Genomic DNA, 107,642 nt, shown 5'->3' on the forward strand with positions numbered 1-107,642 from the left:
AGGAAATGAAGGGAGCCACTGGCTCCCTTTCTTTTCACATTTTTTTAAGCCTATTAAGCTAGTCTCTGCGTCAATATGATGCGAGGCTTATCTGCCTACAATGCTGATATGCTTAATGTAAGCTAAAACAGTAAGTTAAATCTAAAGCTGGTTTAAGGAAATAATAAATGTTGCTTGGGCTGTTTATCCTGTCTGCCGTATTAATCAAAACCTCATTACTCGGGCTTGGCTGGATATCGATTACTATCGGCCTGAGTGGGTACCTATTTTGTCGATGGTTTAATATCAAGTTAGATATCAAACTGATTGATAAATTTAAACGACTCTTTATCACTGGCGCGGCTCTGCATCTTCTCGTCTATATCGGCTTAATCACTAAGCTTTTCCTTATCGACAGCTTTGAAGACTTGCCCACATTCCTGATAAGTCACTTAGTCTTCCACCACGCAATCAGCGCCGTGATTGCTGCCGCATTAACCTTCTTGGCGATTCGCATCTATCTACAACAGCAAAAATTAACTCAAGCCTATCGACAGGAATTAAGCTAACTCAACAAGGTTTTGATGATAAATACCGACGGAGAAAATCTGACTAGATTCATCATTAGCTTAAGTGCCATAAAATAATAGGGACTAAAGCTGATCAGGCAAAGGTGTTGTCAGCAACACTGAATTCATCAATGGATTCAAACATCAGGGATAAGAATGACCCCTGATGCTTGGGGGGAGCGAAGCCAAGATACGTTAGTCGACGGCAATATCGTTATCTTTAAGCTCTTTTGACAGGGTTTCATAATTCGTTTTGAGTTTTGGCAAAGTATCTTCTTTGATTTTACTCAATACATTTTGCAACTGATCCTTACCGTAAGAAACGCTATAGTGACGGGTTTCAATATTGCTAATGATCTTCTCAGACTCTAAATACAAACGACGAATATCAGACAAAATATCACTCGGTGTTTCTAGCGCATTGGCAGAATAGCGCATGTTATCCCAGACAAATAATCCCATCTGCGGATGCATTTTCACTAAACTATTACTACTCACAGTCTCAACTGTGTCAGCGTAATGGCTCAAGATTTCAACATTGTCACTCACTTCGTCATATAGGGCATGACGCAGATGATAGTTATTCTGCATATTGCTCAGGGCATCAAATTTAATTGCCTGTGACAACCCTTCTTGCGCGGCTAAGTACACGCCAACAACAGTCGCAATGATTATAAAAATCTGACTCACCCAAAAACTGGTTTTTATAAGCTCAGTGTTATCAAGCTTAATGGCGCGTTTAGGCATATCTGCCTCATTAGAAATGGGTGTCATGTCCATATGTTTTATCCTGTCAAATCAAGAGTAAAAGGCAATATCACTAACTTAAATCATTATTGAATGGTCATCCTACACTATTGGGGTATGACTTACCTCAGTACAAATCACGATTTTTACCCACAAAAAAGGAGCCATCAGGCTCCATTTTTATATTCATTGGTCAGTCTATTATGCTGCTTTTGCCACATCAAAATTGGATAACAACATCACAGCTGTACGGCCTAATAAATGGTTGATCGTGCGATCGCCCGCTAAGCCTAACTCAGCAATCGCTTGCTGACGCGCTGTACTCACCGCTCTAAAGAGGGTAATTTCATTATTCGCACCACCACAAAGACTAAAGAACAGTCTCAATACTGCGCGGTAATGTTCTTCCTGCATTGCCTGCATCCAGGATGTTTCCAATGCCTCTTGGCTAGAAAAATCCAGCGCAGCAACAAATAGATTGCCGATACGACTATCTAAACGAACAAGAAAATCGCTTTTGCGTGGAAAATGGTGACTAATACCTGTGCGACTAATACCCGTTGCTTCAGATAACGTAGTATAAGACATAGTCTCAAAGCCGATAGTCAAAATTTGTCTTAACGCTTCATCCATAATTTGATTTATGGTTTGCTCAGTTTGTACTCGCGAGCGCTTAGCCATAGTAATGTCTCCCCTCTTATTTTTAGGGGGAAAGCTTACCAAAGCCGCTCAGGGATTACTGCTGTTCACTGGGCCGTAACCAGCGTATTTCACTTTTGTTCAGCTAGGGTTCAGTTTAAAACAGGCTTCACCACTGATTTAATTAACACATTCATAACATTGAATTTTGTACCAACCAGTTATGTGCTTTTTCTTCGCCCATGAGTAAAACGAACGTCGGTTGGAGATAGTGTCCAAGATCGGCTTTTCGCCAAAATAGATATTCAGGAAGGGGTTGCAATACACTCGCGCCAAAAGTGCGTTGCATTAAGCTCGAATACTCACCTAATAATCTCGGCTCTAATTGCTCGGCTTTAGGGTAAAAATTCGTTAAAAAGTCCCGATACTCGGTAAATTTAGCCACTTGAGCAACATCATATCGATGAAACACTTGTATCAACATTGGCGAACTCCAATGCGACAAATATTGCGGGCTTGTTAATGCATCAAGGTTACGTCTGTGGTATTGCTGCCACGCCAAGGCAAAATCATTTTTCTCCCGTGCGATACGCCAAACCAAATAAATGTCGGCTAGCCATTCATGTTGATATGCACTCAAGTGAGTCGGTAACACAGAGCCTTGCAGAGCAAGGTTCTCCAAATGACCAAGCTCATGCCATAGGGTTAATTGCGGCTGTTCAAGCAAAGGTAATTGATAGGTCACCATATCGACACTGGCTAACTGTACTTGCGGTGTCAGCGGCTCATTCACTAAGACTAGGCCCGCAATTTTATTGTCATCGACGGGCATGACCATGGCACTTCTGCGGCCTAAATCAAGCCTAAATTGTTCGAGAGTTGCAGGAAGCTGCACCAACACTTGCTCTGGCAATAATGCCAAGCAAGTGCCAAGCTCTGGTAAAGGGCAAATCAAAGCCTGCTTATCGGCAATGGGCGTCCAAGTCAGGCTAGATGCGAATGCCAGAGCGACTAAGCTCACTGATTCGCCATGATATTTTGTATAATCGCCGTGGTTGAAATACCATCCTCAAAGCCCAGCACTTGCACTTGGCCACCGGCGGCCATCACTTCAGCGCCACCTGCAATATCCTCAAGCTTATAATCACCACCTTTGACCAGCAGATTTGGCAGCAATCGAGTAATGATGCGCTGCGGCGTATCTTCACTAAAAGGCACAACCCAATCGACAGAAGCTAAGCCAGCGAGCACAGCCATACGACGATCAACCTGATTAACTGGACGGCCTTCACCCTTGAGGCGTTTAACCGAGGCATCATCGTTTACCGCGACGATCAAACGATCGCCCAAAGCTTTCGCCTGTTTAAGATAGCTCACGTGGCCCGCATGTAAAATATCAAAGCAACCATTAGTCATCACCACACGTTCACCGCGCAATTTGGCTTGCTCTAAGGCGTAGGCCAGTTGATCTTCACTCACCACCCCAAAACCCGATTCTCCATGGTGCAAAGCTAAAGCTTCGATAAGCTCAATGCGGCTCACGGTAGAAGTGCCAAGTTTACCGACCACAACGCCTGCGGCGGTGTTCGCAATCGCACAAGCTTGCGGTAAATCGGCGCCCGCGGCTAATGAGGTTGCTAAGGCTGAAATCACAGTATCGCCAGCACCCGTCACATCATAGACTTCACGGGCAACGGTAGGAATGTGCAACTCAGGCGCATTAGCGGTCACTAAGGTCATGCCCTTTTCAGAGCGGGTCACTAAAATGGCATCAAAATGATGTTGCTTGAGTAAGCCACGGGCTTTTTCCAGCAGATCGGCTTCAGAGGTCACAGTGCCAACAACGGCTTCAAACTCACTCATATTGGGGGTAATTAGCGACGCGCCATGATAACGACCAAAGTCACTGCCCTTAGGATCGACTAATACCATCACACCTTTCGAACGCGCTAAAGCAATAAAATCTCGCGGCTGATCGATAGCGCCCTTAGCATAGTCAGATAACACCACGACATCGACAGAATCGAGTAAGGCCTCGGATTGTTTCAATAAACGCACGCTATCGGCCTTGTCGAAGGCTTCTTCGAAATCGAGGCGGATAAGCTGCTGATTACGTGATAACACCCTCAGCTTAGTGATGGTTGGTTTATCAGCAATACTTAACCATTGGGGTTCAACCCCTAAAGTTTGCACGCCGAGCGTTAAGGCATGGGCAGTATCGTCTTGACCGACGAGCCCAGCAAGTTGGACTTGCCCCCCTAAGGTCGCGATATTGAGCGCCACGTTGGCCGCGCCGCCGGGTCTGTCTTCGACTTGATTAATCTTCACCACAGGTACGGGGGCTTCAGGGGAGATACGTCCCGTAGGGCCAACCCAATAGCGGTCTAACATCACATCGCCGACGACTAACACTCTGGCTTTTTCAAATGCTGGCAGAGAAACCTTCATAGTGCTCTTATCTTTATGCAGAAATTAAACCGTGATTGTACCTAATTTTCAGCAAAAATTGAGTTAGAATGAGCAGTAATTTTCAAAAGTAGTGAGTATTTTTGTGGTCGAGAAAGCCGAGTTTTCATCTTCTTTATATCATCCTAAGCATTGGCCCATGTGGTTTGGCGTATTTTTGATGCGTTTAACTCAGCTTCTACCGCTTCCTTGGCAGATGACGCTGGGTAAGGGATTGGGTCGCTTAGTGATGAAATTCGCAGCTGGTCGCACCCACACAGCGCGCCGTAACTTGACCCTCTGTTTCCCTGAAATGGCGGAAGCACAGCGAGAAGATTTACTCACGCGTAACTTTGAAGAAACGGGCAAAGCCATTTTCGATACCATCAATGCATGGTGGTGGCCCGATGAAAAAGTGCAGCAGCACATGAGTATCAAAGGCGAAGAACACGTACAAAACACGTTAAATGCTGGCCACGGAGTTATCCTCTTTGCCGTGCATTGTTTACCGCTGGAAATGGGCGCACGTATCTTCGGCCAATTCCAACCCGGCGTGGGGGTTTATCGCCCACACAATAATCCTGTGATGGAATACCTGCAGGTCAAAGGCCGTTTACGCTCCAATAAAGGTCTCGTTTCTAAACGCGACTTGCGCCAAATGATACGCTGCCTACGCAATCCCGATGTGATTTGGTACACGGCCGATCAAGACTTTGGCCGATCAAGCGCGGTATTTATCCCATTTTATGCTATGCCAGATGCGGCAACGATTACCGGTGCCACCACGTTAGCTAAACTCGGCAAAGCTAAAGTCCTGCCTTTTTTTGTGGAACGTACTACAGATGATAAAGGCTATCGAATTGAAGTGATGCCACCGCTGGATAATTTCCCCGGCGAAGATGAATTAGCCGATGCCATTCGCGGTAACAAGATTATCGAATCCATCATAGATAAAAACCGCGCCCAATATATGTGGTTACATCGCCGCTTTAAGACCCGTCCCGACCCAACGGACAAATCTTTATATCAATAAGCTCAATTAGCTTTGAATACAAAAATGCCAGCAAATAAGCTGGCATTTTTTATGGTGACTTTCGATAGTAAGGACCATCTAGCACATAGGATTAGAGCGCATTCTCAGTAGGTAAACGAATACCTACGTTAGTGACTTTACCTTCATACAGCCCCGCCACCACCCAATGCAACGACTGCCAGTGGAACTGATCTCCAAGTACAGGATTGGCGCCAAGCTGAGATACCACAAGGTCTGCGACTGTCATATCATCAGCGAGATTATCTAAACTTAAACCATAAATAGGCGCGAGATCCGCAAGCTTAACGTCTGTTTCAATAAAGAAATCACCGAAGAATCGTTGTACTTCTTTATTTTCTGGCGCTTGGCTAAAGAGGTTACTCAAGGCTTCTAAACTTTTCTCCTGACCCAGCACACAGAGTATATCGCCCGCCTCGAGACGAGTGCTACCCGATGGATGCAGCAAAGTGTCATCCCTAAATACCGCCGCAATCCGTGTCCCATCTGGCATAGCCAAGCGCTTTAGCGGCTCACCAATACACCACTTACTTTCACTCAAACGATAGACAAACACTTCCCATTCGCTGCTCGGGTAAATTTCAACTCCCGAGCGCGAAACGGGTAACGGCTTTGGGGGCAGTTCCACCTTAGCTAAACGCGCTGCAGTGGTCAAAGATGCACCTTGAACCAGCAACGACACTAATACAACGAAGAAGGCTAAGTTGAAGTACAACTGAGCACCCGGTAAGCCCGCCATCATAGGGAATACTGCTAAGATGATAGGCACAGCGCCGCGTAACCCCACCCAAGAAATAAACCAGCGGTCGCGACTGCTAAAGCTCTTAAAGGGCAATAGACTGATCCATACGGCGACAGGGCGAGCAAATAAAATCATTCCGAATGCCAGAGCAAAACCTGGGATCATGATATCGACTAAATCTGAAGGGGTAAGCAATAACCCTAATACGAGGAACATGCCGATTTGACTGACCCAAGTCATACCATCCAGTACGTTCAAAATCGCATGACGGCCACGGGTTGGCTTATTGCCGAGGAACAGACCCACTAAGTAAATCGACAAAATACCGCTACCACCCAGTTTGTTGGACGCAGCATAAATAATCAGACCACCGCTTAAAACTAAAATAGAGTACAGACCATCAGCTAACTTGCTTAAATTAACGAGCTTCCACAGCATCCAGCCGCCGCCTAAACCTAAACAGATCCCCAGACCAAATTGCTTAATAAAGCTAATAAGCATAAAGCTGAAGGACAACTCACTGTCGACATTGGCAAGAATGGCAATCAAGGTTACGGTTAAAAATACCGCCATAGGATCGTTACTGCCGGACTCAATTTCTAAGGTCGCACCAACCCGCTCGTTAAGGCTACGCCCTTTAAGCAGGGAAAATACCGCAGCGGCATCGGTCGAGCCCACAATCGCGCCCACCAGCAAACCTTGCAACCAATGCAAGTCGAACAACCATGCGGCCATCATGCCGGTAATACTGGTCGTAATGGCAACGCCAAAGGTCGCCAACGATAATGCAGGCCATAGCGCCACCCTAAAACTGGCAACGCGGGTGCGCATACCGCCATCGAGTAAAATAATCGCTAAGGCTAAGTTACTGACTAAATAGGAAGTTGAATAATCATCAAACTGGATTCCACCAACGCCATCTTCGCCAGCCAAAATACCCACAGCGAGGAAAATCAATAAAATAGGGATGCCCAAACGGGAAGACATAGGACTAAGTAAAACACTCACTGCTGTAAGCAAGGCGCCAATCAGAAAAAAACTATTGATGGAATCTGCATCCACAAACGCCTCCTTAATACAGGTTGTTTAGTTAAACGATAGACAAATCACCGAGGTTAAAAATGACTCAACTCACAATTTTATGATTTTATATTAGCACAAAAATATCGAATTATTGGAGCGTTAAATATTAAATTTCAATCATCTACATAAAAAATGTCATAAAACCAACTTTATATTAACCTTTAGATAAAGGCTAACGTAAAACCTAAAGGATAGCAGAACATCACCACACGACTTAATAAGCATTAAAATAAATAAATATCAAATAGTTAAAAATAACAAACTGAACGTAAACTCAAATCATTCAAGCAAAACTCAGCTCACAAACCTGTATAAACTAACGGTATCATAGCCAATTTAGTGTCAGATAAAATAATGTCGTGTAAAGGGTGAATATTTGACCATTATCCTTAAGCTAATTGTTTTAACTCCATTTATTTGCCAATGAGATGATTTAAACTCACTTTATCCGATGAGCAATAGCCTTGTCAGAAAAGGACCACACACTGTTTTCCCAAAACAAATCAATTCAGTTCCAGTAACGCCATACATGCTCGCCATTCAAACAGACACGTTTTAGATTGGTTAACACTACAAATATTTTTCATCAAGCAGGAAGGCATACACAAGACAATTGAGTACAGCAGGTTTTAACGACAAGACTAAATACTGACAATTGACGCCGCCAAGGAAAACCGTTAAAACAAAAAATTAAGCGATAAATACGCCGTACTGATCATATTTCAGTTGAAATAATGTCCAAAATAAGGAAGGATGCGAGCTTCGCGCGCCAGTGCATTTTGCTCGTCAAATTGCCGCTCTCGTTTTAAGAGAGAAAGCTGCGTTAAACACGCTTTTTTATTAACAGGAATCGTAGTATCCGCTTATGAGTATGCTTCGCACCACAGCTTTATTATTGACTTTGGTTTTCCCTAGTCTGTCCGCTTTAGCAACGGAATATCCTTTACCAGCCGCCCAAAGCAGGCTAATTGGCGAGAACCAGTATTATACGGTTCCAGAGGGTAAACACACTCTCGAAGATATCGCAGCCAAATACCAGCTTGGTCTCAGTAACTTACTCGAAGCTAACCCAGGTGTGGATCCATTTCTGCCAAAACCAGGTAGCCAACTGATCATTCCATTGCAATTGATCCTGCCAAACGCTCCCCGTGAAGGCATAGTGATCAACGTGGCTGAAATGCGGTTGTATTACTATCCAAAAGGCAAAAAGACTGTTGAAGTGTTGCCTATTGGTATTGGCCAAATTGGTAAAGACACACCAGAAAACTGGGTGACCACTGTACAACGCAAGCGTGCGAATCCAACTTGGACACCCACACCGCGCATTCGTAAAGAATATGCTGCTAAAGGTGAAATCCTGCCAGCGGTATGGCCAGCCGGTCCAGATAACCCTATGGGACTGTATGCGCTGTATATCGGCAACTTGTATGCAATTCACGGTACTAACGCGAGTTTCGGTATTGGTTTACGTGTGAGCCAAGGTTGTGTGCGTTTACGCCATGAAGATATCGAGCATCTATTCAAGACTGTACCAGTGGGAACTCGGGTACAATTTGTGAACCAGCCGATTAAAGCAACCGAAGAGCCAGACGGTAAACGCTACTTAGCCGTACATCAACCATTGTCTCGCACTGTGGCGGAGTTTGAATCAAATGAGCCCGTTGCGATATCACTGCCAAAAGAGATCGCTAAGTTTATCGCTAAAGCTGACACTGATTCTTCTGTGATCAAGAAGCTACTCGATGAACGTACTGGTGTGCCAATGCGAATTAATCAATAATTCACTGGCGAATACCACCTAAAAAAATACCCGCAATCTGCGGGTATTTTTTTGTCATGTCAGGCTACTCACTAACGTAATAGACTAACATATCAATCACATAAAGGTGCACACAGGGCCAAGAAGTGAGTCATAGCGGCACTGTTTGCTAATACGCGTTGATCGAAGTTTTGCAACGCAGGCGTTTCAGTACAAGCACCGACACGAGCACCACTTCGTACTAAACAAGCTTCAAAAGACGTATCAAAATGATTGAAGATCAAACCATCCTTAACAGGACACCCATCAATCTCACCGTCTACCGCAATCGGGAAATAACCACCTAAAGTATCGCGTAGATCGAGACTAAAACGTCCAGGCACTTGGCTTGGCTCAAAAGAATACACATAGGCTTCACGACTCAAGACATCTTCATGGCAAGTTAAAATACCGTCTCGGCTCGCAGCAAGCAGTAACTGTGCGTGCTCTAACAATAGCTTACCTTCAACCGATGTATGTTCATTCGCTTTAGGTTTACCGTTCTCAAATACAAAACCACGATTTGGATTTTCGCCGTATTTATTAAATCTATGACCACGACTGAATCCAGTAGGATTGACGAGAGGCAATAAACTCAAGTTCACCCGTTCAAATAGGTCTGCTGAAGCTTCACTCAAAAAATGCAACAAACCCCATGGGCCAGCAGATTCTTCGCCATGAAATCCTGTGCTGATCAATAAAGAAGGTAAGCCTGACTTAGCGGCCGGTGACTGATACAAGCTAACATCGTATTTACCCACTTCACCCAATGTTTTCTCAACCATGCCCAAACGGGTCATTTCCTGCTCAAGCAGCAGATAGAAATTATCAATATCAGTGCTTTCACAGTTAAAAATATCGCTTTTCCACTGAAAGGATTCGAACGGAGATCTGCTTACCATATCTTGTACTTATGCCAGAAAAAGAACTGTGCCATCATAGCAGTTCTTTTCAAAAACTGAATGCTATTCAACTGATTTCGATGAAATCCGAGCAGTCGTCGACAGTGGTGCAATCTGTATCGATACCTGCAAATGTATCAATTGCCTGTCGTTAATGGTATCCAGCTTGAGTAAGGCATTTAACAAATTAAAAAATAAGCTCGGCAGGACGCACTTATGAACACTCAAATCACCTTTTTTATCGCCCTTTCGGCCAGTGTTTTCAGTTATACGCTACAGGCCCAATGTCGCGCCGAGCAAGATGCACAAGCCTTATATGCGCTCGAAGCGAATATAGAGACCTATACGCTACAAAATGGCCTAACAGTGCGATTACTGCCCATGGCAGATAAACAAACAGTCACAGTCGCCAGCCAATTTAATTTAGGCGCCCGCAACGAAGCCCAAGGTCAGAGCGGTTACGCCCATCTGTTTGAGCACATGTTGTTTAAAGGGAGTGAAAATGCCCCCGGCGATACCTATGCTCAGCAGTTCAGTGCTTTAGGTGCACGTTTTAATGCCAGCACGCATTTTGACTACACCAACTACTATGTGACGCTGCCAAACCAAGCATTAGAACTGGGCTTATATCTCGAAGCCGATCGCTTTATCCGCCCTAGCCTTAACGCCACTACGGTTAAAAATCAGCAGGAAACCGTACTGCAGGAAATGGCACAAACCATAGATAATCAGCCCTATATCCGCAGCGCGATGGTGTTTTTACTCGAGCAAGTAAAAGGTACTCCCTACGGTCACGGTATTATTGGCAGCCGCGAAGATATCTTGCAAGCCACGCCAGAAAACCTAACGGCCTTTCACCGTGATTATTATCGTCCCGATGCGATGCAGCTTTCCCTTGTCGGCAAACTAAGCCCACAAACCCGACAATGGATTGAGCAAAATTTTGCGGCTTGGTCTAGGCCAACGATTGCTGAACCTGAATTTTCTGAGTTAACAATCCAGCCTAAACAAGTACATGCTGAGTTAGTGGATGAGCGCGGACCTTGGCCCGGATTACTGCTCGCTTGGCATACAGTAGGTAAAGATCACCCCGATGCTGCGGCAATTCGGCTGCTAGAAGGCTATTTATTTCAAAACACCGCCAGTGCACTCGCTAAACTCAGTCTGCATAATCCCGAACAAATGCTCAGCTATTCCCTGCCCTTTGAGTTAGAAAATCACGGCATAGCAAATATCGTCTTGGTTCCACGGGCACGGACCTCACTCGATGCCTTAGTGCAAAAAGTGTTGGGACTTGTGGCACAAACGCAGCAAGATGCTCTGGATGAAGCAAGTCTTTGCACACTTAAACAAGTGTGGTTAAACAATCAATTACAACAACTGGATGACACGCAGGCCTTAGCCATCAAGCTTTCCGCAACGTCGGCTCAAGATAAAGACCATCCCTTCACTGCGCAGTGGCAACGGATCAACGCAGTCACGGCCGACGATATCCAAAGCGTCGCAAAACGGTATTTTAACCAAGATTATGTCCGAGTCGACCTACTGCCACCTTGGTATATTCGCTGGGGTAAAACGCTACTGGAATGGCTGCCTAACGATATGAGTGACAGTTTAGAGGATGCGGTATTATGACGACTCAGACAATGTCAAAGCAGCTACAAGGCTTAATGTTCTGCGCTGTGGCTTTATCACTAAACGCCTGCCAGCAGACGCAAATCGTCTTCACGCCGAGCGAACCGCCGAGTTTGGCCCATTTTGAAACGCCAAACTCTTTAGCCCATTCTTTGCCTAGCTCTTTGAACAATCATTTACCCAAAAGCAGCGTCATTATCCCCGTAACGGATGAAATTTTTACCGATGAAGTCCATACCGAATTGGATTTACCCTATCAGTTACATCGCCTTGCCTCAGTTCAAATGAATAACAGTGTGAGCAACAGGGTCAGTTTAGCGGCTGTGAGCCCGCAAGTTCCCTTCAATAATCCCGATATTTTACAGATTGCCTTTCAAGAAAAGGCCCGCGCACTTGCCATTAGCCGCGCAGATCCCTGTCTTGAGACTTTCAATATGCGTGTCAGCTTGCACAGCATTAATTTAAGCCTCACTTGCCCCGACGATGTTAACCATATCTACGGCTTACTACTGCAATTTTGGCAGCCAGATGCCTTTGTTGATGCGACAACCGCCCCCGTCGATGTCGACAATATTCGCCGTCAACTCAAGCTCAATGAACACTTAAACGCCTTTAGTGGCGCCGAGATAGATAAAGAGTGGCGCGAAAAACTGCTCGGCCCTGAACATCCCTACAATAGAGTGATCAATAATAATGCATTGTTCGATTCGCTCAGCCTAAGGCAACTGCAACAAATCCAACAGCAGGCGGTAACACAAGCACAGTGGCATCTTTTTCTACCCAACTCTTTGGCAAATAACGCTAAATTTAACCTTCAAGCTAGCCTTAAACTGTGGCCAATATTGCCTAATTCAGGGCCGAAAGTGGATAAACTAGAGACAGTAAAGCCTCTGCAAATCAAGAGAATTTACCTTATTGATGCGCCGGGCAGCGTGCAAACCCAAGTCCGCCTAGGCTATGCCATAGATCATGTCCTAAGTGATGCATCAACTCAGCAGCTACTGAACCCACAGGAAGTCGCCTTAAGCTGTCGCAGTTTATCCGCACTCATGGGCCGCAGTTTTTCGGGCAGACTCTACTATGATTTACGGGAAAAACGCGGCCTCACCTATGGAATTTATGGCCAGTGCGCCAATGCACCGCTGTCCAGCAGTATCAAATTTTACGGCAGTACAGCCATAGAACATACGGGCGCGTTTGTGGTGGGCATACTCGATCACCTCGCACTCGTTAAGACGCAAGGTGCTAGCCAAGGTGAAATCGATGCACTTAAAACCTATTTGATCGGTGAAGATTTGCTCAGCCAAGACAACAGCATTCAACGTGAAAACCAATATATCCACCAAGTCGCGACAGGATTAACTCAAGTTGATGTGCAAAAGCTGAATGCAGAGTTGCAAGCTCTAACGCCCGAAAGGCTGCAGCAGTTAGCCAACGGGGCGTTTAGCGGTGAACCATTGATTATCTTGCGGGGCGATGTTGATCGAATTCTTCCTGACTTAAAAACTAAGCTACCAGAGTGGCAGTTTGAAAGGGTTAAGGTTGGCCTAACTGACAACTAAAGCCAAATAATCCTTCTAAAAGATTCAAATGCGCGATCGACAGATTAGAGCTTATTGGTCGCACTGTCGCTGGCAGGCGGTGCGCCATTATCACCCTGCGTCATCTGTTCATGGCCTTGTTCCATTTGTTGCAAATCTTCCATCGCCGAATCCTGCTGTATGGCCTGCGGATCAGGATCTTCTGCCGGTAACACCGCCATATTGTCGGCATTCGCGCTATTTGGCGTAGCAGGTTGATCAGGAGCCATACCATTTACGGCCTTAAGCCCCTCGATTGCCGGAGACACCTCAGTTTTCAACGTGCTGTCACTAAGATTCGGTAACCACTCACGCAATTGCTCGGGTCCAAAACTAAAACCTAACGCTATGACGACAGTTGCCACTGCAACATACAGCCAAGGGCGAATCGCCAGATGATCACCTCTTAGTAAAGTGTTTTCACTGGCATATAAATGCGCATCCGAGCGTTGATCTATTGGCGCGAGTGCTTTTAGCATGTCCGGCAAGGCATCGAGTTCAGGACCTTTAATACGCTGACCCATAAACTGCCCGCCTTCGTAAATCTCCATCTGATGACTGGCGACTTCACCGTCAACCACACCAGAACTGGTAATAATCAACTTATTACAACAGACTCTTCCGCGAAACACGCCGCAAACACGCAGCTTATGACAACTGACTTCACCAGAGATTTCGCCGCCAAGTTCGATCTTAATTTGTCCTGCTGATCTAATATTGCCCTGCAATTTACCCGCAATGAATGCCGCGCTCTCTAACTGAATGTCACCCTCAATCAAGGTTTGTGCACTGATAACCGTAATGCCATTGCCCTTACTCGCCATAGGATTCATTCCATATCATTATTTTTGTGACAAAGATGTTATGGTAAAAGTCCTCGAGAATAAAGCACTGGTTTCGCTTAGTATTTAACCTAAGCCTCAGAGCGGGACTTAAGTCACGTCAGCGACTATGTTACCCTGCGCATCTTGCCATATGGCTCCCGAGTACCTGAATATGAGTAACAGGATGCCTCAAAAAGGTGAGTACTGATATCGCACTAAAACAAAGCTAAAGAACACACTAGCAGCAAACACCGAAAACAAACCGCCAACGAGACCCCGACATGGCACATTCAAACTCCGCTAGCTCGCAATCGATAACCCCAATCGTGACACCACTTGAAGCGTATCGCGCCAAGGTGAGCATAGATCTCATTGACGATCCCGCGCAGCAACAGGCGGTGTTGGCGCTCGATGTGCTATTTAAGCAGTTGATGCTACAGCCACATTCAGCACACTTTCCCCTTATCAACAAACAAGCAATCAAAGGTTTGTATCTGTGGGGCGATGTGGGTCGGGGCAAAACGTTTCTGATGGATTTGTTTTTCGATTGCTTGCCGAGTGAAGGTAAGTTAAGACTGCATTTTCACCGATTTATGGCACGGATACACCAAGCATTACGCGAACATTCGGGTAAACGAGATCCGTTAACTCTCATTGCTAAAAATCTCGCAAAAGAGTGCAAGGTGCTGTGTTTCGATGAGTTTTTTGTCTCGGACATTGGCGATGCCATGATACTCGCAGGGCTCTTTGAATGCCTATTCAAACAAGGTGTGGTGCTGGTCGCCACCTCAAATATTCCTATTGAGCGCTTATATGAGAACGGCCTAGCTAGGCACAGATTTTTACCTTGCATCCAACTGCTGCAAACACACACTCAAATGCTGCATCTCAATGGCAACCAAGACCATAGGATGCACGCCATCAATGCTTCATTAAACAACGAGATTGACATTGATAGCGCTGAAGTTAACGCCTCGATTTCCCGCAATATCGGCATTACCGGAACACTCGATTTTGAGCAGATTTTTGACAAGCTAGTGAATAGGTTAACGCCAAATACACCCAATATGAGCGCTATTGGCATTAGTGATAGCAGAATGAGTAATACTAGCCTCACCATCTGCAACCGTGAAATTCCAGTGATCCGCGCCGCTATAGCACCAACAGGCAACTCAGTCGCTTGGTTCGATTTTTATGCCCTATGTGACGGCCCGAGATCCCAACTCGATTACATCGAAATCGCCAGTCGATTTAAGATCTTAATGGTAAGCGGCGTTCCCAAATTAGGTGGCGAAGTGAAAAGCTGGATCCGTGCCCGCGGCACAGAGGACGGTACAGGTGATAACCAAGCCGCAGCCACGGGCGAGCGCAAACTCTCCTATGCGGCCAACGACGACCCAGCACGGCGCTTTATTAGCTTGATTGATGAGTTATACGATCAAAATGTCAGCTTATATCTCAGCTGCGACGTGCCACTGAATGAACTCTATCAAGGTGGCGCACTCAGTTTTGAATTCCGCCGCACCTACAGTCGATTAATAGCAATGAGTCGAAGTGAATGGCCGTAAAACATTAGCGATTTATCGCTCTGTTGAGTTAGACCAAAACCCTAATATTGATAAGCAAGAAGTTAGCCATCACGATAAAAATTCGAGGAACAATTAGTGACAAGATAATTCATGCATTCAGAATATAACAAGTCAAATACGCTATTTGCAGATACAAGCCTAGAAAGATGAATAAGTACCTAAATTGAAAATCTGCAATCATAGACAAACTAGTACAGAAAAAACATTATAATAATTAAAAATCAAATACATAAAGTAGAAAATCCATCTGCCATAATCGATTCAATCCACACAACTAAATGACTCATTACGTTCAATTTGCTTCTAGCTGTTGCTAACCTTGAGTTTTAAGGTACGGTGTAACTTAGTTTCAATTGTTCTAATTTACAGCCTATAGGTTTAAATCGATCAAATTTACAACCTGCAACATAAAAGCTCAAAAATATAATCTATAGTTTATGCAATCAACTAAAGACTCATGATTCTGAATAAGCGCCATGACACTTAGTTCGAAGTATTCGCTAGAAAATATTAAGAACAGCCTTAAACGGAACTCTTTTAAATACAGGGACGATTAACTTATGTGGTTACGACAATTTAAGATTGGCTCACGATTAATTGCTGCGTTTGGATTACTTGCTCTTGTGTTGCTACTTCAAGGAATCATGTCATTACAGACGATGTCATCCATGCGATCCACTGCAGAAGAAATTGAAGATAATACCCTACCTACGCTGGTCAGTCTGTCGAGCATCAACCTCAATGTGATGCGCGCTAGGGTGTTTACATTTCGCCTGTTATTAGCAAATTCGGCAGCAGAACTTAACAAAGGACTCGATACATTAAGGCAAATCCGCCAGAGTATTAAAACGGATCAAAAAAACTATGAGCCTTTAATTAGCCTGCCAGGTGAGCAGGAGCTTTATCAAGAATTTAGTGGCAGCCTTGATCTATATTTAAAGCATCAAGATGAGATGATCAGCAAGCTACAGGCGAATGATGCAGCCGAAGCTAAACGGATCATGGATGATGTCATGATAGTGCAAGCCGAAAAAATGACAAAGACGCTCATTAGCATTGGCAGCTTGAATACTGAATATGCAAAGGAACAAGGTCAAATAACTGCACAAGCCTACGACGAGAGTAAATGGCTAAACAGCATTATGATAGTGGGCTCCTTAATCGCTGCATTTGTAGTGGCAATATTTTTAACTCGCAGTATCGTGCAGCCAATGAAGGAAGCTGTAGGCATTTCAGTAGCAGTCGCAAGGGGGGATTTAACACAGAAAATCAGCACTGTGGGTAAAGATGAAACCAGTCAACTGATGCAATCATTAGCTGAAATGCAGCAAAACCTGCGCGACACTTTATCCCATATAGCAAACTCCTCTAGCCAGCTCGCCTCCGCCGCCGAAGAACTCAATTCAGTCACTGAAGATGCTTCCCGCGGCATACAGCAACAAAATGATGAAATACAGCAAGCGGCAACTGCGATTACCGAAATGAGTTCGGCAGTAGATGAAGTGGCCAATACGGCGGTGCTCGCTTCAGAAGCCTCTGAAGAAACCGCCCGCAGTACCGAATTAGGTAAAAAACAGGTAGATCAGACAGTCGCAGCCATTATCGACATGAATCAGGATGTGACACAAAGTTCACAGGTTGTTCAAACCTTAGCGATTCAAGCGAGGGATATAGGTAAAGTTCTCGATGTGATCCGCGCCATTGCTGAGCAAACAAATTTACTGGCCTTAAACGCAGCCATTGAAGCGGCGCGAGCGGGCGATACAGGCCGTGGTTTTGCGGTTGTTGCTGATGAAGTTCGCGCCCTAGCCCATCGCACTCAGTCCTCGACCCGTGAAATTGAAGACATGATTAACAAAATCCAGCACGGTACCGAAACGGCTGTGCAATCAATGCAGCACAGCGGCCAAAAGGCTGAACAGGCACTCTCAGTCGCAAGATTGGCAGGGGATGCATTAAACACGATTAATCGCCAAATCAGTACGATGAATAACAGCAACATGGTCATCGCAAGCGCCGCCGAAGAGCAAGCGAAAGTCGCACGTGAGGTCGATAAAAACATTGTGAATATTAGTGATCTTGCCAGCCAAAGTGCTGCGGGGGCACAGCAAACCAGTGCCTCGGCACATGAACTATCAAGACTCGCCGTTGAACTGAACAATCTACTGACGCGATTTAAAGTCTAGAGTATCGCTTTATAATGGAATCTGAGGGTAATGGCGCAAGATGTGTTCAACCGTTACCCTCAATGCATAACGCTATGATCTAGTTTAATAAAGCTTCCATAATACAAGCAAGACTCAAGAGTGCTAGGACCGAGTTTGCGGTGCATGATTAAAGTGCATAGCCAATTCACTGATATCAGTGGCAACCCATTCTGGCTCGATACACTCGACCAAATGCGCCGCCATAAAGTCCACCAGTTGCATGGCGGCATAGGGCAAACGGCGATCTTTACGGCCAACTAGATACCAGTTACTTTCGAGCGGAAACCCCGTAACAGTTAGAATTGCAGGTTTTTCGCGCCCTTCTTGCAAGGTATGCGCCGAAATCACCGACAAACCTAAGCCCGACGCGACGCTCAAGCGTATCGCCTCATTACTCTCGATTTGCATAGTATCACCGAGCGTGATGCCTTGTCCGCTGCACCAAGACTCGAACATTAAGCGGGTGGCTGACCCCGGTTCGCGCACGATAAAACGCTCATTCTTAAGCTCGTTAAAATTCACTTGTTCACGACCCACTGCCCAATGCTCCTTTGGTGCAATCAGTTGCAGCGGATTTTTAATGATGCGTGCAGATAACACGTTATCGCCACTTGGAGGATGACTGAACAGGTATAAATCATCTTCTTGACGTTCAAATCGGCCTAATACATGGGCACGGTTACCAATGTTTAAGGTCACTTTAACCTGTGGAAACTGCCGATAAAATGCCCCTAAAATCCGTGGTAACACGTATTTTGCGGTAGTGACAATACCGATATTAATGTGACCGACACTGCCACCTTTAGCCTGCTGCATAAAAGCATCGAAATCCTCAAAACGACTCAAGGTATCGCAGGCTGCGCGGTACAACTCATTACCAATCAAGGTCGGTAACATGCGGCCATCACGACTCTCGAGTAATGGCTCGCCCAACACATCGGCCAGTTTTTTAAGCTGTAATGACACTGTGGGTTGAGTTAAATGCAATGCCCTCGCCGCTGCGGAAATATTACCTAACCGCACCACTTGCACATACACCTGTAGTAACCGAAAACTCAAATGCCGCAATTTAAGCTGAGTCGATGACGAACGCTTATCCATAGATAATTATCTATACCTAGGTGGTAAACAATTTATTTTTCAATATAACTAATTAGGTCCAAAATCACCAGCCATCAGGATCACTCGACAAGCAAGCGCGTTTTGAACCGCTTAAAAGTCAAACTTAATGAGATACTTATGCCAGATATTGTCATTGCCTTTTTCGCCTTAGGCCTGTTAGCTGGCCTAGTGAAGTCAGATCTTAAAGTCCCACCCGCGATCTACGAAACCCTATCCATACTGTTAATGCTTACCTTAGGTTTAAAGGGCGGAATGGCGCTCCACGGTCACACTCAAAACTTAGTGTTCACTGAGCTGTTAACGGTTGTTGCCTTAGGTTTGATTATCCCCTTGGCCTTATACCCTGTACTAACCCGGCTGGTTCGCATTGGCCATACCGATGCCATTAGTATTGCCGCCCATTACGGCTCCGTCAGTGCGGGAACCTTTGCGGTGGTGATGGCTATGGTTGAAAAATCTGGGCTGATCTTAAGGCCAGAAACGACCCTGTATCTCGTTCTGCTGGAACTACCTGCTATTGTCGTAATGCTCTGGTTACACAGATACTTAAGTGCCAAAAAAGCAATTGAAACATCACCCAAAAATGAAACTCAATCAAGCGTGTTGCACGAAGCCTTAACCAGTCGTGGCGTTGTATTACTCCTTGGCGGTGTGGTGATAGGTTGGCTTTACGGCCCAACGGGACTTGCGCCGCTTACACCTGTGCTACTAGGCGGATTCAAAACCTTACTGGCATTATTTTTACTGGAAATGGGCTTAGTAACGGCCAAAGTGTGTTTGCCGCTACCACTTAAACAATGGCGGTTATTAATGTTTGCCGCCGTAGCGCCCTTTGTATTGGCTTGGTGTGGTATTGGTGTAGGTGTTTGGCTGGACTTACCTTCAGGCAGCATTTTAGTGTTAGCGGCATTAAGTGCCAGCGCATCTTATATCGCAGCGCCAGCGGCCATTCGTGCCGCAATCCCCGAAGCCAATATAGGGCTGGCTATGCTGGCCTCACTCGGCATTACGTTTCCGGTTAACGTGTTAATTGGCTTACCCTTATATCAACATTGGGTAACGCTCATTACAGCTTAGTACTTCTTCGCCGAATAAAGTCCAATGAAAAGGGAGGCATTATTGTCTCCCTTTTCATTGGCATAAGCGTAAACAATTTAAGATGCATCACTGTGATGTGTGGCTTTATCCTGATACATGGCTTTATCGGCGGAATCTAACAGATCCTCTAAGCTCATATCCGAATCCGGTGTCCAATGGGCGATACCTATGCTGGTCGCCAATCTATGTTGCTTAGGATGCTGTTGATTATATTGATCAAGTAACTGCTTAAAACGCTCGATGACCCGATTGACTGTATCTCTATGCACAAAACTTAATAACACCACAAACTCATCACCGCCAAGCCTTGCGATCACATCCGACTCCCTAAAAGCAGTCATTAAGATATGGGCAAAATCATATAACACCTGATCGCCCTTGCGATGACCAAAGCTGTCATTCACTTCCTTAAAAAAGTCGAGATCGAAGAATACTAAGGCCGCCTCAGATTCGGTACGTCGACAACTCGCCAGTGACTGATGGGCCAGTAATTCAAAACCACGTCGATTCGAAATAGCCGTCAAGGGATCTAAGGTATTTTGCGCGATAGAGAGTAATTCAGCCTCTACCATTTGTCCTAAATCCGTTAAGGTTTCAATGTCTTCAGCCGTAAAATCCCGCGGTTCAGTACCGATTAAACACAAAGTACCCACCCGATATTGCTCGTGAATGGTGAGGGGATAGCCGGCGTAAAAGCGAATATGCGGCTGCTCAGTCACCAGAGGATTGTCACTAAAGCGGGGATCTTTGAGGGCGTCGTTCACGATGAAAATGCCGTCATGATTGATCGCATGTCCACAAAATGAAATTTCCCGAGGTGTTTCAGTCACCTCCAATCCTTGACGGGATTTAAACCATTGCCGATCGGCATCTACTAAGGTCACAACACAGATGGGCAAGGAGAAAATTCTGCGCGTAAGCCGAGTAATACGATCGAAACGTTCCTCGGCATCGGTGTCGAGCACATTAAGTGCCCGTAACGTAGCCAAGCGTTGCAGCTCGTTTTCAGGAATTGTAGGTAATTGCATGGCACTCTCAGCTAACTGCTCTCATTAAACTCTAGCCTAAATGGTGTATTCTTGCGGTGTTAAGGCTGAAATTCGTATCAGCCTTAATCCCCTTAAAGACTGCACTATTCGAGCACAGCACGATAAATGTTTAACACCCGCTCAGCATGGTCTTCTACCTCTGACACTGGTAACTGCCCCGCCTTTTGTTGCAGAGTCAGTCGATGATTTTCATCCCGTAGTAAGCAATATGTCTGAGTTAAATGCTGGGCACTCATCATTGGCAAAAGTTCAAGCTCAGCTAACACACCAAAAATCCGCACATTGTCAGACCAAATCGTTAGCTCTGGATACTCGTGAGCATTAGCCAGCACTAAGTACTGGGCAATAAACTCAATATCGGCAATCCCGCCTGGACTCTGCTTTAAATCAAACATGCCATCACTGACTTTAAGCAAGTGATCGCGCATCTTCTGACGCATCTCACGTACCGCTTTTTGCAGCTCAGCTTTATCACGGGGTTTTTCCAATACTGAAGCGCGAATATGACTGAATTTAACCGCTAAACTATTGTCGCCAAAAACAAAACGCGAGCGAACTAAAGCTTGATGTTCCCAAGTCCACGCCTCATTAGCTTGGTATTCGCCAAAACGCTCAATCTCACTGACCATCAAACCCGAGGCGCCAGAAGGACGCAGGCGCATATCCACTTCATACAACTCCCCCGAAGTGGTGCGAGTCGAGAATAAATGCAGAATGCGCTGGGCGAGTTTGAGGTAAAAATGACCAACTTCAATCGGGCGATCACCATTGGTCAGGCCGTTCTCTGTTTTATTTTCACACAAGAAAACTAAATCGAGATCGGAGCCGTAACCCAATTCAATCCCGCCGAGCTTGCCATAACCGACAACGGCAAAGCCTGTGTCACTGCCCTCAAGGTGTGCGGGCACGCCGTGGCGCACTGAAACCTGTTGCCACGCCTGCATCACCACTTGTTCGATAATAGCTTCGGCTAAAAAAGTTAAGTGATCGCTCACTTGCATCACGGGTAAAACACCCGTGACATCGGCTGCGGCGATTTTAAGTTGTTGTGAAAGCTTAAATTGTCGCAGCGCTTCCATTTGCTGCTCCATATCATCCTCGGGCACGCGCATCATGTACTGACGCAGCTCGCTCGGATAATCGTCGATGGAGGTCGTGTCATAGAGCTGCGACGGATCGATAAGCTCATCGAGCAACATGGGGAATTTAGCCAACTGCGCGGCAATCCAAGGACTGGCGCAACACAAGCTCACTAACTGCTGCCGCGCACCAGGGTTTTCACACAAAAGCTCAAGGTAAGTGGTGCGAGTTAAAATCTGCTCCAGCACCTTAGACACGGGCTCAAAAGCTGACGATGGACTCTGTTGATTAATCAATTCTTCCAATAATCTTGGCATTAATTTATCTAAGGTTTCTCGCCCGCGTGGACCAATCGAACGCTTAGTCACTGTTTCGCGCCAACTGCTGAGCATAGGGCACAGCTTGTCATCATCAATTTGCTGTTCGGCCAACAACGCGATCCCATCATCAAGGTCTTGCATGTTCCACAGCTGCGTCGTCCAATGTTCAGCTTTTTCTTCGCCTTCTTCGCCGCCCACTGTGGCTTTAAAATGACGATGGATTTTGCTCATTGCCGCTTCAATATGAGTGCGTAAATCAACCTCATTAGCCATATCGAGTACATGGCACAATCGAGCCCAATCCAATGGATTATTCGGTAAGGTTTGGGTTTGTTTATCGTCAATGGCTTGCAGCAGATTCTCAACCCGGCGCAGCAGTAAATAACTGTGTTTAAGCTCATCCACCGCCAAATATTCAAACTGCCCTAAGCTGTAAAGCGTATCGATAGCACCGAATAAACTCTGCTGACGCAACGCAGGCTCACGGCCGCCACGGATCAATTGAAAACTTTGCACCACGAACTCGACCTCACGAATACCGCCTGCACCGAGTTTAATATTGTCGGTCAAATGACGGCGCCGCACTTCTTGCGCGATGAGTTGCTTCATTTTCCGCAAGGATTCAATTGCCGAAAAGTCGATATAACGGCGATACACAAAGGGTCTCAGGAGGCTGTGTAGTTCATCGGAGAAATGGTTCCAAGGCCCGAGCGCACGCGCCTTGACCATGGCATAACGCTCCCAGTCTCGTCCTTGTTCTTGGTAATAATCCTCAAGACCGCTAAAACTCACCACCAAGGGGCCACTTTCACCGTAGGGACGCAAACGCATATCCACGCGGAACACGAAACCATCGACGGTGACTTGATCGAGCAAGTTCACTAACCTTTGCCCCATGCGGATAAAGAATTGTTGATTGTCTAAACTGCGACGACCGCCGACGGTTTCGCCATGCTCAGGAAACGTGAAAATCAAATCGATATCGGAGGAGAAATTAAGCTCGCGGCCGCCTAACTTACCCATGCCTAAAATCAGTAGCGGTTGCGGATTCCCTTCTTTGTCCATAGGCGTGCCATATTGAGCGCACATATCTTTATAGAGCCAATCGCGGGCGCAGATCACTAACGCTTCGGCGAGCGCCGACAGATCAAGCAAGGATTCCTCTAAACTGGCATAGTCTAAAAAGTCACGCCAAGCTAAACGCACCATTTGATAGTTACGAAACCGTCGCAGGGTGGTTTTAGCCATCTCCTCAGTGGTCGTGCTAGCCAGTTCTTCATGTAAATCAACATCAAAGTTTTTACGATCAATCAGGCTTAACTCACCCGCAAACAGCATAGCGATCCACTCGGGATGTCGGCATAGTTGAGCCGTCACATAATCACTGAGTCCCAAAACCGTTTTGAGTTCTTGCTGCTGAGCAGGCGTTAATTGCGCAAGTCCTTCGGACCATGCTTCCTCTAATCGCAGCCAATTGCGTTCAGCGGTTTGATTAATAAGAATAGACAATGACTTATTACTGTCTTTTTGCATGGTCATAATAATCCCTAACAAATTTAGCTATCGACATATTATGTCGTAAATGATATAGATTGACGCCACATCATGTTATGTTCGACGAGACTTGCAGCTACCTGATGTAACACACAAATAAAGGTTTACACTTTTATCTGTGGCATTTAAGGGTACTATAACCTGCGCGGCAGGCATATTGGGCAAGCGGATTATTATTGCCTGCAAGTATTTGAGTTTTATTTCATTACCTTTTGGAGAAAACATGGCAGGAATGCTAACCCGTGTTCTCACATCGATACTTTTTTTAGCCGTTTCGCTATCGCTGACGGGTTGTGGCGATGACAGACCGGATAAAATCGCGAAGTATCAACAACTCACACAGCAACGTCTCGCTACGCTCACGACGATGATCGATGACGGCCAGTTGCGTAACGCTAATCTCTTAAAACAATACACGACACTGCTAAAGCAACAGAAACCCGATTTAGCGCCCTTACTCGATGAATTAGCAAAGGATTCTGGTACCCAAGGTCCCATGTATACCTCGCTAAAACGTCGTTTAGATGAATCAAAAGTGGCAAGTAACTTTGCTGATCTCGATCAACAGCTGGCCGAAGCAGAAAATCTTTATCAAGCTGCAGATCCCAGCCTGTTTAACGATATGTTGTCTGATCCCGTCAACGTGGTCGCCGATATGTCCGACGGCAAACTGGCTCGCGTAAATGCGATTAGCCGTGAGGCCGCAACATTAGCCAATGGCGGTGAAGATTTCGGCCCTGGTAGTCAACTGGTCGGCAATCCCTCTTACGGTAACTGGCAAACCGACTCGAGCGGCACTTCGTTTTGGGCTTGGTATGGCATGTATTCGATGTTTTCGAATGTCTTCAATCGCCCAGTTTCCTACGATCGTTGGTCGGGTAACCGAGGTTATAGCTATTACAATGACGTAGGTCGTTATCGCTATACCTCACCCAAACAAGCGGATGCGCAAAATAAGACCTTCGAACAAACGAAAAAACGTTTCGACTCACAAGGCAAGCGCTTTGACAGCCCTTATGCTAAACCGCGAACTGGTGGCACGGCGTTATCCCGTGAAAGTACCAGCGCACCTAAGGCCAGCACGACAAGTGCGAGCAAGAGTTCGAACAGTAAGTTTCGATCTAACTATGCTAAAGACAGCAGTTTCCGCAATTCCAGCAATCGCACGACCCGCAGTGTGCGCCGGGGCAAGTAACTAAGGATTTCCAATGACATTATTTCAGGATTTCGGTATCACACCAGAGCTAGCCATCATTCTGGCTATCGATCTCACCATAGCCGTGATTTTGCTAACGCTAATGCGTTATTTGCAAGGTTGGAGTGTAAAGGTCAATAGCAGTAAGGAGCTGGCAGAGCGGGATAACTTTGCCTTTGGCATAAGTACCGCTGGCGCAGTTGCCGCCCTAGGCATAGTGCTTACAGGCGCTATCACAGGCGCTGCGGCACACTCTTATCTTACCGAAGCGATTGGCATGAGCTGCTATGGTTTATTCGGTTTAGTACTGATTAAACTCGGCCGTTTTCTCCACGATAAAATAGCGCTAAATGAGTTTGATAAGAACGAGCAAATCATCAAAGGTAATGTGTCCGTCGCTATCGTCGATGCTAGCGTTGCTATTGCTACCGCCATTATCATTCGCTCCGTCTTGCTGTGGGCAGAAGATTTAACGGTCGATACCTTCATTGCCATCTTCAGCGCCTTTGCGATTTCGCAGTTGATGTTAGTGCTACTCACGCGCTGGCGTGAAAACCGTTTCGCAAGCCGCAACCAAGACTCGTCTATGCAGCAAGCCTTAGCCCAAGGTCATACAGCGTTAGCGCTACGCCATGCGGGTTACATGATTGCTATGGCACTGAGCTTTAATGCCGCAAGTCACTTTATTATTTATAATCCAACGGCTTATGTGACTAACGTGATCGGTTGGTTAGTGTTCTCAGTCATTATGCTGATCGCACTCTCCTTACTGCTGTTCGTCGTGAAGAAACTGGTATTAGCCCGTATCGATTTAGCCGATGAAGTGGAAAGACAACACAATATCGGTATCGCCGCAGTAGAAATGGCGATCAGTATCGCTATCGCACTTATTCTTACGGCACTTATGGCTTAATCGAATGCAAGAAATTAGCTTAACTCCCTCGGCGGCTAAACCTAGCCGCCTAGGTTGGTTCGACGATGTTCTCTTATTGGGCATTATGGCCGTATTAGCAGGTTGCGGCCTGATCTACGAATATCTTTTATCCCACTATGCGGGCCGCATTTTAGGCGCATTAGAAGCCGCCATTTACACCATGATAGGCTTAATGATTGTCTCCATGGGACTAGGTGCCTTCGCCGCGCGTAAGATCCGTGATGCCTTTACCGGTTTTGTGATCTTAGAACTCACAGTTGCACTCTGTGGCTCACTCGCCATTTTAATCACAGCAGCGGTGATTGGTTTTGGTCAACAACTACCATTGATCATTGCTAACACCTTAGGTTTACCGCCAGATCAACTGCCCGAAGGTGGCATGATAGGCTCGCTGCAAAAACTCAGCGAATACTTACCCTATGTGTGGGGTGTGTTATTGGGCCTGATGATTGGTATGGAAATCCCGCTGATTGCTAGGGTTCGCCAATCCCTTTCCGACGAGCATTTACTGCATAACGCGGGCACCATTTACGGAGCTGATTACATAGGCGCAGGCATAGGTGCCGCCATTTGGGTTGGCTTTATGCTCGCCATCGATATCCAACTCGCCGCAGCCTTAACCGCCAGTTTCAATCTATTGGCAGGTTTTGTGTTTATTTGGCGATTCTGGCCTAAAATCCGCCGCCCTAAACTGCTTTTGAGTGGGCATTTTATCGTGACTGGTGTCTTACTCGTATTAGCAATCCACGGCCCACGCTGGGAGCAAGAATTCAATAATTTGCTCTATAAAGACAAAGTGGTTTACGCCAAGGCGACACGTTTCCAACAGCTGACCTTCACCGAGCGGTTGCGCGGTAACGGTCTGCCGCCCGTTTATGCTTTATACATCAATGGTCGCTTACAATTTTCTAGCATAGACGAGCACATCTACCATACGTTTCTCGTTCATCCTACGCTCGCGGCCAGTGCCCGTCACAACAAGGTGCTGATCATTGGCGGCGGTGATGGACTCGGTCTAAAACAAGTACTGCGCTGGGAACCTCAACAAGTCACGCTGCTCGATCTCGATGTGGGCCTAGTGCAATTATTTAAATCGCCCGATACAGATATGCCAGATAGTCTCAGTCGCGCTATGTTGGCGCTCAATGGCAACGCACTGAACGATCCCCGTGTCACAGTGATCAACGACGATGCATTTAATGGTGTCGATAAACTGATTGCCACAGGCGTGAAATACGATGCGATTATCGTAGACTTGCCCGATCCGAGCCATCCCGATCTTAATAAGCTGTATTCGGACTATTTCTACCGTAAATTAAAGGAACTTATGAGCAGTGATGGCGCTCTGACTGTACAGTCGACATCGCCTTACCATGCCCCTAAGGCCTTTATTTCGGTAGCAAAAACCTTGGCATTGGCGGGATTTGACGTCAAGCAGTACCATCATAATGTGCCCAGTTTTGGCGAATGGGGCTGGAGTATTGCAACCTTAGGCGGACTCGATGCACAACACAGATTAGCGAAGTTAACTGAGTTGCCCATCAAAGATGACTGGCTCACTTTAGGTTTAGTGGATGGCGCCTTTGAGTTTCCAGCCAATTTTTATCAAGATGCCGCCAACATAAAACCCAATGAATTGGGTTCATTGCAGCTGTATCACTACCATTTGCAAGATTGGTCCGAGAATCAAGGACTGGATCTTTTTTAATAGGATGAGATAGTACTTGACATATTATGTCTCGGTGCTATCTTTGAACACAGACATAATATGTCAATAAGGACAAATATGAATATCCATACCATTGCCAATCACCTCAACAGTCTTGGCAACAACAGCCAAACTGGCTTTCAATTTGATTGTTATCCAATCGATGGTGAAGTCGAAGTGTTGCAAGTGAATGTGGTCGGCCGTGAAGAAATCCCGGTATTTGTATCGGTAACGGACAACCAAGTACTTTGCATCAGCTACCTGTGGGGCGAGAACGAAGTAAATCAAGAACGTCGCAGTGAAATGTTTGAAACCATGCTAGAGCTCAACATTCCAATGCCCTTGTCAGCTTTTGCAAAAATTGATGACAAATACGTGGTTTACGGTGCGCTATCACTACAATCTAGCATGCTCGAAATCGAGCAAGAATTAGCAGTTTTATCTGATAACTGTTTAGAAGTTATTGATGAATTGGTCGACTATCTGAAATAAGGAGCCACAAAATGGGCATTCTGAATAAAATTTTAACAGCGTTTCGCGGTGGTGCCACCGAAGTTGGCCAAAGCATCGTTGACGCAAACTCAACCCGTATTTTCGAACAGGAAATCCGTGATGCAGAAAAGCATTTAACCAATGCTAAACGTGAACTGACCGATGTCATGGCAAAAGAAATGCAAGCCAGCCGTGAAATCGACCGTCTGAAACGTTCGATTGCAGAACACGAAGGTTATGCAACCCAAGCATTGGACAAAGGCAATGAAGCCTTAGCGATTGAAATTGCTGAAAAGATTGCTCAGTTAGACCAAGAGTTGTCTGAGCAACAAAGCGCCAACGACAGCTTTAGCGCCCATGCTGCACGCTTGAAAGACTTAGTGAAGAAAACCGAACGCCAACTGTCTGATTATCAACGTCAGTTGAGCATGGTTAAAACCACCGAAAGCGTTCAAAAAGCCACGGCAACGATTACCGACTCTTTTGCTTCAAGCAACTCTAAACTGCTGAACGCTAAAGATTCACTAGAACGTATCAAGGCACGTCAGCAACAATTTGACGACCGTTTAAAAGCGGCTGAAACCTTAGCCGATGAAAACAGTGATAAGACGTTGCAAGCCAAACTAGCCGAAGCGGGTATTGGTGAGCAAAAGTCAAACGCAAATGCAGTGCTAGATCGAATCAAAGCACGTAAAAGCTAAGCAATGATTGACCGAATGCCGAGTCTCAGTGGGATCATCACCCCCTACTGACCTCGGCATTTTTTTGTTTCATCCTCATTAAATAAAAATGACCACTATTGCCCGTGAATATCCGCAGCCAATCAATATTAGGCCGCACGCGAGCATAGTCAGCAGGAGTCACTATGGGATTTTTCAATAGTATTTTTGGTAAGAAAGCCCCGCCACAGCGCGAGCTCAATCACCCGTCCCAGCTCAATGTCGGCGACATGATCTCAATTGATGATAGTTTTGCCCTGCCACCACAACTCCGTGGTCAACAATTAAGAGTCGAAGCCGTACATACTTACGAGTCTGAACGTAAACAACACTCCGAGTGGTTACTCAAGGGACATGGTAGCGATACTCTCTTTTTGAGCATTGAAGAAGACGACGAAACCTATCTCGCCTTTTCGATTAAGGTTTCCCGCGCACAAGTGGAGCAATTATTCGATCTCGAGCAATTCAGCGCCCTGTTCGAGGAACCGGGTCATGCCGAGTTAACTACGCAAGTATTACCGGCCGACTTAGCTGAACAACTTGAACAATGGCTTGGAAAACAATACCACCAAGTGACTTTTGCCGCTTTTGGCTATTTCCATCGTCAGGATTATCGTGGCCAAAAGCCGCCACAGGATGCCAATGGCGCCACAGGTGAGCCCTTTGAGTACTATTTATTACTTGATGACAATGAAAGCTGCGCCGTCGAAGTGGAAGTCTACGAAGGGGGTGATACCGATGTCGTCTTGACCCTATATCGCCCGCTAACGGATATTCGGGAATACTGGCCGGCGAAATAACACGAAAATAAGATAAAGTGCGTGCTCGCACTTTATCAATAATCCCAATACAATCTCACAGATAAGCGCTAGAAACGGTTGATAGCAATAGGTAATACGCCATGAGTAAAACCAAACACCCTCTGCCCGAGCAATGGTTAAAGAACCAACAAGCCGCTAAGGCGACACAGGTTGCCTTCGATCTCGATGAAAAATTTCAATACTCTATTCGTAAAGCCGCGTTAGATGCAGGCGTTAGCCCTTCTGATCAAATTCGCACTATTTTAGGTCTTAGCGTATCGAAACGGCCAACGCGTCCGCGTCTTACCGTGTCACTCAATGCAGATGACTATGTGCAACTGGCAGAGAAATATGGTTTAAGTGCCGATTCACAGCTAGAAATTAAACGCCGCGTACTCGACGATTTAGTCCACTTTGTTGATGAAACCTAAAGCAACGCTGAACTCAAGCGCCAACCCTTTTTACCATTGGCTGGCGCGATTAATCGATATATAGCCCTTTTATTAACTCAGTCAATTTACTCACAGCCTAAAGTCTTTTACTTTAGTAGTGATATTCGCCGCACTTAACAGGGATCATGTTTGGCATGACAGATAAAACCCCATGGTCGCTTCGCACCCTTGGCACTCCTTCTCCATTCGAAATGGCGATGATGCTATTGTCCTTGCTGTCGGTGATCATAGTACTTGTCATGACCTTCGGCCGCCTAGATAGCGAAACCTACCGCTTGCTCTTCTTTGTCGATACCAGTATTTGTATGATTTTTATGATCAACTTCTTTGTTGGGTTGATCCGTGCTCGCGATAAACGTTTTTTCATTAAACACCATTGGATTGATTTTATTGCCAGTATTCCGGCGATTGAAGCCCTACGTATGGCACGGCTTTTTCAAATCCTACGGGTAATACGCCTGATCCGCATGAGTCGCTCACTGCTGCTCCCACTGGTAAAACAACGTAAACAAGCCACCTTAGCCAGTCTACTGGTTGCTATGGTGACGATTCTGACATTAGCTTCCGTCATTATGCTCATCGTCGAAAGCGGCACCGAAGGCGCCAATATCCAGACCGCTGAGCAAGCGATTTGGTGGGCATTAGTCACTATCTCTACCGTCGGCTACGGCGATTATTATCCTGTAAGCACAGCAGGCCACATCATAGGTGGCGTGGTCATTGTCAGCGGTGTGAGTTTTTTTGGTGTGATTTCAGGTTATATGGCATCGGTATTTGTCGCGCCAGATGAATCTGAACGTCAAGAACGCCAAGATGCGCATAAAGCCGAAATCAAATCAGAGCTTGAATTAGCCTTAGCGAGAATGGAAGAGAACCAACAAAAAATAGAACAAAATCAAGCGCAAATGCTGGCTCAAATTGCGGAACTTAAGCAGGCTATCGAAACAAAAAATAGCTGACTTTGTTGCGAAAACGGACTAATGAAAAGGCTCAATCTAATATAGATTGAGCCTTTTCCGTTTATCAGCGATAAAAAGTAATATTACCAGTAGACCTGCTGTTGCATCGCGTTACGGCGTGTCGATTCCATAGCAAACAACAAACTCTGCTGCTTGTCTTCCAGCCACTCAGCTAAATTGATATCTAACTCCCGACTCGCATCCTGTAAGGCGCGATAACAAGCCAAAGTTTTAATCCCAAGCGCGAGATCTTGCCAAGGTGCACGAAATGCGTCCCGTGATTTCGCCTCATATAAACTGCCGTAGGCATGACCCACAAGAATGCTCGCATCCAACACTGTGGCCACTTGTAGATAATTCGCCGCTGTCATGACGCTATTAAGTGGCATGACCTCAATTATCGCCATCCAAGAAGCTTGCTGAGCACGATCGGCATGCTGGCGTAAGCTAGGCTGATGGGTGATGTCCACTTCACCAGCACTGATCTTTAGCAACAGTTCAACAATAGCCAGCTGTAATTGACCATATTCGGTCTGTTGCCATAGGGAGAGTAAACGTCCCGTCAGATTAATCTCTGTCAGTTGCACCAGAAGTCGCACTTTAACTTGGGCGTGTTGGCCAAGTTTAGCAAATAAGCCTCTTTGGCTACCAAGCAAGGCGGTCAACGCCTGTGCCTGCTCAATAAAATCGAGCTGCTTTTCAATCAGCATAAATTGGCTAGACAGTGTCACATTCAATAATTCGAACTGATTTAAGGTCATGCGCAGCAAACGAATACAGGCGCGCATCCGCCACCATAGTACCACACAGGCTTCAGGGTCGCTTTCCTCTGCGATCATGCTCTCTAATAATTGCCAGCGCTCAAGGGCGGTTTCAAGCAGGATTTGGCAGTTTGCACTTAAATCCAGTAAAGAAGAATCGTGTGACTCGGCCAGTGGCAGAAATTCCAATGCTTTTAAATCGAGCGGCTTAGCCTTACCCGCCAATCGATAGCCCCGCTGCGCTTTACTGGCCTTACCTAAACGCACGGGCACAACGCTCGCCACTTGCATCGCCAGCTTAAGTAGCGCCTCAGTATCGCCACTGAGGAGTTCAAACTCGAGCTCACACAGGGCTTCTTGCTGGCCATTTGCGGTGATTTCACCTATGTCTAACGCAACTTCGACCACGCTATTATCAATCTGAACATGCCAAGCGCGACGATAAAAATCGGTGTGAAATATACAAGTCAACTGAGCTTGCGTTGCCGCTAAATCGGCATCAGCGGGCCAAATGCAGGTAGGAAATAGACTTAAGTCTGGGCTATCGGATTGGATAGTCACATTGTATTCGGGCCGCGAATGAATGCCGCCCACGACTTGTCCTGCGGTTTTTATGGTCTGCTCTCGGTGCGCATCGTAACCGCGCACCCGCAATCCCATGTCCCACTGACGTAATTGCAAGTCAGGGGTATCGAAGTAACCATTCGCCAAACGACGTTGACCTTGAGGTACGGCATTATCGAGACTATCTAACTTATTTATCAGGGATTCTTGATATATCGGCAGGAAAAACAGTTTTAATTCAATCTCAGCATTCATTGCGTAACCGCTCATTTTGTCATCAAATATTCATCGATGCGTCATCTTTAGTTCATAATGTCACAAATGTGTCATAAAAATCCCGTAGGATTTGGTTTTGCAGTTGGTATATAACCCGTTAGAATAAACCTGTCGTTTTTTCTGAAAAAACACAGTTTCAATACGCGGACGCATAGGTTAACATGCGCCCGCTTTTTCCAATAATGGAACAATCTAAATAGGTAAACGGCAATGCCAGTAAACTCTATTTTGGGCGTGTTTGCAAAATCGCCAATTAAGCCTCTTCAAGAGCACATGGACAAAGTACACGATTGCGCATCGTTACTCGTCCCCTTTTTCGAAGCCACTATCACAGGCAACTGGGACAGTGCAGTTCAATTACGTAAGCAAATTAGTTTAGCCGAGAAGCAAGCAGATTCACTAAAACGTGAAATCCGCCTTACTCTGCCAAGCGGTTTATTTATGCCAGTAGAACGTACAGATTTATTGGAACTTTTAACTCAACAAGACAAGATAGCCAACAAAGCCAAAGATATTTCCGGTCGTGTTATCGGCCGTCAGCTGTTAATCCCTCAGGTCATGCAAGTCCCATTTATTGCTTATCTACAACGCTGTATCGATGCGGTAGCACTAGCAAAACAAGTCATTAATGAACTCGAAGATCTGTTAGAAACAGGTTTCCGTGGCCGTGAAGTCGACTTAGTGGCAAAAATGATCAACGAACTCGATATCATCGAAGAAGATACTGACGATCTACAAATTCAGTTACGCCGTCAGTTATTCGCTATGGAATCTGAATTGAATCCTGTCGATGTGATGTTCCTCTACAAAACGATTGAATGGGTCGGTGGTCTTGCAGATCTTGCCGAACGCGTCGGTTCGCGTCTTGAGCTTATGCTGGCTCGCGTTTAACAAATTAAGGTTATCAAGGTATCAATATGGTTGATGCAGGTATTGAGGTGGCTAACGTCTTAGTCACCAATGGCCCGTGGCTTATTGCCATTGCGGCTGCATTTGGTTTTCTCATGGCATGGGGTATTGGGGCGAATGACGTCGCCAATGCGATGGGAACCTCTGTAGGTTCAAACGCAATTACAATTAAACAAGCGATTATTATCGCAATGATCTTTGAGTTTTCCGGCGCATTTTTAGCTGGGGGCGAAGTTACCAATACAATTCGTAGCGGTATTATTGATTCTAGCTATTTCACTGCGACTCCTGAATTGCTGGTTTACGGCATGATAGGATCATTGTTGGCAGCAGGTATTTGGCTTGTCGTCGCATCGGCCCTTGGCTGGCCGGTATCAACGACTCACTCCATCGTCGGTGCCATTATTGGTTTCGCCGCCGTGGGTGTTGGTGCAGATTCAGTCTCATGGGATAAAGTGGGCGGGATTGTAGGCTCTTGGGTCGTAACCCCCGCTATTTCGGGCTTTATGGCATTCATCCTCTTCCAAAGCACTCAAAAACTCATTTTCAACACTGACGATCCATTGAGTAATGCTAAGCGTTTCGTACCTTTCTATATGGCATTTGCTGGTTTCATCATGTCATTAATGACGATTATGAAAGGCTTATCCCATGTTGGTCTGCATTTCTCAGTTACCGAGTCTTACCTACTCGCAGGTGCTATTGCAGCTGTAGTTGGTATCTTAGGTAAAATCGCCATTTCACGCTTACAAATGAGTGATAAAGCAGATCGTCAAACCCAGTTCAAAAACGTTGAAAAAGTGTTTGCGATCCTGATGGTTCTGACAGCTTGTTGTATGGCTTTTGCCCATGGTTCAAACGATGTAGCAAATGCGATTGGTCCATTAGCGGCGGTTGTTTCTGTCGTCAATAGCGGTGGTGAGATTGCAGCGAAATCACCTCTAGTCTGGTGGATTTTACCTTTGGGTGCCGTAGGTATTGTGATGGGTCTGGCGATTTTTGGTCAGCGCGTTATGCAAACTATCGGAAAAAACATCACTCACTTGACGCCAAGTCGTGGTTTTGCGGCAGAATTAGCCGCGGCAACAACTGTAGTTATTGCTTCTAGCACTGGTTTACCTATTTCTACCACACAAACCTTAGTAGGTGCGGTATTAGGTGTAGGTATGGCCCGTGGTATCGCAGCGATTAACATTGGTGTGGTACGTAATATCGTCGTATCTTGGGTTGTGACCCTACCAGCAGGTGCTGGCCTATCAATCATCTTCTTCTATATGATTAAAGGTATTTTTAATTAAGAAGTCTCGCTAAATGTGTTGCTGACATTAAGCAGTATTAGCGCCTAGGACTAGAAGGTCGTAGGAAAGATTGAATTAAATTGGAATGGTCATAGCATGGATGCCGTAAAGTTGAGGGAAGTCTATGACTTCCCTCTTGCATTACAGGCCTCAAATCCCTAGCATGTGCAGACTATTTCGTTGATGAGAATACAAAAGTGTTTAGACTCCTGACTCTGGTAGGAATGATCTTGCTGTCTTCCAACCTGCTGGCCGAAGGCCAATCCCGCTACATCTCGGATAACGTGTTTCTGTATCTTTTAGGTGGCCCTGGTACTGAGTTTCGAATTGTTGGATCAATTGAAGCGGGTCAACCTGTGACACTGCTCAACGAAACTCAAGGTGATTACTCCAAAATAATCGACCATAAAGGCCGTGAAGGTTGGGTACAAACCAACTTGATCAGTTCGACTCAAAGTTTCCGTGAGCAAGTCCCTGCGTTAACAACTGAACTCGCACAGGCCAAAGCTAAGTTAGCAGAAGTATCAAGTTCAACGGATAATCATGCCGGCGAACTGCTCGAATTAAAGGCTAAACTAAGCGAGTTAGAAACCACCCTAGCTAAAACGACTCAAGAACGTGATCAACTGAAAAATGCGGTAGATCGCACCGCTCAAGACGAACGTTTTGAACTTTGGCGCCAAGGTGGCTTAATCGCTGGCATGGGCTTAATCCTAGGCATTATTTTAGTGTATTTACCTAGACCACAACGTCGCAATAAAAAACGTTGGATGTGAGTCTGACACACAACAAGTCTTAATTTACCTTCCAAAAGCCAGTGTTTTCAAACACTGGCTTTTTTGTCAATCAAGCGTTACATCGACTTATTAACAAGCTAATCAAACAAGCTTCACAATCTTTCACGCTATAGTGTTGTCCGTCACATTTTGGTTGTATAATCTGCGCGCGCAAACCTTCATATTGTATACAAAATATCAAATGCGTTTGGCGCCTCCCAATTTGTTTCAACAATAGCGCCCCAATAACGGCCAAGATGGAAGCGATAACTATGTTCAAAGCGAGTGAAGTGCTGGCAGGCCGCTACGATTCTGCCAATCTCGACGAACTGTTCAAAGCAGTCAGCGACAACTACATTGTCGATGAAGAACAATACTTGTCAGAGCTGATCAAACTAGTTCCCTCAAGTGATGAAGCCATAGAGCGCGTCACTCGTCGTGCCCACGAACTGGTCAATAAGGTTCGTCAATTCGATAAAAAAGGTTTGATGGTCGGCATAGATGCCTTCCTGCAACAGTACAGCTTAGAAACACAAGAAGGCATTATCCTGATGTGTTTAGCCGAAGCTTTACTACGAATTCCCGATGCGGCCACTGCCGATGCGCTGATTGAAGATAAGCTTTCAGGCGCTAAGTGGGATGAGCACATGAGCAAGAGTGACTCAGTGCTGGTTAACGCATCGACCTGGGGCTTAATGCTCACAGGTAAAATCGTTAAACTTGATAAAAAACTCGATGGTACCCCAAGCAACTTGCTGAGCCGCTTAGTGAATCGTCTGGGTGAGCCTGTGATCCGTCAAGCCATGATGGCAGCGATGAAGATCATGGGTAAGCAGTTCGTACTGGGCCGCAACATGAAAGAAGCCCTAAAAAACAGCGAAGACAAACGTAAGTTAGGTTATACCCATTCCTACGACATGCTGGGCGAAGCGGCGTTAACTCGCAAAGATGCCGAGAAATACTATACCGATTACGCCAATGCGATCACAGAGCTCGGTGCTCAAAGCTATAACGAAAATGAATCACCGCGCCCAACAATCTCCATCAAGCTGTCGGCATTGCACCCACGTTACGAAGTGGCCAATGAAGACCGCGTCTTGACTGAACTGTACGACACAGTGATTCGCCTGATTAAGCTGGCACGTGGCTTAAATATCGGTATATCTATCGATGCTGAAGAAGTCGATCGCCTCGAGTTATCACTAAAACTGTTCCAAAAACTGTTTAACTCTGAAGCAACTAAAGGCTGGGGATTACTCGGCATAGTCGTACAAGCCTACTCTAAGCGTGCCCTGCCCGTACTGGTTTGGTTAACGCGTCTGGCGAAAGATCAAGGGGATGAAATCCCAGTTCGCTTAGTTAAAGGCGCCTATTGGGATAGCGAACTTAAGTGGGCGCAACAAGCTGGCGAAGCCGCTTATCCACTCTACACTCGCAAAGCCGGTACTGACGTTTCTTACCTCGCCTGCGCCCGTTACTTGTTATCGGATGCGACCCGCGGTGCTATCTACCCACAATTTGCTAGCCACAATGCGCAAACCGTTGCGGCAATTTCCGATATGGCGGGCGATCGTAACCATGAGTTCCAACGCTTACACGGCATGGGACAAGAGCTGTACGACACGATTTTGGCTGAAGCCGGTGCTAAAGCGGTACGTATTTATGCGCCTATCGGTGCGCATAAAGATCTACTGCCCTATTTAGTCCGTCGTCTGCTGGAAAACGGCGCGAATACTTCGTTCGTCCACAAACTGGTGGATCCTAAAACCCCCATCGAGTCATTAGTGGTACATCCGCTAACAACACTGACGGGTTACAAAACCCTGGCTAACAACAGAATCGTTTTACCTGCCGATATTTTCGGTAGCGATCGCAAAAATTCCAAGGGACTCAATATGAACATCATTTCCGAATCTGAGCCATTTTTCGCGGCACTAGAACAGTTTAAAAATACCCAATGGCAAGCGGGCCCTCTGGTTAACGGTAAAACCTTAACTGGCGAACATAAAACGGTTGTTAGCCCATACGACACTACCCAAACCGTAGGTCAAGTCGCCTTCGCCGACAAAGCTGCAATCGAAGCAGCCGTCGTGTCTGCTGAAGCAGCATTTGCCTCTTGGGCACGCACACCAGTGGAAACCCGTGCATCTGCACTGCAAAAATTGGCCGATTTATTAGAAGAAAACCGCGAAGAATTGATCGCCCTGTGCACCCGTGAAGCGGGCAAGAGCATTCAAGACGGTATCGACGAAGTACGTGAAGCCGTTGATTTCTGTCGTTACTACGCAGTACAAGCCAAGAAGATGATGGCAAAACCTGAACTGCTTCCTGGCCCAACGGGAGAGCTGAACGAACTGTTCCTCCAAGGCCGCGGCGTATTCGTGTGTATCAGCCCATGGAACTTCCCATTGGCCATCTTCCTCGGTCAAGTGTCTGCGGCATTAGCGGCGGGTAATACCGTCATCGCAAAACCCGCGGAGCAAACCTCAATTATTGGTTACCGTGCGGTTCAACTCGCTCATCAAGCGGGTATTCCTGTCGAGGTGCTGCAATTCCTACCAGGTACTGGTGCGACAGTGGGTAGCGCAATTACGGCCGATGAACGTATCGGTGGTGTGTGCTTTACCGGTTCAACTGGCACGGCAAAACTGATTAACCGTACACTGGCCAACCGTGATGGCGCGATTATTCCATTAATCGCCGAAACCGGTGGCCAAAATGCCATGGTAGTGGACTCTACCTCTCAACCTGAGCAAGTGGTTAACGATGTGGTTTCATCGTCATTCACCAGCGCAGGTCAACGCTGCTCTGCGCTGCGCGTGCTCTTCCTCCAAGAAGACATTGCCGATCGCGTGATCGAAGTCCTGCAAGGCGCCATGGATGAATTAGTGATTGGCAACCCAAGCTCAGTGAAAACTGACGTAGGCCCAGTGATTGACGCCACCGCCAAAGCCAACTTAGATGCGCACATCGACCATATCAAGCAAGTCGGTAAGCTTATCAAGCAAATGCCGCTGCCTGCTGGCACTGAAAACGGTCACTTTGTTTCGCCAACGGCGGTTGAAATCGATTCGATTAAAGTGCTTGAGAAAGAACACTTTGGCCCAATCCTGCACATTATTCGCTACAAGGCAGCAGAACTGAGCCAAGTGATCAACGAGATCAACAGCACAGGCTTTGGCTTAACCTTAGGTATCCACAGCCGTAACGAAGGCCATGCCCTTGAAGTTGCCGACAAAGTGAATGTGGGTAACGTCTACATTAACCGTAACCAAATCGGCGCTGTAGTGGGTGTACAACCTTTCGGTGGTCAAGGCCTGTCAGGCACAGGTCCTAAAGCCGGTGGCCCACACTACTTAACCCGTTTTGTGACTGAAAAGACTCGCACCAACAACATCACAGCTATTGGTGGTAATGCGACCCTACTGTCACTCGGTGATAGCGAAGAATAAGTACACTGAACTTGCTTTAGAATATCGCGATGCATCTTTAGCCATCGCGATAACAATAAAAAAGCCAGACTGAGTCTGGCTTTTTTATTGGCTAATTTTTACCTCTCAAAGAGATTTCTTCACAACCCTCAGAATAAAATATCTATCCCTTAATATCGGGCTATTGCGAGCGAGTTCAAATTTTTAATCGACTTGATTTTAAAGCACTTGTAGGGGATTGCACATCGTTGATAAAAGCCCTCATAATCACACTCTAATTAGACTTGATGATTTTTTATTTCTACTTTTGACTTTAAAATTAGGTGGCTATGACATTTTCGTTGTTAGATATTTCTGCATTGGTGTGGTTTATCGTTTCTTGGGCTGGCTACACCGCCTTTGCCCGTAGCAAGGCGAGAGATACCGACTGTATTGCCCGTGGTCTGCATAAGCATAGAATTTACTGGATGCTTGAGGTGATGACCCGCGGTGTGCGCGTGGGTGATGCGGCACTACTGGCCAACCTTGAGCGCAATATTGCTTTTTTTGCCTCGACCACGCTGTTTGTGCTTGCGGGTGTACTGACCTTATTTGCGCAAGTTGAACGACTAGAAAGTGTTATTGCGACGATTCCCTTCGCTACGCCACCGAATCATGCGCTGGTGCAAGTCAAGTTAGCTCTGTTAGTCGGCATTTTTGTGATGGCCTTCTTCCAGTTTACTTGGTCAATGCGCCAATACGGCTTTGTGAACGTGATGATAGGTGCGGGTCCTCTGGACACCGATGGCTCAAATGACAATCTCAAAGCCTATGCAAGACAAATGGCGACAGTGCAAGATCAAGCGGCACACTCCTATAACTATGGTTTACGTGCCTATTACTTTTCAATGGCGGTATTGTGCTGGTTTGTACACCCGATACTCTTTATCTCGGCCAGCTTATTTGTGGTCGCAACCTTATATCGCCGCGAATTCAAGTCCCGTGCCGTTCTGGCGATCACGGCAGCGAAGGGCCATCTCCAAATAGAGAGCCAAGTGCGCGAAACCGCCCGCAACCACAAAATAGAATCATAGCCTTGGCGGTTTAGGCCGCTAGCGTCATCTTGATTGGAATTATTGTTCTATACTCTTTGGGTCATGTTTCTATTGAATTACTGGGAGAGTGCCATGAGCGATAACTTATTAACCTTAGATGAAGTGTGCAAAATGCTAGATAAAACACCAGCGACCATCAAACGCTTCGCTCGGGAGAATTTACTCTCAAGTGTTCAAGATGGTGACGAATTAAAATTCCCTGAAGCGGAAGTTAAACGCTACCTCGCCTTTTCACAACGCTTAGGCTAAAACGCATCAAGTAACTAACGGCAAATAAAACTGAATAATCAGTATGTAAGCCGTTTGAATTTGAATTTGAATTTGTAAAGGTGGCTTGAATTGAAATGTGATACTCGAATTTAAGTACGCGGTTTAAGTTTAAGTCGTCGATAGCGAGTTAAAACAGACTGTGAATGCAATATGGACAGTGACGCTCAAAGGGATTTGAACTGAGCCATAGCGGTTTGTTGCGATGGATTGGTTAGCCGAATTTAGCGGTGCAAACCATAAAATTTAAGCGATGAAACTTTAAGCTATTAAGCCTCAAGCTGTTAATCCAAAAGATTGAACCATTACTTATTATTTAAAGCCTGCTGCAACTGCCGATAGGATAACCACTCCCGCTGCACTTCACTTAGGCCTAAGTCAGCGGCGAGTTGTTGCAATTGAACTTCATACTTAGGCAACAGGGTTTCATCATTTGTCATAATCGCGAGTTCAGCAAAATTCCCTAAACCTTCGATATGATCAATTGTTAGATGAAATTCACCGAGAAAATAGATACTGCGGCGCTTTTTAATTTCTAGTACGCACTCATAACCTAAGGTCTGCAGCATTCTTTTTGCTTTTGTTGCTTCAGTGATATTCACGGCTTCACAGCGGTCTTTTTCTGGCCCTTTCACTATCCACAGCATTATCCCCGATGGCTGCATCTCACGGATACACAAGCTCTTGTGCTCACCTTTAAGTGATTGTGATGGCAGATCAAAGTAACAGTCATGCTCAAGGTTATCTTCGAGCATGACCTCGGGATTTCTCATTTGTAAGGCAACGAAAAAAGCGTGGCGATCCAATAAGCGATATTTAAGCTCGACCTCAAACTTACCATTAAAATGAGCATTAATTTGTGGGGCTAATGCTTCTGGCATCGCAGGATTCATAGATTCATATCCGCTTTTAATGGGTAAAATATATCGCTATTTATAATATTGAGCGCCAACGTCTTAATTCTAAAAGATTAAATCAAAAACCTTAAGCGAGTCTTTGGTACAAGGCCTGATACTCTGCACTGTCTTCAATTAAGCTCTGGTGAGTACCAGACGCAATAATCTTCCCCTGACCAAGTAAATGAATTTGATCCATCTTCGCCATAGCCGTTAAACGATGGCTAATCATCAGCAAGGTTTTATCCTGAGCAAACTCAAATAGTAAACTTAAAATTTCCCGCTCAGTGCGTTTATCTAGCCCTTCTGTTGGCTCATCGAGCAATAGCAGCGGCGCATCACGCAGCAGTGCTCTTGCTACACCAATACGGCGCTGCTCGCCACCCGAAAGCTGACGTCCACCTTCACCTATCCACATATCCAGCGGCTTATCACCCGTGAGTAAAGCGCCAAGTCCAACTCGCTGTAACACATCAATCAAGCGTGCGTCGTGGGCCGTGCGTTTCTCGCCCTCAGTGACAGGTAAGGCTAATACTAAGTTTTCCCGCAAAGTACCCGCAAACAAATAGATGCGTTGACTAATCACAGTAATCGCATCCCTAAGACCGCGCTCGCTGTACTCTGAAAGTGCATGACCATCGAGCTTGATGTGCCCTTGCTGTGCTTGCCATTCTCGGGTAATCAGCGTCAATAAGCTCGACTTACCGCAACCCGTTGGCCCAAGTAACGCGACTTTTTGCCCGGCTTTTATCTCAAGGGACAAACCTTGCAGCACGTTTTGATCGCCTCGATAACCAAAGTGGATATCTTCAATCTGTAATGCGCCAGACTTTGCCCTCAATCCAGTATCGACAGCAAATTGAATATCGGCCTTTTGTTCGGTGATTTCATTAATTCGCGTTGCGGCCAATACGCAGCCTGACAAATGCTGAAACGCGCCCGCGATCGGCATCATCATCTCAACGCAGGCCATAGTGGCAAACACCATAAGCGCAAACATGGGGCCCGGCGGCACGGCATCACCCACACCTTGAGCGGCTAAATAAAGCATCATGATCAAGGCTGAGCCCGTGGAGAGGATCAACATGGCTTGGCTGAGAGCAGTGATATTGGCCATCGCGCTTTGGCTGCGAAAAAGTGCAACTTCAGCATCATTCAGTTTTTGCCTGAATCTGTCGTTCGCGCCAAATAGGCTAAGTTCGGCTTGGCCTTGCAACATATCCAACAACTGCACCCGATAATGACGCTTGGTCTCGAGCATAGTTCGGCTTGGCGCGTGTCCAAGGCGATAAAATAGCAGTGGCATCACCAGCCAAACAGCGACTAAGAATAAGCAAAGACTCAGTGCAAGTTTGGCATCGAACCAAGCAAGAAACAGATACAAGAGCCCCGTCATCAGAAGGGATGCTGCCATAGGCGTGAGCAGTCGCAGGTAAAGATGATCTAGGGTATCGATATCGGCCACTAAGCGATTGAGCATGTCGCCACGGCGTAGCCCCTGCAGATTTTTAGCACTTAGCGGCAAGAGTTTACGCCACGCCCAAACACGAAGTTCAGTCAGCAACTTAAAGGTCGCCTCATGGGTCGCTAAACGCTCGCCATAACGACTAGCGGTTCGGGCAATTGATAAGAAACGTACCCCGCCAGCGGGAGTGAAAAAGTTAAAGGACTGTGCCGTGACTATTGTCAAACCCGCGACCGCGGTAGCGGAAAGAAACCAGCCCGAAAGTGACAGTAAACCTATGCCAGCCATCAAAGTAATAATGGTCAGCAGCAAGCCCACGGACATCATTAGCCACTGGCGCGAGAACAATCGAATAAAGGGGATCAGCACTTTCATTGGGCATCTCCTTTCGCGGCTTCGGCATTTGTCGTGGATGGCGTCGCGATTTCTGTAGACACAAGCTCAATATCCGCCACCGACTCAACATTCTCACGCAGTAAAGTTTGGAATAAGCCGAGCGTGTTAGGCAAAGTGGTGTAATCGCCCCGCTGTACTATCAGGCCTTGATCGAGCACAAGAATAGTATCCATTTGATCTAACTGATCTAATCTGTGGGTCACCATAATACACATCTTACCCGCCATGGCGCGATTCAGCGCAGAACTCACCGCCTGCTCACTCTGGCTATCTAAGCTGGCTGTGGGCTCATCGAGGACAAACAAACTCGCCTTTTGCCCAAGCGCCCTTGCTAAGGCAATACGTTGGGCTTGGCCGACGGATAGACCGGAAGATTGCTCACCGACCGGCGCATCTAAACCCAGTGGTTGTGCCTTAACGAACTCGCTAATATTGGCCTCTGCCAGCAAGTGCCAAATTTGACTGTCCGGCAGAGTTGGGTCGGCTAAGGCAACGTTATCCCGCACTGTGCCGTGAAATAACTGCGGTTCCTGTCCAAGCCAAGCTAAGTGCTGTCGCCAATGGGATAAGTCTAATGCGGATAACTCATGGCCATTAATCAGCAAACGGCCCTTGTAGGGTAAAAATCCCAATAAGGCGTTGAGTAAACTGGTTTTACCCGCTCCGCTCGGGCCAACTAAGGCTAAGCGTTCCCCCTCTTTTAACTCAAAACTCAACGGGCCTAATAAGCGCATGCCATCGACACTGAACACCTCAAGATTGTCGGCACTCAGCGTCTCTATGCTATTGATGCGGACGTGTCCCACCAACTCAGGTTCAGGATGTTCGAGCAAGGTAATCAAAGCTTCTGCCGCGCCTATAGCCTGCGCCTTAGCGTGATAATGAGTGCCCATGTCGCGCAACGGTTGATAAAACTCAGGAGCTAAGATCAGAATAAACAACCCAGTAAATAGGCTGAAAGGAATGCCGCCAAACTCAGGATTAACACTCGCACTGATATTGGCATGGGCGCCATAATAGCCAAAATCTAAGTGACCTAAATAGCTGAAACCAAAATAAACCGCCAACACAGCTATCGATACCGCCGCAAAAAACTCTAAGACCGCCGAGCTTAAAAAGGCCATCCGCAGCACCGACATAGTGCGGCTACGAAACTCTTCTGAAGCACTCGCGATCACCTTAAGTTCGGCATCACCACGGTGAAAAAGTTTCAACGTGCTTAAGCCCTTTAATCTATCCATAAAATGACCACTTAGACGGGCTAGAGCATTGAAGTTTTTGCGGTTAGCATCGGCAGCGCCCATGCCAACTAAGATCATAAACATAGGGATCAAGGGCGCTGTGACTAACAGGATTAAGCCTGCCGCCCAGTTAATCGGGAATACCGCCGCTAAAATGAGTATGGGAATAAACCCAGCGAGGCTGATTTGCGGAAGGTATCTGGCATAAAAATCTTGTAAATCTTCGACTTGCTCTAAGACTATGCTGGCCCAACTGCCTGCGGGTTTACCTTTAATAAACGCTGGCCCTAGCTTAGTCAGCTTATCCATCACTGCCGCGCGGATATGGCCACGTAGGCGCTTACCCGCCTCAAAACTGGCGCGTTCACGACCATAAGCCAGTAAAGCACGCAGTAACATCAAGGCGATTAGTGCAATAAAATGAGGAGTATAGGTATCAATACTCACGCTGGAACTGATCGTTTGGGCATTGTCAGTTAGCGGTATAACTTGCCCTATGATCACGCCATCCAGAATCGTCGCGATAATATAAGCCTGCGCCACCATAGCGACGGCGCTTATCATCCCAAGCCATAACGACAATTTAAGGAACAGGCCACAGGCTTTTTTCTGGGCTTTAAGCCAAACAAGAAGGGATTTTTCTAACGACTTATCCATGGTGCTCCAACAAGAAAACAATTAAGCGACTCGTAGTGGGGATCGACTATCGATAACAATTCAGTTTAAGGGGCTTGCAACAGCTAAAAAGTTCCGATAGGGACGCAGTATCGCAGGCATCTACAACAGATGAAACCCTATCACAGACTTTTGCTAGCGGACTCACAAAAACGAGCTAAAGATAAATAAATCTAGGAGTTAACGGAACTTTACCTAGTACTAGCCTGATTTAAAAAACTTAGGTAGCATGAAGCTCTTTGTATTAAATGTCCTCTATCTATGCCAAATAAAAATGCTGGTTTCACCCTGATTGAACTCGTTGTGGTTATTATTATTCTTGGCGTATTAGCCGTAGTAGCTGCACCTAAATTCATTAATTTACAATCAGATGCCTATAAGAGTCAGCTCTCAGGTGCACTGGCTTCGATGAAATCAGCCGTCACCCTATTCAAATCAAAGTCGGAAATTGCTAATAGTGGCACCACGAATAGAGTCGTTTACGACGAAATCCGTGGTGAAAACTATCAGCCTTGGGCTGCCAGTACCAGCGGTATAACGCCAAGTACGGCTTACACGACTCCGCCAGAAATTTTTAAAGCGGCAGGGCTAAATGTGAATGAGTGGTCCTATCGAATTTACACCACCAACGGCACCTATGAAGTTATCGCCACACCAAAGCAAAAACTGAACCTTGCCACGCCCACAGAAGCGCAAGTCGAAGCGACAAATTGTTATATCGACTATAAATGGGAGACAACGGGCGTCCCCACTTATAAAAAAGTCGACACCGGTTGCTAGGCGACCTTAACGATAAAATATCTATAGAAAAACAGCGAGTTAACCTGAGGTTATCTCGCTGTTTTATTTACGCCCTAAACTCATTTTGTTGTTAATGCTTACGTTTACAATTAAGCATTTTTAAAGAGTTCGCGCTTATTGCACTCCACCGTATTTCACCAGCACATGCCAGAGCAACTTAAGTTCATGGGCGACTTGCGCACGATTACCGCGGTCGCGCCAATGCTGGGGGGAATGGTATAAATCCCGCGCCGCCACGCCTATGGCATAGGCATCGACTCTGTCTTCTATGGCAATCCGATTAGCCAGCGATGGCATAGTTGGCCCACGGAAATCACTGGGGATCTGCGCCGTATGCAGGCTAAAGCCATCATGATATTGCAGCTCAATATCATATTTATCGCAAATTTTACTTAAGCTTGCGCCAATATCAGTCCCCTTAAAACTGGGGTCCGCCACCAGCATGGCGATATCTTCATCGAGGGAAACATCGCCATGGATCTGCGCCTCTATATAATGGTCAAGATTATTCGATAGCGGCCGCTCGAAACGTGACAGCAAGGAAGCATTGAGCTGATGCCCCAAGTAATGGATCACATTCAGCGGCTTAAAGTCGGATTTGCCTAAGGCATAGTGACGCTCAAAACTCTCAGTCAGCAGCGCCGCTAAAATATCATCGAAACATGACAGCGTGCCCTTCTCTTTCGGATTACGATACGAGTCGAGATAACTAAAGGTTGAACGCGCCATCGCACTCGTATGAGTCAGAAAATAGCAGCTACCAAAGCGCGGCGCAGGGCCGTCCTGCCACATCCCCAGATCGAGTGCGCCGTATTTAGGCCGAGATTTAGTGCCCTTGTATACATCCCCAAAAAGCTGATTTTCCCAATGATCCCGTGGGCCACCTAACTCAGGTGACAACTGACCATTGGAAATATGGGTCTCAAACTGGCTGCGGTATTGACCATCGCGCAGTAAACCTTCGGCAACCGTCATACCACGGCTATCAATTCTATCTGGATGAAAATGCAGCGCAATTCGGCCACAGTTGAGCAATTGTTTAAGCGCGAGTTGCATCTCATGCATGGGGATATTTGACATCTGCTGCACATTTTTAATCACAGCGACGGCTTGTTCACTGCGTCCTCGTGCAAGGCGTTCAATATGCTGTATCGCTGTCATAATCCACCTATAAATGAGAGGCGTTTAACCGTTCCCACAATGCCTCATCCTAAAATAAACGTGAGATAAATCGCAAGCATGCAGAGAACTGCTCTTAAGCCACTCCATCTAAATGACTAAGTTAAACATGAATGACTCAGTTAAACGTGACCGTGAAAACACTCAATAATTCTTTCGCTCGGTTCATTGTTAAAAATTCAGCGAATAACATCAATCACGAACTGAACAGATAGCGAAACCAATTGCGTCATTAATTAATTCTACTCCAATCGACTTTAGTTTATACCACTCTCATTATTGTAGCGTGATCTACCGCTAACTCATTCTAACTCTTGATAAAAAATGCCTATGACTTCAATTGATATAATGAAATAGGCCTAATAGTCATCTTGTTCCTTGAAATCAATTAACTTCCATAACCTCAAACTCTGCCATCTAAACTTGCGCCTAAAAGATAAGCGAGGCCGAGTGAAAGCCGCCGACAAGCGATTTATGTGCCAATATGAATGAAACCCAACCCAAAAACCTTTATTAGATGGCACTTAAAGCCCTGATCCTGTAAGCTGCACGCCCGCCAGCAGACCTGGCTATTGACCATAAATGCAGCACAGTGTTGCCACAAGAGACCAATCTATGAGTTTTACCTCCCTGGGCTTATCGGCCCCGATACTTAAAGCCGTTGCCGAACAAGGCTACGACACACCTTCGCCAATCCAAGCTCAAGCAATTCCCGCTGTGCTTCAAGGCAAAGATGTGATGGCGGCCGCCCAAACAGGAACAGGTAAAACAGCAGGTTTCACCCTACCTATGCTCGAACTCCTGAGTAAAGGTAACCGTGCCCAAGCAGGCCAAGTGCGCGCATTAGTGTTAACTCCGACACGCGAATTGGCAGCTCAGGTTGCAGAAAGTGTTGAAACCTATGGTAAGAATTTACCACTGCGCTCAGCGGTGATATTTGGTGGCGTGCCCATCAATCCACAAATCGCGAAATTGCGCCACGGTGTTGATGTATTAGTCGCGACGCCTGGTCGATTGATGGATTTGTACAATCAAAAAGCGGTGAAATTCAGCCAGCTTGAGATCTTAGTGTTAGATGAAGCCGACCGCATGCTCGACATGGGCTTTATCCGCGATATTCGTAAAATTTTGGCCATTTTACCTAAGCAACGTCAAAACCTGATGTTCTCAGCCACCTTCTCCGATGAAATTCGTGAGCTGGCCAAAGGCCTAGTCAATGATCCAGTCGAAATTTCGGTCACGCCGCGTAACGCGGCAGCGACCACAGTAAAACAATGGGTTTGCCCAGTTGATAAGAGCCAAAAATCGGCACTCTTGATCCAACTCATCAAGCAAAACGATTGGCAACAAGTATTGGTATTCTCGCGCACTAAACATGGCGCTAACCGTCTGGCGAAAAGCCTTGAAGAGGCAGGTATTAAAGCCGCCGCTATCCACGGTAACAAGAGCCAAACCGCCCGTACTAAAGCCTTGGCCGACTTTAAAAATGGTCAAGCTCGCGTACTGGTTGCGACCGATATCGCCGCCCGCGGTTTAGACATAGACCAATTACCACAAGTGGTTAACTTCGACTTACCGAACGTGCCAGAAGATTATGTGCATCGTATCGGCCGTACTGGCCGCGCTGGCGCATCGGGTCAAGCCGTGTCACTGGTAAGTAACGAAGAAATCAAACTGCTGAACGATATCGAGCGTTTAATCAATCGCGTATTAGACCGAGAAATGGTTGAAGGCTTTAACCATGAATTGCCAGAATCACGTTTGGGTGGAGGCGGGAAAAGTAGCGGTAAATCAGTACCAAGCCGTAGAAATACCCGCAGCTCAAACCAACCGAGCTCACGCGATGGTGCCCCAAGAAGCGCCGAGCATAAAGATGGTCAACGCAGCGGTGACGTCGCGCGCGGTCACAAGCCAAACGACAAGAATCCAAGACACAGCGGTGAAGCCAGTAGCGCCCCCCGCAGTGATGCCAAACCTCGTCCCCCACGTTCAAACGATGGCCGAGCTAATAGCGCAGGCGCTAGTCGTCCAACTGAAAGCCGTTCAGGCGCTGGCGAGAATCGTAGCCAAGCGGGTGAGAATCCTTACGCCAATGGCCCAAAGAAAAACACCCGTCGCCCAAATAACGGTGCGAGTCGTCCAAGACATTCACAGGATTAATGCAAAAGCTAAGCGAACTTGCTTAGCGATTTAGCCGTATTAAGCCCTAAACAGAAACGCCCAACTCCGCATGGAATTGGGCGTTTTTGTTTGTCTTAGTTTGTCTTTATCGATGCTTAGCTCGTTATCTACGCTTTGAACAATAACCGGCTTGAACAATCACTGCCTTAAAAACAGCCTAAAACGGCAACCTAAGCTAATTCGCCTTTGTATCTGGCAACTGCTGTAAGACTTCATCCGTAAAATAGGGTTCATCTTCAACCCAAAAAATGTAGTCTAAGCCTAGGTAGTTTTGCGCAAAATCCAACAGCTCAGGCACAGTATTCTTTTTACCCGTTTTAGGATTAATCTGCCGCAAATTACCGTCTTGCACCGCCATACCTTTCACCAGTGTCGCTGGGTACTCTTTAATAAAGGCATAACTTTGTGCCATATGACTTTTACGGTAAGGCATCAGATCTGGGCCACCCACACCCATGTTGAGCGATTTGGCTTGCGCAAATAAGCCTCGCATATAGCCTTTGTCATTCCATGGCAGCCATTCGTCCGGCAAAAAGTTCAAATACACCATAGCGGTTGAATGCTGAAATGACTCAGCTAATACCTGCATATTCTCGCCAATCGCATCGATATAGGCTTTAGGATTAAAATCACTGGGGAAGGTGGTCGTTCCATCGGCGTTTTCAGTCCCAACATCAATTGAGCTTTCACTAAAGTTAATGCCCGCAATTTTCCCATCAAACTCTTGGCCAAGCTGACGCACCAATTGTTGATAACGCGCACGCACTGAGGGCTCCCACATTTTGGCTGACCAGCCATACTCATCATCCGTCACCGGTTTATTGGGATCACGCTCTGGTGCACTCAACATGCTTTGCTTCAACACGCCGCCTTGATAAATAGGATCATCGAGCAAATAGCGCGGCACATTGACTCTGGGCGTAAAGGATTTCTCTTGCAGCTGGATCCACAATTTTTTGCCTATCGAATCGAGATACGCAATATCGGCCCTAATCGTGCTGAAATCATATTCGCCCTGCTTAGGCTCTAAACTGCGCCAAGTATAAACAATCTGGGCGCCACCAAAGCGGGGATCGTGCAGCGCCTTGTCGGCACGAATGTTTTCTCCGTTAGCCTCACGATGGTTAATGTAGATGAAGTGCTGTAACGGTTGCGGCTCTGACTTAGACTCCGGTTGCGGCTCTGGCAGAATTGATGCAGCGCTCGCTGCGCTCAAAAAGATGCTTAGTAAAATAGTCCATCGAAACATAAATACTCCAAACCGATGCACGCCTTATCACCTGACAAAGCCGTTTATCTGCTCATTTATTTTTTACTCAGAATCACTTCTAACACAGGCAAGCTGAGGGACATATCAATTAAGCAGACAAATACAAAGTGTTACTTAATCGCCCAATAAGATTAGCGGTGACGTGGACAAAAGGCACAGTAACGGCGGTAATAAAACCCAACAAAAAAGGGAATAAACCTGAGTTTATTCCCTTTAAAAATAGAGCGAATTAAATCGAGGTACGATTCAACTCAAGCTAGGCCAAACTTACTTCATTGGCCAAGCGCGGTAAGATTTTCCTTTGATCCGGCCGCCAGTAATTTTGTTCAGTGCTTTCTTGGCAACCTTACGATTAACGGCCACATAGGCGCGGTAATCTGTCACTTGGATTTTACCCACCTGTGAGCCTTCGATACCGTTTTCGCCCGTCAGCGCGCCTAAGATATCCCCTGGACGCAGCTTTTCCTTCTTACCACCATCGATCTGCAGAGTGATCATGGTTGGCGCTGCAGGCGTGTTGCCGAGCAGGCTTTCAGATGGCAGTGATTCGCTGGTGATTTCGCGCTCTAAATACTCTTCTAACAAGGCAATTTTGTAACCGTCTTGCTCGTTATAGAAGGTATAAGCGGCGCCTTTACTGCCCGCACGGCCAGTACGACCGATGCGGTGAATGTGGACTTCGGTGTCGTAGGCAACGTGATAGTTAAACACGGCATCCAGTGCATCGATATCTAAACCACGGGCAGCAACGTCGGTCGCCACTAATACACAGGCACTCTTATTAGCAAATTGCAGCAGGGTTTCGTCCCTGTCTCTTTGCTCTAAATCGCCGTGCAAAGCCAATACGCTAAAGCCTAAGCCTTCAAGCTCATCGGCCACTTTTTGGGTTTCGCGTTTCGTGTTACAAAACACCACAGCGCTTTCAGGCTTATGTTCTAACAACAATAATTGCAGCGCTTGCATACGCGCCTTGTCATCGTCTAAGTGATAAAAATGCTGGGCTATGCTCAAGCTGTCGTGATTACCCTCAACTTTAACCATGCTTGGGTCATACATGATTTGCTTAGCAATCGATTGAATTTGCTCTGGGAACGTCGCGCTGAATAGCAACGTCTGACGCTCACGTGGCGCTTGTTCGATAATCGCATCAAGGGCGGGTTGGAAGCCCATTTCTAACATGCGATCGGCTTCATCGAGCACTAACATGTTGAGATTGCTTAAATCTAAGCGATTGCGATCTAAGTGATCGACGATACGACCCGGCGTACCCACAATAATGTGTGCACCGTGCTCCAGCGAGCCAACCTGTGGTCCCATAGGTACACCGCCGCAAAGTGTCAGTACTTTAACGTTATGAATACCACGGGCAAGGGTGCGAATTTCCTGCGCCACTTGGTCGGCCAACTCGCGGGTTGGGCATAACACTAAGGTTTGAATGCGAAAGCGTTTAACGTCTAACTTGTTCAGTAACCCTAAGCCAAAGGCGGCCGTTTTACCCGAGCCAGTTTTACCCTGACCTATCACATCCTGCCCCGCTAAAATGGGTGGCAAACTTTGCGCCTGAATTGGCGTCATCTCGTTGTAGCCCATAGAAGAAAGGTTCTCAAGCAGTTCGGGTTTTAGCTTAAGAGTCGAAAAAGCCATTGATGGATTAGGCTTAGTATCAGAGTTGCTCAAGGTGAATATCCTGTGGTGGGTAACGAAGCGGCTGCTAGGTTACTGAAATTGCGTTACTTATCGATTTAACTGGTCTATCAAGATTCAGGTTAGCTTTGGGCTAGCTTGAGTTTAGATTTAAGCGCTAGGCTCGCTCAACCCAAAAGCACGGCTATTGTAGCAACAAAGCGCGGCTTTTGCCTCAAGTCCTTAAGCAATAGACATAGCTTGCGTGAACAGCAACAAAAAAGCCCTGTAGGAATTCAGGGCTGAGGATTAATTCAGAGTGGCCAACTCACCCAAATCAAGCGATTTGGCCGAAACGCCCTGCTTGATAATCGCGGATCGCCTGCTGAATCTCCGCTTGGGTGTTCATCACAAAGGGACCCATTTGGACGATTTTTTCACGGATAGGTTTACCCGCAAACAGTAGCATCCCAGCGCCGCGCTCATCGGCTTTAAGCTTAAGCACACTTTGGCTATCGATCACTAAAAACTCGCCCTGATGATGTTGATTTGAAGCAGATGACCACTGCGAATCTTCGCCTTTACTCGAATCGCTTTTATATAAGTCACCTTGGTACAAGTACAAGGCGACAAACTCATGTTGAGACAAATCGAGCGTGGCCTCAGCATTTGGCGATAGACTTAAATCAGCAATAGCAGCCTCACCCGCTAATCCTTGAATAGCCGCACTAATAAGCGGCTGATCTTTAAAGCCCCAATCACCCGCTAAGGCTTTTAAGCTAGCGCCAGTGTTATTGGTCACTTCAACGCTCGCGCTACCCGCAGTATCTTGATACTTAGCTGGACGCAGCTTGTCTTTGGCGGGCATGTTGACCCAAATTTGGAATCCATGCAGACCATCAACCGCATCGGCCAGCGGCATTTCAGAGTGCACAACCCCAAACCCGGTGCTCATCCACTGCACATCGCCGGCACGAATCGCCTTCACATTACCCATTTGGTCACGGTGCTCAAAACCGCCCTTACGAATGTAAGTGAAGGTCTCCATCCCGCGATGGGGATGTGCGGGGAAGCCACCGATAAAGTCTTGTTCATCATCGGATTTTATTTCGTCGATCATCAAGAAAGGATCAAATTTAGTCGTCACAAAATCGGCGACACGGCGAATATTGACCCCATCGCCATCCATCGCAGCTTTGGCGGAAAACTGACTTAATACTTTCATTGCTGTTCTCCTATCGGTTGAGCAAAGCGATACATGAAACGCCAAGACCGTACGGCTAACACAAGACGCAAACGCTTTGCTGATGAAGGCAGAATAACAAGGAAGTTTACAAAAGAATAACGCGAAATCACGGCCTAAACATTCGATAAAATAGAACGGTAGGCAGTTGATATCCACTCACACAGGTTTGCCATGGCATTTACTCGTCAACTCGCAGCCAGTCCGTTCATGGGGTGGACGGTCGTCTGGCTAATCACCCTAGCTCACCGTTTTGGCTTTAGCGTAACCTGTAGATTTAAAAGACATACGCAACACACTTTTTGGACAAAAGCTTCTTAGTGCGAATACTCTGATTTGTAACTTTCGGATTAAAATTTCTATGGGTAACGCTCGCCATCAGCCGAGCGAGGTATGAGCGTTGGTTGCATGGCATTGTTATAGCGCAACCGGTTCATCACGCATTTTTTCCCATGTTTGTACCATCAGCTTCTTGGTTGGTCCCCAGCGATACCCCCCCAGCGCGCCACTTTGCTGGATAACCCGGTGGCAGGGGATCAGCAAAGCAACTGGATTTGCTCCAATAGCGTTACCAGCAGCCCTTGCAGACCTGGGTGCGCCGAGGGATCTGGCGACTTCGGCATAGCTGGCCACAGCGCCCGGTGGTATTTTCAACAAAGCACGCCACACGGCGATCTGGAAATTTGTTCCTGTCACATGGAGCGACAGCGGACCTTGCCGGGAAGCTGTGCCACTGCTAAAAAAGGCATCAATAACATGACGCGTAGATGCCAAATTTTCTCTGATCGAACTGAGAGGCCAATCGTTATGCAAGTCATCCAACAACTCCTCCATGCTATTGAAGTCCATAAACGCTGCCCGGCAAACACCACGCAAGGTTACGGCCACAAACATGGGCCCCAGTGGGGTAGGATGTACGCCATACTCGATTTGTACCTCCTTACCTCGATTTTTATACTCGCCGGGGGTGGCTGCTTCCAGTTGCACAAAGTGATCATGCAACCTTGAACTGCCGCTTAGCCCAAGCTCATGTGAGACATCAAGCAAGGAGCGGGAATTATCCAGCAATCCTTTGCCCCGCTCCAATGTCAGCACCTGTAAAAAGCGCTTCGGCGTAGTACCAGCCCAGCGACAAAACAGCCTTTGAAAGTGATACGGACTCAAATGCACATGGGCCGCTATCTCTTCAAGGCTGGGCTGATCAATTGCCCGATCAACCAAATAGGCCATAGCACTTGCGATTCGGTCATAGTCTGACATGGGGCGGCCTCTCAAACACGATTTACAGATACACCGCCATCGACAAGCATCGCAGACCCCGTGGTGAAGCTGGAGGCATCGGAGGCAAGGTACAATGCAGATTGGGCAATTTCATCTGGTGTCGCCATCCGCTTAAGAGCATGCAAATTATGCACAAATGCCAATGCTTCTGGCGTATTGGCAAACTCACGTCCTGCCGGCGTATCAGTACCACCGGGCAGAAGGGCATTGACCCGGATATTCTGAGGCCCATGCTCTGACGCCAGCACTTGAGTCAACCCAATAAGGCCAGCCTTACTGGCTGCGTAGGCTGCCATGCCTGGCATACCTGCAGTGTAACCAACGAAGGTAGAGGTGAAAATTAACGAACCTCCTTTTCGGGCAGCCATGGCGGGCAGTTGGTACTTTGCGCCCAAAAATGCGCTGGTTAAATTGGTGGCAATAACCTGATTCCAGTCCGTGAGCGACATCTCCGGGACAGGGCCCATAGCACCCAGGATAGCCGCATTGTTAAAAGCGATATCCAATCCACCAAAGTGGCTTACCGCCTTATCTACCAAAGCTTTGGCAAAAGCTTCTTCGCCAACATCACCGGCTAGTGCCAGTGCCTGCCCGCCTTCCGTGTTGATTAAGTCCACAAGGTCATCAAGCTCCTTCTGTCGCCTTGCAGCCACCACTACGGCAGCTCCTTCTCTGGCAAAAAGCTTCGCGGCTGCGTAACCAATTCCGGTGCTGGCGCCGGTAACAATAGCGACTTTGTTGGCAAGTATAGTCATCGTTATTCCTCTGGGATCTGTTTACTATAAAAGGGCATATGCCCGAACAGATGCTATATTAGGAGGCCGAACGACTACTGCCGACCCGAATCTTGCTGTATTTCAATTGCGCTATAACGCCTCATTAAAAGGCAAAAATAGTTGATTTAAATAAGCGACGCAGGACAAAAACCAACTGTTGTTGTCCTGCTTTAACGACTAGTTAGGTTGCATTTTTCTCATAAATTTGACCATTGCTGTTTTAAACCAATGAAGTGAATAATACCAAAACTTAAACAAATCAATGAACTCCACATCCAAAACTCAGGAGAACGCCCCATAGGAGAGCTGACTAAAAAGAAACCGGCAACACCGCGAAGTAAATAAATAAAAGTGATGAGAATAAGAGCTAAACGAAGTAAAGGTAAACGAACAATTACACCTGCCGCAGAAAATGCGTAAATCGACCAAATAGAGAAAACAAGAACAATACCACTGGTAATTAATGTAGGTTGAATACTACCGCGCTCAGCAAGCAAAGCCATTTGTTCACCCGCACCAAAAAAACGATACCAAGGAGCGCCAAAATAAATACAACCTATATGAAGAATGGCTACAACGGCACTTAATGCACCTGCAATAATTAAGAATACATTCATACTGCGACAGAACCTCCGTGTTAACTAACGCCCCAAGCAGGGCAACTTTTAAGCCGGCTAAAATAAGGAGCGAAGCGACAGGACCAGCTTAAAATTGTCCCGTTGACTTGGCTTGTTAGGGTTACATTGAACCTAAATTAGATTCGATTTCGTTCTTGATTGTAAAGGGATCTACCTTTTCTGGAATGAAAAAGTAATGCTCGCTGTTATCCAAGAGTTTTAAACTTAACTTGTTTAAACCCTCTAGCCCAACAATTTGATAACTAGTAATTTGGTTCCATGGAATCAATACTAGGCTCCCTCCTTTCTCACGAACAATTCCATTTGGCCCAGAGGAGATTTTTACCGGTGAAAGCCAAGTAATTATGTAGATTATCCAACCAAGACCAAACCCAAATGTTGGCGCAACCCATAAAACTTGAATAACATTATCTCTGGCAGCTAATGAAACTAAAGTTAAAATGAATAAGCCAACAGTCCATTTTAAACAACTAAGTAGTACAGGTCTTGAGACTAGATTTAAATTTTTCTGATGCTTAATGGAAATGCCCCATGGCTCAGTCCACTTCATAACTTTCCTATAACCCTTCGCCCAATTATGGGGCGGAAAATGCTTGGCTAAAATGAGCAACGAAGGAGCGCAAGCCAAGCTTTTTTGCGTTCCAACCATAAACCGCTTGTTATAACTCCTTGCCATCTTCGTCATTGATGATTGCTGCGAGAGCAGGGCGAACAACAGCAAGAATTAGGACTATGATCACCAGTGCACCCATAATCAATTTGACTAATTTAAAGAACCAAGGTTTTTGCCATATTTTTCCAGTTTCTTCTTCTAGTTTCTTTTGTTTGATGAATTCATCATAAGCTTTATTCAAATCAGAATGTTTAGTAACTTCGGGATACTCAATAACAATACCAATTTTAGCCAACGATACACGAGCTAGTTCTGATTGTTCTCGGTTGACGTAAAGCATATGGTTTTTAACATCGGCATAGTAATGAATATGCTCTTGATCCAATACATCTGCGATTGTAACAGAGTCAACCAAACGCATATCCTGAATTAATGGCCTATAAATTGGATCATCTTCATTTGTCCATTTAAGAACAAAAATTGCAAGGAGTACTGATATACACAAAACTACCAGTAGCTTGTGTTCTTTTGTGATTAGTTTATTAATTTCATCTATCCCTAACATCAAAACTATAACCGAGCTTACGAGTAGTTATAACGCCGCCAACACAAGCCGAGCGTCAGCGAGGTCCAACACATGCACTTTTTATTTTGGTTTGTTTACACCTTCACAAGTAACTCCCATACAGGTTTCAATTGTTTTTGTAGATATATCTATTTGGCAGCGCTGGCTAACAGAGTTTTCAATCTGAATCATCATTGGTCTGATCTTATCAATTTCAGATTGGGAAGGATGACGATTGATATCGATGTATGTATGTCGAAACTCAACTATGCCTTTGTAATTAGTCCGAAAATAGTAATTCCCATATAAACCATCGTAGGTATAGAGAAACCTATCAATAATTTCTGGCTGCTGTATACCACCGAAAGTTAACTCACGACCGCCTTCCTCTATTCGGTGCTCCACATCAGAAACACCAGCAACTAATTTGGTCGCCTCTAGCATACATTCAATCGGAAGGCTTACAACGCCTACGGGGGAGTATCGAGAGACACCGTATATAGTGTCACAGCCCCCTAATATAAATACACTAAAAGCGGTATAAGATAAGGGGCAGGCTTTAGCCCATCCCAGCGAACGAAGTGAGCGATTTGAGCGACTTTTTAGGAGCTGCATACAAAACCGTGATCTTGTTTATAGCGCTTCACCAATTCTTGATCCATAAACTTAAATAGGGCGCAGACAGTGAAGCTCCCATGCTGCACCCCAGCTTGCTCATAACCCCAGTCTGTGATTTGGTCTCTCTTAAATGCGTATACATTTCCTGTCTGAACAGACGTTATAACTGATGGTTCGTTTGCTAACACCCCAGCAAACCCACCGTCAATTTCTTTAAATGGTGTAAACCAAAAGTGTTCAACACCGCTTTTGTCAGAGAGCATAACTTTAAGCTTGAAATTCTCTGCTCCTTCAGGTGGATTTCGGAAAGTTATTAAAAACTGATCAAGTGTTTGCTGAGCCTGAACTATTGCTTTATTCATTTCTTGATCTTCTTCACTGACATAAACCACTCTGTCATCAACTTTGTTTTCATCTGCGATCGTATATCCAGCGATGAGAGCGAGTGCAAAAGCGAGTTTTTTCATGGAAACCCTAACGTCTTAGTATTTATGCGCTGCGCTGTTTGCAGGGCATAAATCGCTTGTTGGACTTGGCCGCTGCCATATCCGTGTAAATCGGTATGAATGATGCTATAGGAATTTGCTTTTTTGCGGTAGCGGTTTTTTATACAGTTTGATGGGTAATTACTTGATATTGTTTTAGCTTTCTCATTCTTTTACGCTCACTTTCGACTGATTGTTGACCTTAATTGACAGCATTTTGGCCCCACATTCAGGCTGACACTCACACCCTATCCCCTCATCGGCTTAACCCCATAAGGCTGGCTGCTGTCATTCCGCTTCGTCTTGAGGGTGTAGTTATCCTGACATGCGTACTAGCTGACTTTGGTTGTTAATCATCACTAATCCCTGCGGCCTTAACAGCCCAATAAACTGCAAATGACCTAACAGGCATTTAGGGCAGAGCACGAGCATTACTCCTTGACCAAAGAGCCATCAAATTTTGCCTACGGTTTACGTAATGACTGATGGATATAAGGGCTGACTTTTTATGGTGACTGACATTGGTAAAAAACAAAGTGCCTAACACACATCAATCCTTTGAGGAGAAAGTTTAAGTACATATGTACTCAGAAATGAATCGAATTAAGCACTGGCATGGAAGTGACCGTTGGCGGCATGGATGCCGCCGTCGAGCCTATAGGGATAATTCTTTTGAAACCAAAGGCGGCGTGTCACTGGAATGCGAGTGGTTAATGAGTTGCACACCTTTACTCGCAAAGGTACAAACGGAAAAATAAGACATAGGACAGAGGCGTCCTCAGCCAAAGCGATCCAATTGAATTGAATCTTCAACCTAGTCAGGTTTAAATACGCCAATCACTGCGCCGGTGGCTTTTTCTGTCACCTTTTCATCGGTTTGCTGTTCACGGTAGTCACACTCTGTGCATTCAACGGTTTCGATGCCGTTTTCCTTGTAGAGTAAAATGCTGTCTTTGGCGCTGCATTTTGGGCACTTAGCACCGGCTACGAAACGCTTTTTGATTTTAGTGTTTGTCATAATAGATAAAGGACCAGATAGCAGGGCCAAGGGACTCGGCCGAAGAAATTGCCGCTATTTTGCCACACTGATAATTGAATACCAGCGTTACCTGAAAGTATGAGGCCTTAGGTCGATGTGATGCGATTCGCTGAAGATCATCCTGAAAAGTCGAATAATTGTCCGAGTTATCGGGTCAGGCTGTGGTTTGAAACTGGGTTGTACGCTATTATCTGTGCCCTGACGAATTTACGTTCTAACCAAGTTGTAGTTAATGATCAGCATCAACCAAGCGCAATTAATCCGTGGCAGCAAAACCCTGCTAGATGAGACCTCTCTCACGATTTATCCCGGCCATAAGGTCGGTTTAGTCGGTGCTAACGGCACAGGCAAATCCTCACTGCTCGCATTAATTTTAGGTCACTTAAGCCTAGATAAAGGTGAATTTAGTCTGCCTTCTGGCTGGCAAATTGCCACTGTGGCCCAAGAAACCCCTGCGCTCGACGTCTCGGCACTGGAATATGTGATCGATGGCGATAACGAATATCGCCAATTAGAAGCCCTATTACACAAGGCCCAAGAAGAGAACGACGGCAATGCCATCGCACTCCTACACGGCAAAATCGACGCTATCGGTGGTTATGCGATTCATTCGCGCGCGGGTTCATTGTTAGCGGGTCTGGGCTTTAGCGAAGCCGAGCAAAGCAATCCAGTCAAAAGCTTTTCGGGTGGTTGGCGTATGCGCCTCAACTTAGCCCAAGCGCTACTGTGCCGCTCTGACTTATTACTCCTCGACGAACCAACCAACCACTTAGACTTAGATACCATGTACTGGCTCGAAGGTTGGATTAAGTCCTATCAAGGCACGCTGATTTTAATCAGCCATGATAGGGACTTTATCGATGAAATCGTTGATGAAATCGTCCACGTTGAAAATCAAAAACTCAATTTCTACAAAGGCAATTACAGTGCCTTTGAGCGCATTCGTGCCGAACGTATGTCGCAACAACAGGTTGCCTTCGAGCGTCAACAAAAAGAACGTGCACACATGCAGTCCTTCGTTGACCGTTTCCGTTACAAAGCAAGTAAAGCCAAACAAGCCCAGAGCCGCTTAAAGGCGTTAGAGCGTATGACTGAGTTGTTGCCGTCTCAAGCCGACAGCCCCTTTTATATGGAGTTTCGTGCTCCAGAAGCCCTGCCCAATCCGCTGATTAAGATGGAGCAAGTCGCGATCGGTTATAGCGATAAGCCAATCCTGAGCAAGGTGCATTTAAACTTAGTACCGGGTGCGCGTATTGGTTTGCTTGGCCGTAACGGCGCGGGTAAATCGACATTAATCAAGCTGTTATCGGGTCAATTATCGCCAATGACAGGTTTGTATGAACCTAATCCCGGCGTCAATATTGGCTACTTTGCTCAGCATCAAATCGAATTTTTACGCCTCGACGATACGCCGATGCAGCATTTAGTGCGTCTGGCGCCCAATGCCAGAGAGCAAGAGTTGCGTAACTTCTTAGGCGGTTTTGGCTTTAATGGCGATATGGCGCTCTCACCTGTACGCCCCTTTTCTGGCGGCGAGAAAGCCCGTTTGGTGTTGGCGCTATTAGTTTGGCAACGCCCTAACCTATTGCTGCTCGATGAACCCACCAACCATTTAGACTTAGAGATGCGCCACGCCCTGACAATGGCATTGCAAACCTTTGAAGGCGCTATGGTTGTAGTATCGCATGATAGGCATTTACTGCGATTAACCTGTAGCGATTACTATCTGGTGGATCAAGGTGAAGTACGCGCCTTCGACGGCGACTTAGACGATTATCACCAATGGTTGCTCGATGCGGCGAAAGCCAACTCGAATCAAAACAGCACCAGCGACGAGATCAAACCTGCCGCCGATAAAAAACAGCAAAAACGCCTCGAGGCCGAGATCCGCCAAAAGGTATCGCCGCTCAAGCGCAAACAAACTAAGTTAGAAACCGAGCAACAAAAGCTGAGCGAACGCCTCGCCGAGCTAGAACACTTGCTGGCCGATAGCGAATTGTATGATCAAGATAACAAAGCCAAGCTAACCTCGGTATTAACCGAGCGAACGAGCTTGACGCAAACCTTAGAAGACAGTGAAATGCAATGGCTCGAGTTGCAAGAAGAGATAGATGCAATGGAGCAAGAGGTCATGGAGCAACAATAACTCCAGCGTTCTTTTAAATAAAAGTCAGTAGCAGCGGCAATACAAGGAAATAGTATGGCGGTTTTAACCCAGTTCGACAGTCAACTCTGGCAATGGTGTGATATGAGCTATGCGCAAAACAAAGCGCTCTGTCTCGAATTGCAAAATAGCTGTCAGGTGAACGTCAATCTACTGCTACTGGCACAATATTTAGATATCACTATGGATGTGTCTGGGCCGCAGCAATACAGCCCAGACCAATGGCAAGCACTGATGAATGCTGTAGGTGAATGGGATGAAAGGTTTCTCATGCCCTACCGCAAATTACGTAAACTCGCTAAGTCCAGCCTAAATGAGCAAGAGTATCAGCAGATGCTTGCCGTTGAGCTGATGATGGAACGTAAAGCACAGCGAACCATCTTGAATAAACTCAATGAAATCAGCCCAAGCGGCCAAGCGACAAATCTAGTGAGCTACTTAAGCCTGTTTGGACTCAGTGACATTGACGCCAACGAAATCGGCCTCATTGCGCCCTGATCTAAGTTAATCAAGTTAAAACAAGCTCAACCATGTTAGCTCAAACTCAATCAAATTAACGCTATGATCATCTGAGCCGCTAACAGCTGCGGCCTTGCGGATAGCGTTCACAGTCATCCTCGATCACCAACCAGTTCAACTGGCTCTCAGTATAAATATGGTACTTAGGCTGAACTTGGTTAGCATCGTCCAGACTCGCTATGCTCAAGGTCGAATAATCGGGATATTGAGTATGTCGGTAAGTTAACGATGTACCGCATTGGTCACAAAATCCACGGCGAATAAACTCAGACGATGCAAACTCAGTCACCAGATCTTTAAGCCAAATCACTTGGCTGAGTTTAAAATCCATCCAAGCCCCAAATGCAGAGCCCGTGCTTTTTTGGCACGAACGGCAGTGGCAATAATCCGCATCAAAGGGTTCACCTTCAATCTGATAACGAATCGCGCCGCATAAGCAACCACCTTCCCGTAATGTGTTTTCAGACATTCACACCCCATCAAGCTTTATCAAGCTAAGCTGCATTTTGATAAGATAACATCACCCTTTACCGTCAGTGAGCTTTTGCGCAAGTGCTGTGGCATTACGTGCCGTGATGCCATAAATCGACAGTTGCGGGTTAGCGCCAAGGCTGGTCGGGAAGATAGACCCATCCATTACAGATAAATTCTCTAAATAGTGCGACTGACCATAACTGTTGACCATAGAAAGCTTTTCATCTTCGCCGAAGGGACAACCGCCCATCACGTGCGCCGATGCGACGATAGTGCGCAGTGGCGCGAGTGACATCTGCGCAATGCTCTCTTTGGCGTCTTTCCACGAGGATAAGTAAGGCATGCCATCGCTGATCGGCAACACTTTTAAGGCGCCCGCCGAGAATTGTAACTCCGCCATGCTGGCAAAAGCGCGTCTCGCGGCCCGCCAAAAGGCATCGGTCAGCGGATAATCTAAAGCAAAACCCTTATCCGTTAAGTGTACTTCACCGCCTTGACTGTCGGGATGATAGCCATCGCGGATCAAAGCGATAGTCACTTGCAACTGATTGAATTGTGACATTAACTCAGCATGACTTGTACCATATCCTAAGGTTTTAGAGGCAATTAAAATCGGATGCACCGGCGGCACTTCGAGTTTATAACCCAGCTCACCATCGGCGCCATTGTTCCACACAAATTCATCGGAATAGATAGATTGCGGCGCACCGCTATGGCCATTGATCGAATCGGCAAATACGCCGCCGGATAACAAAGTAGGATGTAAAAAGGTGCGTTTACCCAAAAGTTGGTGAGGATCGGGCACTTGCGAACGCATCAAAATCGTCGGTGTATGGATAGCACCCGCACTCAAAATATAATGTTTAGCCTTAAATAACAGCTCAACGTCAGTGGGTCGTAAATTCACATCCAGCGCCTGCGCCTTTAACGCAAACACTTGACCATTATGGTGCTCAATCTTAGTCACTTTAGCACGACTGATCAGCTGCGCGCCTTTCTCGAGTGCCGCGGGAATCGTAGTGACTAGCATAGATTGCTTCGCATTGACCGGACAACCCATGCCGCAATAGCCGGTATTCCAGCAACCCGCCACATTGCGTTTAATCACTGTGTATTCCCAGCCAAGATTGATACAACCTTGCTTCAGGGCGGCATTATTGCGATTAGGCTCATAATTCCATTCATGAATGTTGAGCCGTTGTTCCATTTGCTCAAACCAAGGATCTAAACTCTCGCGATTAAGCCCAGCAACCGATTTATGTTGCGCCCAAAAAGCTAACGCCTCGGTCGGAGTGCGGATTGAAGTGGTCCAGTTAACTGTGGTTGAGCCACCGACTGCGCGGCCTTGAAAAATTCCAATCGCCTTATCGGCGGTTTTCATCGCCGCAGCTTGTTGATACAAGTTGGGATAAGCGACCCGCTCTTCCATATTAAAATCACTGGAGGATTTTAGTGGTCCAGCCTCAATCATGATCACGCTCAGCCCTGCTTGGGTGAGGATTTCAGCCGCCACACCACCGCCAGCACCTGTGCCGACAATAATCACATCGGCTTCAAACTGCTGGTTTTCTTGCAATTGGCTCGCATCAGTGTGCAACCAACCAGAGTTTAAACCATTCACTATAGGATCTATGATTGCCAACTTGAGTGCTCCACTGTCGCGGGTAAGATGCTTATTATTCGGCGTTTAATTAGGTTAAAAATGGACTCGCTATTTGAACAGCTCAGGCTTGGCATAATGCAGGCGACTCCAGTGCTCAGGACAAGCGTAGTAACTTGCCATCACTAATTCCCGCAATCCGAGATAAGCCGTTTGTAACAAAGCAAAATAACTGTGGCGCCAGGTTTCTAACATATCAGTTAACTCGGCGGGAGAGCGCATCAATAGCGGCGTCATGCTCGAGGTGAGTACCAGTAAACCAAGACGATTTTCGAGCATATCGAGCAGCTCAAATAACTCGGTCTGCTGCTCATCGGGTAACACAGCAATCGACTGTTTGATGGCATCTAAAGTGCGGTTTTGTGCCGCCAACTTATGGATGGCCACATCAGGCAAGGCGCCGTCGAGCATCACAGGCAAAAGCACGCTAAACAACAAACGATAATCTTTGCCTTCGCTATCCTCGGGCAAACTAAACTCAGGAGAATAGAGATTAACCCCTAAGGCTAACGCCGCCGTACCGGCAAACGCGCCCATTATAAAGGTTCGTCGCTTCATCTCTATCTCCTAATTATCAACCTAAATGTCGGCCTAAATATCAGCATAAAAAACAATTGTGCTACAATGGCCGCGAGTTTATACCCAAGCGACCTCAAAATACGAATTTCAGCATTTTGAGTTGGTTTGGGTATAAATTAAACACACGTTTTAATTTTCAGCAATAGCCGATACCAAGATAAACATCTATGCCAAATTCCTTTATGCCACCTTGGTGGGCCAAGAGTCCCCATATACAAACGATTTTACCCGTATTAACTAAAGTGGCCAAACCAGCATTACAGCGGCAGCGCTTAGAGTTACCCGATGGCGATTTTATCGATTTAGATTGGCAGGATGTTCCACAGTCTGGCAAACCGATCGTGGTGATCATCCACGGCTTAGAAGGAAGTGCTCAATCCCATTATGCGCGGCGGATACTGCAAGCCTGTAAGGAACAGCAACTCGCTGCCGTCGTGCATCATCACAGAAGTTGTTCGGGTGAGGCCAATCGCCTCGCCCGCAGTTATCACAGTGGCGATACGGACGATTTACAGTTTAGTCTATCGACACTGAAAAGCGCGTATCCGCAATCGCCCTTATTAGCCGTAGGTTACAGTTTAGGCGGCAATGTGCTGACTAAGTATCAAGGCGAATATCAGGATGATAGTTTATTAGCCCGCGCTGTGGTTGTCTCTGCGCCGCTGCAATTGTCAGCCTGTGCTAAACGCTTGGAAAATGGCTTTTCAAAGGTGTATCAAAGTTATTTAATCAAACAGTTGCAACAGAAGATAAGCCATAAACTGAATGATCCCGACTTAGCCATCTCTATGCCGCTAAGCCAGTTGCAGGTCGACCGTTTAAATACCTTCTATGATTTTGACGATAAAGTCACAGCGCCATTACACGGCTTTGACGGCGTCGACGATTACTATACGCGTGCAAGTGGCTTACCCTTTGTCAGCCGTATAACTAAACCGACGCTTATCATACATGCCAAGGACGATCCCTTTATGACCGATGAAGTGATCCCCCAGCCAAACCAATTATCGGGTTATGTAGAATACGAACTGCATCCCTATGGCGGTCATGTTGGCTTTATCGAAGGCGGTACACCTTGGAAACCGCGCTTCTATCTTGAGCGACGGATTTTACACTTTTTACTCGGCGATCAAAGTGTTGACCCACTTAGCGTAGACCCCATCAACGGCGACAATATTCTCCAAGGAAGCACCGATGCTCATTCCCTATGAAACCCTGTTACAACTCCCGCAGGAAACGCTGGCCAATCTGATCCGCGAATATCTCTTCGGTCAAGTGGAGGATGGCAGCTTTGCCAGTCTCGATGAGCAGGAACTTGCTCAAGCTATAATCCAATGTCAACAAGCACTTAAGCAAGGTAAGCTGAAATTAGAGTACAGTGAAGACGATGAATCCTTCGCCATACGTTCAGCGGAACAAATAGCACAGCAGCAAGATTGACCAGTCCTACCTCTGTACCGTATAAATAGTACTCGCGTTTTTATCGCTTCCCCATAAGCGGCTCTTTTGGTTCCTAGCTAGGTAGAAAAAATGTCAGCAAAACATCCCATTATTGCAGTTACAGGCTCATCAGGCGCGGGAACCACCACCACCACGACCGCCTTTAGCCATATTTTTCGCCAACTCGGGATTAACGCCGCCTTTGTCGAAGGCGACAGTTTTCATCATTTTACCCGCGCCGAAATGGAAGTCATGATCCGCAAATCCCAAGCTGAAAACCGCAATCTTAGCTATTTTGGCCCAGAGGCTAATAACTTTGCTCGTTTAGAACAATGCTTTCGCGATTACAGCACCACAGGCCAAGGTGAAACCCGCAGCTATTTACACACCTTCGATGAGGCAGTGCCTTTTAACCAGATGCCCGGCACTTTTACCCAATGGCGACCACTACCTGAAAATACCGATATGCTCTACTACGAAGGCTTACATGGCGGCGTAGTTACTGGTGATGCCAATGTCGCCCAGCATGTGGACTTGTTGATCGGCATGGTGCCCATAGTCAACTTAGAGTGGATCCAAAAAATTATCCGCGATACTTCGGAACGTGGCCACAGCCGTGAAAAAGTCATGGGCTCGATTGTGCGCAGTATGGACGACTATATTAAGCACATGACGCCGCAGTTCTCCCGCACTCACATTAACTTTCAACGAGTACCGACGGTCGATACCTCTAACCCATTTAGTGCCAAAGATATTCCGAGCTTAGATGAGAGCTTTGTGGTGATCCGCTTCCGCGGTATCAATAATGTCGACTTCCCCTATTACCTCAATATGATCCAAGGTTCATTTATGTCACGGGTCAACACACTCGTCGTCCCAGGCGGCAAAATGTCGCTGGCGATGGAGCTGATCCTTACGCCTTTGATTAAAGATTTGATGGAAAAACGTCAGCAACTTAATACCCCAGAAGCGAACTGAAACCTTGAGAATTTGTGGGCAATTTTGACTAAAGGCTAAGGAAATAAAGTCTTTTTTTTGCAATGGATTAAGTTTTATTTAAGCCACTAGCGCTAATCTTGTCGGCATCGGGATTTCAGGCGAAAGAACGATAGTTGGCATACTCTTGGGAGTTAATTCCCCCATCTTGATCTGTTGATTTCCTTGAGTATGTCAGCAACCTTTTAACGTAACTTTAAGTCTTCAGAGTTAATTCCACATCCATACTTGATCTGTTGATTTCCTTGAGTATGTCAGCAACCTTTTATGAAGAATGAATTCCACATCTATGCTTGATCTGTTGATTCCCTCGAATATGTCAGCAACCTTTTATGAAGAATGAATTCCACATCTATGCTTGATCTGTTGATTCCCTCGAATATGTCAGCAACCTTTTATGAAGAATGAATTCCACATCTATGCTTGATCTGTTGATTCCCTCGAATATGTCAGCAACCTTTTTAACGAAACTATATAAGTTAATTCCGCATCCATGCTTGATCTCTTGATTCCCTTGAGTATGTCAGCAACCTTATATGAAGAATGAATTCCACATCTATGCTTGATCTGTTGATTCCCTCGAATATGTCAGCAACCTTAGCTTAAACTCTAAATCTTCAGAGTTAATTCCACATTCATACTTGCTCTGTCGATTTCCTTGAGTATGTCAACAACCTCTCAGAAAATAGGTTCTAGGCTTTAGATTCTAGGAAAACAGAACGTTCGTAAACTCACAGAACGCTGCGCTCACCGTAAGAGCAAAGTCCGTTGCATAAATCGTAAGTCAAAAAGTGACGTTCTGTAGCAGTTTGCTGCGTGCCGTTATCCGTAGCCGCAACGCGGCGTTCTAGCAGCTGCAAAGCAACGCCCTAGATTCTAGCAGCAGCGTTTTTTGCTGCGCCCTAGCAGGCCAAAGACCGCCCTAGATTTTTATACATCACCATACACTCTAAGGCTATTCCTCTGGGCGAACAGTAGATAGATTCCTCCTCTAAGCCTTCACCACCAAAACCACAGTGGCGATAGAAATCCAACGCATTTAAAGTTGATTCTAATCTGAGTTGGGCTATCCCCTGATTAAAAGCCATGGTTTCAATAAATTGCAGCAGCACTTTACCGACACCTAGCCCCATAGCATCGGGGGAAACAAACAAGGCTTCTAACTGGGCATAGGGTTCATCCAACATGGCAGTGCCGACCACAGTCTTAAGCTGCGACTCGTCAGAGGACAACTCTGCCACATAAAAATGTGCATCGACGATACGACTAAATTGCTCGGTCAGTTCGCCCTCGGTCCAAATCACCAGATCGCCCGCATCATAAAATCCGGCGCAGCCTTTATTGATCGCTGCATTGCGGATATCCCAGCAGGCCTGAGCATCCGCTTTAGTTGCTTTTCGTATAGTTATCATCATGTTTCCTGAATAAAAATGCTCAGCCATAACATGCCATGAAGCCACTGAAACGCCAAGTAAACGAGTGTTCTCATCTTTCAACCAATAAAAAACCGCCCGTAGGCGGTTTAATCAAAGCTACGGAACCTTAATGGCTCTTAGCTAACATATCTGATTTAGTCTTAGCGCTAGGCTTAGCCTTTAATCAATTCACTAATAGTCAATACGCCGTGGGTCGTTGCACCCGCGCCCCACATGGCAGAAGCTGAATCTTCAAAAGCGCCAGCTAAATCAACGTGTAACCATTTAGCTTCTGGTGAAACAAAGCGCCATAGGAAACCAGCCGCATTAGAAGCCCCACCTGCACCACCGCCTTTCATTGCGCGGCTGTTGGCTGTGTCAGCATAGGCAGATGGACACATTTCTTTGTGCCAAGGATCCAGCGGCAGCGGCCATACGCGCTCGGCAACGCTAGTGGCTTTTTGCTGGGCCAGTTGCAACACATCCGCCTGTGGCGAGAAAATCGCGTTGTAGTTAGAACCCACCGCCATCACAGCGGCGCCTGTAAGGGTCGCTGCATCGATAATAAAAGGTGCGCCTGTAGCAGAAGCGGCTTGTAGGCCATCGGCCAACACTAAGCGCCCTTCCGCATCTGTGTTCACCACTTCAACTGTTACACCATTTTTGTAGGTCAGAATATCACCTAACTTATAGGCGCGGCCGCTGATCAAGTTTTCAGCACAACATAAGAAGAGTTTAACGCGTTTGTTGAGGCCAGATTTGATCGCTAAACCGAGCGCTGCAGTCACAGTCGCCGCCCCGCCCATGTCGCATTTCATGCCTAACATGCCTTCAGAGGCTTTAATGCTGTAACCGCCAGAATCAAAAGTAATCCCTTTACCCACAAGCGCCACAGACACGGGTGCATCGGCGGCTAATGGGTTGAAGTCTAACTCTAACATTGCTGGTGGACGCTCACTGCCACGACCAACGGCATGGATACCAATCCACTGTTCTTCAAGCAGCGCTTCGCCTTCGATAATCCGATAACTTACCTTGTCGCCACCAACGTCAGCCAACCATTTTGCCGCTTGTTGGGCAAGCTTCACTGGCGACAGGTTTTCAGGCGTATCGTTGATCAGTTGACGGGCAAAAGTCGCCACATCGAGTCGATGTTGCAATTCTGCTTGCACAGACTCATCACCACACCAATGGATTTGATAGCCTGGTTTTGCCGTCGCGAAACCTTGGGCAAATACCCATTGGCTATTGAGATCCCAAAACTGCCCAGCTAATTCCACACAGCTAATGCCTTGACTGCGCAGTTTACGGGCCGCCATTTGAATTTGACGCAGCTCATCGCCACCCGCTAAATGAATTTGCGCACCGTCGGCAGTATAAGTCACATCAGCCTTGCCCCAGTGCGCGGCGGGTGCTTCTTTGGTTAATTGCACTTTCATCAATTCAGTTACTTTTAGTTCACTCATTAGGGATCCTTATTTTTCGATTCGTTTTAGAATAATCAATCAGAACAATCAATCAGCAATCAGAACAAACTTTATGGCGGCAGTTTACTGCTAGCAGACGATGACGCAAAGCGATTGGCTGAAGTTACTCAGGTAAAATCTGTAAACATTTGCGAAATTTGCTAGGCTTTGCGACCTAGAACAGCCGAGATAGGTCTACCGATGGAATTTACTCCGCCACTACAACAGGGCATTTTATTGCGCCGCTATAAGCGTTTTCTGGCCGATGTGCAGCTAAGCGATGGCAGTGAGATCACCCTACATTGCCCCAATACCGGCTCTATGCGTAATTGCCTGTATCCCGGTGAAACCGTATGGTTTTCTACCTCTGATAACCCTAAACGTAAGTACGCCCATACATGGGAACTGATGACCACGCCAGATGCTGGCTTAATCGGGATCCACTCGGGTCAGGCGAACACCTTAGCCGAAGAAGCCATCAATAAAGGTATCATCAAGGAACTCACGGGTTATGATAGCCTCAGCCGTGAAGTCAAATACGGTGATGAAAATAGTCGCATCGATATCCTGCTACAGGGTGCTCAAAAACCCGCCTGTTATATAGAAGTCAAAAGTTGTACTTTGCTCGAAGATGGCCAAGGTTATTTTCCCGATGCTGTGAGCCTACGCGGTCAAAAACATTTACGTGAATTGATGCACATGGTGAGTCAAGGCCATCGAGCCGTATTGCTATTTGTGGTGCAGCATAGTGAAATATTCAGTGTTGCCCCCGCAGCACATATCGACCCTGAATATGCTAAGTTACTGAAAATGGCTGTGTTAGCCGGCGTTGAAGTGCTAGCCTATCGCTGTAAAATCTCCCCGACTGAGATTCACCTAGCCCAAGCCTGCGATGTACGAGTATGATGTTAAGGCTGAGTTAAATTTGATTTCATTTGAATTAGCGAACATAGTCAAAAAATTCAATCAAAGCAGAATGAAAAGTTTGCCTCGATGTGAAGATTCTGCTATAGATAGCGGCCGTTCTTAAGGACGCCCTACAAACGCAAATGATTACAGGAGATGCGTTATGCCTGAAGGCACCAAAAAACTTGGCGTACTCGCTATCGCAGGTGTAAATCCTTACCAGGAAAAGCCGGGTGAGGAGTATATGAACGCTAAGCAACTGGGTCACTTCAAGACAATTCTTGAAGCTTGGCGCAATCAGTTGCGTGAAGAGGTCGACCGTACTCTTAGCCACATGCAGGACGAAGCCGCAAACTTTCCCGATCCTGTTGACCGTGCAGCACAAGAAGAAGAGTTCAGCCTCGAACTTCGTGCTCGCGATAGAGAACGTAAGCTGATCAAAAAAATCGAAAAAACACTGCAAAAAATTGAAGAAGACGATTTCGGCTTCTGTGATTCTTGCGGTATCGAAATCGGCATCCGCCGTCTCGAAGCGCGTCCAACAGCCGATCAATGCATCGACTGTAAAACGCTTGCAGAGATCAAAGAGAAACAAATGGCTGGTTAATCAAGCATACTGGGCGGGGATTTCCCCGCCTATTTGTTTCTAGCAACTCGTAAACTCGACGAGCTTAAGCCAAGCTCACTCCAATTTACCCCGATTCGCTTTTCTCTTAGCATCCCTCTAAAATACATCCACTTTTACCGTCGCGACTTTAAAACGCCATCTAGTTGTTATGTCAAAGCTATTACATTCCGATTTATCCAGCCAGCCCTATGTCGGCCGCTTTGCGCCTTCGCCTTCGGGTGCCTTGCACTTTGGCTCGCTTATCGCCGCCCTAGGCAGCTATCTGCGCGCCCGCTCGCAACAGGGTAAATGGCTAATTCGCATCGAAGATATAGATCCACCGCGGGAAGTCAAAGGCGCCGCCGATGATATCTTACGCACCTTAGAAGCCTATGGGTTTGAGTGGGATGATGTGCCTCTGTATCAAAGCCAACGCACAGCGGCTTATCAAGCACAAATTGACTCGCTGCTCGCCCAAGATAAAGCCTATTTCTGCCAATGTAGTCGCAAGCAAATTCAAGCCATGGGCGGCGTCTACGATGGCCGCTGCCACCGATTGCCACAAACCCAGTCTGCAAATCTTGTTAGGTCGGGTGCGGTGCGAATCGTCAACACGGCGCAAGTGCAAGAATTTGATGACAATCTAATGGGCCATATTTGCGTTGATAGCCATTTTGCCGCAGAGGATTTCATCATCAAACGCAGCGATGGCCTGTACGCCTATCAATTGGCCGTGGTGCTCGACGATGCCTATCAAGGCATCACCGAAGTGGTTCGAGGCTGCGACTTAATCGAGGCCAGTTGTCGCCAACTGAGTTTGTATCAAAGCTTTGGTTTAGCCGCACCGCAATGGCTGCACTTGCCACTCGCCTGCATAAGTAAAGGCTTTAAGCTCTCAAAACAGAATCATGCACAGGCAATTGATACACTTAATCCACAGGCGAGCCTCAATGCGGCACTGGCATTTTTAGGCCAACAACCCGTTGAGACCCATGGTTCTGTGGCGCAAATGCTCGCTCAAGCCGTGGATCAGTTTCAATTATCCACTATACCGCAACAATCTGAGATACTGATCGAGCCCTGATATACTCATTAGGCCGCATTTGGTATATGATAGCCGCCAGATTTTTAATCAAATAACAGATCATATTTCGAGGTGTCCCATTTTTCGCCGTATCAGCCAATTCTGCAAACAGCTATTTGAAGACGCGCCTAAAACGACCGCTCCGACTCCAGCTCAGATTGAACCAACAACACCTGAACAAAGTTCCGGTGCTTTGAGTTTAGAGTTAGTACCAAGAGATGCCCATACCATCTCGCGCAAACAAATCAGCGAGAATGCCCTTAAGGTATTATACAGACTGAATAAATCTGGCTTTAAAGCCTATTTAGTCGGCGGCGGTGTACGCGATTTACTCTTAGGGATTGAACCGAAAGATTTCGACATAGTGACCAATGCAACACCGGAAGAAATCAAAAAATTATTCCGTAATTGCCGTGTTGTCGGTCGCCGTTTCCGCTTAGCGCACATTGTTTTCGGTCGCGATGTGATTGAAGTCGCCACCTTCCGTGGTCACCATGGCGAAAGCAATGAGAAAGTCTCGAAAGCCAATGCCGAAGGGCGTTTGCTGCGCGATAACGTCTATGGCGAAATCGATGAAGATGCCGAGCGCCGCGACTTTACCGTCAATGCCCTCTATTACGATATCAGCGATTACTCGATTCGCAGCTATGGCGGCGGTATGGCCGATCTCAAAGCGGGCACACTGAGACTCATTGGCGATCCAGAAACACGTTACCGTGAAGATCCGGTGCGTATGTTAAGAGCAGTGCGTTTCGCCACTAAACTCAACATGGGTATCGAAACCGTCACAGCCGCGCCGATTAAACAATTAGCGCCGCTGCTAAAAGATATTCCGGCAGCACGTATGTACGAAGAAGTGTTAAAACTCTTCTTTGCAGGTAAAGCCTTAGCCAACTTCGAACTGATGCAAGAATACAAGCTATTCGCACCGCTGTTTCCGCAAGTGGCCGCTCTGCTAAAAGATGATCCTAAAGGTACGACCATGAAAATGGTGCAAGCCATCATGAAGAGCACAGATCAAAGAGTTAACGAAGATAAGCCGGTCACACCTTCATTCTTCTATGCTGCGCTTCTCTGGTATCCACTGCGTCAACGCGCCGAAGATATCGCGGTTGAAAGTGGCCTGACGTTATACGATGCCTTCTTTGCCGCCATGGGCGATGTGATGGAGCAGCAATGCCAAACCATTAGCATTCCGCGCCGTTTTAGTACGCCAGCAAAAGACATTTGGCAGTTACAGTTACGCTTTGATCGTAGCCAAGGCACCCGTGCCTTTAAACTAATGGAGCATCCTAAGTTTAGAGCCGCATACGATTTACTCTTACTCAGGGGCGAAGTCGAAGCGGGTAATGTCGCTAAAAGTGCCGCTTGGTGGCAACAATTTGTCGAAGCCGATGAAACAGAACGTTTAGCCATAGCGCGTAGCGGCAGTAAATCGCCAAACCGCAACCGTAATGCCACCCAACGTCGTCGCCGTCCTCGCGCGCCGAATGCCGATGGTTCAGCGCCGACGAGCGCACCTAAAGCGAGTGGCACACCTAAAGTTAAAACGGCTGAATAATGCCACGCGTCTACGTCGCATTAGGCGCAAATCTTGAAAATCCCAAGGCGCAATTGGACAATGCCGTGACGGCATTGTCCGCCTTAGCCTTAGGCAATAGTCTCGTCGTTTCTCCCTATTACCATTCGACGCCCATGGGCGATGTCGTGCAACCCGATTATGTTAATGCGGTAGCGAGTTTCGATACTGATCTCATGCCATTAGCCTTACTCGATGCACTGCAGCATATTGAAAACACCCAAGGACGAATCCGCCTAGAACGTTGGGGGCCTAGAACCTTAGATCTCGATTTACTCTTGTATGGTAATGAGAACATTGACATTCCTAGACTCAAAGTGCCCCACTACGGCATGAAAACGCGCAGCTTTGTACTCGTGCCTTTAGCCTCAATTGCACCGGATCTGATTCTGCCGTGCAACACTGCCATCGACAGTCTTATCGATACAAAAATGTTGGCCGAGTTACAACAACTGGGCATTGATCATTGAAGTCCGTCCTCAGTTAGCTTATAACACCACTTCTATTTGGTTTGAAGATCATCCATATGTCTAAAATTACTAGCTCAACCCTGTTGAAATACAAACAGGAAGGTAGAAAATTCACGGCACTGACAGCCTATGATGCCAGTTTTGCCAGCGCGTTCGATAGCGAAGGTGTCGATGTGCTGCTGGTCGGCGATTCTTTGGGAATGGTTCTCCAAGGCCATGACGATACCCTGCCAGTCACTACTGCAGAAATCGCTTACCATACTCGCTGTGTTCGTCGCGGTATCGAACGTGCCCTGCTGATCGCCGATATGCCCTTTATGAGTTACGCCACACCAGAACAAGCCATGGTCAACGCCACTGAGTTAATGCAAGCTGGCGCGAACATGGTCAAAGTCGAAGGCGGACACTGGTTACTCGAAACAGTCACTAAGCTCACCGAACGCGGTATTCCTGTATGTGCCCACTTAGGCTTAACACCTCAGTCGGTTCATGTGTTTGGTGGTTTTAAAGTGCAAGGCCGCGATGCCGAAAATGCCCAGCGCATCCTTGACGAAGCTAAGGCTTTAGAAGCCGCGGGTGCTCAACTACTCGTAGTGGAATGTATCCCTGCGCCTCTCGCTTCGGCGATCACTCAAGCCTTAACGATTCCTGTCATTGGAATTGGCGCAGGCGCAGCGACCGACGGTCAAATCTTGGTGATGCATGATGTGTTAGGTATTTCAAGTGGTTATATTCCACGTTTCTCAAAAAACTACCTAAAACAAACCGGTGAAATTCGTTCTGCGGTACGTGCTTATATCGACGAAGTTGCCCAAGGAACCTTTCCTGGCGAAGAACACACTTTTAACAAATAACAGATTTATGCAAGGTAAGGTTCAATGATCACTAGCGCCCATATTGATGATATTCGCACTCAAGTGCGTGCATGGCGTGCCAAGGGCGAAACTGTCGCCTTTGTGCCGACCATGGGCAATCTCCATCGGGGACACATCACCTTAGTGAAGGAAGCGGCTAAACGTTGTGATCATGTGGTGGTATCGATTTTCGTCAATCCAATGCAGTTTGGCCAGAATGAAGATCTCGATGCCTACCCACGCACACTCGCCGCCGACAGTGAAGCCCTCACGGCTGCTGGCGCTGAGTTGCTGTTTACCCCAACGCCAGCCGTGATGTATCCCAAGGGCTTAGCGCAACAAACCTATGTTGAAGTGCCAGGTATTTCAGATCTGCTCTGCGGCGCTAGCCGTCCGGGGCATTTTCGTGGCGTTGCGACTATCGTCTGTAAACTATTCAACATAGTACAGCCCGATGTGGCACTCTTTGGCAATAAAGACTATCAACAGCTATTAGTCATTGAAACTATGGTTGAAGACTTGTCATTACCGATTGAGATTATCGGTGTTGATACCATACGTGAGGACTCAGGTTTAGCCATGAGTTCGCGCAATGGTTATCTCACCGCCGCAGAAAAAGCCGCGGCACCAGCGTTAAAACAGGCAATAGATGCTATGGCTGCAGGGATCAAACAAGGTCAGAGTGTTGATGCTGTCACCGAGCAAGCGAAAATCAGTTTAGTGGCGGCGGGCTTTACGCCGGATTATCTGGAAATTCGTCATGCCCACACGCTTGAGAAAGCGCAGAGCCAAGACCAAACCTTAGTCATTTTGGCCGCCGCCTATATAGGTAAAGCGCGACTTATCGACAACTTAAGGTTCGATCGCTAATCTCTTAAGCGTTATCAATAAATAAAAAGGAGCAGTCGCTCCTTTTTATTTACCCAATGACCGACCAGAAGCTATTTTCTTCTTTAGAATCAATCCAAGCGCCAAAAATTTGAAGCGTCAAAAAACTGGTTTTATCCCTAAATTTACGCCATAGTATGATGCAGATGTTAATTTAAGGTAAATGATTAGCGGCAGACATTGACGAGTGAATTTGACCTTCTAATGATGCATGGCTAATCCTTTAATTTATTGGGCTTAACAGCCGGTTAAGCCTAATAAAAAACGGTTATAAAGGCATAATAATGTAAACGTCATAATCATTATTTATCATGCTTAATCAAACAATTAAATCATAATAGCTATGCAAGTGTACAAAGGATTTGTGGCCTCATGGCAAGACTGATACTCACCCTAATTTGTGTTATTTTGCCCACTGCAATACAGGCAAATACCATTTATAAATGCCGTAAAGATGACAAAATTGTCTTTAGCCAAACCGCTTGTCCGCAGGAATTTAGCCAACATAAAATCGAATACCAGTTAGGGATAACGACTGAAGTAGACTCTGATAAAAGAGACATTCCTGTCGATCCCTTACACACTCTACTGAATAGTCGAACCATTTCTAAAGAAAAATTATTGCAGTTACTCGACGGCGAGATATATCGTCTTAAGCAGGAGAATAGCTATTTTGAAATTCTGCGCGCCAGTGAATTGCAGAAATTAGAACGTAAACGTTATTGGCAAAATAAAGAGAAAACCGATCCTGAATACATTAACGAAATGGACGATATCAATACTCGCTTCAATGCGTTAACTGTGAGTAATAACAGTGCGATGCAACAACTGAAAGACCGTAAAAGCCAAATCAGTACCGAAGCATTCCATGAAGAGTTAAAAGAACCAGAAAAGCACTGATCTCGCATAAAACAGTAGTATTAATCTTCTCTCTACCCCATTAAGGAATTCAATCATAATAATGGTTAATTTTCCGCTCACAGTAATGTCCCTTTGTTTAACCTAGGATTCATTACCGCAAGGACAAGAAGCCTGTTGTTGCACACAGGGTAAATGACATAGGTTGCTACAGTTAATTAAACTCCTCAGCAGTTTCTCGCTGGCACAAACGCGTACTTTTTTATCAAGAAAATGCAAACGCGATAGTCGATGTATTTCCCTTCACTTGTTATTGCATTGTTTAAAAAACAAATACTCTCTTCACAACAGATACGACTTAACTACTAGGACAACTAGGCTAGACCCCTTAAATAAAAACACGTCAATAAAAATATAAAATCTATTTAATCAATACGATATAAATACAACCATCATTTACCTTCCGTTAATCCTTTCTAGAATAAATACCCGTTTGGCCAATTGCGACATATTAACGGGACTCGTATCTTCAGGTCTGAATTTGGGGTGCAAGTTGCTTTAAGCAGCCCAAGATATTTGATGCAAGGAGTCACCCGTGCCAAATACCTCTATACGCTTTTTGGTGCCGCTGATCTTGCTCTGTAGTTGTATGACTTCAGCACAAGAGCTGAATGTCAACGAGTTACCCGTAACCCTTCAGGCATTACTGGAACGTTCCGGTCGCGATAACCTTATCGAGCTGGTTCAACAAGGCACTGCCAACCAAGGATTACTGTTCCAGTCAGGCAGCGATAACAAGGCCGATGTAACACAAGTGGGCAATGATAACGATGCGCTAATCACACAGATTGGTTCAAACAATGAAGTCCAACTACTGCAAGTCGGCAGTCAAAATACGGCTTCAGTGACACAAATTGGCAATGACAATCTCGTGCAACTGAACCAACTAGGAAGCGGCAATTTTTCGATTCAACAGATTGCGGACGGTGCTGCAATCTCAATAACTCAATATTAAACAGGGAGCGTCACATGAAATCACAAGCTAAAAAATCACTTATTGCTTTGGCCATTGCAACAGGTTTAAGCGGTCAAGCTTTTGCTGCCAGTACAGTGAGCGAAATTAGCGTAGTACAGTCAGGCCAAGCCCAAGACACTTTAGTCTCACAAACGGGTGGCCTTAACGCCGCTGCGGTTGTACAAACAGGTAGAGATCAAACCGCAACCGTCATCCAAGACGGTGTGTGGCATGAAGCGGCTATTAATTCAACGGGTGTTGATAACAAGGTCCAAATAACGCAACAAGTTGACTGGCATGTGGCAAGTGCAAATGTTGTAGGTAACAACAACAATGTAAATGTGTCGCAAGATGGTTTCTTTAACCAAAGCAGTAGCGATGTTACTGGCAACGATAACACGGTATTCGTTAACCAATTAGGCGAAGTCAACGAAAGCCAAGTTGAAATCACTGGCGCTGAAAACAGCGTGTTTGTTGAGCAAGAAGGCGACGCAAACTTTGCAGTTTTTCGCGTTGAAGGCAGCAACAACGACGGTAAAATCACACAAATCGGTGACAACAACCAAGCAGGTTTAATCGCTCTCGACTTAACCGCTAACGTGGGTAACAACAACGACGTTTCTGTTAATCAAGCGGGTAACAATAACTTTGGCGCAGCGAAAGGTATTGCAGGTAATGACAACACAGTAGACATGGTCCAAAAAGGTGATAACCATGTGGGCTTCGTTTACGCACTGGCCGGCAGCGATAACGATATTTCAATGGATCAAAAAGGTAACGGCAACACGGCTTACCTTGCGATGACTACGGGTGATGACAACAGTGTCGATATTACCCAAAATGGCAGCGGCAACACTATCGGTGATACTTTAGTGGCAGATATCCAAGGTGATGATAACGATATTACTATCACTCAAAAAGGCGATGTCAACGGTGCAGAGTTCCAAGTATGGGGCGATAGCAACGACGTTGACTTGAAACAAAAAGGCGATGCTAACTTCGCAACCTTTGGTGCATACGGTGCAGATAATGACTTCGATTTATCTTCTAAAGGCAATAACAACGAAATCGTTGCCTTCGCTGAAGGTGAAGATAACAGCATTGAAGTCAGCCAAGAAGGCGATGAGAACTTTGCTTATGTAGATGCCGTGGGTAGCGATAACGAAGTTGATGTTGAGCAAGATGGTGCTGAGAACGAAACATTGATTTCTGTTGCTGGCAACAACAATGCCGATGTCAGCGCACTTCAAAGTGGCGATCTTAACGTTATTGACCTGATTATTGAAGGTGATGAAAACACCGCGCAAATTACTCAATCAGGTAACGGTAACTGGGTAGGCGGCGATAACGACACTTCATTTGCATCAAATTCATTTGGCGTTAGCGGTGACAATAACAGCCTGTCAATCACTCAAACGGGTAATGACAACTTAGTGTTAGGTTCTCAAGCAGGCACTAACAACAGCATCAACGTGAACCAATCAGGCAATATGAACGTTGCCACTGTAGTGCAATACTAGTCAATACTGTTAAACCACCACAGCTAAACTCTTTGGTGGTGGTTTATAAAAAGGGTGTTAAACAAAAAGCGGGAATGTTTAAATAAACATTCCCGCTTTTCTATGTTGATATGCTAGTAATCATTAACATTAACCACTCACAGCGAAAAGCTAACGGCCAATATCTTTAACTGACTAACTGCACAGCTCAAAGTGAGTTTGATAGGTTTGCGCCCAACGTAAAAGCTCAACCCGATTACGAGACTGTGTCTTGCGGAAAATAGAAGAAATATGCGCCTTCACTGTATGTTCGCTGATACATAACCTATGAGCGATTTCTTTATTTCTCGCACCACTCGATACGAATTGAATGATAGTGCGTTCACGGGATGTCAGCATCTGCAGCATAGCCACAGTATCAGAGGGCATTTCATTATTACCTTCTAACTTTTGTACGACACGGCGGAACATTTTGCTTAGCAAAGTTCTATCGTACCAAAGTTCCTCTGCCACCATTTTACGTAAACCCGTTAACATCAGATCCATACGTTGATCGGCAAATAAAATGCCTCGAATGCCGAGTAACATTGCAGATTCTTGGTCTAAGGAGTCACGCTCAACTTGATACAGCGCCACAGGAAAATGTGACACTAATCGCGAAGCTAACAGAGGTATCCCTTTGTTATCTAATGCTGAACCTTTTTGGGTGATCAGATAAAAACTACGGCGACTCTTGTCTAAATCCAGTTCAGCCGCATGCTTTACTATACGCGTTTTCAAACCTATGGATTCAGCGAGTAACGCTAAATGACATGGCGCGGCCATTTGGTGTAAAAAAACCAATTCATTAATTGTGCTCAATGACTCTCCTCCCTGAAAAGTATTCTCTATTGCAAAATGGTATGTTTGACTCGTCTTTTTAGTTAGATTTTTCAACATTCCATTAACCTAGTTAATTCTGACTAGTTAACGATTGAAAAACATCACCCAAATGTACTATTCCCTGTTTAATGCTAGTAGGTTCGACTAACTCACCACAATAAAATGGAATAACAGTCAAAAATACCGTTTTACTTGGCCAACGCCCAGCACCTAATACTTTCCAACTATGACGTTATCAACCCAAAGTTGCAACACAAAGAAAACACAATAACAACACTAAAGTATGACAACTCAATGTCATCACACTCACACCATATATTTCAGGGAAGAAAGTCTTACAACTCGAACAGAGAGCATCACCCACTTTTAGCCGCTAAATCCTCTGCTTGAGTCTCGCGATTTGTTTATCTTGAAAACGAGACAGTAAAGCTAACGCGACAATTGCACCAATGAGGGCAAGAAACATGTCAGATTGGGTATCCCATACATAGCCTTGAGTCCCTAAAAAGGCTTCAGCCCCTTCGCCAGTTGCCACGGCAACCCACCATTCGATCAGTTCATAAAACGCCGAAAAAGCGAGTACAAAACAAGTGGCAAGAAACGCACACCAAGCCCCAGGTTTAACAGCTTGATTACGCAACATAATTTCACGGGCGAGCATGGCTGGGATAAAACCTTGCGCAAAATGACCCACTTTATCGTAATTATTACGTTCTGAACCCATCCAATCGGCAATCGTGTCGAATAACGGCACTTCAGCGTAAGTATAATGAGCGCCTACAAACAACACACAGCAGTGTATTAAGACGAGAAAATACACTAAAGGTGTCAGTGGAAAACGTTTGCGAGTAAAGAATAAAATCGGTACAGCAATCAATGCAGGCAAGGCTTCGAGCCACCACGTGAAAGGATCTGCGGGTTTTATCGCCGACCACACCAAAACTGAGAGGTAAATACCGCACCATGCGATTTTGTTATTCAATGTTTCTTCCTCTTATGCGATATTGTTCTAAATTTAGAATATTAACTTTAGCCATCTAGCCCTCCACACTGAGCAAAAAAAGTGCTACTTTGGTGGGTGAAGGTTGTGAGCATATCATAAGAAACATTTCTATTAATTAGAGGGTACCCATATCATGGCGAAACATTCGCTGGACAAGGATAAGATCAAGATCCTGCTGTTGGAAGGCGTCCACCAATCTGCGGTCGATGTATTTGAACGTGCGGGATACACCAATATCGAATACCACAAAGCTTCCTTAAGCGATGAAGCCTTACTTGAGTCCATTAAAGATGCGCATTTTGTGGGACTTCGTTCGCGTACCCAATTAACTGCTGAGGTGCTGAAACGTGCCGAGAAGTTAATCGCGATAGGATGTTTCTGTATTGGAACCAACCAAGTCGACCTTGCCACCGCCGAATCCCTTGGTATCCCAGTATTTAACGCTCCCTTCTCAAACACTCGCAGTGTTGCAGAACTCGTGATTGGCGAAATCATTATGTTGATGCGGGGTATCCCTGAACGCAACGCTATCGCTCACCGTGGCGGCTGGATGAAAACCGCAGCGGGCAGCTATGAAGTGCGTGGTAAAACCTTAGGTGTGATTGGTTACGGCCATATTGGTACTCAGCTTGGCATTCTAGCGGAAACCTTAGGTATGCGCGTCGTGTTCTTCGATATCGAAGACAAACTGCCACTAGGTAACGCACAACAAGTCCATTCGTTGGAACTCCTATTAGCACAAGCTGATGTAGTAAGCTTACATGTCCCTGAAACTCCACAAACAAAAGACATGATAGGCGCTGCCGAGTTTGCAGCAATGAAAAAGGGCAGCATCTTTATCAACGCATCACGCGGTACTGTAGTCGATATTGAAGCTTTAACCGTTGCGTTAAAAGAACGTCACCTCGCAGGTGCCGCAATCGATGTGTTCCCCGTTGAACCACAATCGAATGACGATGAATTTATCAGTCCTCTACGCGGTTTAGACAATGTTCTACTCACGCCGCACGTCGGCGGTAGCACGGCCGAAGCCCAAGAAAACATTGGTATCGAAGTCGCGGGTAAGCTCGCTAAATACTCAGACAACGGCTCAACCGTTTCTGCGGTTAACTTCCCTGAAGTGTCATTACCAACGCATAAAGGCACCTCACGCTTGCTGCATATTCACCAAAACCGTCCGGGCGTGTTGATCAAGATCAACCAAGCCTTCTCGGAAAAAGGCATCAACATCGCCGCCCAATATTTGCAGACCACTGCAGAAATTGGTTATGTCGTGATGGAAGTCGACACAACTCAAGCGGAAGAAGCCTTAGTTGAACTCAAAGCCATTGAAGGTACATTACGTACCCGCGTGCTGTTTTAAACTTTAAACTCCACTCGCTTTAAGCCTATCGACTAAAGCACACATAATAAGGCGCACAGATCATTCACAGATATGTGCGCCTTATGCTTTTGAGCCAACTGGAATTCCGTTACAATCTAGCCTCTCACATCGTCTTCATTTTCAGGATCTCGCTATGACTATTTCAGTTTCTACGCCCCATTGGGATCTGGACGCTACCTTGCCTCCACTTATGCTTGCCAACTTATCTCATTTGGGCCTCATCAAAGTCGTTGGAGAACAAGGCCGCAGTTTTATCCATGGCCAAGTGACCACAGATATCAGCTCATTGGCCACGGATCAATGGCGCTGGGGCGCGCATTGCGATCCTAAAGGTAAAATGCTGGCCAGTTTCAGAACCTTTGCCATTCAAGAGGCACTCTTTATGTTGATGCCAAAGGATGCCATCGAAATCGATTTACCCCAGTTACAAAAATATGCCGTGTTTAGTAAAGCCACCTTAAGCAATGCATCCGCTGAGTGGACTCTGCTCGGGGTTGCCGGTGAACAGGCAAGCCAATTCGTAAACAAACATTTTGGCGACATTCAGCAAGAGCTCACACTCATTGAAAATGGTGCGATTTTAAAAGACGCTGAACGTTTTATTTTAGTATTAACACCAGATGCCGCAGCAGCTTTAGTTGCGCAATCGGAAGTGAGTGTATTTGACGCAAATGCATGGCAAGCGTTAGAGATTGCAGCAGGTTACCCCAACCTTGCCGCCAGCCATGCCAGCCAGTACGTACCGCAGATGTGTAATCTACAAGCGGTTAACGGTATCAGCTTCAATAAGGGCTGTTACATGGGGCAAGAAACCATAGCACGCATGAAATATCGCGGTGGTAATAAACGCGCCCTGTATATTTTGCGCGGTCACACTAGTCTTCAAATCACCCTAGCATCAGGCCTCGAAATCGCAATGGAAGACAGTTTTCGCCGTGGCGGTCAAATCATTGAGTTTGTACAGCGTGGCAATCAAGTCTTGTTAACCGCCGTACTTCCTAATGACACGCCTAATGATACTCAGCTGCGTTTTGCCGACGATGAACAATCACATTTAACGATCCAAGCCCTGCCCTACTCATTAGATGAAGCGTAATACTTTGATTTAATATGATTAGTATAAAATATTGAAGCAGAATAAAGGCGCCAATGGCGCCTTTATCTTAGTCAATGCACTTCGAGCATCAATTTTCTAAATAAGTATCTCGAATGGCAATTGCTTCTGGCAGGATTTGCTTGAACTCCTCCACCAGCTTAGGATCGAAATGTTTTCCCGCTTGATTTTCAAATAGCTCCATAGTCGCTTCAATCGTCCAAGCCTGCTTATAAGGCCGTTGCGAAGTCAGCGCATCGAACACATCCGCAATCGCGGTGATACGCCCTTCAAGGGGGATTTCTTCGCCAACCAAGCCATTGGGGTAACCTGAACCATCCCACTTCTCATGGTGAGTTAAGGCGATACGACGGGCCATTTGCAATAACGGATCGCTATGTTCACCAATAATTTCTGCACCTATGGCGGCGTGCTGCTGCATAATTTCCCATTCCTGCGCATCAAGTTTCCCTGGCTTTTTCAGCACTGCATCGGGTGTACCGATTTTACCAATATCGTGCATAGGCGCCGCATTAAAAATCAAGTCACAAAAGGTTGTCGGTAAGCCGAGCTTTATCGCTAATATGCGGGCGTAATGACTCATACGCACAACATGTAGACCCGTCTCGTTGTCCTTGTATTCAGCGGCACGGCCAAGACGACGGATAATCTCGAAACGGGTTTCTTCTAATTCGTGAGTACGAACTTTAACTTGTTGTTCGAGTAGACGTTTTTGATCATAGAGCGCAAGATGCGTTTTAACTCGCGCTTTAACGACAGGCGCACTGACAGGCTTAGTAATGTAATCCACCGCGCCCAATGCAAAACCTTGGGCTTCATCAGCAATTTCAGATAAGGCGGTCACGAAGATCACCGGAATATGGCTGGTCAGCGGCTCTTGCTTTAGCAGCTTGCAGACTTCATAGCCATTCATACCAGGCATCATGACATCGAGCAGAATCAAGTCAGGCCGCGATTTTGTCACTAACGCTAATGCCCTTGGCCCATCGATCGCCACTTTGACTTTGTAATCATCACCTAGAATACCAATCAAAATATCAATATTCTCAGGTGTATCATCGACGACTAATATTGTTGCTTTTTCCATTAACAACTCCACTCAATGTCACGCATTATAAATTCGCGCTACCGCTTTCTATCCTAACTGTGTAATCACATCGTCAATTAAGTCGATTGCCTCATCAAACTGGTACTGGTTAATCATAGATAAAGCGGGGCTTAATGTTTGCCACATTGCACTACTCACCTTCGGCTTTAACGCATCAATTTTTGCCACAGCACTGGCATCGGCTTCATCTAGATTCTGACGTAAGACCCGTAATGCGGCTCTCAAGTCCTCATCTGATAGCAAGTCCACCGCTTGGGGCTCGGCTTGATTCACTATCACAGGCTTAGCCTGTTCAATCGCATCGCAGATAGAGGCCACTAGCGGTTGAATTTGAACCAATTCATCTTCATAAGGCGCTTTCTCTGTTAAATGCAACTCAAGCAAACGCGCTAATTCCACCAATTTTGCCGAACTTAAATTACCCGCTAAGCCTTTAAGGGTGTGGGCGATACGCACGGCATCTTCGACTTGATTCGCCGCTATCGCTTTGCGAACCTGCTCCACGACATTACGTTGACTGCTCACAAAACGATCAAATATTCGTTGATAAAGACGCGTCGAATGCTGTACCAGTTGCAAACCTCTATCGATATCCAACTCAGGGTGTTCTGGCCACTTGAGCAATACCGTTTGATCAGCGCCATTGCTGACTTCACCCTGTGCGCTGGACGAAGTTAACCGAGTTGAGGCTTCCGCCCTTATCGCAGCAGAAATTCCAGAAGAAGATCCGAGGTATTTCAATAGGGTTTGATAGAGCACATTCACTTCTATGGGCTTGGCAATATGGTCATTCATCCCTGCCCTAAGACACATATCTCTATCACCGGCCATCGCATTAGCAGTCATGGCGACGACAGGTAAATTTGCCAACTCAGGCCTTTTCCTTATCGCTTTAGTGGCTTGATAACCATCCATTACCGGCATTTGGCAGTCCATTAAAACTAGATCGAAATGCTGTTGGGATAGCTTATCTAAGGCAATTTGGCCATTGGTCGCTATGGATAAAATAATCCCCACTTGCTCTAAAAACTCGCTGGCGACTTCGAGATTCATCTCGTTATCTTCCACTAATAAGATACGCTTCCCTTGAAGTGGCAATAATAACTGCGGCGCCAGCTCTTCAGTGCGGCGTCTCACTGGCAATATGCCTTCACGGCCAATCGCATTCATTATGCCATCGAGCATGCGTGAGGCGCTGATGGGTTTACTGATGTACCCCGCCAGTGCTAATTGCTCAATTTGAGTGATAAATTCATGATTAGCATGGGCGGATACCATCAAGATCTTAGGCTGAGACTTAGCCTGTAGTTGGATCTGACGGGCGGTTTCTAACCCGTCCATATTGGGCATTTTCCAATCGATTAATGCCACTTCATAGGTCTGCAGTAAGCAGCGGCTTATTGCTTCTTCACCTGAACGAACCGTATCGACTCTAAAGCCCATACTTTCGAGCGTTGTACGCATTATGTCCCTAGCGGTCGCGTTATCATCTACCACCAGCACAGACATGCCCTCAAGCTCTTGCTCAAGCACTAATTTTTGGCCCTCGGAAATTTGTAACTTCACAGTGAAATAGAAGGTGCTGCCATGACCAAATTGACTTTCGACACCAATATTGCCCCCCATGAGTTCAACGAGTTGCTTGCAAATAGCCAAGCCTAAGCCTGTACCACCGTATTTTCGGGTGGTTGAAGTATCCGCTTGGGTAAAGGATTTAAATAATTTTGCTTGCTGCTGCTCAGTTAAGCCTATGCCGCTGTCACGCACGCTAAAACGCAGCACGACATCATCATCTTGCTGTTCAACAAGATTTAACGACAGTAATACTTCACCCCGCTCGGTGAACTTAATGGCGTTATTCATCAAGTTAATCAACACTTGCCCTAATCGCAGCGAATCACCATATAAATAACGCGGCACGTTAGGGGCGACTGCAAATAACAATTCAATCTGCTTGTGGGCGGCTTTCTCAGAAAACATATCGCTGAGGTCTTCCAGCATAGTATCGAGCTGAAATGGCACAGATTCTATGTCGAGCTTACCCGCTTCAATCTTAGAGAAATCCAGAATATCATTGATAATTGATAGTAGTGACTGCGATGCCCGCTCAATCTTCTCTACATAATTTTTCTGTTTTTGATCAAGCTCTGTCTGCAAGCACAGCTGCGACATACCGATAATGGCATTCATTGGGGTGCGTATTTCGTGGGACATATTCGCCAAGAAGTCACCCTTGGCTTTACTGGCGGCATCGGCTTGCTCTTTGGCAAGTAACAGTTCATCGGAGAGCAATTTAAGCTCTGTCATATCGACCATGCTGATCACAGCCGATTCAAATTGTCCTTGGGCATCTAACAATGCCGACACATTGACCGTCATCCATAAAGGCGCACCGGAAGGACGAATAAAACTTCTCTCGCCACGATAATGGTCAATCTTGCCACCGACCAATTCCTTAAATTGCGCCTTGGCGATAAGCTTATCTTGCGCGCTAAGGACCTCAAAAATTGCGGTATTGCGTAAACTCTCCCGTGACCGCGCCATATCGGCACAGAATTGGTCATTACAATCTAAGATAACGCCTTTAACATCCACATTGACGATACCAATGGTCGCACCATCGAACAGCGCCTTAAAGTGCGCTTCACTGAGGGCTAACTCTTGTTCTATGCTCTTGCGTTGGGTAATGTCCATTACATACCCATTCCAAGTAATGGCACCATCTTCTTCTACATGGCCGCTCGCACCCGCCTCCATCCAACGTATGCTGCCATTGGGATGGCGATAACGAAACTCGCGGATCCATTGAAACCTATCTTCACTCTTACCCGAAAGTGCCCGCACGACGTCCGGCCTTTCTTCATCAAAAATCCGCTCAGCGATGGTGTCAAAATTACTAATAAGATCATCACGATGTAGCCCCAGCATTTTCATTGCCGCACCAGAGAGAAAGGTAAATTTGCGATCAGTAGGCGAGTGCCATAACAATTGGTACACGGTACAAGGAATAGACTCTGTAATATTGGTCAATTGCAGGCGCGAAGCCTCCAACTGCCCTATAGCAAGCTTACTCTCTGTGATGTCATCAATACTGCCGTCGAACCAAAGTGGAACGCCCTCTTCGGTATAACTTGCCTTACCTTTCTCATGCACCCAGCGAATACTGCCATCGCGATGGCGGATACGATATTCCACTTCAAAGGTTTCTTGCTGCGCGAGTGCCCTATCAATATGCAAATGACATGTAGGCCTGTCCTCCTCTAAAATCAGCGAAGCAAAGGTACGTTGGCGATTTTCAATAAACTGACTCGCTGCATAACCCGTAATCTCAGCAATATTGTCACTGATATATTCCATGAACCATACATCCCCGATGCGAGTCCGATAAACGGCGCCGGGAATATTAGTCACTAAGCCACGAAAACGCTGTTCGCTATCACGGATCTTCTGCTCAACGGCCAGTTTTTGTGTCATATCGCGTATTGAAGCCGCCACTTGCCTTTGTCCATCAAAGGCAGGGGGAAGAATACTCAGCGCTATTTCCGCAATAAATTCATTACCATCGGCTTTTAACGCCCGTACATGACGGGCATTTGCCATGCCTCTATCGCGGCCTTCGCGCAGGAATGTTTGCCGCTCAAGTACATGCCCGTTTCCTAACTCTTGCGGCAATAACGCCTCAACCTGCAAACCCAACATAGCGCTCGTTTCGTATCCAAAGAGCTGCTGACAGCGACTGTTAGTAAAGACGATTTTCCCAAGTTCGTCGACAATGAGCATGGCCTCTGGAGCGGCTTCTAGTACGGCATTTGACCAGACTGCCGCTGAAAACTGCTCAGTAACATCGGTAAATAACATCTCCACCGACATTAACTCACCCGTATCTGATAATAATGGCTGCATAAACACATCGAGCCTTCTTAAATGCCCTTTTTCATCCAGCATTTCCACTTGGTGCGAAGGCACATTTTGGCCCTTTAAGGCTAAATCGGTATATTCCCAGTTCTTCTCATTGAGGGGATTAGCCGAGAAGAGCCTTTGATATTTGCGCTTGAGCAAATCAGGGGTAATCCCCAACACCTTAGTTACCCCCTCACTAACCTGGGCGAGTTGACCATTGGGTTCGAGGGAACAGTAGAAAGACTTTTCACTCATGCCATCAATTAGGCGCGCAAAGCGATTACCGCGGGAATCAAGAATGGCTTGTTCACGTTCTGCGAGTAATTCCGCCATTTGATTGAAGGTAGTACTCAGCGTCACAATTTCACTCACGGCACCTTTAGGTACAATGAGCTGCTGAGTTTTACCCTGTCCAAAGGACAAGATACCCGACTCGAGTAGCTCTAGCGGCCGAGTTAACCGTTTCGCCGCGAGATAACAGGTCAGCAATAATAAGAGGGTTAATAAACTTAAATTGAGGATGATAGATGCTAGATCATCAAGCAGGGAGTTGAATAAATCTTGTTCTGGCGCTAATACAATCACACGCCACTTTAATTGCGGTACAGTCGCAATACTAGCAAGATAAACAACATCTTGGTTATCAACAAACCTTGTTTGACCATCAAGCCTTTTATCCTGTAGCGTCCAAAAATCGGCATTTTTATTCTTATCGAGCCACTGGGCTGAAGTCGTTGCCAGCACTTTTTCTTTATCTACATGATAAATAAGCCGCCCTTGATCGTCTAAAACCACCAGACGATTTGGTGCAATCCCCAATTGTTTTGGCAATCCATCTAAGGCTAAATCAACCGTGGCGACTCCAAAATAATTGCCTACCTCACCAAAAGGAGCCGAATAGGTCAACATCAGAATATTCCCAGCCCCCTCATCAAAATATGCCTTTGACCAATAACCGTTCGCTTGATTGATAGCCTTACTCCACCAATCCCAAGTGCCATCGGTATAGTCGTAGCCTTCAGCACCAATATCGAGGTAGTGTAAATCGTTACCACCACTTGTATCGCGGTAAACATAGGGGGAAAAGAGCTTTCGATTGGGGAAAGTATTAGGTTTAAACGCGACTGCGGAGCCAAAAAAATCAGGGTTACGTTTGACTCGATTCATCAAGACACTTTTAACACTCTCAGTGTCATTCATGTCTTCTTTACTTGACAAAAAACCAATAAAATCAGCAAGACCTTGGGTGTTGGCCTGCGCATGCTCGAGTAGAAACTGCAGACGAGAAGCCGAATGACTCGCCTCTTGTGTCAGGCTATGGTAAAGCCGATTCTCTGAGGAGATATAACTAAACCAAGCGTTTACACCATAGACACTCGTCATAATTAAAATGAGAGGCAAGGCTATGTGGGATAAAATTCTACTGCGAAAAGTACGAAGTTTACTTTTTTCCATGGTGTCGCCCTAAAGCCCTCGATTTTATAAGCACTGCATTTAAAAATAGCACTTATAAAGTAAACGAATAATTTAGTGGCGACAATGTCAAAGTTAAAATAATGTGAAGTAATTTATTGTTTTAAAAACACTAATAAGCCGTCTCTAAGGTTTGATTAGGTAAGATACGAGCAAAATAGCTTTGGGTTTCGGCGATAATGATATGCCTCAAGCCCACAATGGCGATCAAGTTAGGGATAGCCATCAAACCATTAACCGTATCGGCCAACAACCAAATCACATCCAGTTTGATAAAAGCACCACCCGCAATCAGTACCAAAAACACCACTTGATACATGCGTAATCCGCGCTCACCGACTAAGTAATACCAACAGCGTTCACCATAATAATGCCAGCCCAAAATCGTTGTAAACGCAAAACACACTAGCGCAATCGTCACCAAATACTGACCCACAAGCGCTGAGCCTCCCAGAGCAAAAGCAGCACTCGTCATCGCAGCACCTGCCGTCTCACCACTCCATACCCCAGTGATGATCAGCACTAACCCCGTCATAGTGCAAATGATAATGGTATCGAAGAAAGTACCCGTCATACTGACGAGACCTTGCTCAACGGGTTCATTGGTCTTCGCGGCAGCGGCGGCAATCGGCGCACTACCAAGGCCAGATTCGTTCGAGAACACACCGCGGGCAATACCGATTTGAATCGCCTGCGCGACTGTCGCCCCTAAAAAGCCCCCCGCAGCTGAGAGTGGCGTAAAGGCAGATTCAATCACTAAAGCTAAGGCGGGTAAAATCTGCTCGGAGAAACCGACTAAGATCCACACGCAGGCCAGCACATAACCAATCGACATCGCAGGCACAAGTTTTTGCGCCACATTTGAAATGCGCTTTACGCCACCCAAAGTGACTGCGGCAACTAACACAGTCAACACAGTTGCAGTCAACCAAGTCGGCACCTCAAAGGCAATCGTCAGTGCATCGCTGATGGCGTTAACCTGTGCAAAAGTACCGATACCGAAAAAGGCCACACCAACCCCAAAGAGAGCGAACAATTTCGCCATCCAAGGCAGACCAAGGCCGCGCTCGATATAATACATAGGGCCACCCGCAATCTGCCCACGAGCATCGGTGGTACGGTACTTTACCGCCAACATACATTCAGCATATTTAGTCGCCATGCCGAAAAATGCCGCCAGCCACATCCAAAATAACGCCCCAGGGCCACCCATTTTTATTGCCGTCGCCACGCCAACAATATTACCGGTACCGATAGTGGCGGACAGCGCAGTACAAAGCGCGGCAAAGGAAGATAAATCCCCATGACCTTTGGCGGGTTTAAACAACAATCCCATCGCCATCGGCAGACGAAATACTTGGATAAGCTTGAGACGCACAGTGAGGTAAACCCCTGTACCCACCAGCAAACAAAGGGTAATTGGGCCCCAGACGATGCCATTAATACTGGCAAGTAAAGCTTGAAAACTCATGATATTCCTCGAATATTAAACAACAAAATTAATAAACGGAGGAGGAAAAGAAATGGCTGTGACGCGCCGCAGTCGGACGCTATAGCGAACTATTTTGACCTAATCTCGGCCGAGAATCGCCTAAGCTGAACGCTAAAAGCGTAGCAAGCGAGAGCTCTACACGAGTGCTTTCAATAAGAGTAAAAGTGCTCCATCTCAAGCAAAAGAGTAAAAATAGCCCACGACGACAAACGACAGGGACTGTGCAGTCATCCTCTCCTCTGTCCTTTTGCCTGAGCGTTTCGCGTCGCAGGTTATACAATAACACCACGACACTTTCGCCTTCGGCGCCACCTGATTGCACAATGAGTGCAACTGGTAGTCTCTCCAGAGGCTCGTCCAGTAACAGTCCACGCCTATCGGCACCTGAAAGAGTGCTTTGTTTTTATAAGAAGACTCGCTTCTGTAAAACCAAAGTTGCCTCGTCGGTGTGGGGTCAATTCCCCACTCTCCTGCTACCTTCATCCGAACGGATTGCTAGATTGAGATTTACTCCCAAGCTAACAGGACGCACAGAATGCAACAAATGCGACGTCAGCTCAAGCCGTTTGCTCACAGTTCGCAGAGGATTTAATCCAGTTGACTATTTTTACACCAAATGACGATTTATGTTTTGTTACCCCGTGAATGATCCTATTACAAGAAAAATCAGTATCTATCTGAATAGAAAATGCTTTACCTTGAACATAGAATGGCAATGCTAAATTGCGGCCACTAAGTAAGTTGCCGCCGCAGTTTGAAACACTGCTTACCACACCCGCCGCCAATGGATATAAAGGAGTTGCTCAATGGCCGACGTCGCTAAGCTTAACCAAGTCACCAAAGGCTTTCGCGATGGTGAGCAATATCATCAAGTGCTGCAAGCGGTCAATCTACAGATCCACAGAGGTGAAACCGTGGCGCTTACAGGTCCCAGCGGCAGCGGCAAAAGCACCTTACTCAACCTGATCGCCGGCTTTGAAACGCCAGACTCGGGTGAAATCTTGCTAGAACAAGCGTCCACCTCAACTTGGCAAGACAAAGATTGGAGCCGTTTCAGACGTAATTCCTTAGGTGTCGTGTTTCAGCAATTTAACTTACTCACGCCACTCAACGTGAAAGACAATATCGCCTTCTCCTTAAGTTTAACCGCGCAGCCATGGTCGCCTTGGTGTGACTATCTGGTTGAAAAACTTGGGCTGATGCCACTACTTCACCGCCAAGTTGAAGCCCTGTCGGGCGGTCAACAACAGCGCGTCGCCATCGCCCGCGCCTTAGCCCATAAACCGACGTTACTGCTGGCCGACGAACCTACGGGTAACTTAGATGATGTATCGGGTAAGCAAGTCATGGCATTACTGTGTGAACTGGCACGGGAAAGCCAAACCAGTATCTTGATGGTCACCCACAGCGAAGAATGCGCCGCCTTTATGCAAAAACGTTGGCACTTATCCAAAGGTGCAGTCGCTATCTATGAACAATAAACCGCTCACTAAGGCGACTCCCACAGCGCTTAAGCAAACAGAACTTAAACAGACTGGGCTAAAGTCAACTTGGCTTAGGCTGACGTGGCTCAGCCTAAAAGTGTTTATCGCCCATTATCGCCATGCGCCCATACAAGCAGGTGCCATTCTGCTCGGTATCGCCTTAGCTGTCACTCTGCTGATTGGGGTTAAAGCAACCAACGACAATGCCGTGCGCAGCTATAGCGAGGCGACTGAGCTTTTGAGCCAACGCGCCGATGTGCTACTCACGCCGCCCCTTGGACAAAACACTTTAGATGAGTCCGTCTATTTCGCCTTGAGACGAGCCGGATTAAGTCAGAGTCTCGCCGTCGTAAGTGGCAAAATCTCCAGTAAAAACGGTCAGTTCTGGCAACTGGAAGGCAGCGATTTGATCGCTGCATTAACACTACAAAAATCGAGAAGTAACGCCTCGACCGACACACAATCAGCCACCTCGCCACAGATGAATGACTTACCGCTTGCCGATCTCCTCAGCGGCGCAGCCACAGTAATCATGAGCCGCAGCCTAGCTGCCAAAGTGGCACCAGAAGGTAAACTTGTTTTAGAAAATAGCACCTTAGATGTCATTGCAATTGATGACAGTTTTGGTCTCGGCAGCGCCATCTTGGCCGATATGTCCCTCGCCCAGCGATTACTAAACATGCAAGGCAGATTGAGCTATATCGCCATGTTCAGTGAGCGAGAAAACCTACCTAAACTAAAATCCCAACTCGACGCTTTAGGGATTACGCCCCAAAAGGCCAGCTTTAGCCAACAGGATCAAGGCCAAGCACTGATAGCATTGACCCGCAGTTTTCACCTTAATCTTAATGCTATGAGCATGTTAGCCTTCGTTGTCGGCCTCTTTATCGCCTATAACGGTGTGCGCTACAGCCTAATGAAACGGCAAAAACTGTTAGTGCAGTTATTGCAACAGGGAATAGAGCGCCGCGCCTTGATGACGGCACTGATGTTCGAGTTGATTTTGTTGGTTGTCATAGGTTCAAGTCTGGGCTTTATCAGTGGTTTGCAACTCAGCCACTGGCTGCAACCTATGGTCGCCATGACCTTAGAGCAAATGTATGGCGCCCACTTGCTCCCCGGTATTTGGCAATGGACTTGGCTTTTTGAGGCAATTGTCCTCACCTTAATTGCCGCGCTCGCCGCTTGCTTGCCCTTGTATTTAGATCTTACGCGCCAAGCGCTTGCGCAAGGGGCGAATCGTTATCTACAAATGCAGGCACACCGCAAAACCCATAGCATTCAATTTGCCTTAGCCTGTGGCTTATTGACCTTAGCGGCGTTGCTGTTTCCCTTCAGTCAAAGCTATAACATCAGCTTAGTGTTGCTCGGTATCGTCGCTATCGCTATTCCCTTATTGTTGCCGCAATTATTGCATTGGGGCGTCAGTGCGTTAATGCCCTTGGCACGTCCTGGATTATGGCAATATCTGCTCGCCGAAACCCGTGAGCTTATTGCACCGCTTTCCCTTGCAATGATGGCGATCTTACTGGCGCTCAGTGCCAATGTGTCGATGAACACCCTAGTGGGTAGCTTCGAGCAAACCCTGCGAACTTGGCTAGAAACTCGCCTGCATGCCGATCTCTATATCCGCCCACCGAGCCAGCGTATCGACACGATTCAAACCCAATTGATGCACGATCCAAGAGTCAGCGGTCTTTATCAGCAGTGGCAAATTGAAGCCCTGCTTTCACTGCCAGTTTCGACGGATAATCCGAGCGAGCAGACGATTCCAATTAGCCTACTTAGCCGCGATGAATTTTCGACTCGGCACACCAGTGCGCTTAAGGAAAGCCTGCCCACATTGTGGCAATCCTACTTTAATGCACCCGTTGTATTGGTGAGCGAACCTCTAGCCATCAAATACCAATTACAGCTTGGTGATACTGTGTCATTGGATGTGCTTGAGAAAACAGGTAACAGCAAAGCCATTATTGGCGGCATTTATTATGACCACGGCAATACCCGAAACGAGGTCATTATCAGCCAGCCACTTTGGCAACGGGCCCAGTTGCCTGTACTGCCGGTGAGTTTAGCGGCAAGTTTTCACGGTAAAGAGCAAGGCAGTAGGATAAGTGAAGCGCAGCTTGATCAACTACAAGTCCAACTGGCGACTGAGTTAGGTTTATCCCAAGCGCAAATCTACAGCCAAACTAAGATTAAAACCCAAGCTATCGCTATGTTTAAACGCACTTTTTCCATTACCTTAGTGCTGAATAGTTTAACCTTGATTGTCGCTGCGATCGGCCTCTTTAGTGCCTGCTTAATGTTGACTCAGGCAAGGCAAGCGCCACTGGCACGGCTGTATTCCCTCGGCGTCAGTCGTAATGCTCTGCGCGGCATGGTGTTTATGCAAATGCTAATTGTGGTGCTGATCACTTGCCTGCTCGCTATGCCAACGGGCGCGCTGTTAGGTTACCTGCTTATTAATAAGATCACCTTGCAAGCCTTTGGCTGGACGATAAAAATGATTTGGGATTGGCAAGCTTACGGCCATGCAATACTGATTGCCTTAACTACCTGCACCTTAGCCGTACTCTTACCGCTGTATTGGCAAACCCGTAAACCACTGGTCGCCAGTCTGCAGCAGGAGACACTGTGATGAAAACACTCAATCTAAACAGTATTGTATGGGCAGTAGTTGGGTTAATGCTTATCGGCGGCTGTGATAAAACGCCATCAACGCAAAGCACTCAATCTAAATCCATGGCCAATGTTGTAGGCACAACCTCTGCTAATCAAGATGATTCGGGCTTTACGCCTGTTGTTCCCGGCTATAGATTTGAATTTCCGCGGGATCACTTGGCACATAACAGTTTTCGCCAGGAATGGTGGTATCTGACCGCGAATTTAACGACAGAAACAGGTGAGCAACTCGGCGCTCAGTGGACGCAGTTTAGAGTCGCCCTTAACCCCCCTGCTCCGCAAGTAACAGATGCAACGCCCAAAAGTGAATCCACTTGGGAGACTCAGCAGCTTTATTTAGCCCACAGTGCATTAACCTCGAGTAATGCTCACTTGGCCCACGAAAAGTGGTCACGCCGCCATAGCGAGTTTGCCGAGGTGAATTTAGATCCCTATCAAATCCGCCTCGATAACTGGCACTGGCAGAGCGAAACCAATGCACTCTTTCCCGCGACCTTAACGGTGGAGAATCCTGATTTTAGCTATCGACTTCAGCTGAATAGCCAAGCGCCACTGCAATACCAAGGCGTTAACGGCTATAGCCTTAAAAGTCGCGATGGCCAAGTGGCCTCTTACTATTACAGCCAACCCTTTATTGAAATTTCAGGTGAAATCAACCGCAATGGCAAAATGGAGCGAGTCACAGGCCAAGGCTGGCTCGACAGAGAATGGAGCTCGCAATTTCTCACTAAAACGCAACAAGGCTGGGATTGGTTCGCGCTCAGGTTAAACGATGACTCGACGCTGATGTTGTTTCAGCTACGGGATCAGTCTCCGGCAGAGTCCGCAAAGAATGCACCTATCTCAGCATTTTATAGCGCCAGAAGAATGTTTGCCGATGGCACTGGGCGCAACATCAATTCCACTGACAATCCCAATGATATTCAGATGACGCCTCTTAAATGGCAACACACAGTCAATGGCGACTATCCCGTTAGCTGGCAAGTCAAAATCCCCAGCGAAAATATCGATCTCACTATCACCCCGCTCAATCCCAATAGCGCTATGCCATTATCAACGCCCTACTGGGAAGGCCCAGTGCAACTCTCTGGCAGCCATACAGGTACGGGTTATATGGAGCTAACGGGCTATTAACGTCTTATATATACTAAACAATGTGAATATAACTAATTATTCCTAAATATGTTCTATCGCAGGATTTCGCAAGCATGCACGTCAGCTATTGCTCTTACCCAGAAATTTTATAAACACCTGTAATTGGTAAAAAGTATAGGATTCCTATCTACACACTTGTGCTTCCGTTAATGTTCACGGGTTCCAGATATGCACAATAGTATTCTTCATAAATGTACTCATCACTATGCCCTAGTGACGACAGTGCTAAGCGCTTAAATATCAAACTGGGAGTTAGATCACTCGCAAAACTTTGATCCGGATCGACTATCGCTTTCAATACCTCTTGTGAGGTATACCCACATTTTTTATCAGGTCTAGACTCGCCAGTATCAGCACTCGGTTACCCTCCTTTTTAATCTTAAGTAACCGAGTTTACGCTACTACAGGTCATCCCATATGAGTCAGGAATACCACGTCACCAGCCTTGTGGTGCATGCCACGCCTAAAGCCTTACAGCAGGTTGAAGCCAATATCCTCGCATTAGTGGGTACCGATATTCATGCAATTACACCCGAAGGAAAATTGGTCGTCACCCTAGAAGGGAGTAGCCAAAGAGCGATTCTTGACAATATTGAAGCCATCAATGCCCTGTCCGGTGTGTTATCTGCCAGTTTGATTTACCACCAAGTCGCACCTTTAGAACAAGAAAGTGAGGAAAGATTATGAGCATAAGCCGCCGCGAGTTTCTCAAGGCCAACGCAGCGGTTGCCGCTGCGACGGCCGTTGGCGTCACACTTCCCATTAAGATGGTCGAAGCCGCCGAACAAGCTGACAGTATCAAGTGGGATAAAGCTCCCTGCCGTTTCTGCGGTGTGGGGTGTAGCGTATTAGTGGGCACCCAAGCGGGCAAAGTGGTCGCCACTAAGGGCGATCCTGAAAGTCCAGTCAACCGTGGCCTTAACTGTATTAAAGGTTATTTCCTATCAAAAATCATGTACGGCAAGGACAGATTAACCACGCCATTGCTGCGGATGAAAGACGGCAAATACCATAAAGAAGGTGAGTTCACCCCAGTCAGCTGGGATGTGGCCTTCGATACTATGGCCGCGAAATGGAAACACAGTCTCGCCACCAAAGGCCCGACGTCGGTAGGTATGTTTGGCTCTGGTCAATGGACTATTTGGGAAGGTTATGCCGCCTCTAAACTTCATAAAGCAGGCTTCCTTACCAACAATATAGATCCTAATGCGCGCCACTGCATGGCCTCAGCCGTAGGCGGCTTTATGCGCACCTTCGGTATCGATGAGCCCATGGGTTGTTATGACGATTTAGAAGCCGCCGATCAGTTTGTGCTCTGGGGCGCAAACATGGCGGAGATGCACCCAATTCTGTGGGCACGAATATCCGATAGACGTTTAAGCAGTCCAACGTGCCGAGTGCATGTGCTGTCGACCTTTGAGAACCGCAGCTTCGATTTAGCCGATAACCCTATGGTGTTCCGCCCACAGTCGGACTTAGTGATCCTCAACTATATCGCCAATTACATTATTGAAAATAAAGCCGTTAATACCGACTTTGTTACCAAACACACTAAGTTTGCCTTAGGCGTTGACGATATCGGCTATGGCCTGCGTCCAGAACATCCATTAGAGAAAAAAGCTAAAAATCCAGGCAATGGTAAATCCACGCCCATTAGCTTTGACGAGTATGCCAAGTTTGTCAGCACTTATACGCTGGAATATGCCGCCAAGATGAGTGGCGTCGAACCAGAGAAGCTGGAGATTTTAGCCAAAGCTTATGCCGACCCTAACGTTAAAGTCATGAGTCTGTGGACCATGGGCATTAACCAACACGTTCGCGGTGTGTGGGCGAACAACATGCTTTACAACATCCACTTACTCACGGGCAAAATTGCCACTCCAGGTAACAGTCCATTCTCGTTAACAGGTCAACCTTCGGCTTGTGGGACTGCACGTGAAGTCGGTACTTTCGCCCACCGTTTACCCGCCGATATGGAAGTCACTAACGACAAGCACCGCGCCATTACCGAAAAGCTATGGCAAGTGCCTGAAGGGACCATTCCCGCAAAACCTGGCTACCATGCCGTACTCCAGAGCCGTATGCTCAAAGATGGCAAGCTCAACTGTTACTGGACCATGTGTACCAACAATATGCAGGCAGGCCCTAACATCAACGATGAGATTTACCCTGGCTTTCGTAACCCAGAAAACTTTATCGTGGTTTCAGATCCTTATCCAACCATCACAGCCATGGCGGCAGATTTAATTTTGCCAACGGCAATGTGGGTCGAGAAAGAAGGAGCTTACGGCAACGCCGAGCGCCGTACTCATATGTGGCATCAGCAAGTAAAAGCCCCAGAAGGCGCAACCTCAGATCTGTGGCAACTAGTCGAATTTTCGAAACGATTCAAAGTCTCCGAAGTCTGGCCAGCCGAACTGATAGCCAAACAACCGGAATACGCGGATAAAACCTTATATGAAGTGCTATTTGCCAATGGCGTGATCGACAAGTTCCCAATTTCCGATTGCAAAGCCGAATTAAACGATGAGAGCGAACACTTCGGTTTCTACCTGCAAAAAGGTATTTTCGAAGAATATGCAGCTTTCGGTCGTGGCCATGGCCATGATTTAGCCGACTTTGACCGTTACCATGAAACCCGCGGCCTACGCTGGCCAGTCGTTAATGGCAAAGAAACGCTGCGTCGTTTCGTTGAGGGGAGCGATCCTTATGTCAAAGCGCGTGAAGGCTTTAAATTCTATGGCAAGCCAGATGGCAAAGCGGTGATTTTCGCCCTGCCCTATGAGCCCGCCGCCGAAGAGCCGAATGAAGAATACGATTTATGGATGTCGACTGGCCGCGTGCTGGAGCATTGGCACACAGGCTCGATGACAGCCCGCGTACCAGAGCTTTACCGTGCCTACCCCGACGCGCAGATTTTTATGCATCCAGAAGATGCGAAAGCTCGCGGCGTACAACGTGGTGACGAAGTCATAGTGGCCTCACCGCGCGGTGAAGTGAAAACCCGAGTTGAAACCAAAGGCCGTAACAAACCGCCACGCGGCGTAGTATTTATGCCTTTCTTCGATGCGCGCCAGTTAGTCAACAAACTGATATTGGATGCGACCGATCCCCTGTCAAAAGAAACTGACTTTAAAAAATGCCCAGTGAAAGTCTTCAAGGCGGAGAATAACCAATGAGAAAAATACTCACCTTAACTGCGTTACTCGTCGCCATTACCGGCTGTTCAGGTCAGCAAACCGACACCAACGTAGCACCAGTTAATATTCAATCCCTCGCAGGAAACATGGCGATCACCGACATTCGCCCAGCCGATGCCATGGCGATTTATCCTAGTCGCGGCACCGCCATTGAGCGCAGTTTTAGCGAGCAACCCCCGCTCATCCCACATAAGGACGATTACAAGATCACCTTAGATAAAAATGGCTGTTTAAGCTGCCATAGTTGGGACAAGGCAAAACGCATGAAAGCCACGCCAGTAGCTAAGTCCCACGTGATTGATGATAAAGGCACAGTTAACGGACATAACTATGCCTGTACTCAATGCCATGTCGCTCAGGCCGAAAACAAGCAACCACTCGTCGAGAATCAATTCTCCGTCCAGTAAACCACACTCCCCTGCAGAGCAAAGCCACCCGAATTGATTAGGGTGGCTTTTTTGCTATTTAAGCATCCAATCCTAATGAGTTAGCTTAGAGCCAGTAATGAGTATTCAAGTAAATATAAGACTAAACGTCTATCGCTGGTTCAGCGTCCGTTGCTGAACAGTACTTTCACCAAGGAAGGGATTGAGCAGAAGTTAAAAAGGCAAAGTGAGAATCGAGGGAAATAAAAATAAGAGCAGAATCTAAAACACAGAAAAGTAAAAACCCAGCCTAGGCTGGGTTTACTTGTTGTTTTGCTTTATGCAAATCACCCGCTGGAGCCGTTTTAGTTACTTGCGCCGCTTTAGCGTTTTGCACATCTTTTGCCACAGGCATAGCCGCCTGCCACAAAGCACCTACCCACAGACTTGAACTTGATTTCATCGGTATTCCCCTGTTTTGTTAACAAGGTCAAAGTAATACTTAGGCTATCATTAGTAAAATGAATAAATTCCATAATATGGATTCCATTTGAGCATGAACATCCCAATCAAGACCTTACAGTGTTTTCTGACCTTAGTGGAAACTGAAAACTTTACCCGCGCCGCGCAGAAATGTTTTATCACCCAGCCGACACTAAGCAAAATAATCCAGAGACTTGAAGAAAGCCTTGGTGAAACCTTGCTGATCCGGAATAACCAAAAGGTTGAGTTAACTCAAGCTGGTCAGCTCTTTGAGCATAGTGCACGGGAAATCCTCGGCCAATGGCATAGGCTGCAGGAGGACATGAGTAACCTTAGCGGTCTTAAATCGGGGCGGTTGCGACTGGGTGTATGTCCTATGATGAGCAGTCTTATTATTGGTTTGCTCACTAGCTATCGTAAGCGTTATCCGGGAGTTGAACTACACATGTATGAGTACGGTGGATTCGGCTGCGAACAAGCATTGCTCAATAACAGTCTCGATATCGCCTTTACCGCGCTCCCCACGACCCATGAGACAGAACTCGTCAACCAACCCCTAACTAAGTACCCTTTACTCGCATGCCTGCCTGAAGGACATCCCTTAGCCGAGAAAGACCACTTAAAATGGCAGGACTTCCAGCCCTATCCTTTTATCCTCTATAACGAAGACTTCTCCCTCGCTAAACTGATTAATCGCCTCAGTCGCAAAGCAGGTGTTCAACTCAATATTGCCTTTCGCAGCGGCCAGTGGGATTTCCTCGCCGCCATGGTCGAAGCCGATATGGGCGTCGCTATTTTACCTGAGCCTATCTGCAATCGATTAAGCACCAGCAAACTGGTCTTTAAACCTATGCAGCCCGCAATGACATGGGATCTGGCGCTTATTTGGCGCCAAAGTTTACCTTTAACACCGGCAGCCAAGGCCTTGCTCGAATTGAGTAAACAAAAAACTGAACGCTGAGAAGATAAAGCAAGAACTAATACCAATCACATTATTTTAAACAACGGGATACGAAACTTCGTCAGCCGTAGCGGGTGATTACAGTTGGATCTCTCCCATAAAAAAACCGCTGCGAGCCTAGGGGCCGACAGCGGTTTTTATTAGCTAAGGTAAGTTAAGAATTACTTCTTAGCTTCAGCAGCCTTACGTTCTTTAACTTGAGCAACAACTTTCTCAGCTACGCTAGCTGGACATTGGCTGTAGTGTGAGAACTCCATAGAGAACTGACCACGACCAGAAGTCATTGTACGTAAAGTACCGATATAACCGAACATTTCTGATAACGGTACGTCAGCTTTAACGCGAACACCTGTTACACCAGCAACTTGGTCTTTGATCATGCCGCGACGACGGTTTAAGTCACCGATCACGTCACCCACGTTGTCATCTGGGCTGAACACGTCAACTTTCATGATTGGCTCAAGAAGTTGTGGTTTAGCTTTAGCGATAGATTGACGGAAAGCGCCTTTAGCAGCGATTTCGAACGCGATTGCTGATGAGTCAACTGCGTGGAATGCACCGTCAGTTAATTCGAACTCAACGTCTAACACTGGGAAGCCAGCGATAGTACCTGTGTTCATCATGCTCGCGAAACCTTTCTCAACTGCTGGCCAGAATTCCTTCGGAACGCTACCACCAACAACTGAAGATTTGAACACGAAACCAGTGTTTGGCTCACCTGGGCGGATGATATATTCGATCTTACCGAATTGACCAGAACCACCTGATTGTTTCTTGTGAGTGTATTGATCTTCAACCATTTGAGTAATGGTTTCACGGTAAGCAACTTGTGGCTCACCTACGATCAATTCAACACCATAAGTACGCTTCAGAATGTCTACTTTGATATCTAAGTGAAGTTCGCCCATACCTTTAAGGATGGTTTCACCTGAATCTTCGTCAGTTTCTACGCGGAATGATGGATCTTCAGCGATCATCTTACCGATAGCGATACCCATTTTCTCAGAACCGCCTTTATCTTTTGGCGCTACTGCGATAGAGATAACTGGCTCTGGGAACACCATAGCTTCTAAGGTAACTGGGTGTTTCACGTCACATAAAGTGTGACCAGTTTGAACGTTCTTCATACCCACGATAGCGATAATGTCGCCAGCTTGAGCTGATTCAATTTCAATACGGTCATCAGCGTACATTTCACACATACGGCCGATACGTTCAGTTTTGCCAGTCGCGCTGTTCAGGATGGTATCACCCTTCTTCAGACGGCCTGAGTAGATACGTACGAAAGTCAGGGCACCGAAACGGTCATCCATGATTTTGAACGCTAACGCTTTTAATGGCTCATCAGCAGAAACGATAGCGAATTCGCCAGTTTCGTTGCCTTCTTCGTCAGTCAATGGTTGTGGATCAACTTCGTCTGGTGCTGGTAAATAATCAACAACAGCATCAAGAACCAGTTGCATACCTTTGTTCTTGAACGCAGAACCACAGTATGTTGGGAAGAATGCTAGTTTGCGAGTACCAGTACGAATACAACGCTTGATGTCTTCGATAGATGGCTCTTCGCCTTCCATGTAAGCTTCCATCACTGCATCGTCTTGTTCAACTGCAGTTTCGATCAGCATTTCACGGTATTCTTCAACCATGTCAACCATATCAGCAGGAACGTCTAATACTTCAAAGTTTTCTGGAATACCAGAATCATCCCACACGTATGCTTTACGAGTTAATAGGTCAACAACACCAGTGAATTCGTCTTCAACACCGATTGGCAGAACCATAACCAGTGGAGTTGCAGCTAATACGTCTTTAGTTTGCTTAACAACGCGTAAGAAGTCAGCACCCATACGGTCTAACTTGTTTACGAAGATAATACGCGCAACTTCAGATTCGTTCGCATAGCGCCAGTTAGTTTCTGATTGAGGCTCAACACCGCCTGAACCACAGAATACACCGATACCGCCATCAAGCACTTTCAGAGAACGATAAACTTCAACGGTGAAGTCAACGTGTCCTGGGGTGTCGATAACGTTGAAACGGTGATCTTTCCAGAAGCAACTTACAGCAGCGGACTGAATAGTAATACCGCGCTCAGCTTCCTGTACCATGAAGTCAGTGGTAGATTCACCATCGTGAACTTCACCGATTTTATGGATTTTACCGGTTAGCTTAAGGATACGCTCGGTGGTCGTGGTTTTACCCGCGTCAACGTGAGCGAAGATACCAATGTTTCTGTATTTGGATAATTCGGTCATGATTCAACTTTAATGAGTAGTTTAAGAAGTAGACGGAGTATGCGACAAACACCGACACACCGCACATCAGATTATTTTAGGCGCATATTGTAAATTGGAACCCTGCTCGGCGCAAATGGCTAGAGTACTTTTTCACGATAAAGTCGCGTAATAATTTAGGTAAATAGCCATAAACACGAACTAAAACAGATAAGTAAAACACTTTAGCTTATTTTTCACTCAATCAATAAAAAACCTTAAATAAACCTCATTTTAATGGGATAAAGCGATTTTCAAGGGATTTCTATCATATCGTCAGTACAAACATCAAACATTAACCTGCAAGCATGGATGCTAGAACAATCATGTTATACCTATCTCCAAAATAGAGATCACATCCGCGACTCACTTCAATCACAGTCTTTTACCCAAATAACCACAAATCAGTCTTGAGTAAACCCTTACGTGTCGATGCACATTTGATTACGCCCTTGTGCTTTAGCACGATAAAGGGCTCGATCTGCCCGCTCAAAACATAATTGTATAGGTTCGTTTTCTGCGAGCTTAGCGACACCAAAACTACAAGTTAAGTGAACATTGTCAGTAAATTGATAATTGTTAATCCTCTGCGCAATCCGCACACACAAGCTTTCAACTAATGGCAATGATGACTGTTGGCAGAGGATAACAAATTCTTCGCCACCCCAACGTGCGACCACATCAGAATCACGCACACAGTGCTGTAATACCTGTGACACTTGCTCAAGGATCCGATCACCGACGTTATGCCCTAGCGTGTCATTAATCTCTTTAAAGTAGTCGATATCAATCATTACAAGGCACATGCCTGCCCCAGCAGATTTATCATGCTGCTCGTTATTAATAAAAAAGCGATTAAAGTAATGTCGGTTATACAATTTAGTTAAAGGGTCGTGGGTAGATAAAAATTCGAGTTCGGCATTTGACGCTTCAAGCTGTTCGCGTAAAGTTTCCAACTGCTTATTCTTATCGGTTAGTCTTCGATTATATTGACTCATAAAGTAAGTTCTCGCCCCAAATATTAGGAGCAACAGACACGTCGCGCAGATAATTTGATACACAAGCGAATAGTTAGTCTCATCTATCACAGTCACATTATTCCACTTCTGATAAATCGTGATCCGCTCTTGCTCACTCACAGTGTTTAAGGCTTTATTTATCACAGGTAACAAGGACTCTTGACCATAAGCAACCCCCATCCGTAACTCATCTTCCGGCCCGCCCCAACCCGCAATTTTTAAATGTTCAAATCCCATTTGTTGAATGTAAGCGTTAACCGAAAACATTGACCCAACAAACAGATCTGCACGTTTATCCAGAACCGACTGCAATCCCGCAGGTTCACTGGCAACAGTAAGCATTTCTATCTGAGGATAATAATGCTGAATATACTCGGCTAAACGATAACCTTTGGGCACGGCTAAAATACGCGTATTGATATTCTCCAATCCTTGCAGAAAAGGCTGTTCTTTAAGTGAAACAAGCACATTTGGTGAGCGGAAATAGACATCACTGAAGTGCAGATAAGTCTCGCGTATTAGCGTTTTATTCAACATAGGGGTTAAATCGCACTGACCACTTTGCAAAAAAGATAAAGTTTCGGTCCAAGAAGATGTCGGCACTAGCTGAAACTTAAGGGAAGAATGTGACTCAACATGACGAATATAGTCCGATGAAATCCCCAGATGCTTACCTTCTCGTATTCCTTCATAGGGCAACCAATCAGGATCAACGCAATAACGGACTATCACAGCAGACTTGGCGCTAACATCTTGATCCGCAAGTTTAGTACTAGACACCATGAAACGATCAGCATTCACCAGTAATGGCATACACAGCAATAGCGACAATAACCTCAATAAGCCACGCAATTCCATTGAAATTTCAACCTAAAAGCTGATGCTAGATGGGGAATGTAAAAAAAGTGTATACGTGAAAACCACACAATACCAATTCCCATCATTGCTTATACGAAACGCTCGTTTGTCCATTGTGTCTTAACGCCTTCGTACATCAGCAAAACTTATCTTCATAAGGTGATCAGTTGATGGGAAAGAACGTTGCTAAGTTCACTCAGTCCTAAATTCACTCAATCTGAGTTTGGTATCACATTTTAAAAAGCCAATATTTATCGCTTGTTTCATCATCAGGGCTATCCTAAATAACCACCCTTACTCGCCATCCAAAGCCATCATAGCGCCTTTTGCAAACTGCGATTATATGCAGCTGCACCTCGCCTTAACTTCTGTAGCTACGTTCTTTGGCCGCCATACCGTGATCATGATGGACTGTGCGGGTGGCATCAAACAAAGATGGCAGAAGATTTTATAATCTGAGATAAAGCTGCCGCCTTATTCTCCGGAACTGAATCTGATAGAACAGTTGTAGCGGATATTAATAGAATTGATATAAAGCCAAATGGTGCAATTATTGGTGTCGTGGAAGGTAAAAAGGGATTATCGAGAGAAAAATAGGAGGAAAACAGACTAATTGAATAGACACTAGGCTGGATTTAACAAATTGCGGACGCAAAAAAGCCAGCTTATTCAGCTGGCTTCGTTACATCTCAATGAG

The 107,642-nt window shown here is 46.3% G+C and carries 88 protein-coding genes, 1 pseudogene and 1 riboswitch; of the genes and pseudogenes, 49 read left to right on the forward strand and 40 right to left on the reverse strand.

Annotated features, from left to right (window positions below; genetic code table 11):
* Window positions 1-167 precede the first annotated feature (167 nt).
* Complete coding sequence (locus ACHA99_RS02895; RefSeq protein WP_263161552.1) at window positions 168-548, forward strand: hypothetical protein; 381 nt, start codon at window positions 168-170, stop codon at window positions 546-548.
* Window positions 549-743: 195 nt separating this feature from the next.
* On the opposite strand, the gene ACHA99_RS02900 is transcribed toward ACHA99_RS02895, so the two are convergent.
* The 4 genes from ACHA99_RS02900 to hldE form a co-directional block, all read right to left on the reverse strand.
* Complete coding sequence (locus ACHA99_RS02900; RefSeq protein WP_105251573.1) at window positions 744-1,328, reverse strand: hypothetical protein; 585 nt, start codon at window positions 1,326-1,328, stop codon at window positions 744-746.
* 168 nt (window positions 1,329-1,496) lie between these two features.
* The gene (locus ACHA99_RS02905) at window positions 1,497-1,976 is read right to left on the reverse strand and encodes a TetR family transcriptional regulator (protein WP_006082899.1); all 480 of its coding nucleotides are present in this window, start codon (window positions 1,974-1,976) and stop codon (window positions 1,497-1,499) included.
* A gap of 151 nt (window positions 1,977-2,127) precedes the next feature.
* Window positions 2,128-2,955, reverse strand: coding sequence for a hypothetical protein (locus tag ACHA99_RS02910; protein WP_393940943.1), 828 nt, complete (start codon window positions 2,953-2,955; stop codon window positions 2,128-2,130).
* Entirely contained in the window at window positions 2,952-4,382 is a 1,431-nt protein-coding gene (hldE, locus tag ACHA99_RS02915; protein WP_393940945.1) for a bifunctional D-glycero-beta-D-manno-heptose-7-phosphate kinase/D-glycero-beta-D-manno-heptose 1-phosphate adenylyltransferase HldE, read from the reverse strand. Before hldE ends, ACHA99_RS02910 begins: the two co-directional genes overlap by 4 nt.
* A 103-nt stretch (window positions 4,383-4,485) precedes the next feature.
* Here hldE and ACHA99_RS02920 point away from each other — a divergent pair, with 103 nt between their 5' ends.
* Window positions 4,486-5,412 (forward strand): LpxL/LpxP family Kdo(2)-lipid IV(A) lauroyl/palmitoleoyl acyltransferase, encoded by a 927-nt coding sequence (locus ACHA99_RS02920; RefSeq protein WP_393940947.1) that lies wholly within the window; start codon window positions 4,486-4,488, stop codon window positions 5,410-5,412.
* 91 nt (window positions 5,413-5,503) lie between these two features.
* On the opposite strand, the gene ACHA99_RS02925 is transcribed toward ACHA99_RS02920, so the two are convergent.
* Window positions 5,504-7,234, reverse strand: a complete 1,731-nt coding sequence (locus tag ACHA99_RS02925) for a potassium/proton antiporter (RefSeq protein ID WP_131524280.1) — start codon at window positions 7,232-7,234, stop codon at window positions 5,504-5,506.
* A gap of 886 nt (window positions 7,235-8,120) precedes the next feature.
* Here ACHA99_RS02925 and ACHA99_RS02930 point away from each other — a divergent pair.
* Window positions 8,121-9,035, forward strand: coding sequence for a L,D-transpeptidase family protein (locus ACHA99_RS02930; protein ID WP_105251568.1), 915 nt, complete (start codon window positions 8,121-8,123; stop codon window positions 9,033-9,035).
* A 92-nt stretch (window positions 9,036-9,127) separates the two neighbouring features.
* On the opposite strand, the gene ACHA99_RS02935 is transcribed toward ACHA99_RS02930, so the two are convergent.
* Window positions 9,128-9,955, reverse strand: a complete 828-nt coding sequence (locus tag ACHA99_RS02935) for a M14 family metallocarboxypeptidase (RefSeq protein WP_105251567.1) — start codon at window positions 9,953-9,955, stop codon at window positions 9,128-9,130.
* A gap of 216 nt (window positions 9,956-10,171) precedes the next feature.
* Between ACHA99_RS02935 and ACHA99_RS02940 the strand changes: the two genes are divergently transcribed.
* Complete coding sequence (locus tag ACHA99_RS02940; RefSeq protein ID WP_393940950.1) at window positions 10,172-11,590, forward strand: M16 family metallopeptidase; 1,419 nt, start codon at window positions 10,172-10,174, stop codon at window positions 11,588-11,590.
* Complete coding sequence (locus tag ACHA99_RS02945) at window positions 11,587-13,152, forward strand: M16 family metallopeptidase (protein WP_393940952.1); 1,566 nt, start codon at window positions 11,587-11,589, stop codon at window positions 13,150-13,152. Before ACHA99_RS02940 ends, ACHA99_RS02945 begins: the two co-directional genes overlap by 4 nt.
* 44 nt (window positions 13,153-13,196) lie before the next feature.
* Here the strand turns inward: ACHA99_RS02945 and ACHA99_RS02950 are convergent, their stop codons facing one another.
* The gene (locus ACHA99_RS02950; RefSeq protein WP_393941040.1) at window positions 13,197-13,994 is read right to left on the reverse strand and encodes a polymer-forming cytoskeletal protein; all 798 of its coding nucleotides are present in this window, start codon (window positions 13,992-13,994) and stop codon (window positions 13,197-13,199) included.
* A 281-nt stretch (window positions 13,995-14,275) separates the two neighbouring features.
* On the opposite strand from ACHA99_RS02950, the gene zapE reads away from it, so the two are divergent.
* Both zapE and ACHA99_RS02960 read left to right on the forward strand, forming a co-directional pair.
* Window positions 14,276-15,562: a cell division protein ZapE gene (gene zapE / locus ACHA99_RS02955; RefSeq protein ID WP_393940954.1), complete on the forward strand. Its 1,287-nt coding sequence runs from the start codon at window positions 14,276-14,278 to the stop codon at window positions 15,560-15,562.
* A gap of 581 nt (window positions 15,563-16,143) precedes the next feature.
* Entirely contained in the window at window positions 16,144-17,769 is a 1,626-nt protein-coding gene (locus ACHA99_RS02960; RefSeq protein ID WP_173242952.1) for a methyl-accepting chemotaxis protein, read from the forward strand.
* A gap of 123 nt (window positions 17,770-17,892) precedes the next feature.
* Here ACHA99_RS02960 and ACHA99_RS02965 read toward each other — a convergent pair whose 3' ends face one another.
* Entirely contained in the window at window positions 17,893-18,891 is a 999-nt protein-coding gene (locus ACHA99_RS02965) for a LysR family transcriptional regulator (protein ID WP_173242949.1), read from the reverse strand.
* A gap of 138 nt (window positions 18,892-19,029) precedes the next feature.
* On the opposite strand from ACHA99_RS02965, the gene ACHA99_RS02970 reads away from it, so the two are divergent.
* On the forward strand, window positions 19,030-19,989 hold the full coding sequence (locus ACHA99_RS02970; protein ID WP_219251964.1) for a sodium-dependent bicarbonate transport family permease: 960 nt from the start codon (window positions 19,030-19,032) through the stop codon (window positions 19,987-19,989).
* A 77-nt stretch (window positions 19,990-20,066) separates the two neighbouring features.
* Here the strand turns inward: ACHA99_RS02970 and ACHA99_RS02975 are convergent, their stop codons facing one another.
* Entirely contained in the window at window positions 20,067-21,038 is a 972-nt protein-coding gene (locus tag ACHA99_RS02975) for a diguanylate cyclase domain-containing protein (RefSeq protein WP_393940957.1), read from the reverse strand.
* Between the two features lie 104 nt (window positions 21,039-21,142).
* On the reverse strand, window positions 21,143-23,998 hold the full coding sequence (gene glnE / locus ACHA99_RS02980; RefSeq protein WP_219251962.1) for a bifunctional [glutamate--ammonia ligase]-adenylyl-L-tyrosine phosphorylase/[glutamate--ammonia-ligase] adenylyltransferase: 2,856 nt from the start codon (window positions 23,996-23,998) through the stop codon (window positions 21,143-21,145).
* A 238-nt stretch (window positions 23,999-24,236) separates the two neighbouring features.
* Between glnE and ACHA99_RS02985 the strand changes: the two genes are divergently transcribed.
* The 8 genes from ACHA99_RS02985 (at window position 24,237) to ACHA99_RS03020 (ending at window position 31,272) form a co-directional block, all read left to right on the forward strand.
* Window positions 24,237-25,208: a hypothetical protein gene (locus ACHA99_RS02985; protein WP_105251557.1), complete on the forward strand. Its 972-nt coding sequence runs from the start codon at window positions 24,237-24,239 to the stop codon at window positions 25,206-25,208.
* A 13-nt stretch (window positions 25,209-25,221) separates the two neighbouring features.
* A complete protein-coding gene (locus ACHA99_RS02990; protein ID WP_113939026.1) occupies window positions 25,222-26,121 on the forward strand; it encodes a DUF350 domain-containing protein in 900 nt (299 codons plus the stop codon).
* Window positions 26,122-26,125: 4 nt separating this feature from the next.
* On the forward strand, window positions 26,126-27,850 hold the full coding sequence (locus tag ACHA99_RS02995; protein WP_028761812.1) for a polyamine aminopropyltransferase: 1,725 nt from the start codon (window positions 26,126-26,128) through the stop codon (window positions 27,848-27,850).
* Window positions 27,851-27,928: 78 nt separating this feature from the next.
* Window positions 27,929-28,342, forward strand: coding sequence for a YjfI family protein (locus ACHA99_RS03000; protein ID WP_105251554.1), 414 nt, complete (start codon window positions 27,929-27,931; stop codon window positions 28,340-28,342).
* A gap of 11 nt (window positions 28,343-28,353) precedes the next feature.
* Window positions 28,354-29,043, forward strand: a complete 690-nt coding sequence (locus ACHA99_RS03005; RefSeq protein WP_393940961.1) for a PspA/IM30 family protein — start codon at window positions 28,354-28,356, stop codon at window positions 29,041-29,043.
* A gap of 164 nt (window positions 29,044-29,207) precedes the next feature.
* A complete protein-coding gene (locus tag ACHA99_RS03010) occupies window positions 29,208-29,861 on the forward strand; it encodes a hypothetical protein (RefSeq protein ID WP_028761836.1) in 654 nt (217 codons plus the stop codon).
* Between the two features lie 101 nt (window positions 29,862-29,962).
* Window positions 29,963-30,292, forward strand: a complete 330-nt coding sequence (locus tag ACHA99_RS03015; RefSeq protein ID WP_028761837.1) for a hypothetical protein — start codon at window positions 29,963-29,965, stop codon at window positions 30,290-30,292.
* Window positions 30,293-30,447: 155 nt separating this feature from the next.
* Entirely contained in the window at window positions 30,448-31,272 is an 825-nt protein-coding gene (locus ACHA99_RS03020; RefSeq protein WP_105253058.1) for an ion transporter, read from the forward strand.
* Between the two features lie 83 nt (window positions 31,273-31,355).
* Here the strand turns inward: ACHA99_RS03020 and ACHA99_RS03025 are convergent, their stop codons facing one another.
* A complete protein-coding gene (locus ACHA99_RS03025; RefSeq protein ID WP_393941042.1) occupies window positions 31,356-32,852 on the reverse strand; it encodes an inorganic triphosphatase in 1,497 nt (498 codons plus the stop codon).
* Window positions 32,853-33,083: 231 nt separating this feature from the next.
* Between ACHA99_RS03025 and ACHA99_RS03030 the strand changes: the two genes are divergently transcribed.
* The 6 genes from ACHA99_RS03030 (at window position 33,084) to ACHA99_RS03055 (ending at window position 40,630) form a co-directional block, all read left to right on the forward strand.
* Window positions 33,084-33,764 carry a TIGR00153 family protein gene (locus ACHA99_RS03030; RefSeq protein WP_105251552.1) on the forward strand — a complete coding sequence of 227 codons (681 nt, stop codon included), beginning with the start codon at window positions 33,084-33,086 and terminating at the stop codon, window positions 33,762-33,764.
* Window positions 33,765-33,790: 26 nt separating this feature from the next.
* Window positions 33,791-35,080, forward strand: coding sequence for an inorganic phosphate transporter (locus tag ACHA99_RS03035; RefSeq protein ID WP_212600432.1), 1,290 nt, complete (start codon window positions 33,791-33,793; stop codon window positions 35,078-35,080).
* Window positions 35,081-35,304: 224 nt separating this feature from the next.
* Window positions 35,305-35,856, forward strand: coding sequence for a TIGR04211 family SH3 domain-containing protein (locus ACHA99_RS03040; RefSeq protein ID WP_212600477.1), 552 nt, complete (start codon window positions 35,305-35,307; stop codon window positions 35,854-35,856).
* 257 nt (window positions 35,857-36,113) lie between these two features.
* On the forward strand, window positions 36,114-39,308 hold the full coding sequence (gene putA / locus ACHA99_RS03045) for a bifunctional proline dehydrogenase/L-glutamate gamma-semialdehyde dehydrogenase PutA (RefSeq protein ID WP_393940965.1): 3,195 nt from the start codon (window positions 36,114-36,116) through the stop codon (window positions 39,306-39,308).
* 308 nt (window positions 39,309-39,616) lie between these two features.
* Window positions 39,617-40,360 (forward strand): DUF599 domain-containing protein, encoded by a 744-nt coding sequence (locus ACHA99_RS03050; protein ID WP_131524297.1) that lies wholly within the window; start codon window positions 39,617-39,619, stop codon window positions 40,358-40,360.
* Between the two features lie 93 nt (window positions 40,361-40,453).
* Complete coding sequence (locus tag ACHA99_RS03055) at window positions 40,454-40,630, forward strand: helix-turn-helix domain-containing protein (protein ID WP_006082937.1); 177 nt, start codon at window positions 40,454-40,456, stop codon at window positions 40,628-40,630.
* Between the two features lie 323 nt (window positions 40,631-40,953).
* Here the strand turns inward: ACHA99_RS03055 and cyaB are convergent, their stop codons facing one another.
* The 3 genes from cyaB to cydD all read right to left on the reverse strand — a co-directional run bounded on the left by cyaB (window position 40,954) and on the right by cydD (window position 45,303).
* Window positions 40,954-41,541: a class IV adenylate cyclase gene (gene cyaB / locus ACHA99_RS03060; protein ID WP_393940968.1), complete on the reverse strand. Its 588-nt coding sequence runs from the start codon at window positions 41,539-41,541 to the stop codon at window positions 40,954-40,956.
* 91 nt (window positions 41,542-41,632) lie between these two features.
* Window positions 41,633-43,384: a cysteine/glutathione ABC transporter ATP-binding protein/permease CydC gene (cydC, locus tag ACHA99_RS03065; RefSeq protein WP_393940970.1), complete on the reverse strand. Its 1,752-nt coding sequence runs from the start codon at window positions 43,382-43,384 to the stop codon at window positions 41,633-41,635.
* Window positions 43,381-45,303 carry a cysteine/glutathione ABC transporter permease/ATP-binding protein CydD gene (gene cydD, locus ACHA99_RS03070; RefSeq protein WP_393940972.1) on the reverse strand — a complete coding sequence of 641 codons (1,923 nt, stop codon included), beginning with the start codon at window positions 45,301-45,303 and terminating at the stop codon, window positions 43,381-43,383. The genes cydC and cydD overlap by 4 nt, the downstream gene beginning before the upstream one ends.
* 279 nt (window positions 45,304-45,582) lie before the next feature.
* Here cydD and ACHA99_RS03075 point away from each other — a divergent pair, with 279 nt between their 5' ends.
* Window positions 45,583-46,101, forward strand: a complete 519-nt coding sequence (locus tag ACHA99_RS03075) for a type II secretion system protein (RefSeq protein WP_105251541.1) — start codon at window positions 45,583-45,585, stop codon at window positions 46,099-46,101.
* Window positions 46,102-46,236: 135 nt separating this feature from the next.
* Here the strand turns inward: ACHA99_RS03075 and ACHA99_RS03080 are convergent, their stop codons facing one another.
* Window positions 46,237-47,283 carry a DUF3626 domain-containing protein gene (locus tag ACHA99_RS03080; RefSeq protein ID WP_263186802.1) on the reverse strand — a complete coding sequence of 349 codons (1,047 nt, stop codon included), beginning with the start codon at window positions 47,281-47,283 and terminating at the stop codon, window positions 46,237-46,239.
* 633 nt (window positions 47,284-47,916) lie between these two features.
* Here ACHA99_RS03080 and ACHA99_RS03085 point away from each other — a divergent pair.
* Entirely contained in the window at window positions 47,917-49,461 is a 1,545-nt protein-coding gene (locus tag ACHA99_RS03085) for a DEAD/DEAH box helicase (protein ID WP_393940975.1), read from the forward strand.
* A 196-nt stretch (window positions 49,462-49,657) separates the two neighbouring features.
* Here the strand turns inward: ACHA99_RS03085 and ACHA99_RS03090 are convergent, their stop codons facing one another.
* From ACHA99_RS03090 to ACHA99_RS03145, 12 genes are all read right to left on the reverse strand, one after another.
* Window positions 49,658-50,731 carry a hypothetical protein gene (locus ACHA99_RS03090; RefSeq protein ID WP_393940977.1) on the reverse strand — a complete coding sequence of 358 codons (1,074 nt, stop codon included), beginning with the start codon at window positions 50,729-50,731 and terminating at the stop codon, window positions 49,658-49,660.
* 288 nt (window positions 50,732-51,019) lie between these two features.
* The gene (gene dbpA / locus ACHA99_RS03095) at window positions 51,020-52,396 is read right to left on the reverse strand and encodes an ATP-dependent RNA helicase DbpA (protein ID WP_393941044.1); all 1,377 of its coding nucleotides are present in this window, start codon (window positions 52,394-52,396) and stop codon (window positions 51,020-51,022) included.
* Window positions 52,397-52,712: 316 nt separating this feature from the next.
* Window positions 52,713-53,600: a pirin family protein gene (locus ACHA99_RS03100; protein WP_263266142.1), complete on the reverse strand. Its 888-nt coding sequence runs from the start codon at window positions 53,598-53,600 to the stop codon at window positions 52,713-52,715.
* Between the two features lie 435 nt (window positions 53,601-54,035).
* A complete protein-coding gene (locus tag ACHA99_RS03105; protein WP_393940979.1) occupies window positions 54,036-54,878 on the reverse strand; it encodes a bifunctional transcriptional activator/DNA repair enzyme AdaA in 843 nt (280 codons plus the stop codon).
* 11 nt (window positions 54,879-54,889) lie between these two features.
* Window positions 54,890-55,654, reverse strand: a complete 765-nt coding sequence (locus tag ACHA99_RS03110) for an SDR family oxidoreductase (protein ID WP_393940981.1) — start codon at window positions 55,652-55,654, stop codon at window positions 54,890-54,892.
* 218 nt (window positions 55,655-55,872) lie between these two features.
* Window positions 55,873-56,292, reverse strand: coding sequence for a hypothetical protein (locus ACHA99_RS03115; RefSeq protein WP_393940983.1), 420 nt, complete (start codon window positions 56,290-56,292; stop codon window positions 55,873-55,875).
* Window positions 56,293-56,413: 121 nt separating this feature from the next.
* Window positions 56,414-56,863, reverse strand: coding sequence for a hypothetical protein (locus ACHA99_RS03120; RefSeq protein WP_393940985.1), 450 nt, complete (start codon window positions 56,861-56,863; stop codon window positions 56,414-56,416).
* A 109-nt stretch (window positions 56,864-56,972) separates the two neighbouring features.
* Window positions 56,973-57,491: a hypothetical protein gene (locus tag ACHA99_RS03125; RefSeq protein WP_393940987.1), complete on the reverse strand. Its 519-nt coding sequence runs from the start codon at window positions 57,489-57,491 to the stop codon at window positions 56,973-56,975.
* Window positions 57,492-57,572: 81 nt separating this feature from the next.
* A complete protein-coding gene (locus ACHA99_RS03130) occupies window positions 57,573-57,935 on the reverse strand; it encodes a hypothetical protein (protein ID WP_393940989.1) in 363 nt (120 codons plus the stop codon).
* Window positions 57,936-58,093: 158 nt separating this feature from the next.
* Window positions 58,094-58,576 (reverse strand): YegJ family protein, encoded by a 483-nt coding sequence (locus ACHA99_RS03135; protein WP_212600452.1) that lies wholly within the window; start codon window positions 58,574-58,576, stop codon window positions 58,094-58,096.
* Between the two features lie 621 nt (window positions 58,577-59,197).
* Window positions 59,198-59,320, reverse strand: a complete 123-nt coding sequence (locus ACHA99_RS03140; protein ID WP_393940991.1) for a hypothetical protein — start codon at window positions 59,318-59,320, stop codon at window positions 59,198-59,200.
* Between the two features lie 88 nt (window positions 59,321-59,408).
* The gene (locus tag ACHA99_RS03145) at window positions 59,409-59,612 is read right to left on the reverse strand and encodes a YheV family putative zinc ribbon protein (protein ID WP_012088350.1); all 204 of its coding nucleotides are present in this window, start codon (window positions 59,610-59,612) and stop codon (window positions 59,409-59,411) included.
* A gap of 253 nt (window positions 59,613-59,865) precedes the next feature.
* Between ACHA99_RS03145 and ACHA99_RS03150 the strand changes: the two genes are divergently transcribed.
* Together ACHA99_RS03150 and ACHA99_RS03155 are read left to right on the forward strand one after the other, a co-directional pair.
* A complete protein-coding gene (locus ACHA99_RS03150; protein WP_131525355.1) occupies window positions 59,866-61,779 on the forward strand; it encodes an ABC transporter ATP-binding protein in 1,914 nt (637 codons plus the stop codon).
* 54 nt (window positions 61,780-61,833) lie between these two features.
* Entirely contained in the window at window positions 61,834-62,295 is a 462-nt protein-coding gene (locus tag ACHA99_RS03155; RefSeq protein WP_393940993.1) for a TIGR02444 family protein, read from the forward strand.
* A 79-nt stretch (window positions 62,296-62,374) separates the two neighbouring features.
* On the opposite strand, the gene ACHA99_RS03160 is transcribed toward ACHA99_RS03155, so the two are convergent.
* The 3 genes from ACHA99_RS03160 to ACHA99_RS03170 form a co-directional block, all read right to left on the reverse strand.
* Window positions 62,375-62,785: a GFA family protein gene (locus ACHA99_RS03160; protein ID WP_393940995.1), complete on the reverse strand. Its 411-nt coding sequence runs from the start codon at window positions 62,783-62,785 to the stop codon at window positions 62,375-62,377.
* 51 nt (window positions 62,786-62,836) lie between these two features.
* On the reverse strand, window positions 62,837-64,432 hold the full coding sequence (locus ACHA99_RS03165) for a GMC family oxidoreductase (protein ID WP_131525357.1): 1,596 nt from the start codon (window positions 64,430-64,432) through the stop codon (window positions 62,837-62,839).
* Between the two features lie 69 nt (window positions 64,433-64,501).
* Complete coding sequence (locus ACHA99_RS03170) at window positions 64,502-65,008, reverse strand: TAT leader-containing periplasmic protein (protein ID WP_105251529.1); 507 nt, start codon at window positions 65,006-65,008, stop codon at window positions 64,502-64,504.
* A 188-nt stretch (window positions 65,009-65,196) separates the two neighbouring features.
* On the opposite strand from ACHA99_RS03170, the gene ACHA99_RS03175 reads away from it, so the two are divergent.
* The 3 genes from ACHA99_RS03175 (at window position 65,197) to ACHA99_RS03185 (ending at window position 67,447) form a co-directional block, all read left to right on the forward strand.
* On the forward strand, window positions 65,197-66,240 hold the full coding sequence (locus tag ACHA99_RS03175; protein ID WP_393940998.1) for a hydrolase: 1,044 nt from the start codon (window positions 65,197-65,199) through the stop codon (window positions 66,238-66,240).
* Window positions 66,224-66,469, forward strand: coding sequence for a YheU family protein (locus tag ACHA99_RS03180; protein ID WP_263256540.1), 246 nt, complete (start codon window positions 66,224-66,226; stop codon window positions 66,467-66,469). The genes ACHA99_RS03175 and ACHA99_RS03180 overlap by 17 nt, the downstream gene beginning before the upstream one ends.
* Window positions 66,470-66,559: 90 nt before the next feature.
* Window positions 66,560-67,447, forward strand: a complete 888-nt coding sequence (locus tag ACHA99_RS03185) for a phosphoribulokinase (protein ID WP_011847692.1) — start codon at window positions 66,560-66,562, stop codon at window positions 67,445-67,447.
* Window positions 67,448-68,367: 920 nt separating this feature from the next.
* On the opposite strand, the gene ACHA99_RS03190 is transcribed toward ACHA99_RS03185, so the two are convergent.
* Both ACHA99_RS03190 and pepB read right to left on the reverse strand, forming a co-directional pair.
* Window positions 68,368-68,877: a GNAT family N-acetyltransferase gene (locus ACHA99_RS03190; RefSeq protein WP_393941001.1), complete on the reverse strand. Its 510-nt coding sequence runs from the start codon at window positions 68,875-68,877 to the stop codon at window positions 68,368-68,370.
* A 176-nt stretch (window positions 68,878-69,053) separates the two neighbouring features.
* On the reverse strand, window positions 69,054-70,346 hold the full coding sequence (gene pepB, locus ACHA99_RS03195; RefSeq protein ID WP_393941003.1) for an aminopeptidase PepB: 1,293 nt from the start codon (window positions 70,344-70,346) through the stop codon (window positions 69,054-69,056).
* Window positions 70,347-70,547: 201 nt separating this feature from the next.
* Between pepB and sfsA the strand changes: the two genes are divergently transcribed.
* From sfsA to ACHA99_RS03245, 10 genes are all read left to right on the forward strand, one after another.
* Window positions 70,548-71,252 carry a DNA/RNA nuclease SfsA gene (gene sfsA, locus ACHA99_RS03200; protein WP_105251524.1) on the forward strand — a complete coding sequence of 235 codons (705 nt, stop codon included), beginning with the start codon at window positions 70,548-70,550 and terminating at the stop codon, window positions 71,250-71,252.
* A gap of 163 nt (window positions 71,253-71,415) precedes the next feature.
* Window positions 71,416-71,859: an RNA polymerase-binding protein DksA gene (dksA, locus tag ACHA99_RS03205; RefSeq protein ID WP_006082967.1), complete on the forward strand. Its 444-nt coding sequence runs from the start codon at window positions 71,416-71,418 to the stop codon at window positions 71,857-71,859.
* A 169-nt stretch (window positions 71,860-72,028) separates the two neighbouring features.
* Window positions 72,029-72,943, forward strand: a complete 915-nt coding sequence (gluQRS, locus tag ACHA99_RS03210) for a tRNA glutamyl-Q(34) synthetase GluQRS (protein WP_393941006.1) — start codon at window positions 72,029-72,031, stop codon at window positions 72,941-72,943.
* Between the two features lie 19 nt (window positions 72,944-72,962).
* Window positions 72,963-74,504: a polynucleotide adenylyltransferase PcnB gene (locus ACHA99_RS03215; protein WP_173497280.1), complete on the forward strand. Its 1,542-nt coding sequence runs from the start codon at window positions 72,963-72,965 to the stop codon at window positions 74,502-74,504.
* Entirely contained in the window at window positions 74,504-74,992 is a 489-nt protein-coding gene (folK, locus tag ACHA99_RS03220) for a 2-amino-4-hydroxy-6-hydroxymethyldihydropteridine diphosphokinase (protein ID WP_393941008.1), read from the forward strand. The genes ACHA99_RS03215 and folK overlap by 1 nt, the downstream gene beginning before the upstream one ends.
* Before the next feature lie 56 nt (window positions 74,993-75,048).
* Window positions 75,049-75,846 carry a 3-methyl-2-oxobutanoate hydroxymethyltransferase gene (gene panB, locus ACHA99_RS03225; protein WP_393941010.1) on the forward strand — a complete coding sequence of 266 codons (798 nt, stop codon included), beginning with the start codon at window positions 75,049-75,051 and terminating at the stop codon, window positions 75,844-75,846.
* Between the two features lie 24 nt (window positions 75,847-75,870).
* Window positions 75,871-76,716, forward strand: a complete 846-nt coding sequence (gene panC / locus ACHA99_RS03230; protein ID WP_173246722.1) for a pantoate--beta-alanine ligase — start codon at window positions 75,871-75,873, stop codon at window positions 76,714-76,716.
* A gap of 390 nt (window positions 76,717-77,106) precedes the next feature.
* Entirely contained in the window at window positions 77,107-77,634 is a 528-nt protein-coding gene (locus ACHA99_RS03235; protein ID WP_212600465.1) for a DUF4124 domain-containing protein, read from the forward strand.
* A gap of 553 nt (window positions 77,635-78,187) precedes the next feature.
* Window positions 78,188-78,607: a curlin gene (locus tag ACHA99_RS03240; RefSeq protein ID WP_105251518.1), complete on the forward strand. Its 420-nt coding sequence runs from the start codon at window positions 78,188-78,190 to the stop codon at window positions 78,605-78,607.
* A 14-nt stretch (window positions 78,608-78,621) separates the two neighbouring features.
* Window positions 78,622-80,127, forward strand: coding sequence for a curlin (locus ACHA99_RS03245; RefSeq protein WP_393941014.1), 1,506 nt, complete (start codon window positions 78,622-78,624; stop codon window positions 80,125-80,127).
* 174 nt (window positions 80,128-80,301) lie between these two features.
* On the opposite strand, the gene ACHA99_RS03250 is transcribed toward ACHA99_RS03245, so the two are convergent.
* Together ACHA99_RS03250 and ACHA99_RS03255 are read right to left on the reverse strand one after the other, a co-directional pair.
* Window positions 80,302-80,967, reverse strand: coding sequence for a LuxR C-terminal-related transcriptional regulator (locus tag ACHA99_RS03250; protein ID WP_014611267.1), 666 nt, complete (start codon window positions 80,965-80,967; stop codon window positions 80,302-80,304).
* A gap of 394 nt (window positions 80,968-81,361) precedes the next feature.
* Window positions 81,362-81,970, reverse strand: coding sequence for a DUF2238 domain-containing protein (locus ACHA99_RS03255; protein ID WP_105251516.1), 609 nt, complete (start codon window positions 81,968-81,970; stop codon window positions 81,362-81,364).
* A gap of 154 nt (window positions 81,971-82,124) precedes the next feature.
* Between ACHA99_RS03255 and serA the strand changes: the two genes are divergently transcribed.
* Together serA and ygfZ are read left to right on the forward strand one after the other, a co-directional pair.
* Window positions 82,125-83,354: a phosphoglycerate dehydrogenase gene (gene serA, locus ACHA99_RS03260; protein WP_105251515.1), complete on the forward strand. Its 1,230-nt coding sequence runs from the start codon at window positions 82,125-82,127 to the stop codon at window positions 83,352-83,354.
* Window positions 83,355-83,508: 154 nt separating this feature from the next.
* Window positions 83,509-84,471: a tRNA-modifying protein YgfZ gene (gene ygfZ / locus ACHA99_RS03265; RefSeq protein WP_393941017.1), complete on the forward strand. Its 963-nt coding sequence runs from the start codon at window positions 83,509-83,511 to the stop codon at window positions 84,469-84,471.
* Between the two features lie 88 nt (window positions 84,472-84,559).
* Here the strand turns inward: ygfZ and ACHA99_RS03270 are convergent, their stop codons facing one another.
* From ACHA99_RS03270 to ACHA99_RS03280, 3 genes are all read right to left on the reverse strand, one after another.
* Entirely contained in the window at window positions 84,560-85,576 is a 1,017-nt protein-coding gene (locus tag ACHA99_RS03270; protein ID WP_028759378.1) for a two-component system response regulator, read from the reverse strand.
* A 48-nt stretch (window positions 85,577-85,624) separates the two neighbouring features.
* Complete coding sequence (locus tag ACHA99_RS03275; RefSeq protein WP_393941019.1) at window positions 85,625-90,952, reverse strand: PAS domain S-box protein; 5,328 nt, start codon at window positions 90,950-90,952, stop codon at window positions 85,625-85,627.
* A 130-nt stretch (window positions 90,953-91,082) separates the two neighbouring features.
* The gene (locus tag ACHA99_RS03280; protein ID WP_105251512.1) at window positions 91,083-92,441 is read right to left on the reverse strand and encodes a sodium:alanine symporter family protein; all 1,359 of its coding nucleotides are present in this window, start codon (window positions 92,439-92,441) and stop codon (window positions 91,083-91,085) included.
* Between the two features lie 250 nt (window positions 92,442-92,691).
* Window positions 92,692-92,821, reverse strand: a riboswitch (glycine riboswitch).
* Between the two features lie 447 nt (window positions 92,822-93,268).
* Between ACHA99_RS03280 and ACHA99_RS03285 the strand changes: the two genes are divergently transcribed.
* The 6 genes from ACHA99_RS03285 to ACHA99_RS03310 all read left to right on the forward strand — a co-directional run bounded on the left by ACHA99_RS03285 (window position 93,269) and on the right by ACHA99_RS03310 (window position 101,393).
* Window positions 93,269-93,943 (forward strand): ABC transporter ATP-binding protein, encoded by a 675-nt coding sequence (locus tag ACHA99_RS03285; protein ID WP_393941022.1) that lies wholly within the window; start codon window positions 93,269-93,271, stop codon window positions 93,941-93,943.
* The gene (locus tag ACHA99_RS03290; protein WP_393941024.1) at window positions 93,933-96,587 is read left to right on the forward strand and encodes an FtsX-like permease family protein; all 2,655 of its coding nucleotides are present in this window, start codon (window positions 93,933-93,935) and stop codon (window positions 96,585-96,587) included. The genes ACHA99_RS03285 and ACHA99_RS03290 overlap by 11 nt, the downstream gene beginning before the upstream one ends.
* Complete coding sequence (locus tag ACHA99_RS03295; RefSeq protein WP_393941026.1) at window positions 96,587-97,765, forward strand: lipocalin-like domain-containing protein; 1,179 nt, start codon at window positions 96,587-96,589, stop codon at window positions 97,763-97,765. Before ACHA99_RS03290 ends, ACHA99_RS03295 begins: the two co-directional genes overlap by 1 nt.
* 438 nt (window positions 97,766-98,203) lie before the next feature.
* The gene (locus ACHA99_RS03300) at window positions 98,204-98,473 is read left to right on the forward strand and encodes a chaperone NapD (RefSeq protein ID WP_393941028.1); all 270 of its coding nucleotides are present in this window, start codon (window positions 98,204-98,206) and stop codon (window positions 98,471-98,473) included.
* On the forward strand, window positions 98,470-100,965 hold the full coding sequence (napA, locus tag ACHA99_RS03305; RefSeq protein ID WP_393941030.1) for a nitrate reductase catalytic subunit NapA: 2,496 nt from the start codon (window positions 98,470-98,472) through the stop codon (window positions 100,963-100,965). The genes ACHA99_RS03300 and napA overlap by 4 nt, the downstream gene beginning before the upstream one ends.
* Window positions 100,962-101,393: a nitrate reductase cytochrome c-type subunit gene (locus ACHA99_RS03310; RefSeq protein WP_028761791.1), complete on the forward strand. Its 432-nt coding sequence runs from the start codon at window positions 100,962-100,964 to the stop codon at window positions 101,391-101,393. The genes napA and ACHA99_RS03310 overlap by 4 nt, the downstream gene beginning before the upstream one ends.
* Window positions 101,394-101,661: 268 nt before the next feature.
* Here the strand turns inward: ACHA99_RS03310 and ACHA99_RS03315 are convergent, their stop codons facing one another.
* Entirely contained in the window at window positions 101,662-101,814 is a 153-nt protein-coding gene (locus ACHA99_RS03315; RefSeq protein ID WP_081729124.1) for a hypothetical protein, read from the reverse strand.
* Between the two features lie 93 nt (window positions 101,815-101,907).
* Here ACHA99_RS03315 and ACHA99_RS03320 point away from each other — a divergent pair, with 93 nt between their 5' ends.
* Window positions 101,908-102,795: a LysR family transcriptional regulator gene (locus ACHA99_RS03320; protein WP_105251505.1), complete on the forward strand. Its 888-nt coding sequence runs from the start codon at window positions 101,908-101,910 to the stop codon at window positions 102,793-102,795.
* A 161-nt stretch (window positions 102,796-102,956) separates the two neighbouring features.
* On the opposite strand, the gene fusA is transcribed toward ACHA99_RS03320, so the two are convergent.
* Window positions 102,957-105,050, reverse strand: a complete 2,094-nt coding sequence (gene fusA, locus ACHA99_RS03325; protein WP_105251504.1) for an elongation factor G — start codon at window positions 105,048-105,050, stop codon at window positions 102,957-102,959.
* A 440-nt stretch (window positions 105,051-105,490) separates the two neighbouring features.
* Window positions 105,491-106,945 (reverse strand): diguanylate cyclase, encoded by a 1,455-nt coding sequence (locus ACHA99_RS03330; protein ID WP_393941034.1) that lies wholly within the window; start codon window positions 106,943-106,945, stop codon window positions 105,491-105,493.
* Between the two features lie 207 nt (window positions 106,946-107,152).
* Between ACHA99_RS03330 and ACHA99_RS03335 the strand changes: the two are divergent.
* Window positions 107,153-107,453 (forward strand): annotated as a pseudogene (locus ACHA99_RS03335) (transposase); the annotation flags it as partial.
* Between the last annotated feature and the right edge of the window lie 189 nt (window positions 107,454-107,642).

Origin of the sequence: Shewanella sp. S23-S33 (assembly GCF_043359565.1) — a bacterium.
Lineage (GTDB): Bacteria > Pseudomonadota > Gammaproteobacteria > Enterobacterales > Shewanellaceae > Shewanella > Shewanella oncorhynchi.

Excerpts from the sequence above, each read along its gene's own strand:
- ACHA99_RS02895 (WP_263161552.1), top strand. The coding sequence starts at position 168 with ATGTTGCTTGGGCTGTTTATCCTGTCTGCCGTATTAATCAAAACCTCA.
- ACHA99_RS02900 (WP_105251573.1), bottom strand. The coding sequence starts at position 1,328 with ATGGACATGACACCCATTTCTAATGAGGCAGATATGCCTAAACGCGCC.
- ACHA99_RS02905 (WP_006082899.1), bottom strand. The coding sequence starts at position 1,976 with ATGGCTAAGCGCTCGCGAGTACAAACTGAGCAAACCATAAATCAAATT.
- hldE (WP_393940945.1), bottom strand. The coding sequence starts at position 4,382 with ATGAAGGTTTCTCTGCCAGCATTTGAAAAAGCCAGAGTGTTAGTCGTC.
- ACHA99_RS02930 (WP_105251568.1), top strand. The coding sequence starts at position 8,121 with ATGAGTATGCTTCGCACCACAGCTTTATTATTGACTTTGGTTTTCCCT.
- ACHA99_RS02935 (WP_105251567.1), bottom strand. The coding sequence starts at position 9,955 with ATGGTAAGCAGATCTCCGTTCGAATCCTTTCAGTGGAAAAGCGATATT.
- ACHA99_RS02940 (WP_393940950.1), top strand. The coding sequence starts at position 10,172 with ATGAACACTCAAATCACCTTTTTTATCGCCCTTTCGGCCAGTGTTTTC.
- ACHA99_RS02945 (WP_393940952.1), top strand. The coding sequence starts at position 11,587 with ATGACGACTCAGACAATGTCAAAGCAGCTACAAGGCTTAATGTTCTGC.
- ACHA99_RS02950 (WP_393941040.1), bottom strand. The coding sequence starts at position 13,994 with ATGGCGAGTAAGGGCAATGGCATTACGGTTATCAGTGCACAAACCTTG.
- zapE (WP_393940954.1), top strand. The coding sequence starts at position 14,276 with ATGGCACATTCAAACTCCGCTAGCTCGCAATCGATAACCCCAATCGTG.
- ACHA99_RS02960 (WP_173242952.1), top strand. The coding sequence starts at position 16,144 with ATGTGGTTACGACAATTTAAGATTGGCTCACGATTAATTGCTGCGTTT.
- ACHA99_RS02965 (WP_173242949.1), bottom strand. The coding sequence starts at position 18,891 with ATGGATAAGCGTTCGTCATCGACTCAGCTTAAATTGCGGCATTTGAGT.
- ACHA99_RS02970 (WP_219251964.1), top strand. The coding sequence starts at position 19,030 with ATGCCAGATATTGTCATTGCCTTTTTCGCCTTAGGCCTGTTAGCTGGC.
- ACHA99_RS02975 (WP_393940957.1), bottom strand. The coding sequence starts at position 21,038 with ATGCAATTACCTACAATTCCTGAAAACGAGCTGCAACGCTTGGCTACG.
- glnE (WP_219251962.1), bottom strand. The coding sequence starts at position 23,998 with ATGACCATGCAAAAAGACAGTAATAAGTCATTGTCTATTCTTATTAAT.
- ACHA99_RS02985 (WP_105251557.1), top strand. The coding sequence starts at position 24,237 with ATGGCAGGAATGCTAACCCGTGTTCTCACATCGATACTTTTTTTAGCC.
- ACHA99_RS02990 (WP_113939026.1), top strand. The coding sequence starts at position 25,222 with ATGACATTATTTCAGGATTTCGGTATCACACCAGAGCTAGCCATCATT.
- ACHA99_RS02995 (WP_028761812.1), top strand. The coding sequence starts at position 26,126 with ATGCAAGAAATTAGCTTAACTCCCTCGGCGGCTAAACCTAGCCGCCTA.
- ACHA99_RS03000 (WP_105251554.1), top strand. The coding sequence starts at position 27,929 with ATGAATATCCATACCATTGCCAATCACCTCAACAGTCTTGGCAACAAC.
- ACHA99_RS03005 (WP_393940961.1), top strand. The coding sequence starts at position 28,354 with ATGGGCATTCTGAATAAAATTTTAACAGCGTTTCGCGGTGGTGCCACC.
- ACHA99_RS03010 (WP_028761836.1), top strand. The coding sequence starts at position 29,208 with ATGGGATTTTTCAATAGTATTTTTGGTAAGAAAGCCCCGCCACAGCGC.
- ACHA99_RS03015 (WP_028761837.1), top strand. The coding sequence starts at position 29,963 with ATGAGTAAAACCAAACACCCTCTGCCCGAGCAATGGTTAAAGAACCAA.
- ACHA99_RS03020 (WP_105253058.1), top strand. The coding sequence starts at position 30,448 with ATGACAGATAAAACCCCATGGTCGCTTCGCACCCTTGGCACTCCTTCT.
- ACHA99_RS03025 (WP_393941042.1), bottom strand. The coding sequence starts at position 32,852 with ATGAATGCTGAGATTGAATTAAAACTGTTTTTCCTGCCGATATATCAA.
- ACHA99_RS03030 (WP_105251552.1), top strand. The coding sequence starts at position 33,084 with ATGCCAGTAAACTCTATTTTGGGCGTGTTTGCAAAATCGCCAATTAAG.
- ACHA99_RS03035 (WP_212600432.1), top strand. The coding sequence starts at position 33,791 with ATGGTTGATGCAGGTATTGAGGTGGCTAACGTCTTAGTCACCAATGGC.
- ACHA99_RS03040 (WP_212600477.1), top strand. The coding sequence starts at position 35,305 with ATGATCTTGCTGTCTTCCAACCTGCTGGCCGAAGGCCAATCCCGCTAC.
- putA (WP_393940965.1), top strand. The coding sequence starts at position 36,114 with ATGGAAGCGATAACTATGTTCAAAGCGAGTGAAGTGCTGGCAGGCCGC.
- ACHA99_RS03050 (WP_131524297.1), top strand. The coding sequence starts at position 39,617 with ATGACATTTTCGTTGTTAGATATTTCTGCATTGGTGTGGTTTATCGTT.
- ACHA99_RS03055 (WP_006082937.1), top strand. The coding sequence starts at position 40,454 with ATGAGCGATAACTTATTAACCTTAGATGAAGTGTGCAAAATGCTAGAT.
- cyaB (WP_393940968.1), bottom strand. The coding sequence starts at position 41,541 with ATGAATCCTGCGATGCCAGAAGCATTAGCCCCACAAATTAATGCTCAT.
- cydC (WP_393940970.1), bottom strand. The coding sequence starts at position 43,384 with ATGAAAGTGCTGATCCCCTTTATTCGATTGTTCTCGCGCCAGTGGCTA.
- cydD (WP_393940972.1), bottom strand. The coding sequence starts at position 45,303 with ATGGATAAGTCGTTAGAAAAATCCCTTCTTGTTTGGCTTAAAGCCCAG.
- ACHA99_RS03075 (WP_105251541.1), top strand. The coding sequence starts at position 45,583 with ATGCCAAATAAAAATGCTGGTTTCACCCTGATTGAACTCGTTGTGGTT.
- ACHA99_RS03080 (WP_263186802.1), bottom strand. The coding sequence starts at position 47,283 with ATGACAGCGATACAGCATATTGAACGCCTTGCACGAGGACGCAGTGAA.
- ACHA99_RS03085 (WP_393940975.1), top strand. The coding sequence starts at position 47,917 with ATGAGTTTTACCTCCCTGGGCTTATCGGCCCCGATACTTAAAGCCGTT.
- ACHA99_RS03090 (WP_393940977.1), bottom strand. The coding sequence starts at position 50,731 with ATGTTTCGATGGACTATTTTACTAAGCATCTTTTTGAGCGCAGCGAGC.
- dbpA (WP_393941044.1), bottom strand. The coding sequence starts at position 52,396 with ATGGCTTTTTCGACTCTTAAGCTAAAACCCGAACTGCTTGAGAACCTT.
- ACHA99_RS03100 (WP_263266142.1), bottom strand. The coding sequence starts at position 53,600 with ATGAAAGTATTAAGTCAGTTTTCCGCCAAAGCTGCGATGGATGGCGAT.
- ACHA99_RS03105 (WP_393940979.1), bottom strand. The coding sequence starts at position 54,878 with ATGTCAGACTATGACCGAATCGCAAGTGCTATGGCCTATTTGGTTGAT.
- ACHA99_RS03110 (WP_393940981.1), bottom strand. The coding sequence starts at position 55,654 with ATGACTATACTTGCCAACAAAGTCGCTATTGTTACCGGCGCCAGCACC.
- ACHA99_RS03115 (WP_393940983.1), bottom strand. The coding sequence starts at position 56,292 with ATGAATGTATTCTTAATTATTGCAGGTGCATTAAGTGCCGTTGTAGCC.
- ACHA99_RS03120 (WP_393940985.1), bottom strand. The coding sequence starts at position 56,863 with ATGAAGTGGACTGAGCCATGGGGCATTTCCATTAAGCATCAGAAAAAT.
- ACHA99_RS03125 (WP_393940987.1), bottom strand. The coding sequence starts at position 57,491 with ATGTTAGGGATAGATGAAATTAATAAACTAATCACAAAAGAACACAAG.
- ACHA99_RS03130 (WP_393940989.1), bottom strand. The coding sequence starts at position 57,935 with ATGCTAGAGGCGACCAAATTAGTTGCTGGTGTTTCTGATGTGGAGCAC.
- ACHA99_RS03135 (WP_212600452.1), bottom strand. The coding sequence starts at position 58,576 with ATGAAAAAACTCGCTTTTGCACTCGCTCTCATCGCTGGATATACGATC.
- ACHA99_RS03145 (WP_012088350.1), bottom strand. The coding sequence starts at position 59,612 with ATGACAAACACTAAAATCAAAAAGCGTTTCGTAGCCGGTGCTAAGTGC.
- ACHA99_RS03150 (WP_131525355.1), top strand. The coding sequence starts at position 59,866 with ATGATCAGCATCAACCAAGCGCAATTAATCCGTGGCAGCAAAACCCTG.
- ACHA99_RS03155 (WP_393940993.1), top strand. The coding sequence starts at position 61,834 with ATGGCGGTTTTAACCCAGTTCGACAGTCAACTCTGGCAATGGTGTGAT.
- ACHA99_RS03160 (WP_393940995.1), bottom strand. The coding sequence starts at position 62,785 with ATGTCTGAAAACACATTACGGGAAGGTGGTTGCTTATGCGGCGCGATT.
- ACHA99_RS03170 (WP_105251529.1), bottom strand. The coding sequence starts at position 65,008 with ATGAAGCGACGAACCTTTATAATGGGCGCGTTTGCCGGTACGGCGGCG.
- ACHA99_RS03175 (WP_393940998.1), top strand. The coding sequence starts at position 65,197 with ATGCCAAATTCCTTTATGCCACCTTGGTGGGCCAAGAGTCCCCATATA.
- ACHA99_RS03180 (WP_263256540.1), top strand. The coding sequence starts at position 66,224 with ATGCTCATTCCCTATGAAACCCTGTTACAACTCCCGCAGGAAACGCTG.
- ACHA99_RS03185 (WP_011847692.1), top strand. The coding sequence starts at position 66,560 with ATGTCAGCAAAACATCCCATTATTGCAGTTACAGGCTCATCAGGCGCG.
- ACHA99_RS03190 (WP_393941001.1), bottom strand. The coding sequence starts at position 68,877 with ATGATAACTATACGAAAAGCAACTAAAGCGGATGCTCAGGCCTGCTGG.
- pepB (WP_393941003.1), bottom strand. The coding sequence starts at position 70,346 with ATGAGTGAACTAAAAGTAACTGAATTGATGAAAGTGCAATTAACCAAA.
- sfsA (WP_105251524.1), top strand. The coding sequence starts at position 70,548 with ATGGAATTTACTCCGCCACTACAACAGGGCATTTTATTGCGCCGCTAT.
- dksA (WP_006082967.1), top strand. The coding sequence starts at position 71,416 with ATGCCTGAAGGCACCAAAAAACTTGGCGTACTCGCTATCGCAGGTGTA.
- gluQRS (WP_393941006.1), top strand. The coding sequence starts at position 72,029 with ATGTCAAAGCTATTACATTCCGATTTATCCAGCCAGCCCTATGTCGGC.
- folK (WP_393941008.1), top strand. The coding sequence starts at position 74,504 with ATGCCACGCGTCTACGTCGCATTAGGCGCAAATCTTGAAAATCCCAAG.
- panB (WP_393941010.1), top strand. The coding sequence starts at position 75,049 with ATGTCTAAAATTACTAGCTCAACCCTGTTGAAATACAAACAGGAAGGT.
- panC (WP_173246722.1), top strand. The coding sequence starts at position 75,871 with ATGATCACTAGCGCCCATATTGATGATATTCGCACTCAAGTGCGTGCA.
- ACHA99_RS03235 (WP_212600465.1), top strand. The coding sequence starts at position 77,107 with ATGGCAAGACTGATACTCACCCTAATTTGTGTTATTTTGCCCACTGCA.
- ACHA99_RS03245 (WP_393941014.1), top strand. The coding sequence starts at position 78,622 with ATGAAATCACAAGCTAAAAAATCACTTATTGCTTTGGCCATTGCAACA.
- serA (WP_105251515.1), top strand. The coding sequence starts at position 82,125 with ATGGCGAAACATTCGCTGGACAAGGATAAGATCAAGATCCTGCTGTTG.
- ygfZ (WP_393941017.1), top strand. The coding sequence starts at position 83,509 with ATGACTATTTCAGTTTCTACGCCCCATTGGGATCTGGACGCTACCTTG.
- ACHA99_RS03270 (WP_028759378.1), bottom strand. The coding sequence starts at position 85,576 with ATGGAAAAAGCAACAATATTAGTCGTCGATGATACACCTGAGAATATT.
- ACHA99_RS03275 (WP_393941019.1), bottom strand. The coding sequence starts at position 90,952 with ATGGAAAAAAGTAAACTTCGTACTTTTCGCAGTAGAATTTTATCCCAC.
- ACHA99_RS03280 (WP_105251512.1), bottom strand. The coding sequence starts at position 92,441 with ATGAGTTTTCAAGCTTTACTTGCCAGTATTAATGGCATCGTCTGGGGC.
- ACHA99_RS03285 (WP_393941022.1), top strand. The coding sequence starts at position 93,269 with ATGGCCGACGTCGCTAAGCTTAACCAAGTCACCAAAGGCTTTCGCGAT.
- ACHA99_RS03290 (WP_393941024.1), top strand. The coding sequence starts at position 93,933 with ATGAACAATAAACCGCTCACTAAGGCGACTCCCACAGCGCTTAAGCAA.
- ACHA99_RS03295 (WP_393941026.1), top strand. The coding sequence starts at position 96,587 with ATGAAAACACTCAATCTAAACAGTATTGTATGGGCAGTAGTTGGGTTA.
- ACHA99_RS03300 (WP_393941028.1), top strand. The coding sequence starts at position 98,204 with ATGAGTCAGGAATACCACGTCACCAGCCTTGTGGTGCATGCCACGCCT.
- napA (WP_393941030.1), top strand. The coding sequence starts at position 98,470 with ATGAGCATAAGCCGCCGCGAGTTTCTCAAGGCCAACGCAGCGGTTGCC.
- ACHA99_RS03310 (WP_028761791.1), top strand. The coding sequence starts at position 100,962 with ATGAGAAAAATACTCACCTTAACTGCGTTACTCGTCGCCATTACCGGC.
- ACHA99_RS03315 (WP_081729124.1), bottom strand. The coding sequence starts at position 101,814 with ATGAAATCAAGTTCAAGTCTGTGGGTAGGTGCTTTGTGGCAGGCGGCT.
- ACHA99_RS03320 (WP_105251505.1), top strand. The coding sequence starts at position 101,908 with ATGAACATCCCAATCAAGACCTTACAGTGTTTTCTGACCTTAGTGGAA.
- fusA (WP_105251504.1), bottom strand. The coding sequence starts at position 105,050 with ATGACCGAATTATCCAAATACAGAAACATTGGTATCTTCGCTCACGTT.
- ACHA99_RS03330 (WP_393941034.1), bottom strand. The coding sequence starts at position 106,945 with ATGGAATTGCGTGGCTTATTGAGGTTATTGTCGCTATTGCTGTGTATG.